The sequence below is a fragment of the Actinoallomurus soli genome, assembly GCF_024055715.1.
Lineage (GTDB): Bacteria > Actinomycetota > Actinomycetes > Streptosporangiales > Streptosporangiaceae > Actinoallomurus > Actinoallomurus soli.
In genome coordinates this window covers 971,637-1,084,692 of record NZ_JAMXMV010000001.1, presented here as the reverse complement: position 1 = coordinate 1,084,692, position 113,056 = coordinate 971,637, and the positions used below count along the sequence as shown (strand labels likewise).

The window sequence follows — 113,056 nt, the reverse complement described above, 5'->3', positions numbered from 1 at the left end:
CTCCCGACCTCCGCGTCCCCGCCGTTGAGACACCGTCGGCGTTGTACTCATGAACCAAGTATACGCTACCGTTTACATCACCAGGCGCCTGGTCATGCGTGGAAGGTCGTGGTCGACTCGAGCGGGGCTCGCTTGGTCGTCACCCGGTTCACCGGCGCGGCCTCGTCGGCATGGCCGAAGGAGATACCCACGAGCAGCCTTCCGCCGGTGACGCCGAGTTCGGCGCGCACGGTGTCGGCGTAGAAGCTCAGCAATCCCTGCGGGCAGCCGTTCACGCCGTACGCGGTCATCGCCAGGAGCAGCGTCTGCATGTAGGCGCCGACATCCGCGGCCAGCCGCGCCCCGCCGTCGCCGCCGACGAACAGGAACGCGACGTGTGGCGCGCCATAGAACCCCAGGCCCTCTACGTCGTAGGCCGCGCGTGCCGCGCGATCGTCGCGGCCGATGCCCAGCGCTCCGTACAGCTCCATACATCCGCGAGACGGGAGCCCGTCGGCGTTCCACCACGTCAGGGCGAAGTGCTGAGCCGCTCTTGAGGTACACGGTTGCGTTTACTTCAGCGCTTTGGGTGTGTTACGGTCCGCATGTAAACGCTTCCGTGTACCTGTGTCGATGTTCCGCGGGCATGCCAGGGCACGGCGTCGAGCACCGACCACAGATCGCATGAACGGAGAAGTCATGTCCGACGGCCTTCCGCCCGATCAGACCCTCGTCAAGCCACTTCCAGGAAGGGACACAGCCACTGCTGCCGCATCCGGCGCGTCGGGGCCGAGCGTTCGCCGGCCGAGGCTCGTCCTGGCGCTGCTGGCGATGGCGACCTTCCTGGCCGCGCTCGACCTGCTGATCGTCAACGTCGCCCTCGCTCCCATCGGGCGCGGGATCGGTACGCGCGACCTGTCAGATCTCAGTTGGATCCTGAACGGATACGCCATCGTCTTCGCCGCATTGCTGGTCCCCGCGGGCCGGCTGGCAGACCGCTACGGACGTAAGAGCGCCTTCATCCTCGGCCTCGGCTTGTTCGCCGTGGCCAGCCTGGGCGCGGCGCTGTCGGGGAATCTGTGGCTCCTCGTTGTGTTCCGTGTCATCCAGGCCGCCGGTGCGGCGGTGCTCACCCCGGCCAGCCTTGGCTTGGTCCTTGCGACGGCCCCGCCTGCGAAGGTGCACAAATACGTGCAGATCTGGGCGGCCAGCGGGTCGCTCGCCGCCGCGGCCGGCCCGGCGGCGGGCGGTCTGCTGGCGAACGCGGCCTGGCAGTGGATCTTCCTCATCAACATCCCCCTCTGCCTGGCCGCCATCGCCATGGCGGTCCCCCTGATCCCCAACGTCCGCCACGACCTGGCCACCCGCATCCCCGACCTGCTCGGCGGGTTGCTGATCATCCTCGCCGTCGGAGCCCTCGCCGTCGGGCTGGTGAAGGCCCCGGAGTGGGGCTGGGGTGCGGCGTCCACGCTGGGCAGCCTGATCCTGGCCGCGGTGTCGCTCATGGCGTTCATCGTCCGCTCGTCCCGCGCGCACGTGCCGATCGTGGAACTCGACATCTTCCGGAACCTGGTGTTCTCCTCGGCGAACGTGGCGGTCGTACTGTTCTACGCCTCATTCACACTCCAGCTGCTGGGCATCATCCAGTGGCTCGAACAGCAAGGCGACTGGTCGGTGGTCACGACGGGGTTCGCGGTGGCGCCCGGACCGGGCATGGTGTTCGTCGCGTCCCTGCTGGCCGCGCGACTTGCCCACCGGCTGCCCGTGGGCCTCATCGCCGCAGTCGGTGCCCTCCTCTCGAGTGCCGGCATCGCCCTGATCACCGTCTCCACCGGGGGGCACGCCATCCACTACGCCTCCGGCATCCTCCCCGGCTGGCTCATCGGGGGTTTCGGAATGGGTCTGGCGCTGCCCACCATGTTCTCCTCTGCCACCCGTGACCTCCCTCCCCACCAAGCAGCCACCGGCAGCGCCGTGGTCAACATGGGCAGCCAGATCGGCTCCGTCCTCGGCGTGAGCCTTCTCGTCATCTTCCTCGCTCTGCCCGGCTCCGATCCGCACCACGGCTACGCCATCTCCTGGTGGACCTCCGCCGCGCTCGCCCTCGCCAGCGCAATCGCCGCCCTCGGCCTCAACGCACGCCGACACGCCCCTACGGCCGGCGCTTGAGCGCCCCGGCGCCCTCACCGTCAACCCACCGAACACACGGCGAGGGCGCCGGTCCTCTGCAACCAGACCAGAACAACCACGGGACACCACGATGAAGACTCTCGGTTTCCTTTCCTTCGGTCACTACCAGCCCGTGCCGGGCTCACACACCCGCACCGCCCGCGACGCGTTGATTCAGACCATCGAGCTGGCGATCGCCGCCGAGGAGATCGGGATCGGCATGGCGGCCGTGCGCGTACACCATTTCGCCCGCCAAGCGTCCACGCCCTTCCCCTTGCTCGCCGCCATCGCCGCACGCACACACCGGATCGAGATCGGCACTGCCGTCATCGACATGCGCTACGAAAACCCTTACGCCATGGCCGAGCAAGCCGCGGCGGCAGACCTCATCAGCGGCGGACGGCTTCAGCTGGGACTCGGCCGCGGATCGCAGGAGGTGGCGCTCCGTGGATATGAGGCATTCGGGCACGTCCCCGCTGAGGGGACGAGCGACGCCGACATGGCGCGCCATCACACCGCGCAGTTCCGCCTCGCCATCGCCGGGCACCCCATCGCATCAACCGACCCGGCCGCAGGCCCTTCCACCGGACTTCCCGTTGAACCCCGCTCGCCGGGCCTCACCGAACGCGTCTGGTGGGGCTCCTCTACACGGGCAAGCGCCGTCTGGACCGCCGAGCATGGCATGAACCTCATGAGTAGCACCCTGCTGTCCGAGGACACCGGAGCACCCTTCGACGAACAGCAACGCGAACAGATCGACATCTACCGCGAGACGTGGCGCTCGGCGGGCCACGAACGCACCCCGCGCGTGTCTGTCAGCCGAAGTGTCCTGCCGGTCACCAGCGACGAAGACCGCCTCTACTTCGGACGCACGGCGGACGACCGCGACCGGGTCGGAATTCTCAACGGAGCGATTTCCCGGTTCGGCCGCAGCTATATCGGCGAGCCGGACGTCATCGCGAAGGAGCTCGCCGCCGACGCGGCCGTCGCCGCCGCGGACACCCTCTTGCTCACCATCCCGAACCAGCTCGGCGTCGACCACAACGCGCGCCTCCTGCAGACGATCGTCGATCACGTCGCTCCGTACCTGCGGTAGCGGAGGAGGTCACAGTGCGACGAATGCCAGTCCGCGCTGTTTGAGGGCGGGGATCACGGTCCGCAGCGCCTGGATCGTCTCCGAACGGTCACCGCCGCCGTCGTGGCACAGGATGATGGCACCGGGCTTGCTGTCGAGCATGCTCCTGGTGATCGACGACGTGCCGGGACGGGCCCAGTCGCGCGGATCGATCTCCCAGTCGATGCAGATCATCCCGTGCTCCGCGGCGGTGTCCATCACCTGGGCGGACCAGTTGCCGCCGGGGGCGCGGAAGTACCTCGGAGCGACGCCCGAGGCCTGGGCGATCCGGTCGTGCGCGCCGCCGATCTCCTCCTTGATCTGGGCCGCGCCGAGCCCCGGCAGGTTCAGCGGATGGGTCACGGTGTGATCGCACACCTGGTGCCCGGCGGCCACGATGCGCTCGACCAGCTTCGGATACTGGGCGACCTCCTCGGCGATCAGGGAGAACGTCGCCGGCACCTGATGCTCGGCGAGCAGGTCCAGCATCATCGGCGTCCACCGCGGGTGCGGGCCGTCGTCGACGGTCAGCGCGACGGCGTTGGGCGGAGCGGCCGGCGTCAGATCGTGCAGGCTGTGCACCGGCCGGCGCAGCGCCCGCAGGGATCCGTGCGCGTAGCCGGGGTCGCGTCGCGGCGCGGGTCCGGGCCTGGCCGGGTGCCCGCGCGGCGCGGGCTTCTTCGGCCGGGCGTCCGGCCGCAGCATGCGCAGCAGCTCGGGTACGCCTCCTGCCGCTAAGCCGGCGCCTGCGACGGTGACGGCCAGCAGGGCCTGGCGTCTGTTCGGTCTGCGCATGCCTCCTCCAATCGCCGGTTTCGTCGCTTATGTACCCGTCTTTGCGTCAATGCGTGGCATGACGGATCTTGTGGGCGAGCCAAGCTTTCCGTGGTCGCGACAGTACGATGGGTGATGGGCGTACGGCCCGATGAGCTGCGGGTTCGCCAGGACGGGTCAGGTGGTTCCGGCGCGCCGGTCGGCGAGGAGAGCGCGATGGGTGAGTTGTCCATATGGCACTGGTTGATAGTGCTCGCGGTGGTCATCCTGCTGTTCGGATCCACCAGGCTGCCGGGGGCCGCGCGGTCGCTGGGGCGATCGATGCGCATCTTCAAGTCCGAGACCCACGGCCTGATGACCGATGACGACGAGCCGGACGCGCCGGCGCGCGAGACGCACGAGGGATCGGCACCCGCGCGGGAGGTTCCCGCCGGGCCTGAGGCGTCCGGACAGGGAGTGCCCACCGGGCCGGAGGCGACCGCGCGGGAGTTGCGGGAGGAGGCCGCGCGCCTGCGGGAGGAGGCCGCGCGCCTGGAGGACCAGGCGGATCCGCCGCAGGACCGGACGGTTCCGGGCCGCGACGCCGCGCCCGGCGGGGACCGGAGTCCCGGCCGGGGATGACACGCGCCGCCCGACGGCCGCTCGGAGCGGGATGCTCCGGTGTCCGGGCGGCCGCCCTCTGCGGCGCGTACGGGTCAGGAACCCGCCAGCCAGGGATACCGGGCCGTGTCCGCGTCGGCGTAGTCGGGATCGAGGTAGACGAACAGCCGCTGGATCTCGAAGTCGCGGATCTCGAAGACGTCGCACCAGCGGCCGGCATGCGTGACGCCGGCCCGCCACTCCGCACCGGACGCCGTACGCCCGGAGGAGGTGCCCTCGACGACCAGCAGGTCGCCGTTGTAGGCGAAGTTGAGGTAGGCGTAGTCGTGCTCGATCGCGGCGAGGATTCCGCCGACGTCGGCGAACAGCCGTTTGATCTCGTCCGCGCCGTTCGCGACGCCCCACTTGGGGAAGTACACCTGCGCGTCGTCGGCGAACAGGTCGAAGAAGTCGTCGCCGCGGTCGAGGCGCTTGAGGTACTCCAGTGCCACCGCCTTGCGCTGTTCGTCGGTCATCACCTGAGTGCTCAGGGCCATCGTCTTCTCCTTGACGCTGCCCGGCCGTTCGGCCGGGAGAGGCGGGATTCGGCCTTCCTGCGGTCGATCTCCGCCCGGCGCCGTCCCGTTACCCGCTTCCCCCGCCTCCACCGCGGCGAGGTCGGCCGGCGGGGCGGGCGGCCGTGGAGGCGGCGGGCCGGCGGGAGAAGCGCAGAGCTCCGTCCTCGATGGCGCGGTACCGCAGCGTGATCAGGTCGTGGGCGTAGCTCATGCCGAGCCGCCACGGCGCCCGTGAGCCCGCCCGCGGGAACTCGTCGATCGAGCGCAGCACGTAGCCGGACTGGAAGTCGAGGAGGGGGCGTTCGGCGATCGTGGGATCGTCGTTGCGCGGCACGCACTGGTCGTAGCCGTGGGCGTCGAGGTGCCGCAGCAGCCGGACGACGTACTCGCTGACGAGGTCGGCCTTGAGGGTCCAGGAGGCGTTGGTGTAGCCGACCGTGAAGGCGAAGTTCGGCACGCCGCTGAGCATCATGCCCTTGTAGGCCATCGTCTCCGGCGGCCTGACCTCACGGCCGTCGACGACGAGCCGTACGCCGCCGAACAGCAGCAGCCGCAGGCCGGTCGCGGTGACGACGATGTCCGCGTCGAGTTCGGCGCCCGACTCCAGGCGCAGGCCCGTCGGGGTGAACTCCTCGATCCGGTCGGTGACCACCGACGCGTCCCCCCGGCGGATGGCCCGGAACAGGTCGCCGTCGGGAACGAAGCACATCCGCTGGTCCCAGGGCTCGTACCGGGGCGTGAAGTGGGTGTCGACGTCGTAGCCGGGCGGCAGCCGGCGGAGCAGCCCCTTGCGGATCAGCGACTTGACGACCTGCGGACGGCGGCGGCTGAGCTGGTAGAGCAGCGTGATCACCGCGACGCTCTTCCACCGCACGATCGGGTACGCGCGGCGGCTCCCGAGCAGGCGCCGCAACCTGGTGGCGAGGGGGTCCTCGGCCGGCAGCGCCATGACGTAGGTGGGCGAGCGCTGCAGCATCGTCACGTGCGCGGCCCGCTCGGCCATGGCGGGCACGAGCGTGACCGCGGTCGCGCCGCTGCCGATCACGACGACCTTCTTGCCGGTGTAGTCGAGGTCCTCCGGCCAGTGCTGGGGGTGGACGATCGTGCCGCCGAAGCGCTCCACGCCCGGGAAGTCCGGCGTGTACCCGGCGTCGTACCGGTAGTAGCCGCTGCAGGTGTACAGGAGCCCGCAGGTGAACCGGACCGGCTCGCCGTCGTGCACGGCCTCGACCGTCCAGCGGGCCTCCTCGCTCGACCAGGACGCGGACACGACCCGATGCCCGAACCGGATCTGCCGGTCGATCCCCGCCTCGGTCGCGGTGTCGCGGATGTAGCGCAGGATCGACGCGCCGTCCGCGAGGGCCTTCGCCTGGGCCCACGGCCGGAACCGGTAGCCGAAGGTGTGCATGTCCGAGTCGGAGCGGACACCGGGGTACCGGAACAGGTCCCAGGTCCCGCCGATCGCGTCCCGCGCCTCCACGATGAGGTACGTCTTGCGGGGGAACGCCTCCTGCAGATGGCGGGCGGCGCCGATGCCGGACAACCCGGCACCGATGATCAACACGTCGACGTGCTCGACGCCGGTCATCCGGCCTCCCTTCCCGGCGTGCTCGTACGACCCGCACGGTACGCCGGTATGCCCGAATCTGCGACGTCGCACCCGGCGGCCCGCGTCGTACCGGCGACCGAGGGTACGGGGCTACATGAAGTGAGGATGTGGCGGCACACCGCTGCCGTCACCATGGTGTGTGTGCTTCTGGCCAGGCCGGCGCGGGCCCCGCGCCGGCCTGTGCCCCGGCGCCGGGGGCCGCCGTATAGGGCCCACCGCCGACGCCCCCTGATGTCACGCCCTGTCCCTCGTCCGGCCGACCGGACCCGAGGGGAGGTGAATCGGATGTCGGATGTTGACCGGCACGAACTCCGGATCGGAGTGCTCGGATCGTACGGGGGCCTGAATCTCGGCGACGAGGCCATCCTCGCCTGCGTCCTGGACAGCCTGCGGCAGATACGGCCCACGGCGGAGAGGATCGTCTTCAGCCGTCACCCCGAACACACGAGTGACCGTTTCGGCATCCCGGCGGTGGCCTACGCCGGGGTGTCCCAGGGGCAGCTCGTCGAGGCGGAGACCGGGCTGGACCTGCTCGTCCTCGGGGGCGGCGGGATCCTGCACAACGGCCTCGCGGCCTCGGTGATGCGCCCGGTGCGCCTGGCTCACCAGCTGGGCATTCCCACGTTCGGCTACGCGATCGGGGCCGGGCCGCTCACCGGCCACGAGGAGATCGACGTCGTACGGCAGGTCATCGACCAGATGACCGACCTCACGGTCAGGGACCAGGAGTCGATCCTCGTCCTTGAAGGGATGGGGGTCACCCGGCAGATCTCGGCCACCGCCGACGCGGCGGTGCTGCTGGATCCTGAGGAGTTCACGGAGGAGATGCTGATCCGCGAGGGGATCGACGCCCACACCCGGCTCGTGGGGATCTCGGTGCGGGAGCCGGGAGGCGCGGCCGACAACCTCGACGAGAGGACCTATCACGGGCTGATCGCGGAGATCGCGGACTTCATGACGTGCAGGTACAACGCCCAGGCGGTGTTCGTGCCGATGGAGCGGGGCGACATCGCCCACGCGCACGCGGTGCTGTCGGCGATGAGCGCGCCGGAGAACGCGCGCATCCTCAATCGCCCCTACAGCCCCGGCCAGATCGCCGGGCTGATGCGGCACCTGGAGTTCGCGGTCGGCATGCGCCTGCACTTCTTGATCTTCGCCGCCTGCGCCGGAGTGCCGGTGCTGCCGCTCCCGTACGCCGGAAAGGTCTTCGACTTCGCGCAGACGGTCGGCGCGCCCGCGCTCACCGGCATCGCGAAGAGCCAGGCGGGGCCGCTGCTCGCCCAACTCGACCGGCTCTGGGACGAACGGCACGCCTGCACCGACCGTCTGCGGCAGCGCTTCCAGTTCCTGCGCGAACGCGCCCGAGAGAACCAGGAGCGTTGCCGCACCCTCATCGATCGACTGGATCCGGTCTCCTGATGTCCACAGATCCCTTCTTCCACAACGCGCTCGAGCACGGGCTGGTCGGTGACGGAAAGGCCAACGACCAGCCCGCCCTGCAAGACCTGGTCGACAGGCTCGGGGACGCCTACCTGGACGATGGCCGGCCGCGCACCATCTTCTGCCCGGCGGGCCACTACTCGATCCGCGACCGGGGCACCGTCTGGCGGAGCGGCGTCTCCCTGATCGGGGCCGGCCCGGCGGCCACGCGGTTCTCCCTGGCGAACCCCGGCGACCCGACCACCGCCACCCCCCTGGCCTACTTCACCACGCTGCAACACGGCGCTGGTCCCCAGAACCACATCGCCGACTGCACCTTCGCGCACTTCGAGATCGACGGCTCCGGTGTGATCCTGTCCGAGTACAACGTGCTGTCCAAGGGACTCGGCCTGCAGTACGTCCTCCGGGGAAGATTCCGCGACCTGTACATCCACGACACTCCGGCCACCGGGTTCGGCTGCGACTTCCTGCAGGACACCTTCGTCGAGAACCTGCTGATCGTCCACTGCGGGCGGCTGGAGCGCAGCGGCGAGTGGCTGGGCGGTGCCGGCATCGGCATCGGCACCGGCGGCTGGGGCTCCGTCGAGCGCTGCACGGTCTCCTCATGCACCACCGTGCGCAACGGCACGAACGGCATCTTCTTCGAACTGCAGAACCGGGAATGGCCGCCGACCCGCGGGATCCGGATCATCGGCTGTCACGCCGAGGGCAACCGGTTCGGGATCTCCGACTGGGGAACGGACGGGCTGGTCGTCTCCGGCTGCACCCTGATCGGCAACCATCAGGCCGGTTACGACGTCTCAGCCCTGGGCACGTCCGCCGTCGCCGGGCGCGGCGGGGTCATCACCGGCTGCGTCATCGAGCACAACGTCTGGGACGGTGTCGCGATCGGCAACACCCCGGGCCCCTACACCTTGGCGGGCAACCGCATCAGCCGCAACGGCCGTTACGGGTACTGGCAGCACAATCTGGCCGCGGGCCCTCAGGAGGCGGCCGCCAACATGATCATCGACGCCAACGAGTTCTGGGACAACGGCCTCGACGGCGTCTTCGTCGACTCGGCGCTCGCCGATCCCGACATCGCCGGCAACCGGATCCGCAGCAACGGCCGGCAGTGCGAACCGGCGGACGAAGGCGAGGGCCACACGGTGTTCTACACGGCGCACTCGTTGATGGACACCTCGGCCGCCTGGCGCACGGACGGGCACATCGGCAAGTGGGTCACGGCCGGCGGGCAACAGGCCGTCGTGATCAGCAACACCGCCACCGAACTCGTCCTCGCGCCCTCACGTCCCGGTGCCGCCACCGCGTGGTCCGAGGGCACCCCGGAACCCGGCGTACCGTACAGGCTGCCCGACGCACCCGGGGTCAGAGCCGGCATTACGCTGGCCGCGAGCGTGCACAGTCCCTCGATCCACGACAACCGCGTATGGGACGGCGAACCTCGCAAGACCCAGACCCACGGGCTCGTCATCACCGATCGCGGGACCTGCGGTGTCGCGTGGGTCCACGACAACGACTTCGAGGGGAACGGCGTCGCCGCCGTCCGGTTCGACACCGAGCCCTCCGGCGGTTGCTGGCACCACAACCACGGCCTGGACGGATGTCCCCCATCGGAATGACCCCTGGCAACGACCCGGGCAGCCGGGCCGTCCGGCCCGCCGGGCCGCCGGGCGCATCCCCCCCGTCGGGCAGGTCGGTGACCGCGCCGGTCCGCTAGGGCAGCATCGCGGCGAGGTCCTTCGGCATCTCCGCCTTGATATCGTCCCACTCACCCTCGGTGATGTAGACCCTGAGCGCCTCCGCGACCGTGCGCACCAGGTCCTCCAGACCGCCCTGGATCTCGTACGGCGGCATCTCCGCCCGTATCTGGTCGAGGAACTCGTCTCTGTGCATCTTCTTCGGCACCTGGCTCGGATGCCATCCGTCGTAGTACATCCCCCGGACCAGCATCGGAAGCTGGGCGGCGAAGTCGACGGCCTCGTCGACCGTCAGCCGGTCGCGCAGCGCGTGCAGCACAGCGCGCAGGGCGTTGTAGGACTGGTTGCGCCGCTCCTTCGGCCAGTCGTAGGACTCCTCGATCAGGTGCAGGATGCGGTTGGTCTTGTCGACGGTGGTGTCGATGGAGTGGTATCCCGTCTGGGGCATCGCAGCGCCTCCGTTCCTCCGGCATCGCACCGCCCGCCGTCGCAGCGCCCCTGCCCACGCACACCTGCGGCAATCTCTGCCATCAACTCTTTTGCCGGGATTTTCCTCCGCTGCCGCGCGCCCATCCCACGGGCCGAGGGGAGCCGGCGCCACCCCGGCGGGCGGGCCTGGTCAGGGGCCCGCCTCGATGGTGAGCCGGGTCAGCTCGACCCGTGAGGTCACGTCGAGTTTGCGGAAGATGTGCCGCAGGTGGAAGGCCACCGTGTGGGTGCTCATGGACATCTGGGTCGCCACCTGGCGGTTCGTGAGGCCCTGCGCGACGAGCGCGGAGACGCTGCGTTCGGTGTCGGTGAGGCTCGCCCAGCCCGAGACCGGCCGGTCGGCCTGGCTCCAGTGCCGGCGCCGGACCCCCAGCCGCCGCAGCCGGCGGCGTACCCGTGCCGCGTCGCGGGCCGCGCCGAGATCCGTGTAGGCCGCCAGCGCCGTGTCCAGGCCCGCAACGGCGTCCCGCCGCAGGGCGGGGCCCTCCGCCGTGATCAGCATCCCCAGGTCCTCGGCCGCCGAGGCGCGCGCCCACGGGTCGGTGTGCCCGGCGGCGGCGCGCTCGAGCGCGTCCCGGTCCCGGTCGAGCAGGCCGCGCGCGTGCGCGGCGGTGACGCCCAGGCAGGGGAAGACGGGATGGCCGCCGGCCAGCCGGTCCATCGCCGCGACGACCGCCCGGGCCCGCGCCCGGTCGCCGAGGGCGAGCGCCGTCCGTACGAGCCACGGCGCCGCGGTCGATTCGCTGATCAGCGTCCAGCGGTGCGTCTCCAGGTCGTCGCAGAGCCGCCCGACCGCCTCCGCCGCCGCGGCCGCGCCCTCACTGGCCACGGTGACCTGGGCCCGGGCCAGGCGGAGCCGCGCGTCGGCGTACGGTGAGCCGCAGTGGCACGGCGGCGGCCGGTCCCCTTCGGCGTATCGCCGGGCCCCGCGCAGGTCACCGGCCCGCATCACCGCCGTCGCCAGCACCGACAGCGCGTACGAGGTGAGCACGTGCGGTCCGAGCCGACTGGTGATCGCCAGACCGGCCCCGGCCTCGGCGGCGGCGTCGTGGAAGCGCCCCTCCGCCAGGTGCATGCGGGCGCGCAGGACCGCCGGCGCCGCCGCCCAGGCCAGGTGACCGGCCGTCTCGGCCTCCTCCCCCGCGCCCGCCATCACCGCGCGGGCCTCTTCCAGGCGGTGGACGTCGATCAGCAGCATCGTGAGGATCATCCGGGGATGGAGGCGGCGCGCGTCCGCCGACTCCGCCCGCCGTACGGCCGCACGGGCCAGCCGCAACCCGTCGGCCGGCCGTCCCGACCCCCACTCCGACAGCGCGAGGGTGATCAGCGCGCCGGTGACCAGCGCGTCGCCGTGGCCGTCCGCCGCGAACACGATCCGTTCCGCTCGCGCGCGGGCGCCCCTGTCGTCGCCCATCCCCGCCTGGGCGTTGAGCAGCACCAGTTCGGCCTCGTCGCGCAGCTCGCCGGACAGTCCCGGGACGGTGAGGAGTGCGCTCGCCTCGGCCGCGGCCTCTCCGGTGCGGCCCGTCAAGGGCAGGATCGCCGACCGCAGGCACCGCAGCCGCGCGGACGTCTCACCGGGCAGGGGCGTCAGCAGCGCCGAGTCCACGAGGTCCAGGGCGTCCTCCAGCCGGCCCGCCGTGCTCAGGGCGCGGACGGCCGTCACCGTACGGGCGGGCCAGGCCGGCTCGGCCGGATCGGTGAGCCGGAGGGCGTGCGCGGCCAGGGCCGCCGCGGAGCGGGGCGACACCAGGGTCACGGCGGCGACCGCCCGGTCGAGATCCGCCAGGGCGCGGGCGTCGCCCGGCCGGACTCCCTGCATCAGGTGCGAGGCCGCGGCCGGCATCGCACTCCCGCCCCGCTCCATGAGGAGGTCCCCGACCTGCCGGTGCAGCGCCCGCCGGACCGGCGCCGGAACGGCGTCCGCGACGACCCGCCAGACCAGGCCGTTGCGGAACGCCAGTTCCTCCGGGGCGACGACCAGGAACCCCTCGCAGAACGCCTCGTCGAGCTGCGGCAGCAGCGCGGCCGGTGTCGCGCCGAGCACCTCGGCGGCGTCCTCGGGGCAGAAGGAGCGCCCGATCACCGCGCCCACGGTCAGCAGGTGGCGCGTCGCCGGGCTCACCCGGCCCAGGCGGCGCCCGAGGTCGGCGCGGACCCGCTCCGGGATCCGCGGGGTCACCAGGCGCGCCCGCCCGCCGACGACCGTCACCGCATCCTCGTCCCGTAGCCCGGACAGCAGCTCGGCGAGCAGGGCCGGGTCGCCGCCCGTCTCCGCCGCGAGCGCCAGCAGGTCCGGGTCGGGCACCGCCCCGAGCATGTCGATCACGACCTCCCGCACGGTCGCGTCGTCGAGCGGGCCGAGCGTGAGACGCGTCGCGCCCTCGCGTTCGAGCAGGTCGAACAGGCGGCCGGTCTCGGTCGCGCGCCCGGTCGTACGCCGGGCCAGCAGCCACACGACGGGGTGGGAGGCCAGCGCCCGCGTCAGCGTGTGAACCGCCGTGAGCGTGGCCGGATCGGCCCACTGCAGGTCGTCCAGGGCCACCAGCACGGGTCCTTCGCCGCAGCGTCGTTCCAACGCGGCCCGGATCTCCTCGATGATCCGGAGCCGCCGTCCGGGGCGGCCGACGGGTCCCGCGTCGCCGGCGAACGGCAGGCCGGCGAGGGCGGACAGCAGCGGCTCGAGCGGCGCGGCCTTCGCGAACTCCCCCGCTCCCCCGGTCGCCGTCGAGAAGCCCGGCGCGGCGGCAGCGCACGCGGCCTTCGCCAGCAGGAGGCTCTTGCCCGTCCCCGCCTCGCCCTCGATGAGGAGGACGCCGGACCGCCCGGCCCGCGCCGACCGCGTCAGGGCGACGATGGCCTCCCACGCGCGCTCGCGCCCCCGCACCGTTCTCTCGTGGCGCGGCGTCTCGACCCGTGAACGCTGAACGGCCATGGAGCCTCCTTCGTCGGCCTCATGACCAAGGTGCTGTGCTCGTTGATTCCCTCGCTTCGCTCGGTCATGGCTCCCGTGCTCCCCCTCTCCCGAGGATAGGACGGCGGCATACGCGCATTTTCGGTAACGATCTTTTCGGTGGGTCAGATAGACCGTTACCTCTCCCCGAAGAGGCCTCCGGAACCCCGGGACGGCCGGGCACCCGCGGAACCGCAGCGTGCCATGGGGGTTTTGCGCGCATGCAAGGACCCGTGACGGGATTCCCCGGACGCGTAAGGCTGTCTGTCATGGGAGCACATCCTGATCCCGAAAGACCGGCCGGCCGGGTCGGCGGCGCCGCCGTGGTACGCCGCCTGACACGGACCGCGGCTCCGTGCGTCGCGGTCCTCGGCCCGGCCGCCCACTCCGGACGGAAGGTGCGATGACCATGGGGTCGGTTCTCAGGATGCCGCGGCCGGAGTTCGACCGAGCCTGGCCGTACGGGACGGAGGAGACGTACGAGGACGCCTCCCCGCCCGGAATCGACGCCGCGACGCCCAACGTCGCCCGGATGGACAACTACTACCTCGGGGGCAAGGACAACTTCTCCGTCGATCGTGATCTGGCCGAACGCGCGCTGCACGAGGCGCCCGTCATCGCCAGGCTGGTGCAGGTGAACAGGGGCTTCCTGCACCGCACGGCCCGTTTCCTCGCCGAGGAGAGGGGCATCCGGCAGTTCCTCGACATCGGCTGCGGTCTCCCCTCGGAGATCAATCTCGACGAGACCGTGCGGCGGATCGACCCGGAGTGCCGGGTGGCGTATGTCGACAACGACCCGATGGTGCTGACCCACGCTCGTGCGCTGATGGCCGTGGGCGGCAGCGTCGGGGTGTACGAGGCGGACCTGCGCGAGCCATCGACGGTGCTCGGCGACCCGGAGCTGCTGCGGCTCCTCGACCTGACCGAGCCGGTGGCGGTGTTCCTGCTGAACGTCCTGCCCTTCATCCCGGAGAACCCGCGCCGGATCGTGGACGAGCTCGTGCGCTACCTGCCCACCGGCAGCCACGTGGTGGTGTCCCACGCCGAGCGCACGCCGGACCTGGAGGCGGTGGCCGAGCTGTACGAGGAGGCAGGTCTGTCGTTCCTCCCGCGCAGCCGGTTCGAGATAGCGCGGATCGCCCACGGCCTCGAACCGGTCGCGCCCTACCCGGCGGGTCTGCCGCTCTCGCGCTCGGGCGGAGAGCCGGACGCGGCCGACGCGGTACCCCTCATCGGCTGTGTGGGACGCAAACGTTGAAATGTAAATCAAGCCGATTCGTCGTGCTTTGCCCGGTCGCCGGATAAGATCGATGCGCCCGCCAGTGCTACTTCCCGAGCGCGTGATGCCATCCGAAAGCGACCCGAAGCCCCTTTCCGAAATCGCGCAGGACATCGGGCTGACGATGTCCGATGTGGCGATTTTCTCCGGTCTTGACGAGAGCACCGTCTTCCGTTTGTGGGACAACAGCGACTGGCTGGATCGCGTCAGCGGCCGGTCGCTGCAGAGCCTGATGTCGTCGGTGCCCGGCATCGCCGAGTACGCGATGGCGCACTCGCTGTTGAAGCGGCGCACCACACTGATCGCGGACCTCCAGGCCGAAGGGATGTCCGTCAACCTGGACGCGCTGGAGACCTCGACCGTGGCCCGCCAGCTCCTGCTGAACGCCCTCGAGGCCGCGCTGTACATCGTCCGCGACGGCCCGAGCCAGCGCGTCTCCTCCTACCTCGCCCGGTTTTGGGGCCGGGAGCAGGATCGCGCGCTGGAGGCGCTGTTCTCCGCCGAGCCGGGACACGGCCTGCTGGGCGATCCGGGCAGGCTCGTCGAGGCGTCGATCGATCTGGCCCCCCGTCTGAGCCGGAAGACGTACTCCTTCCATTCCCTGCTCACGCTCAACATCCTCACCCACCAGGTCAGCAAGGCGGCCGGTGCGCCGGACGCCGACCTGGCGATGCAGCGGCCCGGCCGCCAGAGCGCCCTGATGATGCGCGGGGTGGTCATGGGCGCGCTGATCAGCTCCAACGACCTGGAGCTCGCCGAGAGGTACCGGCGGGAGCTGGACCGCACACCGGTGTACGCCGCGCTCGAAGAGTGGTCCTTCCCCACCTACATGCGGGACGGCCGGATCAGCTCGGACTTCACGCTGCCCAACTCGCTGCTGCTGCGGAACACGGCGGCCGAGGTGCTGCGGGAGATCAAGACCTACAACGACGCCTACGTGTACTACCTGGTGTCGACGTACCTTCCGCTCGCGCTGCGCCGCGACCCGACGTTCGGGCGGCGGATCACCGATCTGATCGCGACACTCGAGCAGCGCGCCGCCGAGTGCCGGGACAAGCGAATACGGGCCGCCTGCAACACGCTGGTGCGGCAGCTGAAGGGCGTGGCCTGACCATGCCAGAGGGGGGACAGATGGGCCGGACCTACCAGGACGTCGCAGAACTCACCCGGGAGCGGTGGGAGGCGAACACCGACTACTGGGTGCAGGTGATCCGGGAGAGCCGTGACCGGTACCGCACCGAGCTGACCGACCGGGCCGTCCTGGACGCGATCGGCGACTGCGCGGGCCTGCGGGTCCTGGACGCCGGCTGCGGCGAGGGGTACCTCACCCGCACCCTGGCGGCCCGCGGCGCCCGGGTCGTCGGCGTCGACGCCTGCCACGGCCTGATCGACGCCGCCGAGAGTCTGGCCTGTGAGGGCCCCGGCTCGGCCTCGTTCACCCGGGCGAGCGTCGACGCGCTGCCGCTGGAGGATGCCTCCTTCGACCTGGTGGTCTGCAACCACCTGTTCAGCCACCTGCACGACCCGTCGCGCGCGATCGATGAGTTCGGCCGGGTGCTCCGGAGCGGGGGGCGGCTGATCATCCTCACGCTGCACCCCTGCTTCTACACCGGCAACGCCGAGCGCGGAGCGAGCACGAGCGTCCCGGCGGCGGAGTACTTCGCCGGGCGGGGCATCGACCAGCACTTCATGGTCGACGGGCTCCGCTCGCCCTCGAAGATCACTTCGTGGCTCCGTCCGCTGGAGTTCTACGCCAGGACCCTCCGGGAGGCCGGGTTCGTCATCGCGGATCTGCGGGAGCCGCACCCGACGGACGAACAGCTCCGGAACGATCCATGGTGGCGCACGGGCTTCCCAACCGCGATCTTCATGCTCCTGGTGGCGGAGCGCCGCTGACCCCGGATTGGCCGATCTTTAATCAAAACACCCGTTGAACGGGCGGATCGGCGGGTAGGGCCGGGATTCGTAGGCTCCATTTCCTTACCTGGAGCGTCTCCGGCCGTAGGCCGACGAACCCGAGCCGCGGCCGGCCGCGGCGAACTGCCGCGATCACGCCGGAATCGGCAGGTGAACAACATGACTGATGAAGATCGACGTAGAGCCGACCGCCTCGCCCGCGCACTGGGAGTCGCGAGCCTCGGCCTGGGAATCGCACCGCTGACCGCATCCGACGTCATCAGCCGGCTGTGCGGCGTGGACGACTCCAGGTCGGCTCGCACGATGGTGCGGCTGGTGGGCCTGCGCGAGTGGGTGCACGCGGTGCTGCTCCTGGGCAGCCGCACGCCCGGACCGCTCGTGTGGACCCGGGTCGCGGGCGACGCGATGGACCTGAGCGCCCTCGGCCTGGCGGCCTCGAACCGGAGGGGCCACCGGCGCGCCCGGATCCTGGCGGTGACCGCGGGGGTCGTCGGGATCACCGTGGTCGACGTGTACGCCGCGCTGCGCGGGACCCGGCGCCGGAAGCCGGAAGGCGCCCGCGCCGGCACCGTGCACGCCGCCATCACCGTCAACCGCCCACGCGACGAGGTCTATCGCTTCTGGCGCGACCTCGAGAACCTCCCTCAATTCATGATCCACCTCGACACGGTCCGCGACCTCGGTGACGGGCGTTCGCACTGGAGGGCCACGGGGCCGCTGGGCAGGACCCTCGAATGGGAGGCGGAGATCATCGACGACCGCCCGGACGAGCTGATCGCCTGGCACGCGACCGAGGGAATGATCGCCGGCAACAGCGGCGCGGTCCGCTTCACCGACGCGCCCGGCGACCGGGGCACGGAGGTACGGGTGACCCTGCACTACGCGCCGCGCGGCGGCGGAGCCGCAACGGCGTTCACCCGTCTCCTGGGCGAGCACCCCGACCAGATGGTCCGCGACGACCTGCGCAGGTTCAAGCAGGTCATGGAGACCGGCGAGGTCGTCCGCTCAGAGGGCACACCGGAGGGCACGCGCACGACGCGGCAGCTGCGACAGCGTCCGGCCCAGCCGCTGGCGAGAGGAGGGTTCCGATGAGAGCCAACTGCTGGATGGGCCGCGGGAAGGTCGAGGTCCAGGACGTTCCGGATCCGCAGATACTCAACAGTCACGACGCGATCGTCCGGATCAGCTCGGCGGCGATCTGCGGGTCCGACCTGCACCTCTACGACGGCTTCATCCCGACGATGAAGAAGGGCGACGTCCTCGGCCACGAGTTCATGGGCGAGGTCGTGGAGGTCGGTCCGGAGGTCCGCAACCTGCGGCCCGGCGACCGGGTGGTCGTCCCCTTCCCGATCGCCTGCGGGCACTGCTGGGCCTGTGAGAACGAGCTGTTCTCCGTCTGCGAGAACTCCAATCCCAACGCCGGGATGGCCGAGAAGCTCCTGGGGCACGCGCCGGCCGGCATCTACGGCTACAGCCACATGCTCGGCGGCTTCCCCGGCGGCCAGGCCGAGTACGCCCGGGTGCCGTTCGCCGACGTCAACCCGATCAAGATCGAGGACGACCTGCCGGACGAGAAGGTGCTCTTCCTTTCCGACATCTTCCCGACCGGCTGGATCGGGGCGGAGATGGCGGACATCCACGACGGCGACGTCGTCGCCGTGTGGGGCGCCGGTCCGGTCGGCCAGTTCGCGATCGCCAGCGCGTTCCTGATGGGCGCCGAACGGGTCATCGCGATCGACCGATTCCCGTACCGGCTGCGCCGCGTCGAGCGGATGGGCGCCGACCCCCTCGACTACGAGGAGGGAATCGACATCCCGGACGCGCTGCGCGACATGACCGGCGGTCGCGGCCCGGACTCCTGCATCGACGCCGTCGGCCTCGAGGCACACCACGCCACGCCGATGTACGCCTACGACCGGGCGAAGCAGGCCACGCGTCTGGAGACGGACCGGCCGTTCGTCCTCCGCGAGGCGATCAGGTCCTGCCGCAACGGCGGGACCGTGTCGGTGATCGGCGTCTACGGCGGGTTCGTCGACAAGTTCCCGATGGGCTCGTTCATGAACCGGTCCCTGACCCTGCGGGGCGCGCAGTGCCACGTGCAGAAGTACCTGCGGCCCCTGCTCGACCGGATCCAACGTGGGGACATCGACCCGAGCTTCGTCATCAGCCACCACATGAGCCTGGACGACACTCCGCACGGCTACCGGATCTTCCGCGACAAGGAGGAGGAGTGCAACAAGGTCGTCCTGCACCCCTGACGGCCCAAGGGCGTCACTCGTCGGCGAAGATTCGCCGTCGGCTCATCTCACCGTCTCCGGACGGGGGCGGTACGCGGAGATGCTCCCTGTGTGAGCGACTCGACGACGGGTGACGCGCGGGGCGGACCGCGCGGCGGGCCCGGGCCCGCCTGATGGAGTTCAGCGTTCCGCTGGCGCTGCTCGGAGCGATGCTCTTCGCGGTGTCGGCCACCCTGCAGCAGCGCACGGCGCGCCGGACGATGCTCTTCGTCCGGCTCGTGCGCGAACCGTCGTGGTTGCTGGGCTGCGTCGTGGGTCTCGCCGGCTTCGGCGCCCAGGCGATGGCCCTGCACCTCGGCTCCATCGTCGTCGTCCAGGCGCTCCTCGTCACGCAGTTGCTGTTCGCGCTCCCGCTCAACGCCGTGACCGGGGGACGGCGACCGCTCGTCCGGGACTGGTCGGGAGCCGCCGCGGTCTGCGCCGGCCTGGCCCTCTTGGTCACCGTCCGCGGCGCGGTGGCGCCGTCGGCCGGGCGGCGATCCGCGGTGGCGCCGACGGTGGTGGTGGCGGCGGGGCTCATCGGGCTGCTCCTCCTGATCGCCCGGCTGCTCCGATCGCACGCGCAGTCCCGCACCGCCGCGCTCGCCGTCGCGGCCGGGATCTGCTTCTGCATGACGGCCGTCTTCCTCGTGTTCGCCGGTGACGACCTCGCCCGGCGGGGGGTGGTCGCCACCGCCCTCGACTGGCCGCCGGCCGCGCTGGCCGTCTCCACCGCCGCGGCCACGGTGCTGGTGCAGAAGGCGTTCGCGAGTGGTTCGCTGCCTACCGCCATGACGTCGATGACCATCACCGACCCGATCGCCGGCTGGGTGGTGGGCATGACGGTCTTCGGCGCGCCGGCGAGCGGCAGGGGCGTGCTCTGCGGCAGTCTGCCCGCGATCGTGCTGGTCGCGGCAGGAGCCGCGGCGCTGGCCGCCTCTCCCACCCTGCACGATGAACGCCGGGATCCGTCACCCGGATGCTGAGACTTCCGCGTCGGTGCGTCGGCTGATCAGTTCATAGCCGTTCAGCAACCCGGTGACCGTCGCCCCCCAGGGGTAGCGCTCGGCACCGGCCCGGGCCGCGGCGCGGCGCTGCGCCTCCGGCAGCGCGATCAGGTCCAGGACGGCCTCCGCCATCCCCCTCGGCGTGCCGTCGCTGACCACCCCGGAGCCGGGCCCGCCGAGCAGTTCCCGCGCCGCTCCCTCCGGCGGGACGACGACCGGCGTCCCGCACGCCAGCGCCTCCAGCGTCGCCAGCCCGAACGACTCCACCGGGCAGGGGAACAGCGCGACGTCGGCGGCGGCGACCAGCCGGGCGATGGCCGGCCGATCGGACAGATGGCCGAGGAGCGTGACCGGCAGACCGCGGGCGCGGCGTTCCAGGGGCCGCCGCTGCGGGCCGTCGCCGATGACCACCAGGCGGGCGTCGACGCCACGCGCGCACAACACGCCCAAGGTGTCGATCGCGGCCTCCGGGCGCTTCTCTCGCGACAGGCGCGTGACCGTTACCAGGAGCACCGGCCGATCACCTCTCGGACTCGCGTGCGTCGCCGACGATGACCCGTCGGCGACGGACCGGACCTCGTCCACGTCGGCGGCCGGCCGGAATTCGGCGAGGTCGACGCCGAGCGGTATCCGGCGGACGTTCGGCGCGCCGATCCGCTCGAACTCGGCGGCGGAGAAGGCGGAGGTGACGATGACCTCGTCGGCCAGACCGCTGAGCCGCCGGTTGATGGTGTCCGCCGCCGCGCGCAGGGGAGTCCAGCGGGGCACCCTCGATCGCAGGATCGCGTCCAGGCGCTCATGGGAGAACAGCACGAGCGGCACGCCGCGCCGACGGCTCCATCGGGCCAGCCAGACGAGACTGATCTTGTCGCTGACCTCCAGTACGTCCGGTGGGGCCGCGTCGAGCAGCCGGAGCACCCGCCGCCGAGCGGTGAGGACGCGGTAGTCACCGAGGCCGGGCAGGCCGACGCCGCGTACGGTGACGCGTCGCCCGGACGGCGTCTGCTCCACCGACTCGACGCGCCCGGGGACGATGAGGATCCGCTCGTGCCCGGCCTCCCGGTAGCCCCGGCCGACCTTGTCGAGTGCGATGCGCTGGCCGCCGGACGTTGGGGTGTAGAAGTTCGCGACCTGCACGATCCTCAACGGATCACCACTTCCGAGTAGGTCATCGCCCGTCCTCCCGCCGCGAGCACCGCTTCGATCGCCCGCATCGTCGTGTCACGCAGGCCGGGCCGGTCCAGATCGTCGGGGTGCAGGGCGATTCGGATCAGGCCGCCGCGGCTCGCGCGCCGACGCACCCACTCCTCGATGAGGACGGCGCCGAGTCGTTCGCCCGCGCCGCCGGGCCGGTGGGAGAGGGCGAAACCCCGCCGCAGCCGCCCGGTCCACAGGTCGTGCACGCCGAAGTGCGAGGTGGTGTAGCGAAACCCCGCCCGGCGCAGGGCCCGGTTGGCGGCGGATGAGGCCAGCCAGCCCGGTGGCGTGAACCCGGAGGTGGCCAGGCCCAGCTCCCGCAGGACGGTGCGGCCCGCCCGCAGCCGTTCCGCGGCCTGCGCCTCGTCGAGCGCGGCGAACTCGGCCGCGCCCCGAGCCACCGCCCGGCCCACCGAGCGGCGCAGCACCGATCCCTCCGGGCCGGCCCGATGGCTCCACCCGTGCAGGACGAGTTCGTCGCCGCGCTCCGCCCGTGCCCGGAGGACGTCGGCGTAGCCAGGCTCGTCGGCGAGCGAGGGCCCGCGCCAGGGACCGGGAATCGTCAGCAGCGACACGGGGATGCCGAGCGAGTCCGCGTCGGCGCACCAGCGCCGCGTCTGCTCGGCCGTCGCGGGAGCGACGTCGTGGACGCTGACCACCAGTCGCGTCGGGGCGCGCCGCGTCGCGGACGCCCGGTACGCTCGCCCCACCCGTCCGCGGTCGTCCGCACGGATGACGGGCCGACGCCGGTCCATCACGCCGCCTGCCGCTCGGACCGGCCGGATCGGACGGCATGGTAATGGCCGACCAGCTCCGCGCAGACGGTGTCCCAGTCCCGTCCGCGCACCGACAGCCGAGCGTGGGCGGCCATCCGCCGCCGCATCGGGGCGTCCGCGACCAGCCTGGCGACGGCAGCCCGGAGCGAGGCCGCGTCGTCCGGGGGATAGAGCAGGCCGTTGTAGCCCGGTTTCACAAGATCGAGAGGGCCGCCGGCCGCGGGTGCCACCACCGGGACTCCGGCCGCCAGCGCCTCCTGAACGGCCTGGCAGAACGTCTCGTCCGCGCCCGTGTGCACGAAGACGTCGAGTGAGGCGACGAGCTCCGACAGCTCCCGGCCGGTGCGGAACCCGGTGAAGACCGCTTCGGGCAGGATCCGCCGCAGCCGCCGCCCGGCGGGCCCGTCGCCCACCACGACGAGCCGCACATCGGGTAGGTCGGCCAGGTGCCGCAGCAGGGACGGGCGTTTCTCGGCGGCCAGCCGGCCGACGTAGCCCACCAGCAGCCGTCCGTCCGGGGCCAGCCGCGCGCGCAGTTCCGCGGACCTGTGCCGTGGGTGGAAACGCCGGTCGTCGACTCCCCGCGCCCACAGCGCGAGCCGTGGCAGGCCGCGCCGCCGCAGGAGGTCCAGGGTGGGCGTGGACGGCACCAGCGTGCGGTCGGCCTGTTCATGGAGATGGCGGAGCCACGCCCAGACGAGGTGGTCGGCGCCCCGCAGACCGTACCGGCGCGCGAAGCCCACCACGTCGGTCTGGAAGACGGCCACCGTCGGCACGTCCAGCCGCCGGGCGGCCGCGACGCCGGAGGCTCCGAGCGTGACCGGAGCGGCCAGATGGACCACGTCCGGGCCGAATTCGCTCAGCACTGCGGTCACCTGACGCGTGGGCACGCCGACGACGAACGACCGGTAGAACGGCAGGGCGACGCCTCGCGTGAGGCGTACCGGCTGTCCGGCGTGGCCTCCCGGCCCCGGTCCCGGCGCGACCACCAGCACCTCACTGCCGCACCCGGCCAGGTGCTCGACCACACGACACACCGAGTTCGTCACCCCGTTCACCCGGGGCAGGAACGACTCGGTCACGATCGCGACCTTCACGGCTGTGAGCCTGACCTCGCCGTACGACCGCCGGACCGCCGCGTGGTTCCGCCGGGGCGAACATCCAACGAACGACGTTGATCGCCCGCGGCGAGGAGTTTCAAGACGCCTGGAACGATCCACGCCGCGCCACGATGCGCCGGGCCGAAGCAAAGGCCCAGAGTCGGACACCGGGGGCGTTTCGGCTCGCAGCCGAACCGACGCGCGTGGCTGGAGAGTCACCGGCCCTGGGCCGGGGCGATGCGCAGGACCGCCTTGCCGTCGGCGATCGCGACGAGCGTGATCGCGAGGCCGTTCATCATGGTGGTCGCGCCGGCGTTCCCGCCCAGTTCGACGGCGAGGGACGTGCCGGGGGCGGTCCCCCGCAGGGCGATGTCGTCGCCGCTGATGGCGGTCACCGTCAGCTCGTTCACGCCGAGCCGGGCCGGCACCGGGATGCGGTCGCGGGGGGACACCTGGACCTCGCATCGACCCGTGCGGCAGGCCTTGAGATCGGTGCCGTTCGCCGCGCGGGGCAACGGTGCGCCGGACCCGGCCGTGGTCCGCGGCACCGGCCAGGGCGGCGCCGTCGGTCCGGTCGGCGGCACGGGCCACGGCGGGGGCGTCGGCCCCGTGGGCGGCACAAGGACGCCGGACGGCGGCATCGTCGGTGGTGCGGCCGGCCGCGTCCGGAAGGTCGGCGGGCCGCCTTTCGCGCCGGGCGGCGGAACCGTAGGCGACCCGCCACCGCCTCCGCAGCCCGCGACGGCGAGCACGACGCCCGCCGCGAGTACCGCACGCCCGATCCCGCCCATCGCCTGCCTCCCGGAGCCTCCGTGGTCCGGGCGCTCCGCCCGAAGCCCTACCCGACCCCTACCCTTGGCGATGAGATGCTCACACAGAGACATCGCGGGCGAGCGGCAGGGATCGCGATGTGTGGGACCACCGGTCTACCGAAGTGCCGGCACGGGGCGTTGGTCCGGGCCGATGTATCGGGCCAGCGGGCGGATGAGCGCGTTGTGACCGAGTTGCTCGACGATGTGGGCGCTCCAACCGGTGATCCGGCTCATCACGAAGATGGGGGTGAACATCGGGATGTCGAATCCCATCAGGTGGTAGGCGAGGCCGGCCGGATAGTCGAGATTCGCATGGATGCCCTTCTTGCCGAACATCGCCTGGCGCAGTGCGGCGTGCACCTCCGCCAGCCGGGCGGTCGCAGGATCACTGCTGCGGGCAACGAGCCGGTCAGTGGCCTCCTGCATGATCGCTACGCGCGAGTCACCGTGCTTGTACACCCGGTGCCCGAATCCCATGATCTTACGTTTCGCCGCCAGTGCCTCGTCGAGCCACTCCTCCACACGCCCGGCGTCGCCCACCTCGTTCAGCATGTGCATCACGGCCTCATTGGCGCCACCGTGCAGCGGACCTTTCAGGGCACCGATGGCCGCGGTGATGGCGCTGTAGAAATCGGACAGGGTGGAGGCGACCACGCGAGCGGTGAACGTGGACGCGTTGAAACTGTGCTCTGCGTACAGGATGAGCGAGATCTCGAAACACCGGACCACTTCAGGGTCGGGCACGGCACCGAAGCACATGTGGAAGAAGTTCTCCGCGAACCCGAGGGACGGGTCGGGCGGAATCGGGTCGAGACCGTGCCGGCGCCGCCGATCGGCGGCGACCACGACAGGTATCCGGGCGAGCATGGCCAGCGACTTGGCGTGGTGGGCGGCGGGGCCGTCGTCGTTCTCGGCGGGATCCTCGGCGCCGAAGAAACTGACCGCGGTGCGGAGTACGTCCATCGGATGGCAGGTCAAGGGCAGCCGCGCCAGGAGCTCCATCGTGGTGCGGTCGAGCGGGCGCAGAGCGCGTTCTGCCGCCTGGAATTCGCCCAGCCGGTCGAGGCCGGGAAGCTCGCCGTGCCAGAGCAGATGGGCGACCTCCTCGAAGCTGCGGTGCGCGGCGAGGTCTTGCACGGGGTAACCGCGGTAGGTGAGGGAATTGGTCTCCTCGATGACGGTGGAGATCGCGGTGGTGTCCACGGTGACACCGGCGAGTCCGCGATGGATCTCGGGCGTGATGCCGGTCATTGACGTGCCCTTCTCGTGCTTCCCGGCCTCAGGTGCCGGGTGGGAGGTCGAAGTCGAAGACGGCCGAGTCGAAGTTCGTGTAATCGGCGTAGTCGAGGAGGTCGTAGAGCCGGGACCTGGTCTGCATTCGCGGCAGCAGCGTTCTCTGGGTGCCCTCGGCGGCGAGGACGCTCAGACCGTCCTCGATGGCCCCCATCGCGAGGCGCAGCAGGGTGACCGGGTAGATGACGATGTTGTAGCCGAGGTTCTCCAGCGTGGCCGCGTCGAGGAGCCGGCCGACGCCGAACTCGGTCATGTTCGCCAGCAGGGGGACGTCCACCGCAGCACGGAACGCCTCGAACTCCCTCTCGTCCATGAGCGCTTCGGGGAAGATCGCGTCGGCGCCCGCGTCCACGTACGCCTTGGCCCGGTCGATGGCGGCGTCCAGTCCCTCGACGGCACGGGCGTCGGTGCGGGCCATCAGCAGGAAGTCCGGGTCGCGGCGGGCGTCGACGGCGGCTCGCAGGCGGCGGACCATCGCCTCACGGGAGACGACGCTCTTGCCCTCGAGGTGCCCGCACCGTTTGGGATTGACCTGGTCCTCCAGATGAAGACCGGCCAGGCCCGCGTCTTCCATCAACTGCACGGTGCGCGCGGCGTTCAGCGGCTCACCGAAGCCGGTGTCGGCGTCGACGAGTGCGGGCAGGTCCGTGACCCGAGTGATCTGCTGGGCCCTGCCTGCGATCTCGGCGGAGGTGGTGAGGCCGATGTCGGGCAGGCCGAGGTCGGCTGACAGCACCGCTCCGGAGAGATAGACGGCGTCGAAGCCCTTACGCTGGATCAGGATCGCCGACAGGGGGTTCACCGCGCCCGGTACGCGCAGCAGCCGGCCGGAGGCGAGTCGTTCGCGGAGGGCGCGGCGACGCTGTCCGGCCGTGGTGCGGGTGTGCAGCATCAGAACAGCCCCTTCGGGAGGGCGGTGTCATACGCGGCGACCGCGTCGGTGTCGACGGACGGGAACAGCAGATCGAGTTCAGGGCCGTCCAGGTCACCGAGCCGGCCGACCGCGTCAAGGAACCGGTCCTGTGCCTGAGCGATGGCGATGCCCGCGGTGAGGGCGCGGAACTTGGCGATGTAGCCGTCCCGGTCCATGGGACGGGCACCGGCCGGATGCGCGTCGGCGACCGCCAATTCGTCCTCGATCACGGTGCCGTCGCCCAGCGTCACCACGGCCCTGCCGCCGAAGGCTCGGCGTGCCGGGTCGGGGTCGCGGTAACGGCGTGTCCACTCCGGATCCTCCACGGTTCTGATCCTTCGCCACAGCTCGACGGTCGAGGGGCGGTGTGCCCGTTCGGCCGTGTAGGAGCGCTCGTGATGCCAGGTGCCGTCCTCCAATGCGACGGCGAAGATGTACGGCACCGAGTGATCGAGCGTCTCGCGGCCGGCGTCCGGATCGTACTTCTGCGGATCGTTGGAACCGGAGCCGATCACCTGGTGGGTGTGCTGGCTGGTGTGCAGCACGATCTCGCGTACGTCGGCCGGCGTCCCGATCTTCTCGCGTAGCCGCCGGGCGAGGTCGATGATCGCCTGCGCTTGGTACTCGGCGGAATGCTCCTTGGTGAAGGTCTCCAGGATGGCGCGGCGCGGCTCGTCCGGTTCCGGAAGCGAGACGGTGTAGACGGCGTCGGGACCGTCCAGCATCCAGGCCAGGAAGCCGTCCTCGCCTTCGTAGATCGGCGAAGGTGATCTTTCCCCACGCATCGCCCGGTCGATCGCTTCGATCGCCGCTTTTCCGGCGGAGGCCGGCGCGAATGCCTTCCAACTGGAGATCTCACCCTTGCGGGACTGCCGGGTGGCGGTCGTCGTGTGCACCGCCTGCTGGATCGCCTGGTACACGGTTTCGGTGTCGAGCCGCAGCAATGCCCCCAGTCCGCAGACGGTCGCGGCGCTCAGGTGCGCGACATGGTCGATGCGGTGCTCGTGCAGGCAGATGCCCTTCACGAGGGCGACATGGATCTCGTACGCGGCGATGATGCCGCGCAGCAGATCGGCGCCGCCGCGGTGGGCGTGCTGAGCGACGGCCAGCAAGGGCGGGATGTTGTCGCCGGGGTGGGAGTAGTCGGCTGCCAGGAATGTGTCGTGGAAGTCCAGCTCACGTACTGCGGTGCCGTTGGCCCAGGCAGCCCAGTCAGGCGAGACCCTCATGTCCGCGGGTGCGCCGAATACCGACGCCCCCGAGGCGGCCGGATGGGCCAGGGCCTGACAGCGGGCCACCGCGACCGGGCGGCGCAGCAGGGAGGCGACGGCGACCGCGGCGTTGTCCGTCACCCTGTTCGCCGCCATCGCCGTCGCGTCGGGGAGGAGATCATGTGCGCCGCCGGTCGCGGTGGCGACTGCGGCGAGTTTCCAGGCCAGTTGTCCCTCTCTGGGCAACGCGTCAGCGCTGCGATGGACGCGTACTTCGTGGTCGATCACTTGGCTCCTCCGGACGTACGGTCGAGGTGGCGCGTCGCGCTGCGTACGAGCCGTCGCGCTGCGTACGAGCCGTCGCGCTGCGTACGAGCCGCCGGGCTGCGTACGAGCCGCCGGGCTGCGTACGAGCCGCCGGGCTGCGCCGGCTGTTGGACGGATCAGCCGATCCAGACGGTCTTCATGTTGCAGAACTCGCGGATGCCGGCCGAACCGAGCTCGCGCCCGTACCCCGAATTCCGCACGCCGCCGAAGGGCAGTTCGGGGTAGGAGACGGACATGCCGTTGACGAAGACGGCGCCCGCTTCCAAGGCGTCGGTCAGGCGATCGGCCTGCTCGGGATCGGCCGTCCACACCGACGAGCTGAGCCCGAAGGCCGTGCCGTTGGCGAGCGAGATCGCCTCCTGCTCGTCGGCCGCACGGTAAAGGGTCGCGACCGGGCCGAACGCCTCCTCGGCGTACAGCCGGGACTCCGGTCCGAGGCCTTCCAGCAGGGTCGGAGGGTAGTACCACCCACCGGTGTCCGCAGGCGTGGCGGCCACGGCCAGCACCCGTGCGCCACGGGCGACGGCATCGTCGACCTGCGCGGCGAGCTCGTTCCGGCCGTTGGCGGTCGCGATCGGTCCGACGTCGGTGTGCTCGTCGAACGGATCTCCGACGGAGAGCATGGCGATCTTCTCGGCGAAGATGCCGGCGAACTCGTCATAGACGTCCGTGTGGACGATGAAGCGCTTGCCCGCGATGCAGGACTGTCCGTTGTTGTTCATCCGCGCGGCGACCGCCGTCGTGGCCGCCTTCTCGACATCGGCGCTCGGCATGACGATGAACGGATCGGATCCGCCGAGTTCGAGCACGGTCTTCTTGATGGCGCGTCCGGCGGCCGCGCCGACGGCGCGGCCGGCGCCTTCGGAGCCCGTGAGAGTGACCGCGGCGATCCGCGGATCGGCGATGATCGTCTCGACGCGGCTCGAATCGATGAGCAGTGAGCCGAACGCACCGGGTGGGAACCCGCCGCGCGAGAAGAGTGAATCGAGGTACAGAGCGGACCGCGGGACGTTCGCCGCGTGCTTCAGCAGGCCCGCGTTCCCCGCCATGAGCGCGGGGGCCGCGAACCGCACGACCTGCCAGATCGGGTAGTTCCACGGCATGACCGCCAGCACGACGCCGAGCGGCTGGTAGCGCGTCAGCGCCCGGCGCGCGCCGACGCTTCCCGGGGACGCCAGCGGTATGTCTGCCAGGAACTCCTCGGCGTGATCCGCGTAGAACCGCATCGTCCGTACGCTCTTGGCGACCTCGTCCCGGGCTTGGCGGATCGTCTTGCCCATCTCGGTGACGACGGTGCGCGCGACGTCTTCGGAGTCGGCTTCGAGCACCGCGGCCGTCTCCTTCATCCACGACGCCCGGGTGAGGTAGTCCGTGGCGCGCAGCGTACGAGCGGCGCGATGGGCCGCTCGCAGGCGCCGTTCGACTTCGTCCTGGCCGTGTGAAGGAATCTCCTCGACCGTTTCGCCCGTGGCCGGGTTCGTCACGGCGAGCGGAGGCGCGGTCGGTGGTTCGGTGGCGGTCGTCATCGGGGTGCCTTTCTCGAAGATGGGGTTCAGCCGGACGCCGAGGGCCAGGCGTCGAACATCTCCGGGTGCCGGGCGAGCTGCAGCCGGGTCCGTCTGATGTGTCCGCACAGGACCAGCTCCGCCTGTTCGGCGTCGCCCTCCCGCAGCGCTCTGACGAGCATGCGGTGCTCGTCGTGAACGATCTGACTGCCCTGTTCCAGGAAGACCTGGGTGAACATCGACCGATAGTGGTGTGTCATGTTCCACATGCGCTGGACGATCTCCTGGAGAACGACGGTCCGGGCGCCGTCGTAGGAGAGGGCGTGAAATTCGCGGTCGAGTCGCAGGAAGTGCTCGACGCGGTCGGCGCGCGCCATCTGTTCCGCGAGTTCGTCCATCCGGTCGAGATTCTCCGCCGTCAGGCAGGGCAGGCTCATGCGCAGCAGCAGCGGCTCGATGCGCTCGCGGATCTGGTAGAACTCCTCGCACTCGGCGCGGGTGAACCGCGCCACCCAGGCCCCGGAGTTCGCCACCAGCCGCACGAGGCCGTCGGACTCCAGGATGCGCAGGGCGCCGCGTACCGGGATGCGGCTGGCGCCGTACCTGGCCGCGATCTCCTCCTGCCGGATCCGGCTGCCGGCGGGCAGCTCGCCCGACAGGATCGATGCCCGCAGACCGTCGGCGATGCGCTGGCTGGCGTTGCCGTGACGGCCCTTGTCGTCGTTGCCCGCGGTGTCCGGATCCAATGATGAGGAGGTCGTCGCGGCGGTGGTGGGATGTTCGTCGGTCATGGTCCCCAGCATGCCTACAGTGCCGGGCGAGTGGGATTCCACAGGACCACCGTCGCGTCCGCTTCGTACGCCTTCCCGTGCGGGAAGCTGACGAGCTCGAACTGCATCCCCCACGGTGACAGGAAGTAGATCCATCGCTGTCCCGCGCTGGCGTTGGCACTGGCGACAGGCTCGCCGAGCACCTGGACGCCGCGGCTGCGCAGGTAGTCGACGGCGGCATCGAGGTCGTCCACGTAGAACGCGATGTGGTGTCCCCCGATGTCGCTGTTGCGCGGTTGTGGCCGCCGGCCGTCGGCCGGCTCCCACTCGAAGACCTCGAAGTTGGAGCCGAACCCGCAGCGGTAGAGCCGCAGCCTGCGCATCACCGAGCGCGGGTGGACGTTCAGCTGATCCCGCATCCAGTCGTCGTGCTCGTGTACGAACGGGCCGAGCTCGTAGACGCGTCGGCATCCGAGCACGTCGACCAGGAAGGTGTCGGCCTCCTCCAGGTCCGGCACGGTGAAACCGATGTGCTCCGTGCCGCGCAATCCGGGTAGTGGCATGCCTCGTTCCTCTGTCGCTCGACGAAGCCGCCGTCCACAGGAGCGGCGGACACAATTGGATACAATGAGTCCACCGCTGGGGGATGTCAAGGGAGAGAATCGCATGAGAGCGGTTGTGATTGGATCCTATCGGGCGTACATTCGGCGACGGCGCGGCACATGACGCGCCTGACGGTGATCGACGGCGGCGAGGAAACCGATGCCACGAAACAGACACCTGGCTGCGATCCGCCCGTGGATCCAGCTCAGCACCACCAAGTCCGACTGGCAGGACGCCGACCCTGCCCTGCTGAGCGGCATGCTCGGGCAACTGCACCTGATCCGGGCGTTCGAGGAGACCGTGCTCGAACTCGCCACGGACGGCCTCGTACACGGTCCGGCGCACTCCAGCATCGGGCAGGAGGGCGGAGCCGTCGGTTCGGTGATCGGGCTGCGGACCACCGATGCGATCAACGGCTCCCACCGGGGCCATCACCAGTTCCTCGCCAAGGCCATCACCCACCTGACGGGCGGCAAGGCCGACCTGCACGAACTGGTGAGCGACGACGTGCGGACCGTGCTCCGCCGTACATTGGCGGAGATCCTCGGACTCGCCCCGGGTTTCAGCGGCGGTCGGGGCGGATCGATCCACCTGCAGTGGCTCGAAGCGGGCGCCCTCGGCAGCAACGCGATCGTCGGAGGAGGAGTGCCGCTGGCCGCCGGGAACGCCTGGGCCCAGCGGCGGGCCGGCACCGATGATGTCACCGTCAGCTACTTCGGTGACGGCGCCGTCAACATCGGCTCGGTTCTGGAGACGATGAACCTCGCCGCGGCCTGGGACCTTCCCCTGTGCTTCTTCATCGAGAACAACCTCTACGCGGTCGCGACCCGCGTCGCGGAGATCACCCGCGAGGACCGGCTGTCCGGGCGCGGGCTCGGCTTCGGCATTCCGTCGTGGAAGGTCGACGGCATGGACCCGCTCGCGGTGCACCTGGCGATGAGTCAGGCGGAAGAGGTGATGCGCGCCGGCGACGGGCCCACCGTCATCGAAGCCGACGTCTACCGCTACTTCCACCAGAACGGCGCCTACGCGGGCAGTGCATTCGGTTACCGGACAAAGGACGAAGAGGCCGAATGGCGCGAGCGTGATCCGATCACCAGGCTCGAGCGGGAGATGCGCCGCCTCGACCTGCTCGACGACGCGACGGCCCAGGGTGTCCGCGAGCAGGCCCTCGACGCCATGCGACAGGTCACCGGTGAACTGGTGGAGCCCGACCCGGACGCGCAGGGCAGACGCCGGATCCGCACGGAACTGTGGCCGGATCCCGCGACCGTCGACGACGGAATCCGCGGCGACGCGTCCGAACTCGCCGGCGTACGGACCTTGGACCCGGCCGAGCACGCCGGCCCGAACGAGACCGTCCGGTTCGTCGACGCCGCGTCGAACGTCATCGGACGGCGGATGGCCGACGACCCGCGCGTGGTCGTCCTCGGCGAGGACGTCCACCGGCTCGGCGGCGGGACCAACGGCCTGACGAAGAAAGCGCTGCAGGTCGCCTCCGACCGGGTTCTCGGCACGCCGATCAGCGAGAACGCGTTCGCCGGTCTGGGCGCCGGGATGGCGCTGGACGGCCGCTTCCGTCCCGTCATCGAATTCATGTACCCGGACTTCCTCTGGGTCGCCGCAGATCAGGTGTTCAACCAGATCGGCAAGGCACGGCACATGTTCGGCGGGAACAACACGGTCCCGCTCGTCCTGCGGACCAAGGTCGCGATGGGCACGGGGTACGGCTCACAGCACCTCATGGACCCGGCCGGCATATTCGTCACCAGCCCGGGCTGGCGGATCGTCGCCCCGTCGACCGCCTCGGACTACATCGGGCTGTTCAACACGGCGCTGCGGCTGGAGGACCCCGTCCTCGTGATCGAACACGTCGATCTCTACACGACACGCCAGGAGGTCCCCAGAGACGACCTGGACTACCACCTCCCGCTCGGCCGGGCCGCAGTGCGCCGTACCGGATCCGAACTCACCGTGATCAGCTACCTGGCCATGGTCCACAAGGCCGCGGAGGCCATCGACGAGGCAGGGGTCGACGCGGACCTCATCGACCTGCGCTGGCTGGACCGGGCGTCCATCGACTGGGACACCATCGGGGCCAGCATCCGCAAGACCAATGGCGTCCTCATCGTCGAGCAGGGCGCGCGCGGGACGTCCTACGGCGGGTGGCTCGCGGATGAGATCCAGCGACGCTTCTTCGACTGGCTCGACCTGCCGGTCGAACGCGTCACCGGTGCCGAGGCGAGCCCGAGCATCTCCCGCGTCCTCGAAGCCGCCGCGATCGCGCAGGTCGACGACATCGTCGCGGCCCTGAAGCGGTGCAAGACCTCGATCGGAGCGCTCTGATGTCGGCTGTCATCCGGATGCCCGAAGTGCTCACCGGCATGCGCGAGGCCACTCTGGTCTCCTGGCACGTGTCGCCCGGCGATGAGATCTCGCCCGGTCAGCCGATCGCCGAGATCGAGACGGAGAAGGCCGCCGTCGACTTCGAAGCCGATCAAGCCGGTGTCGTCGCCGGTCTCCTCGTCGGTCTCGGGGAGTCGATCGAGGTCGGAACACCGATTCTCGTGCTCGCCGGGCCCGGTCAGTCGGTCGAGGACGCGCTGGCCGAATCCGGGACCGGAGCCGCGATGCCCGCCGAGCCCGACGCACCCGCAGCGACGTCCCGGCCTTCTCCGCCCAACGGTTCGGGCGAGGACCGGCCGGCCGACCGCGAGGACACGGCAGCGGTCCCGGTGGCCTCCGCCACATCACCGGCAGCGGGTGCCACCCAGGACGGGCGGGACCGGCGGTTCGCCACGCCGCTCGTCCGGAGGCTCGCCCGCGAGCAGGGCATCGACCTGAACGCGGTGACCGGCACCGGTCCCGGCGGCCGAGTGGTCCGCCGTGACCTCGACCGTCACGTCCAGAACACCGCGAGCCGCGCCACACCCCGACCGCCCGTCCCCGTCGGCGACCGGGCGTCCGCGCCCACCATCACGCCCGCGAGTGCGGAATCCGACCCGCGGCGCGGAACGGACCGGCCGGCCGGAGCCGGTTTCACCGACATCCCGCACACCGGCATGCGCCGCGCGATCGCTCGCCGGCTCGGCGAGAGCAAGAGCACGGTCCCCCACTTCTACATGGAGGCGGACTGCCAGGTCGACACGTTGCTGGCCCTCCGCCGCACCATCGAGAAGGATCCATCGGTCACCGTCACACCGTCCGTCAACGACTTCGTGATCAAGGCGGTCGCCGCGGCGTTCCGTGAGGTGCCGGAGGCGAACGCGATCTGGATGCCGGACGCGGTCCGCAGGTTCGACTCGGTCTCCATCGCCGTGGCCGTCGCACTCGACCACGGCCTGGTCACACCGGTCGTCCGCGAGGCGGACCGGCGTTCTCTCACCGACATCAGCCGTACGGTCAAGGATCTCATCGCCCGCGCCCGTGAGGGGAGGCTCAAGCAGGCCGACCTGGAAGGCGGGTCCTTCACCGTTTCGAACCTCGGCATGTACGGGACCGAGCGGTTCACCGCGATCATCAACCCGCCTCATTCGGGGATCCTGGCCGTCGGCGCGGCGAGCAGACGGCCCGTCGTCGCCGACGACGGCACCGTACGGGCCGCGACATTGATGACGGTCACCCTCTCCGGGGACCACCGTGCGCTGGACGGGGCCCTCGCGGCACGCTGGCTGGAGGCGTTCAAACAGATCGTCGAGAATCCGTTGCGGATTCTTCTGTAAGGGCCAGGGCGCCAGGCGGTCCGATCGGCCCGGCGCCCGGCCTATCCGTGATCGCCCTGGACGATGAAGGAGACGGCGCGGACCACCTGATCCGTCTCGTTCCTGAACCTGTGCGGTGTCAGTGGGTCGAAGGCGGCGGAGTCACCGGCCCCCAGAGCGTAGGTCTCGAAGCCGATGTCGGCGTGCAGGGTGCCTTCGAGGATCAGAAGGTACTCACGTCCGGTGTGCCGGACGGCCATGTGGCCATCGCTCGAGTGGCCACCGGGCTGGTAGACGACTTCGAGGAAGTCGACGGCTCCGTCGGAGTCGGGCGTCAGCCGTTCCCAACGGACACCGCTGGACAGCTCGATGCGCCGACGGCTCTGGTGCCTCTGGATGATCCCGGCCCCGGTCGAGTCCGTGGCGCGTCCCCAGGGCGGAGCGGGACGGGGCGCGTCGCCGGCGTCCTGGTCACGGGCGGCAGAGTCCGGTGCGGCTTCCGCCGCGGCGGGCGCCTCACCGAAGCCGAAGAGATAGTCCAGGCTGACGCGTAGTTCGTTGGCCAGCGCGTACAGCATCTGGGCCGAAGGAGCGCTGCGTCCCCGCTCGATCTGCGAGATGAGGCTGGGAGAGCATCCCGTGCGCCGCGCGAGCTCCCGGACGGAGACCGAGCGCTCGGTGCGAACCCGGCGGAGCCGAATTCCCAGACCGAGCCCGGGGCCGGCCAGATCTTCGGCTTCGGCACCGAGCGGGTCCTCTGCCGTCACCGTCTCCGTCGACATCGTTTCCTCCTGTTGCACATCTCGGTGAAGCCGGGTGCACGCACCCCCAGACGATTCTGACACATGAGCCCTGCAATTGGATGAACGTCTGCTAGCACTGAACGAACGGGCACCTATTGACAGTGTCACTACACACGCTCTTGTATGTAGCTACACACAGGTGGCGGGGGTCACATGTCGGAAACAGGAGGTCGTAATGCCCAAGCGGCACACCCACGCGGCTCACCGGGCCGTCGTCGCCGGCGCGGTCCTGACGACGTTCTCACTCACCGCCTGCGCCGGTGGCAACACGGCGACGGCGACGAGCGGACCGATCAAGATCGGCGGATCGCTGGGCCTGACCGGTGCCCTGGCGGGCCCCTCGGGTGAGTACAAGGCCATCTACGATCTCTGGGCCGCCCAGGTCAACAAGGCCGGCGGTATCGCGGGCCGCAAGGTCCAGATGGTGATCAAGAACGACGACAGCACTCCCGGCACCGCGCAGACCCTGTACCAGTCCCTGCTGACGAAGGACCGGGTGGACATCCTCCTGGCTCCGTACTCCACGTACGTGGGAACCCCGATCGTCCCGCTCGTCCGTTCCGGCGGGAAGATCCTGTTCAACGGCGGGTTCACCAGTCGGCAGTTGTCGGACTCCGCCAAGGGCTGGATGGTCGGCACCTATCCCTATCAGGAGAGCCAGTACACGCGAGGGGTCTTCGAGGCCGTCAAGGCGATGCCGGCGAACGAGCGACCGACCCGTGTCGGCATCCTGACGCTGAACAACCCGTTCACGCTGGCGGACCGCGACGGATACAAGGGTGCGGAAGGCGCGGTCCACTACGCCAGGGACGCCGGCCTGCCCGTCGTCTTCAACCAGGAGTACAGCACCGACACCACGGACTTCACCTCGGCGATCAACGCCGCGAAGGCGGCACGCGTCGACCTGTTCCTCATCCTCGGCCTTCCCGAGGACTCGGTCCGGATCATTCGAGCGGCGTCCGCCCAAGGCTTCCGCCCGGCTCTGACCTGTGCCTGCGGCTCGCAGGTGAGCACGCTGAAGACCTGGCCGCAGATGGGGGCCGCCGCCGAGGGCGTGCTCGGCACGACGACCGCCTGGCCCACCGAGCATTTCAAGGGCCTGGACCAACTCCTCGCGATCTCACGATCCAACGGTGAACAGGTCATCCCCTCCTACGCGGTGGTCGCCTACGCCGGCCTGCAGGTCATCCAGCAGGCGATCGAGGGCGCCGGCACCACCGACCAGGCGCGGCTGCGCGCGTACATCTACGCGCACACCTTCGACACCGCAGTGGGCAGGATCAAGTTCAACCCCGACGGTACCGTCCCCTACTCCGAGGTCGTCGTCCAGACGATCGGCGGCAAGACCGTCCCGGTGTGGCCCGCGAACGTGGCCGAGCACCCCGTGACGGTGACGAAGTGAGGCGGCGCGCGGAGAGCCGCGGCGCCCCCGTGCTCACGGTCGAGAACGTGTCCAAGCGCTTCGGAGGCGTCCAGGCGGTCCGTGACGTCAGCCTCGACCTCCACGGCGGCGAGGTCCTCGGCGTGATCGGCCCGAACGGATCCGGGAAGACCACCACCATCAACCTCCTCTCCGGAGCCCACCGGCCCGGCAAGGGATCCATCAGGCTGCTCGGGCGGGAGATCGCGCGCAGACCCGCTCACGCGGTGGCAGGTCTCGGCGTCGGGCGCACCTTCCAGAACCCGCGGGTGTTCTCGTCCCTGACGGTCCTGCAGAACATGTACGTGCCGGTCGCGCACCGGGCGAGCGCGACCGTCAGGAAGCAGATGGCCGAGCGGGCCATCGAATGGATCGATCTCGTCGGGCTCGGCGACCTCACCCATCGGGTGGCCAATGAGCTGTCCGGTGGCCAGCAGAAGCTGGTCGAGTTCGCGCGCGTCATGGTCCAGCAGCCGATCGTCGTGCTGATGGACGAACCCTTCGCCGGCGTGCATCCGCTGGTCAAGGACGTCCTGTACGCACAGATCCGGCGGTCCGCCGAGGACCTGGGCACCGCCTTCCTGGTGGTGAGCCATGAGGTGCCCGACCTGGTCGCGCTCTCGGACCGCTTCTTGTGCATGGCTCAGGGCGAGGTCCTCGTCGAGGGCGAGCCGGAGGACGTGTGCGCGCACCCGTCCGTCATCGAGGCGTACCTCGGCGCCCCGCTGAAGGGAGCGGCATGACGACGCGGCCCGGCACCTCCGCGATCGCGCTCGACGACGTGACCGCCGAGTACTTCCCCGATCAGCCGATTCTCCGCGGGCTCAGCCTCCACGCCCCGGCGGGGAAGATCAGCTTGATCATCGGCCCGAACGGATCCGGCAAGTCGACGGCGCTCCGGCTGCTCGCCGGTTTCCTGCATCCGCGTGAGGGCGATGTCTGGCTGATCAACGGATCCTCGCGGACGCCCATCGGCGCGGGACAGGCCCACCGGCGCAGCGCCCTGGGCATCGCCTTCGTTCCGCAGGGCCACTCCGTCTTCCCCACCATGTCCGTCTACGACAATCTCCTGGTCGGCGCGTGGCCGATCAGACGCGAGAAGAAGCGCGCCCGGCAGGCGATCCAGACGGTGCTCGCCCGTTATCCGGTCCTCGGAGACAAGCGCAGCGCGCCGGCCGGCAGTCTCTCCGGCGGCCAGCAGAGGATCCTCGAACTGGCCCGGGCCCTGGTGTCGGACCCCGACGTGGTCCTGGTCGACGAGCCCTCCGCCGGGGTGGCGCCCGCCGCGGCCGCGACGATGTACCGGGAGCTCGAAGCCCTGCGCGACGACGGCCGGACCGTCGTCCTGGTCGACCAGGACCTGCGGCCCGCACTCGCCATCGCGGACGTGGTCCACGTCCTGCAGTCGGGCAGATGCGTCTCGTCGGGCACGTCCGACGAACTCGGCTCCGACCTCGACACGCTCGTCAAGAGCTGGCTGTCGGTGGGCGGCGACGCCACCTCCACCCCTTCGGACGAAGGAGCCGCGTCATGACCACCGTGGTGCAGGCACTGACGGTCGGGGTCCTGCTCGGGATGATCTACACCCTCGTGGGGCTCGGAATGACGCTGTCACTGGGCATGCTGGGGATCCTGAACCTCACGCACGGCCTCGCGGTGGTGAGCGGATCCATCCTCGCCTTCGAGGTCGTCCAGACGTGGAGACTGCCCATCGCCGTGGCGCTCGTGCTGTCGATCCCCCTTGGTTTCGTCGTCGGAGTCGCCTTGCACGTCGGCCTGGTGCGACGGGCCCAGCGCACGTCGGCGGAGTCCGGCCTGCTCGTCCTCTTCGGCGCCATGCTGCTCCTGCAGGCCGTCGCCGTGCAGGTCTGGCGAAGTGACATCAGGACCCTGACGTTGAGCTTCAGTCAGCACATGTACTCCTTCGCGGGGGTGACCGTGCGGGCCGACTACGCGGTCGCCGCCGCGGCGGCCGCGGTCCTCCTCCTCGTCATCTGGGCGGTCATCAGGTTCACCATGTTCGGCAGGGCGGTCCAGGCGCTGTCGCAGAATCGCGACGCCGCGCGGATCCTCGGGGTGAACGCGGACCGGTACAGCACCGTCGTCTTCGGCGTCGGCACGGCCCTGGCCACCTGCTCGGGAGCCATCCTGGCCGGCATCTTCCCGTTCGCCGTGCAGACCCAGACCCAATGGCTGGCCTACGCCTTCATCGTGGTGCTGGTGGGAGGAACGGGCGGGGTCGTCAACGCCGCCGTCGGCGGCGTCACGCTCGGCATCGCCCAGGCCGTCCTCAACGAAGTGCTGCCGCTGGCCTGGGTTCCCGCCGTCGTCTACGGCCTCCTCGTCATCGCCATGGTCGCACGCGGCGGTGGCCTGTCCGCAGCGAAGGAACGATACCTGTGAGCAACCCGACCACCCGCGCGCCCGAACGAGCCGGGCAGCTGAAGACCCCCGCGACGGACCGGGGAGCGACCGTGATACTTCGCCGTGGCCGCAACGTCGCGCTACCGCTCGTGCTTCTCGCCGCGACGGGAACGTGGGGTGCCGTCACCGGAGACACCGCCAACCTCCGGATCGCCGGCACCGTCCTGATGTACGTCGCGCTCGCGGAAGGGTGGAACCTCCTCGGCGGATACGCCGGATACCTCAACTTCGGCACGGTCATCTTCGTCGGAGTCGGCGCGTACACCACGGCGATCCTCGTGACGGAGACCACGATGAACGCGCTCCTCACGATCCCACTCGCCGCGGTGGGCGCGGCGGTCGTGTCCGTCGCCATCGGCATCCCCGGATTCCGGCTGCGCGGCGACTACTTCGCCGTGGCCACGTTCGTGCTCACCCTGGCGGCGCGGGAGCTCACGAACGTGCTGAAGGTGACCGGCGGCTCCAACGGACTGTCCCTGCCGCCCGTCGCCGGCACCCTCCAAGCGTCGACGAGGCTGTTCTTCTTCCTCTTCCTGGCATTGGCCGCCGTGAGCGTCGCCCTCTGCTGGATCACTGAGAGAACACGGTGGTTCAGCGCCCTGGTGGCCATCCGGGAGGACGAGGACGCGGCCGAGGTTCTGGGCGTCCCGACGCTGACGCTGAAAGTGGTGGCGTTCGCGCTGGGTGCCGCCATCGCCGGGATCGCCGGCTCCCTCTACGCGGCCCAGTCGCTGTACATCGAGCCGACCGGGACCTTCGACTTCCGGATCTCGCTCGCGGTGGTCGTCGCCGTCGTCCTCGGAGGCAAAGGCACCTGGTACGGCCCCCTGGCCGGTGCGGCACTGACCCAGCTCCTCGCGACGCAGTTGTTCGTACGGCTGCAGGGCGTCTGGGACCAGGTGATCTTCGGGGCTCTCCTCATCGTCATGGCGTTGCTGGCTCCGCGCGGCATCACCCAACTGGCCTCCCGGGCCCGCGGCCGCCGATTCCAGGTCTGATCACATCAACGAGAGAAAGAGGACACCGATGAACACCAGCACGGCAGAGCCCGGTCGGGCACGGGCCCGCCGCGTCGGCTTCATCGGGCTGGGGCACATGGGGACGCCCATGGCCACACGCCTGATCGAAGCCGGCTTCGACGTCACGGTATGGGCCCGGACGAAGAGCAAGGTCGATGAGCTCGTCGAGCGCGGCGCCACGCGCGGCGACGGGCCGGAGGACGCCATCGCCACGGGGCTGCTGTTCTCGATGCTGAGCAACGACGACGCGGTGCGCCAGGTCTGCACGGCCGAGCGCATGCGTACCGCGCCCGAGGGCTTCATCCATGTCAACCACGCGACGATCAGCCCCGGCGCCGTGACCGAGTTGGCCTCGATGGCGGCTGAGAACGGCCACCGGTACGTCAGCGCCCCCGTGGTCGGCCGCCCTGACGTCGTCGTCGCCGGCGGGCTGACCATCCTGACGTCCGGGGACGCGCAAGCCCGGGCCATGGTGGCTCCGATGCTCGAGGCGATCGGCCGGCGAGTCTGGGACCTCGGGCCGGACGTGACGTCGGCCGTCGTCGCCAAGATCTCCATCAACTACCTGATCGTCCATGCCCTGCAGGCCCTGGCGGAGTCGGTCACCCTGGCCGAACGACAAGGTCTGGACGCAGGGCGGCTCATCGAGGTGATCAACGACTCCATTTTCCCGGGGCCGGTCTACGGCGGATACGGCCGGGCGATCGTCACCCAGACCTACGAGCCCCCCGGATTCACCACCAGGCTCGGCCTCAAAGATCTCATGCTGGCACTTCAGACCGCCGAAGACCTGGGCGCCGACCTCCCCACCGGACCGATTCTGCGTGAGGTCTTCGAGACGGCCGTCGAGCAGGTCGGAGCAGACCTGGAATGGGCGTGCGAGCCCCCCGTGACACCCCCACCCCCCCCCCACCCCCCCCCCCCCCCACCGCCGACAGCGCCCAGCCCCAGCGGTGATCGTCTAAATCGAGGAGTCGGAACAGCCATGTCGTTGCAAGAGTTCCTCCCCACCCCGAAATTCGACGAGTACAAGGAGCAGTTCAAGGATTTCTTCACCCTGGACCGTCGTGACGACGGGGTGCTCCTCGCCCGCGCCCACACCTGCGGCGGCTCACTCCAGTTGAGCGTGCAGAATCACAGAGCCCTCGGCCAATTCCTCAAGACCGTCGGCGCGGACCCCGACAACGAACTCCTCATCCTCACCGGAACCGGCCCCGACTGGATGATGGGCGCGGATCCCACCGGCTTTGAGCTGGAAGAGGAGAACCTCGAGCACTGGGCGTACGAGTACGCCTACAAGGATGGCCGTATCAACGTCAGCAGTCTGGTCAATGACCTGGAGATCCCAACGATCGGGCTGGTCAACGGCGACGGATATCACTCCGAGGTTCTGCTGATGTGCGACCTGACGTTGATGGCGGACGACGCGCACATCTATGACCTGCACTACGGCATCAGCTCGGTGCCCGGCGACGGTATCCACAGTTGCTTCGAGGAACTGCTCGGGGTCAAGCGCGCGGCGTATGCGCTGCTGACCGGTGAGTCGATCGACGCCTCCACCGCCCTGGACTACGGCATGGTCAACGAGATCCTGCCGGCCGACGAGCTCGTCGAGCGTGCCTACACGATCGCGGACCACATCATGCGGCAGCCGCGGACGGTCCGTCGCCTGACCACCCAGATCATCCGGCGCCCCTGGAAGAAGCGCATCGTCGACGACCTGGACGGCGGCTTCGGGATCCAGATGTTCGGCCACCTCGCGAAGGGCACGTCGGTGCACGGCGACGATCACATCTCCTCGCGCGGCGGCTACGTCCGCGAAGGCCGCCGGACGCCCTTCGACTGAACGGCGGCGGCCCGCCGGACCCGCTCCGCTCTTCGTCGGCCCTCGCGTTGGACGGCCGACGAAGGCGGCGGGATCAGCGGGCGGGGAGGCCGAGGTGGCGGGCGATGAGCATGCGCTGGACCTCGGAGGTGCCCTCGCCGACCTCGAGGATCTTGGCGTCGCGGTAGAACCGGCCGACCGGGTACTCGTTCATGAAGCCGTACCCGCCGAAGATCTGCGTGGCGTCGCGGGCGTTGTCCATGGCGGCGTTGGAGGCGACCAGCTTGGCGATCGCCGCCTCCTTCTTGAACGGCTCCCCGGCGAGCATCCGCGCCGCCGCCGCGTAGTAGGCGAGCCGGGCCGTGTGCGCCCGCGTCTCCATGTCCGCGACCTTGAACTGGATCGCCTGGTACTCCCCGATCGCCCGGCCGAACGCCTCGCGCTCGCGCACGTACCGCAGGCACTCGTCCACGCACCCCTGGGCGAGCCCGACCGAGAGCGCGGCGATGGCGATGCGGCCCTCGTCGAGGATCCGCAGGAACTGGGCGTAGCCCCGGCCGCGCTCGCCGACGAGGTTCTCCTCCGGGACGCGGACGTCGTCGAAGGACAGCTCCCGGGTGTCGGAGGCGGACCAGCCGACCTTGGAGTACTTCTTCCCGGCGGTGAACCCCGGCGTGCCCGACGGCACGAGGATCGTGGAGATCTCGCCGTCGCCGGTCAGCGCGGCGACGGTGACGGCCGCGGTGACGTCGGTGCCCGCGTTGGTGATGAACGCCTTGGACCCGTTGATCACCCAGTGCCCGTCCTCGAGCCGCGCGGTGGTGCGCATGCCGCCGGGCACGTCGGTGCCGCCGCCGGGCTCGGTCAGCCCGAACGCCGCGAGCCGCTCGCCCGAGCACAGGCGCGGCAGCCACTCGCGCCTCTGCTCCTCGGTCCCGAACCGGAAGATCGGCATCGCACCGAGGGATACGCCGGCCTCCAGCGTGATCGCGACCGAGGAGTCGACGCGGGCGAGCTCCTCCAGGGCGATGCACAGGGCGAAGTAGTCGCCGCCCATCCCGCCGTACTCCTCGGGGAAGGGCAGCCCGAACAGGCCCATCTTCCCCATCCGGGCGATGATCTCGTACGGGAAGGCCTCCCGCTCGTAGTAGTCGCCGATGACCGGCGCCACCTCGTCCCGGGCGAACGTCTCGACGGTACGGCGCAGGGCCTCGTACTCCTCGTCGAGGGTGAATCCGATCATCAGTCGCTCCCTTGTTCTCGGGACAGGGCCTGGACGACGCGGGACGGGCTGGGGCGTCCGAGGCGTTCGGCCATCCAGTGGCTGGTCTCGGCGAGGCGGCGTACGTCGACGCCGGTCTCGATGCCCAGGCCGTCGAGCATCCACACGAGGTCCTCGGTGGCCAGGTTCCCCGTCGCGCTCTTGGCGTACGGGCAGCCGCCCAGGCCGCCCGCCGAGGCGTCCACGGTGGTGACGCCGCAGCGGAGCGCGGCCAGGGTGTTGGCGAGCGCCTGCCCATAGGTGTCGTGGAAGTGCACGGCGAGCCGGCCGGTGTCGACGCCGGACTCGGCCAGCGCGCCGATGAGGGCGGTGACGTGCCCCGGCGTCCCGACGCCGATCGTGTCGCCCAGGGACAGCTCCGTGCAGCCGAGGTCGAGCAGGCGCGTGGCGACCGCGACGACCTGCGCGATCGGCACGTCGCCCTCCCACGGGTCGCCGAAGCACATCGAGACGTACGCGCGCACGTCCAGGCCGTGCGCCCGCGCCCGTTCGACGACGGGCGCGAACATCTCCACCGACTCGTCGATCGTCCGGTTGAGGTTGCGCCGGGCGAACGTCTCGGTCGCGCTGCCGAAGATCGCGATCTCGGTGACGCCGGCGTCGAGGGCGCGGTCGAGGCCGCGCTCGTTGGGCACCAGCACCGGGTGGCGGACGCCCTCCGCGCGCTCCAGCCCGCCGAGCAGCTCGGCGGCGTCGGCGAGCTGCGGCACCCACTTCGGGTGGACGAAGCTCGTCGCCTCGATCACCCGCAGCCCGGCCCCGGCGAGGCGGGTGATGAACTCCCGCTTCACCTCGACCGGCACGATCGCCGACTCGTTCTGCAGGCCGTCGCGGGCCCCGACCTCGTAGACCGTGACCCGGGAGGGCAGCCCGTCGAGTGGCACGCGCATCATCGTTCTCCCTTCGGCGTGACGACGGCGAGGACCTCGTCCAGGGCGACCTGCGCGCCCGGCTGGACGGTCAGCCCGCCGACCACGCCGTCGACCGGCGCGGTCACCGTGTGCTCCATCTTCATCGCCTCGACGATCACGAGCGGCTGGCCGGCGACGACCTCGTCCCCGTCGGCCGCCTTGACGGCCGCGACCGTGCCGGGCATCGGGCTGCGCACGGCGCCGGCTCCGGCGGTGGTCTCGGTGGCCCGCGCGGCGAGCGGCTCGGTCTCCTTCAGCGACCAGACGCGCCCGTCCCGGCCGAGCCAGCACACGTCCCCGTCGCGGGCGCAGGTGAAGCGGGTACGGTCCCCGGCGTACTCGACGAGCAGGACCACGCCGTCGCGGCGGGCCGTGGCCCGTACGGGATCGCCGCCGTCGACCGACACCTCCGCGTCGGCGGCGCGGCCGCGGACGCGCACCTCGTGCCCGGCGATGCGCCAGGTCGTCCAGGCGGGCGCGCCGAGACGCCAGCCGTCCGGGACGTCCCAGGGGCCGGGGTCCGGGGTCTCCAGCGCGAGCATGCGCTCCAGCGCGGCGGCGGCGAGGACGTCCCCGGGGATCTCGCCGTCCGCGGGGTCGGCGGGGCGGCGCTCGACCAGGCCGGTGTCGAGCCGGCCGGCGGCCACGTCCGGGTCGGCCAGGAGCGACCGCAGGAACGCGATGTTCGTCCCGACCCCGAGCAGCGTGTACGAGGCCAGCGCCTGATCCAGTCGGCGCAGCGCGCTCGCGCGGTCCGGCCCCCGGGCGATCACCTTGGCCAGCATCGGGTCGTACGAGCCGCCGACGACGGCGCCCTCGTGCAGCCCGGAGTCGACCCGGAGGTCGAGGCCGTACGGCTCGTGCAGCAGCAGCACCCGGCCGCCGGTGGGCAGGAAGCCCCGGGCGGGGTCCTCGGCGTACACCCGCGCCTCGACCGCGTGCCCGTCGAACGCCACGGCGTCCTGGCCGAACGGCAGCGGCTCCCCCGCCGCGACCCGCAGCTGCAGCTCGACCAGGTCCAGGCCCGGCCGGCCATCGATCACGACCGCGCCCTCGGTCACCGGGTGCTCGACCTGCAGCCGGGTGTTCATCTCCATGAAGAAGTACTCGTCCGGGCGGTCGGCGGAGACGATGTACTCGGCCGTGCCCGCGCCGACGTAACCGACGGAGCGCGCGGCGGCGACGGCGCTCGCGCCCATCGCGGCCCGGATCCGCTCGCCGTCCGGGCCGGTGCCGAGCAGCGGCGACGGCGCCTCTTCGACGATCTTCTGGTGGCGGCGCTGCAGGCTGCACTCGCGCTCGCCGAGGTGGACGGCGTTCCCGTGCGCGTCGGCGAACACCTGGATCTCGATGTGCCGGGGCTGGTCGATGTAGCGCTCGACGAGGAGCGTGTCGTCGCCGAACGCGCCGCGAGCCTCCCGCCGGGCCGCCGCGATCGCGTCCCGCAGCTCCGCCGGGTCCTCGACCCGGCGCATGCCCTTGCCTCCGCCGCCCGCCGACGGCTTCAGAAGCACCGCCGCGCCGGCGTTCAACCCGACCTCCATCGCGGCGTCGGCCAGCTCCTCGTCGCTCAGCCCCGCCTCGTCACGACCTGGCACGACGGGGACTCCGGCGGCGGCGACCGTGCGCTTGGCCCGGATCTTGTCGCCCATCGCGGTGATCGCGTCCGGCGGCGGGCCGACGAAGACGATGCCGGCGTCGGCGCAGGCGCGGGCGAGCTCGGGGTTCTCGGCCAGGAAGCCGTACCCGGGATGGACGGCCTCGGCGCCCGCCCGCACGGCGGCGCCGACGACGTCCCCGACGTCGAGGTAGCCGCCCACCCGGAGGGCGGAGTCGGCCTCCCGTACGTGGCGGGCGTCCGCGTCGGCGTCGGTGTAGGTCACGACGGAGCGGATGCCGAGCCGGCGCAGCGTCCGGATGATCCGGCAGGCGATCTCACCACGGTTGGCGATCAGGACGGAATCGAACATGGTCACATCCGGAAGATGCCGTAGCCGACGGGTTCGAGCGGGGCGTTCGCGCAGGCGGCGAGGGCCAGGCCGAGCACCCGGCGGGTGTCGAGGGGGTCGATCACGCCGTCGTCCCAGAGGCGCGCCGTCGAGTAGTACGGGCTGCCCTGCCGCTCGTACTGTTCCCGGATCGGCTTCTTGAACTCCTCTTCCTCCGCGGCGGGCCACTCGTCGCCGAGCTGGTCGCGGCGTACTGTGGCCAGCACCGACGCGGCCTGCTCGCCGCCCATGACCGAGATCCGGGCGTTCGGCCACATCCACAGGAAGCGCGGCGAATAGGCGCGGCCGCACATCGCGTAGTTGCCCGCGCCGAACGACCCGCCGATGATCACCGTCAGCTTCGGCACCCGCGCGCACGCGACGGCGGTGACCATCTTGGCCCCGTGCTTGGCGATGCCCCCGGCCTCGTACTCCCGGCCGACCATGAACCCGGTGATGTTCTGCAGGAACACCAGCGGGATCGAACGCCGGTCGCACAGCTCGACGAAGTGCGCGCCCTTGAGCGCCGACTCGCCGAACAGGATGCCGTTGTTGGCCACGATCCCGACGGGCTGCCCGTGGATGTGCGCGAACCCGGTGACGAGCGTCGGCCCGTACCGCTCCTTGAACTCGTGGAACCGGCTGCCGTCCACGATCCGCGCGATGACCTCGCGCACGTCGTACGGCGTGCGGGAGTCGGGCGGGACGATGCCGCGCAGCTCTCCGGGGTCGAGGGCGGGCTCCTCGGCCGGGACCGTCGGCCACGGCGCGGGGCCCGGCGGCTCCAGCGTCGAGACGATCGACCGGACGATGCGCAGCGCGTGCGCGTCGTCGTCGGCGAGGTGGTCGACGACGCCCGAGACGCGCGCGTGCACGTCTCCGCCGCCCAGCTCCTCGGCGCTGACGACCTCGCCGGTCGCGGCCTTCACCAGCGGCGGGCCGCCGAGGAAGATGGTGCCCTGCTCGCGGACGATGACGGTCTCGTCGCTCATCGCCGGGACGTACGCGCCGCCGGCCGTGCAGGATCCGAGCACGGCGGCGATCTGCGGGATGCCCTTCTGGGACATCGTCGCCTGGTTGTAGAAGATGCGGCCGAAGTGCTCCCGGTCGGGGAACACCTCGTCCTGCTTCGGCAGGAACGCTCCCCCGGAGTCGACGAGGTAGACGCACGGCAGGCGGTTCTGCAGCGCGACCTCCTGGGCGCGCAGATGCTTCTTCACCGTCATCGGGTAGTACGTGCCGCCCTTGACGGTCGCGTCGTTGGCGGCGATGACGCACTCGCGCCCGGCCACCCTCCCGACGCCGGCGATGATACCCGCCGCCGGGGCCTCGTCGTCGTACATGCCGGTGGCCGCCAGCGGGGCCAGCTCCAGGAAGGGCGAGCCCGGGTCGAGGAGCGCGTCCACCCGGTCCCGGGGGAGCAGCTTCCCCCGCGCGACGTGCCGCTTGCGGGCGCGCTCGGAGCCGCCCTGGGCCGCGCGGGCCAGGCGCTCGCGCAACTCGGTGGCGAGCGCCTGGTTCTCCTCGGCGTTGCGCTGGAATGCCGCACCGCGCACGTCCACGCGGCTCACCAGCCGCGGAGCCTCCGCCACAGTCCCCTCCCGTTAACGATCGTTAACAAGTACGATGTTAATCAACATTAACAGCGACCGTCTAGACTCGTGGCATGGCAGAGGTCAGCGCTCCCCCGACCCGCCGGCTGGAGATCCTGTCCGCGGCGGCGGAGCTGTTCGCCCGGCGCGGCTACCACGGCGTGTCGATCGGTGACCTCGGCCGCGCGGTCGGCCTCACCGGCCCGGCGCTGTACCGCCACTTCCGGGGCAAGGAGGCCCTGCTCGCCGAGATGCTCCTCGACATCAGCGAGCGCCTGCTGAGCGAGGGCCGCCGCCGCGTCGCCGCCGCCGGCACCCCGGACGTGGCCCTGGACGCCCTGCTCCGCTGGCACATCGACTTCGCCCTGGACAACCCCGCCCTGATCACCGTCCACGTCCGCGAACTGGGCAACGTGCCGCAGCCGGAGCGCCGCGAGATCCGCCGCCTGCAGCGCGCCTACGCCGAGGAATGGGTGCGGGTGCTCCGCCTCGTGCACCCCGGCGCCGCCGAGGACCGCGCCCGCGCCGCGACGCATGCGGCGTTCGGCCTCCTCAACTCCACCCCGCACAGCACCGGCGAACTCGACCGCGCCACGATGGCCCGCCTCCTGCACGCCATGGCCTCCGACGCCCTCACCGGCGCCTTCCGCTCCTGATTAGGGACTTCCGTTTAGGTGAATTCTTGGCCGCCTGAATTAGGCCAGGGAACCCGTCACCCGGTGGGCACGTCCTATAAAGGGAATGCCACGGAGGTGACCGGATGACCGACGGTTACAAAGTGAACTTCGACGCTCTCGCCGAGGCGGCCACAGGCGTCAATGGAACGATCCTCGCGCTGCAGAACAACAAGGTCAGCGACATCGACGGGAAGAAGGCCGACTACGGCGACGGCGACCTCGGCGGGATGATCGCCGACTTCTGCGACCGCTGGGAGATCGGTGTCGAGCACCTGATCAAGGACTCGAAGGAGGTCGCGAACCGCCTGGCGCTGTCCGCGCTGGCGTACGCCAAGGCCGAGAAGACGAGCGTCGCCCGCCTGCACGGCCTCTTGCAGAGCCGCACCGGCGCGGATCCGGCGGCCGGCCAATGGTGAAGCAACTCGGCGACACCGACGATCCCAAGGAGCTCGTCCCGGGAAACGCCGAGGCGATCGTCACGGTCGCGGGCAAGATGTACGGCTACGCCGAGCTGCTCAACGAGGCCGGGAACGGCCTGGCCAGCATCGACACCGCCGACGGCTGGACGGGACCCGCGGGCGACGCGTTCCGCAAGCGGTTCCACGGTCACCCGCAGAAGTGGTCAGAGGCCGGCGAGTGCTTCACCGGCGCGGCGAAGGCTCTCGACGACTACGTCCCGACGCTGGTCTGGGCCCAGGGCCAGGCGGGCGTGGCGATCCAGCAGTGGAACCAGGGGGACCACGACACGGCCAAGGCCACTCTGGAGAACGCCCGCGGCCAGCTCCACAAGGCGGCGGGCACCGCGACCGCGGCCGTCAAGAAGTTACGCGACAAGGCGCCGCACAAACCCGGCTTCTGGTCCAAGGTCGGCAACTTCTTCGAGGGTCTCGGCAAGGACGCCGAGAAGCTCGGTGAGACCGCCCTCAACGATCTCGCGTCGTTCGGGAACGCGATGCTGCACCACCCCCTCGACGATCTCGGCCTGATCGGCGGAACGGCCCTCGCCGGGATCAGCGCGTTCGGCGACGGGGCCGGCCTGGTCCTCGACGTGACCGGAGTGGGCGCGATCGCCGGGGTGCCGATCAACGCCATCTCGACGGCCGGTGTCCTCGCCGGCGGCACCCTCATGATGGCCTCCGCCGGCGACCTGGCGAGCCACGCCTCCGGCGACGACAAGGTGCAGCCCTTCGACACCAGCAGCGGCGAGGGAACGGCGAGCGCCCCGGACCCGCAGTACACCGAGGGGACCCCGGAGTGGCAGAACCGGATCGACACCCTGTCCAAGGACCCGGCCAAGAACGGCGCTTCCAATCCCGCCTCCCAGCGAGAGGCGACGGTCGCGCTCAAGGCCGAGGGTTCCGGCGATCTCCCCGGTCCGGTGAGCCGGACTCCGCTCGGGCCGAACGGCGAGGACATGGGCGACATCACCGACGGCACCGGCCAGCGGTGGGACGTCAAGAGCTCACCCGACATCCGGCCCAGTTACCGCCCGAACCCCGGGCAGCCCATCTCCAGCCCGCAATCGGACCAGCAATTCACCGAAATGATCGATAAAGAGCTGAACAACGGCCAGAACGTGCTGCTCGATCCGGACGGAATGACGCCCGCGCGTCTCGCCCGTCTCCAGCAGATCGTCGCCAACAATCCGTCCTGGCAGGGAAGGGTAGTGTGGGGCCAGTGACCATGACGTACGGTCGTTCGCGCGGCGACGTGATCCGCTGGCCCGACGATTCCGCCGCGCGTCAGGTCCTCGAGACCTACCTCGCGGCACTGCCCGCCGATTCCCAGGACGTCCTGTCGGTGCTCGACGCCGAAGGGCTCGACTTCACCGGCGCGGACCTGTCCGGGCTCGATCTCACCCAGGCCGAGCTCAGCGAGGCGATGCTGGGCGGCGTACGCCTCGTCGGCACGAACCTGTCCGGTGCCTGGCTGGTCTCCGCGGACCTGCGGAGAGCCGACCTTTCCCACGCCGACCTGCGCAAGGCGCTGGCGCGCGGGTGCGACGCCCGGGGTGCCGTGTTCGTCGGAGCGGACCTGCAGCGCGCGGAGTTCGAAGGCGCCGACCTGCGCGGCGCCGACCTCCGCAAGGCCCGGTTCGGCAGGGCCCTGCTCTCCGACGCGGACCTACGCGGCGCCGACCTGCGCGAATGCTCGTTCGGCCTGGACGGAGAGTCGACCGGCCTGGCCAGGGCGAGATTCGGCCAGTGCGCCGTAGCGGGCGCCGCCGGAGGGGTCTCCGGCCCGATCGACGTCGGCACCGACGAACCGCACCTCATCGACGGCGAAGACCTGACCCACTGGTTCGCCGCCCACGGCGCCCCCGACGTCCAGGTCCACTCCTAATGCCCCAGCCGCACTTGGTGATCTCGGTCTGATCGGAGGCCGGACGTAAGGCGGCCACCGCTGTGAGTAGATGGCCGCCACCACGGTGGTCTGCGGTGGATTCAGGTTCGGCCCGTCCCCTCACGGGCGAAGTGCGGTTCCGCCGCTTCCAGCCGCGGTACCGGGATGCCCAACCGTCGTGCCTCCGCCAGGGCGTCCCGGCAGATCTCACGCGGCTCCTCGGCCGCGGGGTCGGAGTGCGCGGCGAAATTCACACGCACCGGCGCGACATGCGCAGTCAGCCAGGCGAGCGCGGGTGCCGTCAGCCAGGTGGGCGCACGGAACGGCAGCACGCCGCCCCGGTGACGTCGCAGGTCAAGGCCGCGCGCCTCGAGGAGCGGCAGCAGCTCGCGGCCGGCCAGCAGTCCCTCGCGCAGGTCGCCCGTTGCCCCGGCCAGCTTGGAGAGGGAGCCCAGCCGCAGGCCCTGCGAGTGCAGACCGGCATCCGACACGAAATGGACCCACAGCCAGCCGCGGAAGTCGGACTGCTCCTTGGGTCGGAGCCCGGCCTCGCGGAACGCCTGGCGCACGGCCTGCTCCCGGTCGGTCGGGGGCTGGCCGAGGGTGCCGAAGATGACCGACGGCAGCAGCATCCCCCGGAGCACGCCGTCCGCGCCGAAACCGCCACCGGCCTGAGGAAAGCCCCAGGCGATCTGATCGACAGGGAGTGCGCCGATCGCGGCGAGCGGCTCGGTCCAGATGTTGCCGAAGACCAGCACTGTGGCCTGGCCGACACGCGGGGTCAGGAAGGCCGCCGCCTCCGCGAGCCGGTGGTGCGGCACGCTGAGCACGATCAGGTCGAAGTCGTGGTCCGGCTCCAGCGCCTCGCGGTAGCGCACCGGCCACTTCTCGACGACGCGTTGCCCCCACACCCGGCGCCGCATATCGATCAGATCGAGGTCCACCACGTCCCCGTACGTCGCCGCGCGGCCTGGCCGGACATAGAACTCGACGTCATGTCCCGCCTGTTGCAGGGCCCAGCCGTAGACGGTGGCGATCACGCCTCGGCCGAACATCAGGATCTTCAAGCTGCACCTCGTGGGGTACGATCGATCTGGAGATCATCTCCACTTTTCAAAATATGGAGGTCGTCTCCACTTGTCAACGCGAGGTAGCGCATGACTTCCGACAAGCCGCTGCGGGCCGACGCCCAGCGCAAGCGCGAGGCCCTGCTCGCAACAGCCCGGGAGGTATTCGACGCCGGCGACTTCTTCGACCTGCGCTTCGATGACTTCGCCCGCCTGGCCGGCGTGGGCACCGGCACGCTGTACCGCCACTTCCCCACCCGGGAGGCGCTGGCCGAGGCGGTCTACCACGGGGAGATCGCCGCACTGTGCGACCGCGCCCGCCGGCTACAGGCCACGCTGCCCGCGGAGGAGGCTTTGGCGACCTTCCTACGCGGCATGGTCGACCACATTGACGCCCACCAGGGCCTCGCCCGGACGCTGGCCACGCTCATGGCCGACCGCTCGGGCGCCCTCGCCGAGGGCAGCCGGGCACTGGAGCAGGCTGTCACCGACCTGGTGGCCGCCGCCGTGCGGGATGGCGCCGTTCGCGACGACGTGGGCGCCGGCGCCGTCATGATGGCGCTGCACGGCATCGGCGCGGCTCATGACCGCCCCAATTGGCGGGCCGAGGCCGACGGTATCGTCACCCTCCTGCTGGACGGGCTACGCAGCCCGCACTCAGCCCAGGCGGCCACAGTGTCGTCGCCCGCTAGGACAAGGTGCGACACGAGGTCACATGCCGCGGGTGAAGGATCCGGTTAGTAATTCAGCCGCATTCAGCGATCGATAAGGCCTTGCCTGCGTTGGTCAACACACCCACATGATCACAGCGGTGGCCGCCTCACGTCCGGCCTCGGATCAGGCGAGACCACCAAGTGCGGCCGGCGTACCAACCGGCTCCCTCCTCGACAACAGCGACCTCGACGCACTGCTCAGCGTTAGAGCCACTGTGGGACGACTTTCTCCAGGTCACGCCCGCCATTCTTCGACCACCGCCTCTATTAATGCCAGCGAGTCCTTCGGCGACAAGGCCAGCTCGCGGATATCCTCCCAGACGCGACAGATCTCCGCGACCCGCTCCGGCTTCTCGATGATCTGGCCCCTGAGAGCAGTGTCCAAGTTCGCGATTTCGCACCTATCCAGCTTCGCGATCATGAATGGGCCGCCCGCGTAGTACTCGGTGCCCGCAGGCACTATTTTCACGATGATGTTCGGCCACTGTGCCAGCTCACGAACACGGGTCAATTGATCGAACATCACCTTGCTGTCGCCCACCGTGCGTCGAAGCGCATACTCATCGATGACGAAGACGCACATCGGCGGATTCTCGTCGCTGAGTATTGCCTGTCGATCGATTCGCCGACGTACGAGCTCCTCGACTTCGATCGACAGGTGCCGGTTGAACCGAATGACCGCGCGCGCGTAGTCCGGAGTCTGGAGCAGCCCGGGAATGACCGCGAGGTCATAGCTGTGGATCATGTTCGCGTGGGCTTCGGCGGACAGCCACCGGTCGGTCCACACCGTAGGGATCTCGGGCGTCACCCACTTCTCGAAGTAGCGGGCGAGGTAGCCGTTCGTGTGTAGCGCCTCGTCGCAGCGCTTGACGTCGTCGAGATGGGGCGTGCGACGGCCGTTGATCCACTGGCTGACGGTCGAGGGGGCGACGTGGAGCGCCTCGGCGAATTGTTTGCCGGTGAGGCCGGCCGCCTCGCAGGCGTAGGCCAGCTCCTTACCCCACGCGTCGAGCGCCGTCTCTCGTTTCGGTGCCATTGGGGGTTCACATCCTCGTGTGAATGGCTATCGGGACTTCACGCACAAGCGACGGTGGGTTCGCACTTCCCAGCATATCCCTTCACGGCCACGCTGGGTAGCGCGACCAACACGCTAGGAGATCAGTCAATGCGGCCGTACACGAGTGAAGAGATGAGCGCATTCGCGAAGTGGCTCACGCAGGCCTGCCAGGAGGCCGGACTGACCGCGGAGCAGTACGGGACGAGGGTCCGAATCATTGCGCAATGCCACTTTCTCACCGAAGAAGTCGAATGCCGCCCCGACACCGACGGGAACCTCCGCTTCTGGTGGTCCTGGGGCAAACCGATCGCCGACCGGAACGACCACACACGCCTCCTCACCGCGGACGAGGTCGACGACCTCGTGGCCGCCATCCGGCACGTCGTCACCATTCCGGTCAGGCGGCGGCCGTGACCGAATCGCAGGAGGTCACGGATCCGGTCGCCCGGGCGGCGCTGGAGTCGGTGCGGGCCTTCAACGCCGCCATCGACCGGCTCGGACTACCTGCCATGACGGCGGCGTGCGAGCTCACGCAGCTCGATCGGCTTGTCCGAAGATATCCGGAAGCCGCCCGTAAAAGTCTGCAGCTGCTCGAGCAGGAGAAACGGTCGCGCACTCACGTCTCGGCTCCCTGATTAATTCCGGTCGGTGTTCGAGCGACGCCCGTACGAAACGTTCGGTTAACAAGGAGATCAGGGGCCGCGGTCTATGGCGTGCTTTCGGGTGCCGTGTGATCATGGCAGTCGCCATCCGGTGATCCCGCAATTCTTGCCCTGGACAACGGAGTACTCCATGAAAAGCCTTGCGCAGCATTCCGATTTGCTGATCGCGACTGTGATGGCCGACATCGCGATTGTCCTGGTGGTAGGAGCGATCCTCGGCCGCCTGGTCCGGCATCTGAGACAGCCACCGGTCATCGGCGAGATCATCGCCGGGATCGCGCTCGGGCCCAGCCTGCTCGGGCTCCTCCCGGGCGACCCCACCGCCCACATCTTCCCGACCGAGGCGCGGCCGTACCTCTCGGCGATCGCGCAGGTCGGGCTCCTGATCTTCATGTTCGGCATCGGCTGGGAGTTCGACAAACGGCTGCTGAAGGGGCGTCGCAGCGCGGCCGGGGCGGTATCGATCAGCTCGATCGCGCTCGCCTTCGGTCTCGGCGTCGCCCTGGCGACACTGCTGTACTCCCACCACCAGACCGTGAAGGGCCACCACACGTCGTTCACGGCGTTCGCGCTGTTCATGGGTGCGGCAATGTCCATCACCGCGTTCCCCGTGCTCGCCCGGATGCTGACCGAGCACCGCATGATGGGAACGCGCGTGGGTGCTCTCGCGTTGGCCAGCGCGGCCGTCGACGACGTGCTCGCCTGGTGCCTCCTCGCACTGACCGCCGCGATCGTCACCGCCAACGGCGCCGCCGGGCACATGGTGCAGATCGGCATCCTGTCGGCGGTCTATGTAGCGATCATGGCGCTGCTCATACGCCCGCTGCTGGCCTACCTGACGCGCACGTGGGTCACCGACCGGGTGCCACCGCTGTACGTCATCATGCTGGTGACCGGGATCTTCCTGTCGTCCTACGCCACGACGTGGATCGGCATTCACGCCATCTTCGGCGCATTCGCGTTCGGCGTCATCATGCCGCGCGAGCCGTTCGAGGTCCTCATCGAGGGCGTGAAGCGGCCGTTCGGCGGAATCAGCATGGTGCTGCTCCCGGTCTTCTTCATCGTGACGGGCCTGAACGTCGATGTCAGCGCCCTCTCCGGCCGCAGCGTCATCGAACTGGCCGCCATCGTCCTCGTCGCCTGCGTCGGCAAGATGGTGGGCGCGACGGTCCCCGGAAGGCTCACCGGAATGTCGTGGCGGGAGGCCGGCACCCTCGGCCTGCTGATGAACACGCGCGGCCTGACCGAGCTGATCATCCTCAACGTCGGCGTCAGCCTCGGGGTCCTCGACGGCCAGATGTTCACGATGATGGTCCTGATGGCGCTGGTCACGACGGCCCTGGCAGGCCCCCTGCTGCCGAACGCCCCCGCGTCCCCGGACGAACTCGCCCACCGCCGCTCCGCGCGATCGGCCGAGTCACAGGCGGCATAGGGCCGCCGGGGATCCTCTCGTGCGGGAGGCCGCCGAACGAACTCCCGCACGAGGGGCCGCGCTCACAGCCCGGCGCCGCCCGTGGCGTCGACGACCCGGCCGGTCACCCAGCGCGCGTCGTCGGAGGCCAGGAAGGCCACGACGTCGGCGATGTCCTCGGGCCGCCCGACCCGGCCCAGGGCGGCCACGGACGCGGCGTACGCCTCGGCCTCCGGGTCGCCGCGAAGCCAGGAGGCGTTGACGTCGGTGTCGACGATCCCCGGAGCCACCGAGTTCACCGTGATGCCACGGGGGCCGAGTTCCTTGGCGAGGTTGAGGGTGAAGGTGTCCAGCGCGCCCTTCGTGGCGCTGTAGGCGATGATCTCCGGCATGGCGAGGGTGGCCGCGCCGCTGGAAATGTTGATGATCCGGCCGCCGTCCCGCAGGCGGGTCAGCCCCTGCTGCACGATGAAGAACGGCGCGCGCACGTTCACGGCGAACAGTTCGTCGAACTCGTCCTCGGTCAGCGAGGCCAGCGGCGCGCTGCGTCCGATGCCGGCGTTGTTGACGATGATGTCCAGCCTCCCGTCGGGCGCGTGGTCGCCGCCCTCGGCGTCGAAGGCGGCCCACAGGTGGGCCGCGTCGCCGTGCCGTCCCAGCTGCGCCCGTAGCGCGAAGGCCCGGCCCCCGTCCTTCCGGATGCGCTCGACGGTCTCACGCGCCGCCGCCTCGTCGCGGGCGTAGGCGACGGCGACCGCCGCGCCGTCACGCGCGAGTCGTTCCGCGATGGCCCGCCCGATGCCCCGGCTCCCGCCGGTCACCAGCGCGACCTTGCCTTCCAGCGCCCCTGTTCCCATGACCACGTACGCCCCTATTTCTTGAGGGATCACTCAACAAAGGGGGACCCTAGCATGTTTGTTGAGTGATCCTTCTAAAATGACGGCGTGAGTGAAGCAGGCGCGAAGCGCGGACGGCCGCCGGCGTTCGACCGGACGAGGGCCCTCGCGGCCGCCACCCGGTTGTTCTGGGAGCACGGCTACGAGGCCACCTCCATCGGCGAGCTGACCAAGGCGATGGACATCCGGCCCGGGAGCCTGTACGTGGCGTTCGGCGACAAGAAGGGCCTGTTCAAAGAGGTGGTGCGGGCCTACGGGCGCTCTCCCGCCGGCGCGTTCGTGGGCGTCGCGCTGAAGGAGGAGCCCACGGCCCGGGAGGCGTTCCGCCGTATCCTGCGCGAGGCCGCGGCCGTCTACCCCGACCCCTCCCACCCGGCCGGCTGCCTGACCATCAGCGCCGCGACCAACGTCACCGTCCAGGACGCGGAGGTGGCGACCTTGCTGCGCGACCTGCGTAACACGAACCTGGCCGCATTCGAGACCCGCCTGCGGACCGCCCAGCGAAAAGGCGAACTGCCTGCCACGGCCGATCCGCGCGCCCTCGCCGCGTATTTCGCGGCGGTCATCCAGGGCATGTCACAACGCGCCCGTGATGGCGCCACGGCGGCCGAGCTCGCCGAGACCGCCGAACTGGCCCTGGCGGCCTGTCAGGCGGCGGGAGTCGGCTTGACGTAGGTCACCGCGACATTGAGGTAGGTCGCGAGACCGTAGTCGTGGCCCCGGACGGCGAGCAGGTTGCAGCAGTCCAGATAATTGGCCGGAACGACGACGTCGATGGCGCCGGCGTTGCAGTTGCCGCTCTTGGCGGCCTGGAGCAGATGGCCGTTGAAATAGACGCTCGCGTCGTTGTCCACGGTCCCCTGAATGCGGACCTCCTGGGCGTCCCGCGGGATGTGCACCCAGTGACGTGCGAGGATGTCCGTGTTGACGGCCCAGTTGGTCTTGACGTTCGCGGGATTGTTCCACTTGCACGTGCGGTTGACGGTCCCGAAGCCCTCCTGACCGGAGGGCCAGCCGCTGTCGTCGAAACTCCGGTCGGCGAAGAGCGGCTGGTCGGCCGCCGGTGGCACCTGCAGGTACCTCCAGTCGGTGCTGTTGTAGCCGAGCGCGGTGACCACGGTCTGCCGCTTCCCGGCCGGGGAGGCGGACGCGGGCGCCGCGGTGGTCAGAGCCATGGCGGCCAGCAGCGAGCCGGCCGCGAGGCCCACGGGCAGGAAGCGCAAGGACTTCGTCGACATGAGAGCCTTTCGTCGATTATGCGGAGATTTCGCGATCCGGTCGATGTCTTCGGGCGACGGGATGCGAGGGAAGCGAATCATCCCGGCGTCGGCGGTGAACGGATCCGCCATCGCAGTTGGCCGATCTTTGCGCGGAGGATGCTCCCCGCTAGTGCGGTGACCCCATACGTCCGCCTGGTCCGGTGACACCATGGCCGCCCCCTCCGGGCCCGCCCCAAGATCCGACGCGTCGAGCGGTAGCCTGCGCCTCCTCATCAACCTCTCAGGGAGACGGCGCGCACAGTGTTCAGGCGTTTGCGGCAGCTGATCGGCGGTGAGGCGCTCGACGCCGATCACCGAGTCGGCGGGGCGGGCGTTGGGGCCACTGGTCCGGCTACGAACCCTGCTCGATGACGAGGACTCGGAGGAGAGCGCGTGGCACGAATAGTCAGCGGAACAGGCGGAAGAACCCGCGCACCTGCTTGACCAGCGACTCCGGCTGCTCCAGCGCGGCGAAGTGGCCACCATGCGGCAGCTCCTCGAACCAGCGCAGGTCGGTGAACCGCAGCTCGGCCTCCCGCCTCGACGGGCGGGTTATGTCGCGCGGGTAGACCGACAGCCCGGATGGCGCGGTCACCTTGTCCCGGAAGTTGGCGAAGCTCTCCCAGTACAGGCGCGCCGACGACGTGGCCGACGCGGTGAACCAATAGACCGAGATCTCGTCGAGGATCGTCTGCCGCGACAACGCGTCCTCGGGATGGCCGTCGTTGTCCGTCCACGCCCAGAACTTCTCGGCGATCCAGGCGGCCTGCCCGGCCGGGGAGTCGGTGAGGCCGTAGCCGAGCGTCTGCGGCCGGGTCGCCTGGATCGCCGAGTACCCCCGGCCGGTGCGCTGCATCTCCTTCTCGGCCTCGAGATTCGCCAGCTCCGCGGGCGTCGGGTCGTCGAACGTGCCCGCCGCCACGGATCCCAGGTTCAGGTGCACGCCGGCGACCCGCTCGGGCGCCACCTCGCCCAGCGCGCCGGACACTGCCGAACCCCAGTCACCGCCCTGCGCGCCGTACCGTTCGTAACCCAGCGAGACCATCAACGTGTCCCAGGCGCGCGCGGTGCGAGTGATGCCCCACCCGGTCGTCGACGGCTTGTCACTCCAGCCGTACCCGGGCAACGACGGCGCGACCACGTGGAACGCGTCCGCCGGGTCCCCGCCGTGCGCGCGCGGGTCGGTCAGCGGGCCGAGGACCTCCAGGAACTCGAGAACCGAACCCGGCCACCCGTGCGTGAGCACGAGCGGGAACGCGTCCGGCTCCGGCGAGCGGACGTGCAGGAAGTGGATGCCCAGCCCGTCGATCGTGTCGCGGTACTGCGGGAACACGTTCAGCCGCTCGGCGAACCCGAAGTCGTAGTCCTCGGCCCAGCTGCGGCACAGCTCCTGCGCATACGCCAGCGGCAAACCCTGTGACCAGTCGTCCACCGGCTCGCGCTCGGGCCACCGTGTCCGTCGCAATCGTTCACGCAGGTCCGCGATCTCGGCTTCGGTGATGCTGACCTCGAATGGCTCGGCGGACATGGCAAGGCTCCCTACTGGTCAAGGCGTTATCGGATCAGATGCAGGTGGACCGTCATCGCGGGCTCCCACGCGTTGCGTCGGGTTCGGGGCGGCGGTCGGCGATAGGGCGCCGGGTCAGGCTGAGGACGAGTCCGGCCAGGGGGAGCGCCGCGAGCACGGCGAGGGCCACCGGCACCGGCACGATGCCGGACAGGCCCGCGACAGCGGCCGGACCGATCCCGCCACCCAGGGCGTTCATGAAGTTGAGCAGGCTCTGTGCGGTGTCGCGGTCGTCCGCGGCGACCAGGTCCGGCGCGAGGCTCACCAGTACGGCTTGGGCGCCGGCGAACCCGCACACGGTCAACGCCGTGCCGACGACAATCGGAATCGGCCCGGTGAAGATCGCGACCACGAGCACGCCGACGACGGTGAGTGCCGCAAGCCCGGCCGACACCTGCCAGCCGGTGAACCGGTCGGTCAAGGTGCCGACCAGCCGCCCGGCCAGCACCGAGCAGGCGGCGGCCGGGACCAAGAGCACGCCGGCTTCCAGGGGGCCACCGCCCGTGGCCTGCTCGATCAGGGACGGGGCGCGGAACAGCACCCCGTAGTAGCCGGCGAAGACGGTCCCGCCGATGAGCCCGGCCGCCAGGAAGCCGCGGGATGCGATCACCCGCCGAGGCACGAACCCGTCGGGCGTGCTTCGCACGCGCCACCACAGTCCCACAGCGGCGAGCGCCCCGGCGGCAGCCACGACGAGCGTGACCGGAGCGGACAGGCCGACCGAGTGTGCCTGCAGCAACGTGATCAAGGAGCCGGCGAGTACCGACAGCACGGCCGCGCCGACGATATCGAGTCGCCCGGTCGAGCCGTTTCGCTCGCAGCCGCTACCGCTCCGCGTCAGCGCGCGCCTACTCGGCAATGCGGCCAGCAGGAAGGGCAGCGCGAGGACCGGGATCGCGAGCACGGCACGCCACCCGAACCATGCGGTCACCGCCCCGCCCAACAGTGTCCCGCACCCCGACGCCGTCGCGCTGGCGGCCGCGATGATTCCCAGGGCGCGGATCCGTTGCCGCCGGGGAAGGGCGGTGGCCGCGGCAAAGACGGCGATCACGGTCGCGCCCGCCCCGGCGCCGCCGATCAGTCGGCCGACGATCACGACGGACAGTGTCGGCCCGGCTCCGGCGAGCACGGAGCCCGCGGCGAGCGCCACGACCCCGGCGACGAGGACCTGGAAGGGGCTCCAGCGGACCAGTAGCCGACCCGCGACCGGCATCGCGAGCGCGGAGGTCAGCGACCACGCGGCGAGAATCCATGCGGTGGCCCCGAACGGCACCGCGAGTGCGCGGCCGATGGCCGGCAGGGCCACCGACGGCGCACCCAGTGCCACGTACATCGGCAGCACCAGCATCCCCAAAGTCAGCCCCAGCCGACGCCCGTCCGGGGCGTCGGTTCGCTCCGGTGCCGGGGACCCTCCAGACGGGATCGTCTGCGGCGTCGTCCCCTGCCGGGTATGTTGTGACATGCGAAAGCTCATTTGCGTGTAACGTTACGAGGCGGCGAGGAGATACGTCAAATGCGGGATGCGTATTACAGCCCATTGGCGGTCCAGACGGCCGTCGACCTGGCCAACACCTTGAGGCCGATCAAGGGAGAGGACGCGCTCGAGACCGTGGAGCAGCTCCGGGACTTCCTTGACGACCATCCCGCGGCTGAGCCTCCGAGTTCGGCCGCGAACCAAGGGACCGGTCCGCGGCATCTCACCCGCGCCGACCTGGCGGAAGTCCGCGCGTTGCGCGAAACCGTGCGTGAGGTGCTCGAACGGGCGAACGCGGACGCGGTCGAAGCTGCGGCTCTGATCAACGACGGTCTGCGTCGCAGCCGTGCCACCCTGCTACTGCGCCACGAGGACGACCGCTGGTGGACCGAGGTGACCTCCGACACCGACCGCTGCTCGGCGCACCTTGCCGCGACTACGCTCAGCGCACTGGCCTCCGTGATCGCCACGCTCGGCCCCGCTCGTCTCGGCGTATGTGCCGGGCCGACCTGCCGGGCCACTTTCGTGGACCTCTCGCGCAACGGCTCGAAGCAGTACTGCACCCGAACCTGCGCACACCGGGCCAGCGTCGCGGCCTACCGGAGCCGGCGCAGCCCGCGTTGAGCGCCGGCACCTGACCCTTCCAGGCCGGCTCCGGCGGCAGGCGATGATGGCATCCGGCCTGCCGTCATCGCCGCTCGTACGGGGTGGTTCTCGGACGATGGCGGCTCATCGAACCGGGCGGTACGGTCTATGGCATGCCGGTTCGCAAAGGCGCGACGATCGACCCGGCGCGCACCCGCGCCGCGATCCTGGAGACGGCCACTCCCCTGCTGTACGAGCGCGGCCTCGACGGCATCGGCGTCGCCGAGTTGTGCGCCCGGCTCGGGATCTCCAAGGAGACGCTCTACCGGCACTTCGGCACGAAGGACGGCCTGGTCGAAGCCATGCTGGAGGCGCGCAGCGAGCGGGTGACCCGATGGCTGGCCGAGGCCGCCGAGGCCGCCGGGCAGGACCCCGCCGACCAGCTCACCGCGGTGTTCGACGCCCTGCAGGAGTGGTACGACGACCCGGTGTTCCGCGGCTGCGCGATGCTGAACGCCGCCGCACAGCACCACGTCGCGTCCGTACGCGACATCACCGCGCGCCACCTGGACGGCTACCTCGAACTCCTGACCGGCATCGCCGAACGCGCCGGGGCCGCCGATCCATCGGCCCTGGGACGGCAGTGGCTCATGCTCGTCGAAGGGGCGACCGTCGTCGCCGCGCACCACGACGCGGCCGGCGCGGGTGAGCACGCCCGCCAGGCCGCGCTCGCCCTGCTGCCCGCCGCCCGGACCGGCCCTCGGGACTGACCCGCCGCACCGGTCCCATGGCCCGGGCGGCCGGGACGACTCGGCCGGGCAGGCCGCGTCAGGCCGGAACCGCGCGGACGAGGACCAGCGAACCCTCCAGATACGGCTGCCGGCGCAGGGCGCCGTGCCGCTCGTCCCATGCGCCGGATTCGAGGTCGCCTCGGAGGCGTTGCACGTACTGCTCGCTCAGTGCCGGCTCGACGAAGCTCCACGCCGAGCACGCCTGCCGTGCCCCGGGGTCGAGGAGGCGTTCCGGCCGCGCGTAGTACGCCTCGTTGAACCCGTCGGTGCAGTCGGCGGGGATGGGCACCGGCCGCACCGACGCCTCGCCGCCGAGCACCTCGGTGATGTCGCCGATCGCCGGGTACCGGCGGGCCTCGGTGTCCAGGACCAGCGGGGCGTACTCGTACAGCCAGAAGTTCCGGACCAGGTCCGGGTCGCAGGTCAGGATGACGACGGGGCCGCGGGCGACGCGCCGCATCTCCCGCAGGCCCGCCTTCAGGTCGCTCCACTGGTGAACGCTGAACGTCGTCATCGCGGCGTCGAAGGCGTCGTCGGCGAACGGCAGGTGCTCCGCCGTGGCGTCCACGGCGGGCGGCAGATGGGCGGGCCGCTGGGCGCGCATGGACGCCGACGGCTCCACCGGGGTGACGTCCGGCGCCACGGACTCATAGCCACCGGCGCCCGCGCCGACGTTGACCACCGTCCGCGCGCCTCCCAGGGCCTCGGCGATGAGCCGGGCGATACGGTCGTCCGGCCTGCGGTAGTCGCTGTACCCGGTTCCGATCGTGCCGTAGTCCGCGTCGCCCGCGCTGCCGTCCGCTTTCCGCTCTCCCATGACGAGCGAGCCTTCCACACCGCCAGCGGCCTCGGGAACCGGTTTTCCGGACACCCGCGGCACCGGCCGGGTCACCGGTGGACCCGTTTCCGAATGCCCCCAGCACTGGACCGCCGGGATTTGGGTAGCGTCGCGTGCGTGCGGCTTCATGTGGGATGTGCGATGTGGACCCATGCGCCATGGCAGGGGCGATTCCTGCCTCATCCGCTTCCTCCGCAGGAACGGCTGAAGGCGTACGCGAGCTGGTGCAATGCGGTCGAGGGGAACACCACCTTCTACGCCATTCCAGCGCGTGGCACGGTGGAGACCTGGGCGGGTCAGACCGACGAGGATTTCCGCTTTGTCCTGAAAATGCCCAAGTCGATCACGCATGTGCGCCGCCTCGGGGACGTCGGCGCCGAACTCCGCGCCTTCCTGGACGCCATCGAGCCGCTCGGGCCGCGGGCCCACGCGCTCTGGATCCAGCTGCCGCCGGCGTTCGCGCCGGCCGACGTCGGGGTGCTGGCGGCCTTCCTGCGCCGGCTCCCGCCCTCGCACCGGTACGCCGTCGAGGTACGGCACCGCGCGTTCTTCGAGGATCCGGGAGCCGCGGCGCTCCTCGAGAAGGCCCTCGCCGGCGTCGGTGCGGAGTGGATCCCGTTCGACACCACGGCGCTCTTCCAGACCCCGCCGACGAGCGACATGGAGCGCGACGCCTGGACGCGCAAGCCGCGCGTCGCACGACGCACGGTCGCCCTCACCGACCGGCCCATCGTCCGGTACATCGGCCGTGACTCCGTGGACGAAACGGTCGCCGGCTGGCGGGGATGGGTCGGCCAGGTCGCCGGATGGCTGCGGGAAGGCCGTTCGCCGACGGTCTTCATCCACACCCCGGACAACGCCGAGGCGCTGCAGCTCGCCCGCCGGTTCCACGAGGACGTACGGGCCCGGCTTCCGGAGCTCGAACCGCTGCCGGAGCCGATGCGGGCGCCCGCCGAGCCGCCGACCCTCTTCTGACGGAGAGCCTGGCGGCCGGTACGGAAAGCATTTACACACGGCATACTCAGTGAGTGTGGACGTCCTCTTCGATTCCCCCGTCGTGCGGCTGCGGCAACCCGGAAAAATCCTCCCGACCCAGGCGAGCTACGAGATTCTCGATGACAAGCGGAATCGCCTGGCGTTCGCCACGGAGACCGATCGGCGCACCCGTCTGCAAATGCTGAAGGCGACTCTGCCCACCGCGCCGCCGCCGGGCGCGCGCATCCTCACGGTCACCGGCACCGACGACCAGGCGATCCTCCTGCTGACCCGGCATCCGAACGGGCGGCTCGCCGAGGTCCACGGGCCGGACGGCGGCCTGGTCGGCCGGATCCGCGCGACCGGGACGACCCGTCATTACAAACTTACCGACGACCAGGAGCAGGTCGTGGCGACCGCCGTCGGAGAGCTGTCGCTCAAACACTTCCAGGTCACCGCGGCCTCGGGCGCCCGGATCGCCCACGTGAGCAAGACCTGGGCCGGGCCGGTGAAGGAGTGGCTCACCCCCTCGGACCACTACAAGATCGAGTTCAACCGGGACATCTCCGAGCCGGCCCGCACCCTCACCGTCATGCTGGCGATCATGCTTGACCTGTCCCTGTTCGGCCCGATGTGAGCGGTCCGCCTCAGCGGACGAGGGAGATCATCAGGGCGACGACGGCGGCGGCCGCGTAGAGGCCGGTGGCGGCGGCGACCGCGCGGTACCGGCGCTCCGGCGGCCGGCCCAGCGCGTTCAGCAGCACCGCCAGGGCGGGGAGCACGAGGACCGCGTGCAGGGTGATGCCGTGCACCCATTTCAACGATCCTGCCGTGTCGTACGCCTCCTGCCGGTGACCGGAACGGATCAGCACCTCGCCCTTGGCGATCATGGCCGCCCCGGTCGCCAGGCCCACCATCAGCAGCCCGAAGCCCGCCCGGAGGGCCAGCCGCAGGTCCGCCGGGCCACGCGTCCTCCCCCGGAACGCCGTGACCGCCAGGGCGCCGAGCACGACGATGAGGACGGCACCGCCGAAGGCGAGACTCATGGCGATCGCCGTGCTCAGCGGCGTCTCGGTGTCGAAGTGGGACGGCACGTGCCGCCACGCCTGCACGGTGATGCCGGCGACCTCCAGCACACAGTCGGCGGCGAAGACCCCGAGGAGCCACGACCGTACGCGCGGGCTCAGCAGCAGGTACGACGCAACCCAGGTGATCGAGATCAGCGTCAGCCCGAACGACAGGCCGAACGTCGTCGGCTTGCGCCAGGACACCGGCCCCTCCCACGGCCCGCCGCGCACCAGGAACACGCCGAAGTGGAACAGCCCCGAGGCGATCAGCACCGCGCCGACGACGTGGCAGAGACGCTCGATCCGCCGGCGGCCCGCCCAGTGGGCACGGGCCCGACCCAAGATCGCACGCGGGACCGTACGGGCCGTTCCGGCGTCCTGAGCGGCGGTCGATGGAACTGTCATGCGCCCCTCCTTCGCTCCCCCGAAGGATGGCGGGACAGCCCCGGACGGATCGTCCGTCGGGAAGAGGCAGCGCCGCTGCTCCGGGCGGGGTAGCCCGCCGGCACGCCGGCTACTCCGGGCGGAGTACGGCCCGCGCGAGCGGCCGCCGGTCACCTCGACGGGCCCGCGGGCGAGTTACTTGACGGGCCCGCGGTCGGCGCCTTGACGGGCCTGCGGGTCAGCCGCCGGTCGCCTTGGCGGGGCCGGCCCAGATGCCGCGGACGTGCCGCAGGTGGTGACGCATCAGCGTCTCGGCGCCCTTGACGTCACCGCGCGCGATCACGTCGAGCAGGGTCAGGTGCTCCCGCGCCGAGGGCAGCAGTTCGCCGCGCTCGGCGAGCTTGGGCACGCCGTACAGGCGGGAGCGGTGCCGCAGCTCACGGACCACCTCGACCAGCTGCGCGTTGCCGGCCAGGGCGAGCAGCTCCAGATGGAACGTCTGGTCGGCCTCGATGTAGGCGAGGATGTCGCGGCGCTCGGCGGCGGCGACGATCGCCTCCGCCATCGGGCGCAGCCTCTCGACCCCGTCGGGCGACGCGGCGACCCGGCCCACGGTCGGCACCTCGATGAGCGCGCGAACCTCGGTGATGTCGTCCAGGTCCCGGTCGGACAGCTCGGTGACCCGGAAGCCCTTGTTCCGTACGACGGTGACCAGGCCCTCTTTGACCAGGTCCAGCATCGCCTCGCGAACGGGGGTGGGCGAGACGCCGAACCGTTCGGCCAGCGCGGGCGCGGAGTAGACGACGCCGGGCCGCATCTCCCCGGCGACGAGCGAGGCACGCAGCGCCTGCGCGATCTGGTCGCGGACGTTCTGCCGCACCCCCAGCGACGGCAGGTTCAGCTCGCTCAAGCGCCCTCCTTCGCCGGAGGAGCGACCAGAGGCGCTGTGCCCATGATTCGCTCGCTTCGCTCGCTCAAGCGCCCTCCTTCGCTCTCTTCACGCCCACGGTGACGATCCTGCCAGGGCGGTGTCGCCGCTCGTGACCGGGCCCTCGGCGCGCTACCGGGTGTCTCTCCGTTCGAGTCTCTGCTCGACGCGTCGTGACCGGTGCCCGGGGAACCGGGCACGACGCGTCGAGCGGGTCAGGCCACGCCGCCGAGGTACGCCTCGACGACGCGGGCGTCGGCGGCCAGGTCCGCCGCGGGCCCGTCGAGCACGCAGCGGCCGTTCTCGATGACGTAGCCACGGTGGGCGATCTTGAGCGCGGCCTTCGCGTTCTGCTCGACGAGCAGGACGGCGGTGCCGTCCTCGTTGATGTCGCGGATGACGTCCATGACCGCCGCGACGATCAGCGGGGCCAGCCCCATCGACGGCTCGTCGAGCATGAGCAGCCGGGGCCCGGCGACCAGCGCCCGGCCGATGGCCAGCATCTGCTGCTCGCCGCCCGAGAGGGTGCCGCCCTGCTGGGAACGCCGCTCGGCGAGCTTCGGCAGCAGGGCGTACGCCCGGTCGACGCGGCGGGCCAGTTCCTTGGCGTCGCGCACGAGGTAGCCGCCGAGCAGCAGGTTGTCGTGCACGGTCAGGGTGCTGAAGACCCGCCGCCCCTCCGGCACGTGCACCAGGCCGCGTCCGACGATCTTCGGCGGCGCCTCGCGGGTGATGTCGTCGCCCTCGTACGTGATCCGCCCGGCGCCGGCCCGTACCAGCCCGGACACCGCGGACAGCGTCGTCGTCTTGCCGGCGCCGTTGTTGCCGAGCAGCGCGACGATCTCACCCTCGCCCACGGTCAGCGACAGCCCGCGCAGGGCCTGGACCCCGCCGTAGCTCACCTCCAGGTCACTCACCTCGAGCACCGCCGACCTCCTCTCTGGCCGCCTCGATCTCCGCCTCGTCGGCGTCCCGCCCGAGGTACGCCTCGATGACCGCCGGATCGGCGCGGACCTGTTCGGGCGGCCCGTCGGCGATCTCCCGGCCGAAGTTGAGCACGACGACCCGGTCGGAGACCTCCATGACCAGGCCCATGTCGTGCTCGATCAGCGCGATCGCGATGCCGAGGTCGCGGATCCGCCGGATCAGGTCGAGCAGCTCGGCCTTCTCGCCGTGGTTCAGCCCGGCGGCGGGCTCATCGAGCAGCAGCAGCTTCGGCCGACGGGCCAGCGCGCGGGCGATCTCGACCCGGCGCTGCTCACCGTACGGCAGGTTCCGTACGAGCCCGGCCCGGTCACCACGGAGGCCGACGAAGTCGAGCCACTTATGCGCCTCCTCGGTGCCCTCGCGCTCGCTGCGGCGGTACCGGGGCGTGTGCAGCAGCGCGTCGACGACCCGCTGGCGCAGCCACAGGTGCGTGCCGGCCCGTACGTTGTCCAGCACCGACATCTCGCCGAACACCCGCAGGTTCTGGAACGTGCGGGAGACGCCCCGGGAGGCGATCAGGGAGGGCCGCCGCCCGGTCACGTCCGCGCCGTCAATGCGGATCCGGCCGGCCGTGGGCTTGTAGAACCCGGTGACGCAGTTGAACGCCGACGTCTTGCCCGCGCCGTTCGGGCCGATCACCGAGACGATCTCGCCCGCGCCGACGCCGAATGACAGCCCGTCCACGGCCAGTACACCGCCGAAGGACAGCCGAAGGTCCTCGACTTCCAGCATCACCGCTCCCTCGATCGATGGGGCCACAGGCCCTGCGGCCGAGCGATCATGACGATGATCAGCAGCACGCCGAACGCGAAGAACCGGTAGTCGGCCAGGCCGCGCAGCACCTCCGGCAGCAGGCTGATCACGATCGCGCCGAGCACGACGCCGGGCGTGGAGCCCATGCCGCCGAGCACGACGGCCATCAGCACGAGCGCCGACTGCAGGAACGTGAAGCTGGCCGGTGAGATCGCCGACAGCTGCGCCGCGAACAGCACCCCGGCGAGTCCGCCCCAGATCGCGCCCGCGATGTAGGCGGCCAGCTTCACCTTGTACGTGTTGATCCCCATCGCCTCGGCGGCGTCCTCGTCCTCGCGGACGAACCGCCACGCCCGGCCGATCCGGGACCGGCCGAGCCGCGCCGCGAGCAGCACGGCCGCCGCGACGATGAGCAGCACGGCGTAGTAGAAGACGACCTGGCTGGACGTCGCGTCGCCGAACAGCCCGGGGATGCCGTAGATCCCGGACGGGCCGCCGGTGATGCTCAGGTTGTTCGCGGTGATCCGGATGATCTCCCCGAAGCCGAGCGTCACGATCGCCAGGTAGTCGCTGCGCAGCCGGAGCGTCGGCCCGCCGATGATGACGCCCGCGAGCACCGTCACGACGATGACCGCCGGGACCGTCGCCAGCAGCGGGATCTTCAGCTCGGTGGACAGCACCCCGCTGGTGTAGGCGCCCACCGCGAAGAACGCGGCGTACCCCAGGTCGAGCAGGCCGCAGTAGCCGACGACGATGTTCAGCCCGACGGCGAGCATGACGAAGACGACCGCGCTGGTCATCACGTCCATCGCGTACGGCGTGGCGATGACGAACGGCGCGAGCAGCCCGATCGCCAGGCCCGCCCAGCCCAGGTGCCGGCTCTCCAGGAACCGCGTGACGAACGTCGGGCCCCGCCCCTTCACCGGCTTCACCGGCGGATCCTGCACCGTCGCGCCCTTTCCCGCGCTCATACCCGCTCCGTGACGCGTTCGCCGAGCAGGCCGGTGGGCCGCACGGTCAGGAACAGGATGAGGAAGCCGAACGCGAAGACGTCGCGCCACTGGCCGCCGACGAAGTGCGTGCCGAACGACTCCAGCAGGCCGAGCAGCAGGCCGCCGAGCATCGTGCCGGGGATGTTGCCGATCCCGCCGATGACCGCCGCGGTGAACGCCTTGAGCCCGATGATGAAGCCCATCAGGAAGTCGATCTTCCCGTAGTAGCCGCCGGCCATGACGCCCGCCGCCCCGGCGAGCGCGGAGCCGATGAAGAACGTCCGGGAGATCACCTTGTCGACGTCGATGCCCATGAGCAGGCACGCCTTCGGGTCCAGGGCGATGGCCCGCATCGCGCGGCCCTGCCGGGTCCGGGTGATCAGAAGGTTCAGCGCGACCATGAGGACGATGGAGACCGCCATCAGGGCGAGCTGCTGCCAGGTGATCAGCGCGCCGAGGACGTGCAGCGCCGTGCCGTCGAGCCGGACCTGGTAGACCTTCGGGTTCGGTCCGGCGACGATGCGGGTGCCGTACTCCAGGGCGAACGACGCGCCGACCGCGGTGATCAGCAGCGAGAGCCGGGGCGCGCCGCGCAGCGGCCGGTAGGCGACCCGCTCGATGACGACGCCGGACAGGCCGGTCGCCACCATCGTGAGGATCAGCACGACGAACAGGGCGACGAGCGAGGAGGACTTCACCAGCCCGCCCATCGCCCCGAGCATCGCGAACCCGCTGAACGCGCCGAGCATGTACAGGTCGCCGTGGGCGAAGTTGAGCAGCTTGATGATGCCGTACACCATGCTGTAGCCCAGCGCGACCAGGGCGTAGAACGAGCCGACGAACAGGCCGTTCCAGATCAGCTGTGACATGGACCGGGGCCTACTTCAGCGCGTCCTGGAGCACGAACTTGCCGTTCTTGACGACGAGGATCACGAAGCCGCCGCTGGTGAGCGTGTGCCGGTCGGTGAACTTCAGCGGACCGGAGAACAGCTGCAGCCCGTTGATGCCCTCCAGCGCCGTGACGAGCTTGTCGCCGTCGGTGCTGCCGGCCTTCCTGATGGCCTCGGCCGCGACGCGCACGGCGTCGTAGGACTGGGTGGAGTACGGGCCGGGGTCGGCGCCGAACTTCTGCTTGTAGCCGGCGATCCAGTTCTCCGCGCCCTGGATGGTGTCCGGGGTCTGGGTCATCGTCGCGTACGCGCCCTCGGCGGCGGTCCCCCCGGCGATCTTGACGAGCTTGGCGTCCACCGAGCCGTCGGCGACCATGAATTTGCCCTTGTACCCGGCCTGCCGGAGCTGCCGCAGGATCAGGCCGCCCTCCTGGTAGTAGCCGGTCCAGTAGACGAAGTCGGGCTTGGAACGCAGCAGATTGGCGACGTTCGCGGAGTAGTCGCTCTCCCCCGGGTTGACCGCGTCCAGCGTCGCCTTGTCGGGGCCGCCCGGCTTGTCGAGCTCGGCGGCGGTGCGCACCGCGATGTCCTTGGAGTAGGACGTGTTGTCGTGCAGGAGCGCGACCCGCTTGGCGCCGCTCTTGGTCATCCAGGTCATCGCGGCGACGGCCTGCTGGTCACCGGTGCCGTTGACGAAGAACACGTGCTTGAGCTTCTGGTCGACCAGCTCGGTGGAGTTGGCCGCCGGGATGATCATCGGGATCTTGCGGCGGTCGAAGACCGGCAGCGTGGGCAGGGTCGCGCCCGAGCAGTACCCGCCGACCGAGACCGCGACGTTCGCGGCGACCAGCTTGTTCGCGGCGGCGACCGCCGTCTTCGGGTCGCAGGCGTCGTCCTCGGCGCGCAGCTGCAGCTTGCGGCCGATCACACCGCCCTTCGCGTTGATCTCGTCGATCGCCATCTGGGCGCCGTTCTTCATGTACGGGCCGATGTCGGCGCTGCTCCCGGACAGGGGGATGTCCATCCCGAGCAGGATGGGGCCCTTGTCCTTCTTGCTGTCGCCGCCGAGCACGCCCTGGCCACAGGCCGAGGCGGTCAGAGCGGTCGCCGCCAGCGCGACGCCGAGCGCTGCTTTCCTCATCATTGGGGATCTCCGATGCGTGAGCGACGGATAGGGGGAGAGTGGGTACGGGGAGATGGCGGCGCGGCCGGGACGGCCGCGCCGCGTCGGGCGGTCGGTTCGGGGTCTTAAGGAGCGGAAGGTCAGAGGAGGAACCCCTCGGGGAAGGGGTCGTCGGGGTCGAGCAGGTACTGCGCCGTGCCGGTCACCCAGGCCCGGCCGGTGATGGCCGGGACGATCGCGGGCCGCGAGCCGCCGACGGTGGTCTCCTCGGCGATCCGGCCGACGAACCGGCTGCCGATGAACGACTCGTTGACGAACTCCGCGCCCGGCGCGAGCTCCCCGCGCGCGTGCAGCTGGGCGAGCCGGGCGGAGGTGCCGGTGCCGCACGGCGAGCGGTCGAACCACCCCGGATGGATCGCCATCGCGTGCCGGGAGTGCTTCGCGTCCGAGCCGGGCGCGACGAACTGCACGTGGTGGCAGCCCGCGATGTCGGGGTTCTCCGGGTGCACGGGGTGGCGCTGCTCGTTGATCGCCGCCATCATCGCCAGGCCGGCGGTCAGGATGTCGTTCTTGCGTTCCCGGTCGAACGGCAGCCCGACCCGCTCGATCGGCAGGATCGCGTAGAAGTTGCCGCCGTAGGCCATGTCGTACGTGACGGGCCCGATGCCCGGCACGTCGACGGTCTGGTCGAGGGCGTCGACGAACGACGGGACGTTCCGGATCGTCACGCTCCTCGCCGCGCCCTCGCGCACCTCCACCTCGGCGACGACGAGCCCGGCGGGCGTGTCCAGCCGGATCGTGGTGACCGGCTCGACGACCTCGACCATCCCGGTCTCGACCAGCACGGTGGCCACGCCGATCGTGCCGTGCCCGCACATCGGCAGGCAGCCGGACACCTCGATGTACAGCACGCCGTAGTCGGCGTCCGGCCGGGTCGGCGGCTGCAGGATCGCGCCGCTCATCGACGCGTGCCCGCGCGGCTCGTACATCAGCAGCGTGCGGATGTGGTCGAGGTGCTCCATGAAGTACGCGCGCCGCTCGAACATCGTCGCGCCGGGGATGACGCCGACGCCGCCGGTGACGACGCGGGTCGGCATCCCCTCGGTGTGCGAGTCCACGGCGTGGAACACGTGCCTGCTACGCATTGCTCTCCAGGTGCGCGGCGGCCTCCGTGGCGGCCCGCACGGTCGCGGCCTGCTCCTCGGTCAGCGAAAGGCGGGGCGGGCGGCAGGGCCCGCCGTACCGGCCCATGACGTCCATCGACAGCTTGATCGCCTGGACGAACTCGGTACGGGAGTCCCAGCGCAGCAGCGGGTGCAGCGCGCGGTACAGCGGCAGCGCCCGCTCCAGGTCGCCCGCGACGGCCGCCCGGTACAGCGCGACGCTCGCCTTCGGCAGGGCGTTGGGGTACCCGGCGACCCAGCCCTTGGCGCCGGCGATGGCCAGCTCCAGCGTCACGTCGTCCGCGCCGATCAGCAGGTCCAGCTCGGGGGCCAGCTCGGCGATCCGGTAGGCGCGGCGCACGTCGCCGCTGAACTCCTTGACCGCGACGATGTGACCGGCCCCGTGCAGGCGGGCCAGCAGTTCCGGGGTCAGGTCCACCTTGGTGTCGTACGGGTTGTTGTACGCGACGATCGGCATGCCCGCCTTGGCGACCTCGGCGTAGTGGGCCTCGACGATCCGGTCGTCCGCGCGGTAGGCGTTCGGCGGGAGCAGGAGCACCGCGGACGCGCCCGCCTCGGCGGCCTGCTCGGCCCAGCGCCGCGAGTCCGCGGAGCCGTACGCCGCGACCCCGGGCACGACCCGGTCGCCGCCGATCGCCTCGACGGCGGTCCGCACGACCCGCGCCCGCTCGTCGGGAGTGAGGTTCTGGTACTCGCCGAGCGAACCGTTGGGGCACACGCCGTCGCACCCCGCGTCGATCAGTCCGCGGACGTGCTCGGCGTACCGGTCGAAGTCGACCGACAGGTCCTCGCGCAACGGCAGCGCGGTCGCGACGAGGACGCCGTGCCAGGGCTTACGGGGGACACTCATGCGGTTCTCCCTTGTGCGATGTGACATTTCACGTTGGACCGAGCGCGGCCGTCAATACGTGGCCGGACTCGTGATCCGTCCGTTATGCCGGGTTAATCGGATGGTTTTCGTCGCGCGGGTTCTCGGGCTCCCCGGCGAGGTCGCGGAGGCGTACGGGCTGGGCGATCGGCCGTCGCGCCGTTCCGAGCAGGTCCTCCGGGCCCGGGATCCGGCCGCAGACGCCGGTCGTGAGCCAGGCCGTCGCGTAGCCGCACACCCGGCCCTGGCACCGGCCCATGCCGGCCCGGCTGAGGAGCTTGGCCGACCGCGGGCCGGTGGCGCCGAGCTCGGCCGCCTCGGCCAGCCGCCCGCAGGTCACCTCCTCGCAGCGGCAGACGAGCGTGTCGTCCCGCAGCCGGTCCATCCAGCCGGGACGGACCGGGTACGCCGCGTGCATGGCCGCCGCGAACGCGCGCAGCCGCCGGCGGCGGGCCAGCAGCCGCTGGACGCCGGCCGGGTCCGGGGCGACCCCGCCCGCGGCCTCCGCGACGGCCAGCCCGGCCAGCTCGCCCTCGACGAGGGAGAGCTGCGCGCCGCCGACCCCGGTGGTCTCCCCCGCAGCGTACACGCCGGGCACGCTGGTGCGCTGCGCGACGTCGACCGCGACGACCAGGCTGCCGTCGGCGTCCATCCGGGTGGCGCAGCCGAGCTGCAGCGGGAGCTCCAGCTGCGGTGTGAAGCCATGACCGACCGCGACCGTGTCGCACGCGATGACGCGCTCGCGCACCGGCGCCCAGTCCCGGTCGAGACGGGCGACGGTGACCGCCTCGACCCGGTCGTCCCCGTGCGCGGCGACGACGGCGTGGCCGGTGCGGTACGGGATGCGATGCCGGGCCAGCAGGGCGGCGTAGCCCGCGCCCTCCCGCGCCTTGTCCGGGTGCCGGGCGACGTGCCGGGCGAAGCCGTACGGGCGGTTCGCCTCGAAGACGCCGGCGATCGTCGCGCCGGCCCCGGCCAGGCCGGTGGCCACGGGCAGCAGGAACGGTCCGGTGCCCGCCACGACGATCCTCTCGCCCGCCGTGACCCGGTCGCCCTTCAGCAGCGCCTGCGCGCCGCCCGCGGTCAGCACGCCCGGCAGGTCCCAGCCGGGGAACGGCAGCGACCGGTCGTGCGCCCCCGTCGCGACGACCAGCGCCCGCGCGCCGATCCGTACCGGGCGCTCGTCGCGGTCACCGGTGAGGGCGTGCACGGTGAACCCGTCCTCGACGTGCCACACCCGGTGCCCCGGCAGGTACGTGAGCCGGTCGAGCGCGCCCCGGAGCCGTACGAAGGCGTCCCAATCGTGGTGGAGACGGCCCGTCTCGGCCGCGTGGTGCCGGTAGTACTGCCCGCCGGGCCTTCGTCCCGCGTCGACGAGCGCGACGTCCAGTCCGGCCGTCGCCGCGGCCACCGCCGCCGCCAGGCCCGCCGGGCCCGCGCCGATCACCACCAGGTCACGCATCCCGGTCACCGCCCTCCACCGTGTCGCCCTCCCGCGCCTCGACCATGCAGGCCCGCAGCGACGGGCGGTCGTTGACGGTGACCAGGCAGTCGAAGCACACGCCGATCCCGCAGTACAGCCCGCGCGGCCGCCCGCCGAACCGCGTCGTACGCCATGAGCGGATGCCCGCGGCGGTCAGGGCGGCGCCGATGCTCTGGCCCGGTTCGAACGGCACGGGCCGCCCCTCGAAGACGAACTGGCTCATGGGTGCTCCGGGAAACGGTCGGGGCGGAACGGGTGCAGGTCGAGGTCCGGCGGCGCGCCGGTGAGGGACTGGGCGAGCAGGTGGCCGGTCGCCGCCGCCAGGCCGATCCCGGCGCCCTCGTGGCCGCAGGCGTGCAGCAGCCCCTCGGCGCGCGGGTCGGGGCCGATGACCGGCAGGTGGTCGGGGCAGTAGGGCCGGAACCCGCAGTAGGCGCGGATCGCCGCGACGTCGCCGAGCGCCGGGAACAGCCGGATCGCCTGGCGGGCCAGCCGCCGCAGCGCCGCCATCGACAGCGTGCGGTCGAACCCGACCCGCTCGCGGCTGGCGCCGATCAGGATCGTGCCGGCCGGGGTGCCCTCGACGACGGCGGAGGACTCCAGCCCCTCGTCGTCGCTCGCGACGTTCGCGACGTACTCGGCCGCGTACACCTTGTGCCGGATCAGCGGCGGCAGCGGCTCGGTGACGAGGATGAAGCCCCGGCGCGGCAGGATCGGGACGGTCACCCCGGCCAGGGCCGCGACCTCCCCGCCCCAGGTGCCGGCGGCGTTCACCACCGCTCCGGCGGCGAGGTCGCCCCGGTCGGTGCGGACCCCGGTGACCCGGTCGCCGCTTCGCAGCATCCCGGTCACGGTGACGCCCGTACGGACCTCGGCTCCCGACGCGCGCAGCAGGTGCGCGGCGGCCAGCATCGGCTGGACCTGCGCGTCCTGCGGGTAGAACATGCCGCCGGCCAGGTCGGGCGCGAGGTGGGGCTCGTAGCCGGTCAGCTCGGCGGCGGGAACCTCGACCGCGTCGACGCCCGCGGCCCGCTGCTCGACCGCCAGCCCGGCGAGCCCGGCCACGCCCTCCTCGGTCTCGGCGACGACGAGACCGCCCTTGGGCTCGTACTCGACCGCCGCGCCGAGTCCGTCCTCGGCGGCGAGCTCCGCCCACCGCGCGGAGGACAGGACGGCGAGGTCGAGCTCCGGCCCGGGCTCCTTGTCGGAGACGAGGAGATTGCCCTCCCCCGCCCCGGTGGTGCCTCCGGCCACCGCGCCGCGCTCCACGACGGTCACCGTCAGCCCGGCCCGCGCCGCGTAGTACGCGCACGCGGCACCGACGACGCCACCGCCGACGATCACCACGTCAGCACTGCTCACGAGCGGTAAAATGTCACATGGCTCACATCTCGCACAAGAGGGCACTCAGCTGACCGCGGGCCGGATGAGACTCCCTATCGCGGATCATCCGTACCTGGTGGTCTCGGACGACCTGCTTCGAGTCGATCCGCGCTCGGAAGTGTGACGGCTGTACCCGCCGCCCCCGTAGCCGGTTTCCCGGAACCTGGTGCGCTCGGACCTGGTGCGCTCCGACTCGGAACTCCGGATCCTGGTGCGCTCGTACGGCACACCGACATAGCGGCCTGGTCCATACCGGCGGCCTTCGTACCGACCGGGTTCGTACCGGCCGGGTCCGAACGGGCCCTCTCCGTACCGGCTTGGTCCGTACCGGCTCCTCTCGTACCGGCTGCTCTCGTACCGGCCCCTCTCATGGCGGCTGCTCTCGTAGCGGCCTTCTCCGTACCGGCTTGGTCCGTACCGGCTCCTCTCGTACCGGCTGCTCTCGTACCGGCCCCTCTCATGGCGGCTGCTCTCGTACCGGCCTTCTCCGTACCGGCCGTGCCCCGATCGGCCATCCCACCAGGGGGGCGGCTCACTGCGGGGAAGTCCGGCGCCGGCCACCGTCCGGACAGGAGGGGCACTGGTCAGAGCCATCGCCGTGGCGCCTTGAAGACCCCCGCCGAAACCACCGGCACCGAGCACAGTCAGGCCCAGTGCGGCTATCAGTTTCTTGCCGCGATCCATGATTCCCTCCGCTCACGTTTCGCCGCCGACAGGCTCCCGTTCCCGCAGGGGCGTTTCAGCGCCGCGCGCCGAATCCCGCACGCGGCCGCACAACCGGCCGAAGCTTCTCCGGCTGCCTCCGAAGGAGAGGCCTGGCGGAAGATGCCTTTTCACCCACGCTAAACAGACAAGTTGTAGATTCGGGGCAAAAGCGCAGGTAATTCGCGCACAAGGCGGTTCACCGCGCAGCTGATCGCGGTGGTCAGCGTGCGTCCGGCGGCCGGCACGACCCGCTCAGATCGTCTGTACCGCGAACCACCCGGCGGTTCAGCCGGTTCGGCAGAGTGCGTGGTCGATCAGCGCCAGGGCCGCTTTCCCCTGACGCTCCGCGGCGGCGTCGGAGCCCTCGAACTCGGTGGACATCGAGACCACGGCGCCCCGGCGGCCGTCTTCGGTGAAGCCGTTCCTCGTCATGAAGCCCAGGATGTCCCCGCCATGGCCCCAGTAACGTCCGCCGCAGGACAGCGGGATGGAGAACAGCGCGAACCCGTACCGCGCGCCGGGAAAGGCCTTCCGCACCTTCGCGTTCACGGGGACGGTCCGCTTCATCTCGGCCAGCTCCGCCGGGTGCAGCAGCCTGCCGGTGAGAAGAGCGCGGTAGAAGCGGTCCAGGTCGGCGGTGGTGGAGATCATGGCGCCGGCGGAGTCGGCGGTGTAGGCCTCACGGGTCAGGGTGACGTCGATGAGCGTGCCGTCCGGGAAACGGTCATAGCTCGCGGGATGCGGGGCCGGAAGGTCCGGGGAGAGGCCCGGCACGGTCGTGTTCCACAGGCCGAGCGGACGGACGATGCGCCGATCGACCTCCTCGGACCACGGGTGACCGGTCACCCGCTTGATGATCATCCCGAGCAGGATGTAGCCGGCGTTCGAATACTTCCATGAGGTCCCGGGCGCGAAGGACGGCCGGTGCTTCATGGCCTCCTTCACGACCTCGTCAGGCGGGACGATGTCGAACCGGTGCCGGTAATAGTCGGACGGCGTCTCATGTCCACCGGGGCCGTCGTTCAGGCCACTGGTGTGCTGGAGCAACTCGCGAATCGTGATCTTGCTGCCATCGTTGCCGTTGCCGCGCACCACGCCCGGCAACCAGTGTTCCACCGTGTCGTCCAGCGACAGTCTCTTCTCTCCGGCCAGCTGCAGGATGACCGTCGCCGTGAACGTCTTGGTGGAGCTGCCGATCCGGAAGTGATCATCGGGCTTGACCGGTCGCCGGGAGTGAACGTCACCGACGCCGCTGGTGGCGACAAGGTCACCGCCGTCGCCGGTCACACGTGCCTGGACTCCCGTCACTCCCGTCGCGACGATCGCGTCGGCGTCGTGCTGCAGCCGCCTCTGGTCGTACGGCCGCGAGACGACCGCATGCGGTGACGCGGCCGTCCCGCATGCCCCGACTACGAGTGCACCCGCCAGGACCGCTGCCGGTGCCATCCGGCGCCGCCGGTGCCCCAGGCCCGCTCGCACGACCGGCCGCACAGCTTCACTTTTCACGTATTGTGATGTTCCACTGACGCTGGGCATCCATGCGTCGCCGGGAGGCGGCGGCCGGTCAGCCGAGCCGGGAGAAGCGCCGGGCGGCCACGACGAGGGCGATCATCGTGAAGGCGGCGACGACGGCCAGTTCGACCGGTGGTGCCGGGCGCAGGCCGCCCCAGGTGACCGGCGCGGTCAGCATCGCCCGTCCGTGGACGAGCCGATCGACTCCGACGGTACGCCGCATGGCGTCCACGGCGTAGGTCAGCGGGTCAAGGCGGGAGAGCAACGACAGCCAGCCCGGCAGCGCGCTGATCGGGAACATCGTCCCGGACAGGAAGAGCAGGGGCGCCATCAGCACGCCCAGCACGGCCGTCAGCGTACGGGGCCGCCGGACGAAGACCGCGATCGTCGTGGCCAGCACCGTCAGCGTGAGCGACGTCAGCGCCAGCTCGGCGGTGAGCAGCCCGAAGATCCCAGGCCGGTAGGGGATGTGGAGCAGTCCGGCGCCGGCCAGGATCACCAGGCCCTGGCAGGTCGCGACCGTCATGCCGCCGAGACATCTGCCGATCAGCAGGGTGGCCCGGTGCACGGGGGCGACGAGCATCTCGCGGAGGAAACCGTCCTCCCGGTCCCAGACGATGGACGCGCCCACGGCGACCGTGGCAGGTTGCGCCGCCAGCACCAGCACACCGGGGAACAGGAACGTCAGATAGTCCGACGCGGACCCCACGCCGGAGCCGGCGAAGAGCCCTCCCATCCCGACGCCGAGGATGAACAGGGACATCAGAGACTGCAGCAGGGACACCAGCGTCCCGATCCGATCGCGGAGAAAGTGCAGCATCTCCCGCTGCCAGACCATGCGCGCGGCGCGGAGTTCGGCGGCGAGGCCGCACCCGTACGCCGTGGATGGCGCGGCGCCGCCGGCCATCAGTGGCCTCCCCCGGGCTCGTCCCGGATGTGGCGCCCGGTGTGGTGCAGGAAGACCTCGTCGAGGCTGGGCCTGGTGACGGTCACCTCGTGGACCGGAACGTCCAGGCCCGAGCACAGGCGGGGGACGAGGCTCGCCCCGTTCTCCGCCTGGACGCGCAGACCTCGCGGTCCGGCGACGGCCTCGATGCCGAAGCGCTCGCGGAGCGCCGCGGCCGCCGCCACGTCATCGCCGGTGCGCAGGTCGATGCGGTCGGCGGCGAGGGCCGACTTCAGCTCCGCCGGCGCACCCCGGGCGACGATCCGTCCCTCGTCGACGATGGCGACGCGGTCGCACCGCTCGGCCTCGTCAAGGTAGTGCGTCGTCAAGAAGAGCGTGGTCGTCTCGCGTTCGCGCACCTCGCGAAGGTGGGCCCAGAGCCGGTCGCGTGCCTGCGGGTCCAGGCCGATGGTGGGTTCGTCCAGGAAGAGGACGCGTGGCCGGTGCAGCAGGCCGCGGGCGATCTCCAGGCGGCGGCGCATCCCCCCGGAGAAGGTCCGTACGAGGTGGTCACGCCGTGCCGCGAGCCCGGCCAGATCGAGCATCGCCTCGATCCGGGCGGCCAGTCCCGCCCTCGGCAGGGCGTACAGATCGGCGTGGAAGCGGAGGTTCTCGGCGGCGGTGAGCTCCCCGTCGAGCGTGCTCTCCTGGAAGACGATTCCAAGGCTCCGCCGTACGCGGCCGGGCGCGGTCCGGGCGTCGTGACCGGCCACCTCGATCCGCCCCGCGGTGGGCACGGCCAGCGTGCACAGCATCGCGATGATCGTGCTCTTGCCCGCGCCGTTCGGACCGAGGAGGCCGAACGTCTCGCCCTGCTCGACCGTGAGGTCGACACCGCGCACGGCGTCCACGTCCGGATAGGACTTGTGGAGGCCGGTCGCCCGGATGGCGGGAACGTCCTGGTACCGGCGCGGAGCGTCCGGTTCCGGCCGGCGCATCCGACCGGTTTCGACGACCCCTTCCCCCTCTGTCATGTTCCAGGTACCGGATCCAGGAGGAGAGGGGACGGGATCCGGTCGGGGTGGGCCAGGCGCAGGACGTGCATCCCGAAACCGGACATCCCGGCCATGAGCCCGGGAAGGACGCCCTCCGCCTGCCCGATGACGCCGTTCTCGGTCTCGCCGAAGTGCCGCCACTGCTCATGCGCCTGCACGTTCGCCTCCAACCGGAAGACCGGCTCGTCCTGCAACGTGGCGAAACGCAGGAAGAGTTCGGCGTTCCCCGACCGGCCGTGGCAGAGCGTGTCGTTCCTCAGGCGGGGGAAGTTCCGTAGCGTCGCCGAGACGGCGTAGCGGGTCTCGCGCAGCAGGGACTCATCCTCGCCGCCGAGGATCGCCCAGCTCGCGACGCGGCTCAGGCCGATGCCGGCGGCGCCGTTGCACCAGGCGTTGGCGTAGTAGCGGCCGTTGTGGCGGAAGCCGCCGGGGCGGGTGCGCAGGTCGTACCAATCTCGCGTCGCCTCGTCGAAATGCCGGGCCTCGTAGGCGAAGGCCCGGAGTCCGGCGGTCACGTACTCCGGCCGGTCCGTCAGCCGCCCGAGCCGGATCAGCGCCCATCCGATACCGGCCGCGCCGTGGGCGAATCCGGTCAGATCGGCGGAGGCGACGCGAGGATCGGGTGGTGGCCAGCTCAGCGTGTCGGCGTCCCCGACGCCGTGGCGCAGCAACACCTCCGCGCACGACCGTGCCTGCTCGATGCCCCGGCCGTCCGCCTCGGAGGCGAGCCCGAGCAGCACCGGGACGAGGCCGGCCACACCGCTGAAGATGTCCAGTGCCGTGTCGTCCTCGATCCGGGACCGTAGGTCCTCGCCCAGGCGGACCGCGAGCTTCAGCAGCTCGCGGTCGCCCCACAGGCGGTGCAGGTGGGTGAGCAGGTAGATCAGGCCGCCGATCCCTTTGAAGGCGCCGATCTCGCGGCGATCGGCGGCCGCGATGGCGTGGGACAGCGCCCGTTCGGCCGCCTGCCGGAACTCCGGTCTTGGAGCGATGTGGTCGAGGTAGGCGAGGAACAGCGCGATGCCCGTCGCCCCGTCGTACAGGTCGCCGCCGACGCCGACCCGTACGGGCCCGTCGGGGCCGCTCTTGTAGGACGTCCACGGCGCTGGCTCCGATGGCTCACGGAGCATGGCGCACAGGCGCTCGCCGATCCGGCTCGCCTGCTCGACGCAGGCGGACGTGAACGCCGGGGTGGCGACCTCGCTCGTGGACAGGCCGGCCGCGATGTACCTGCGCTGCTGATCGCGGTTGTCCGCGGACAGCAGCCGGATCCGCTGCACGGCATGGTCGAGCGGAGAGATGTCGAGGCCGGTCGCCAACGCCGTCGTGTGGTCGTGGACCAGCGGGCCGCCGCGGGCGTCCGCGGTGAAGATCGGTACGTCGAGTCGCCACATCGACTCGACCTCCCGCTCCGCGAGCCGGCCGTCCTGGTCCCAGACTTGCGGGAAGGTGCGGACCGTGCCGAGGAGCAGGTCGACCTCCAAGGGGTCGACCAGGCATTTCGGGTGCCGGGCGTACTGCAGCAGATCGACGTAGGCCTGGGTTCCCCAGTTGACGTACCGGACGGAGGCACCGCCGAAGGTCTCCGTCACCGCGCGTACGGCCGCGTCGGGACGGCCCTCGAACCACTCGTACACCCGGCCGAACCCTTCCATGATCGCCTCGGTGAAGTCCTCCGGCCGTACCAACGTGCCGCCGAGGAACACCCGGTTGTACGTCTCCGGCTCGACGCGTACGCCGGTCACGTGCGTCACCGACATCCGGAAGCTGTCGCGCCGCCCTTTGACACAGGGCACGGGCATCGGCACCTCGTACGCCTCGCCTCCGGAGTAGCCGCTGGCCCGGATGGCCGCACCGGAGCCCGCCCCGCGTGGCCACTCGAGCAGACCGGTCCTGAACACCGAGTCGAGCAGTGTCCCCGGCGGTTGGGCCTGACCGCGCAGGATCACGCTGAGGGCGGTCTCGCAGTCGCAGACGTGGGCATGGCCGTCGGCGACCAGAACGTTCTCGAAGTGCAGGTCGTCACCGCCCAGCACGTAGAAGATCCCGAGGTGGCCGCCGAGCTCCCGGTAGATCCGCTCGGCCTCCCCCCGGGTCGTCACCCGGTTACGGCCCGGCGGGATCAGCTCTTCATACCCGTACCCCGTCCGCCGCAGGACGACATGCGGGGCGAAGCCGAGCACGCCGTCGTCGCGCAGCCGGCCGAGCAGTTCCTGCATCGCCGCCTCGGCGGTGAGCGAGCGCGGCTTGTAGACGAACGAACCGGTCGTGCCGTCCGCCAGCCGAGCCTCGATGACGGCGACGCTGCGGGCCCCGGCGTGATAGTCGGACAGACCCGGCCGCAACGACAGGAATGACGAGATGTCCTCGCCGAAGATCTCGCGGCCGATCGCCGCGGCATCCGCATCGAGGCGTTCGATGAGCTCGCACCCGAAATCGGCCAGCAAGGCGGTGACGTGCGCCAGCCAGCGTCCCAGCACCGGGAACCTGAGATGGAACCGGTGATGGGCCGCCGCGTCGGCGAATGTGGCGTCGAGATACGCGCGGAAGTCCTCGCGGGTCGCCTGCTCCCTGTCGATGCCCGCCTCGGCGCGGTAGACCTTCCCGTCGGCCTCCACGGCCCAGGCGAGTGCCAGTTCGAAACGCTCGAAGAGGTGCCACTGCAGACCCTCGGTCATGCGGCGGCCGAACCGGCCGGGACGACGCGCCCGTGCGGCGTCCATCCGGCGACCGAGCTCGCGCAGGAAGGGCTCGCAGGCGATGGCGAGCCGGCCGTAGTAGGTCTCGGGCCGCCGCCAACTCGCGTCCGGCGCATCGTCGGCGGAACGGTCGAACCGGCCGACCGCGGCCTGGTAGGTCGGCAGCCAGGAGCGCTGAACCTCGGCGAAGACCGCCTTGGTGTCGTCATCGGCCTCGCCCAGGCCGAGTTCGTGGTTCCGGAAGACGGTGAGCGCCCGCATGAGGCCGTCCTGGCCGTGACCGGCGGCCGTGGCCGGCCGCGGCGTCTTCACGTCGGTCTTCACGGCGAGCCGCCGGGAGATCCGGTCGATCTTCCAGGTGTCGAAACGAGGCAGCGGGCCGGCCGGCCTCGCCGGTCCGGTCGCGTCCAGCCTGGCGACGACGTGCAGACGTTCGGCGAGGTTCGCGGCGGCGGCGGCGATGTCGACGAAGGAGTGATCACCCAATGGTCGAGACTCCTTTCGGTGCGCGACGGTCAGCGAGCCTGATCGCGCGATCAACGGTGGATGGCCGTTCCGTCCGCGCACGTTCGCGGACGCGCGTGAATCTCGACGCGGGCGCGGTCGACGGCTGCCGACCGCGCCCATTCGGGCGTCTTCACCCGCCGCCTAATAGGTCGGGTGACAGGCGTAGGTGTGGTTGCAGTGATGGGTGCTCGGACAAGCGTAGATCTCGCCGGCGTCGCCCTTCACCCAGAACTCCAGAGACTCCCGGCCGGACTGCTCGATCGGGTCGGGCAGCGAACCGATCCCGGCGCCGAAGGCGGTCGGATCCGCCATGAGCTGGGCACGGAACTCGTCATCGACGACAGCCTGAATCGTCATCGCCCTGTCCATGTGAAATCCCCCCTTTGATCAGGCCTTACGAGGAACGATCTATCCGGACCTGGACGAATATGACCGTTCGGGCCTCCTTGTCATGACTTCATTGTCACTCACCCAGTCACGAACACCGCAACAGGGATGCAACTAATCAGCAAAGGCAGGCCAGTGCGCGATCTGCGCTTTACAAGAACGTTAGCTTGGTTTGCGGTTCATTTGTTGCAACGGCAATCGCCGCAATATCGAATGGTCGCGTGCAGGTGTCACGCGGGTTGCGGGAATCCCGCAGACGGGGCCGGCGCCGAGCCCGGGGAGGGCTGATGGGGCGAACACCGTCTCGTGGCGAAGTCTCTCGCCGGGCCGTCATGGCGGTGGCCGCCATGGCCGCGGCGCTCGCCGGACCTCCGGCGCATTCCCTCCCGGCCGCGGATCACGACGACTCTGCCCTGCGCGAGGTCTTCGCCGAGGCCGTGCGCCAGAACCACTATCCAGGGGCGTTGGCGCAGGCCCGCCGGCCGGGACGGATCCACGACGTCGCCATCGGGGTCGGCGACGTGCGGACCGGCGGACCGCCGCGGCCGGACGCGCGCTTCAGGGCCGGCAGCATCACCAAGACGTTCGTCGCGACGACGGTCCTGCAACTGGTCGCCGAACGCCGGATCCGGCTGACCGACACCGTCGGGCAGTGGCTGCCGGGTCTGGTCGACGGCAAGGGCAACGACGGGGGGCGGATCACCGTTCGGATGTTGCTGGACCATACGAGCGGCCTGTTCGACTACACGAACGACAAGGAGCTGGGCCAGGCCTTCGAACGGGATCCGTCCCGACGGGTCCCGCCACGCGCGCTGGTCCGCGTCGCGGTCTCCCATCCCCCGCTGTTCCGTCCCGGATCGGGCTGGAACTACTCCGACACCGACTATGTCCTGCTCGGGATGATCATCCAGCGGGTCACCGGCCGATCGTACGCCGAAGAGACAACCCGGCGGATCATCCGGCCGCTGGGGCTGCGTTCGACCTACTTCCCCGGCGCATCGCGGTCCATCGATCCTCCGTACCTGCACGGATACACGTCCTCGGGCTCCGGCGCCGTCGAGGACGTGACCGCGCGCACCCCCACTTTCGCGCCCGCCTCCGGTGACCTCGTCTCGACCGTCGGAGACCTGAACCGCTTCGTCTCGGCCCTGCTCGCGGGACGTCTGCTCCCGCGGCCCGTCCTGCGGCAGATGCTGACGCCCGTTCCCAGGTCCCGCGCGGGCTCGGACCTCGACAAGTATGGCCTCGGGGTGATCATCACGAGGCTCCCCTGCGGGGTCACGGTGTACGGCCACGGCGGTACCCTCGACGGATACCTCACCGGCATGGCCGGACGGCCGGGCGGCGCTCACACGCTCGCCTGGGTGGTCAACGGCGGCTGGGGAGTGGAGAAGCAGATGGCGCTGACGGACAAGGCCTACATCGCCGAGTTCTGCGGCGGCCGTGGGCACGCCTCCCCGTCACCGAGCCGTCCATGACTCCGCCGGCACGGCGGGACGTGCTCCGCGTCGACGCCGTCACGGTGACGCCGGCCGGCGAAGACATCGCCGCGCCGCTCCCCCGACACGCCCCCGGACGACCCATCTCGTCATAACGTTGCGTCCATGCCCCATCACCGTTCGCGATCAGGGCGGCGCCCGGCCGCGCTCGCCACCGCGCTCGCCCTGCTCGGCACTCTGGCCTTGCCCGGCTGTTCCACCGCGCGTGGCCACGCCCCCGGCAGGGCGAGCTCTCCGGCCGGCCCCGCCGGCGACGCGATCCAACGGCGGCTGGACGACCTGGTACGCAAAGACGGATACCCCGCCGTGCTGGCCGCCGTCCGCGGCCGCGACGGGCGGGTGCGCGACTACACCGCGGGCGTCGCGGACCTGCGCACCAGAGCCAAGGTGCCGGTCGACGGACAGGTGCGCATCGGCAGCATCACCAAGGGCTTCACCTCCGCCGTCATCCTCCAGCTCGTCGGCGAGGGGAGGATCGGCCTGGACAAGCCGGTCGAGAGCTATCTGCCCGGACTGATCCGCGGGGCCGGCATCGACGGCCGCCGCATCACCGTCCGCCAGATCCTCCAGCACACCAGCGGCCTGCCGGACTACGCCACCATCTTCGATCGGAACTACCTGTCCTACCAGCACGTCTACATGGAGCCCCGGACACTGCTTGACCTCGCGCTGAAGCAGAAGGCCCATTTCAGTCCCGGCACGCGCTGGGAGTACTCCAACACGAACTACATCGTCGCCGGGCTGATCATCGAGAAGGCCACCGGCCGCCCGGTGATCGAAGAGATCACCAACCGGGTGATCAAGCGTGCCGGGCTGCGCCACACCTACTTCCCGATCGTGGGCGACCAGACCATCCATGAGGCCCATCCCCGGGGCTATGCCCCCGAGACGGGCACGACAGGCCCGCTGCGCGACGTCACCGAGCTGGATCCCTCCTGGGCCTGGTCCGCCGGCCAGATCGTCTCGACCAACGGCGACCTCATCCGCTACCTCGCCGCACTGCTCGGCGGGAGACTGCTCGAGCCGGCACAGCTCAAGGAGATGCGCACCACCGTCGGCACCGGGGACAAGCGAGGCGCGGGGTACGGCCTCGGCCTGTTCCGCACCCCGCTGCCCTGTGGCGGCGCGGTGTGGGGACACGACGGTGGAATCCCCGGATACGGCACGGCGGCCTTCGCCGCCGAGGACGGGCGCGCGATCGCCATCGCCGCAACCGCCGAGCCTGTCAGCGACGCCAAGGTCGCGCACCTCGACGCCGTCGTCCTCAGTGCCTTCTGTCCCTGACCCGGGACGCGGCCGGTGAACGACCGTGCCGCGGTCCGCGAACCCGCTGCCGTCGATGGTGGCCCGTCGAGTCGGGGACGCCACCCGACCAAGGTCTGCGCGAACACCGCACCGGGTAGGAATCCGGACTACGGGGACGATCCGCTCTCGGGGGGAGCCTCGATCATGTTGATCTCGGCGAGCTGCCGCGACGCTGAGCCGGCGAGTGTTCGAGGTGTTCGCCGTCGCCGCCGACACGTGGTCGCCGGCGACGCCTGGTCCCGGCGCCGTGACGGATCCGACGCCGGCGGATGACACCCGGCGCCCGACCGCGCGGGCACCGGCCCGCGTCACCGTCGTGGTGGCCACCTGGAACCGCCGCCGGGAACTGGAGCGGACGCTGGCCCGCCTCCGGGCGCTGCCGAAGCGCCCGCCGGTCATCGTGGTCGACAACGCCTCCTCGGACGGTACGGCGGACCTGGTGGCCACCGGGTTCCCGGACGTGCGCCTCGTCGTCCTGCCCGCCAACCGGGGCGGCGCGGCCCGCAACATCGGCGTGCGTCTCGCCCGCACGCCGTACGTGGCGTTCAGCGACGACGACTCCTGGTGGGAGCCCCGCGCCCTGCACGCCGCCGTCCGCGCGCTCGACCGGCATCCGCGCCTGGCGGTGCTGGTCGCGCGGATCGACCTGGGCGACGGGCGGCTCGACCACGTCTCGCGGAAGATGGCGCAGGGGGCACTGGGCCGGGAACCCGACCTGCCGGGACCGTCGGTCCTCCTGTTCCCCGCGTGCGCCGCCGTGGTCCGGCGTGACGCCTTCCTCGACGTCGGCGGATTCGACGAACTGCTGTTCTTCGGCGGCGAGGAGAGCCTGCCCGCCCTGGATCTGGCCGTGTCCGGATGGGGGCTGGCGTACGTTCCGGAGGTGACGGCACGCCACGCGCCGTCCGGCCTTCGCGGGGACTCCGCGCGGCGACTCGCCCTGCACCGCCGCAACGACCTGCTCGTGACCTGGATGCGGCTGTCGGCCGGCCGGGCGCTGCGCCGCACGGGCGCGCTGGCGATCGAGGCCCTGCGCGACCCACTGGCCCGGGACACCCTGCGCCAGGTGCTGCTCCGTCTCCCGGCGGCCCTGGCCCGCCGCCGGCGCGTGCCGCGAGCGTGGGAGCGAAGGCTCGAGGTCCTCCACGAACTGGAGTGAGCCCCCGGACCTCGGGGCACCTGTCCTCCTTCGCTGACCGAAGGTGCCGTGCCCGTCGTTCGGTCGCCTTCAGGCGCAGCTCGTGCGGCGCGTACAGCTGCGAATGCTCGTTCAGGACGGCGCGCGGCAGCGTCGAGCCGGAACGCACCGACGCCGGGATGAACACCGGCGCTCGCCGGTGACGCACGCCCCTCCCTTTACATTGTAGATTTTTATCACGGACCGCATCCAATCGATCACGATACGCTGTTACGCTGACCGCGTGACCTCGGAACCCCCCGCAGGCCGGCCGACGCCCGGCGACTACGACCTGACCCGCGACCTCGTCGGCGGGCTCCCCCACGACCTCGTCCAGCGGTGGCGGCACACCGGCCAGACGGCCGAGGACGCGCGGCGCCTGCTGAGCGGATACGCCGTCGAGGGCTACAGCGTCGTGTCCGACTCGGCCGGGCTGACCCGGCTCAGCGAGCAGGCGGCGCTCCTGGAGGTCCTGGCGCTGATAGACCGGCCGAAGCGGATCCTGCACGCGTACGGCCGGGCCGTCGGGGGACGCGCGATCGGAGTGTGGGCGGCCGACAACGCCCAGATGTTCCATCCGGCGGACACGCGCGCCTCGACGCTGCTCTCGGCCCTCCTGAGCGTGCAGGACGAGATCCGGCGCCACTGCCGGGTCCGGATCGGCATCGGCGTCCACCGTGGGACCTTCGACGAGCTGTCCGGCGGGCTGTACGGCGAGGATGCCGACGGGATCGAGGACATCGCGGAGAACCACACCGAGGGCGGGGAGATCGCCGTGACCGCGCCGGTGGTCGGCCTCCTGCCGTCCGATCACCCCTTCGTCCTGCGTCGCAGGGACGACCTGCGGCATCCGCTCGGCCCGGTCCACCGGGTGCTCGACGGTCCGCGCCTGGAGGACGTGCGTCCCGTCGAGGACGAGCGGTACCCCATCCCCTACTCCCCCGAGTTCCACGCCGACCTGCTGCGCCTCGAGCACTCCCCCGGCGACGCCGAGCTGCTCGCCCGGCTGACCGCCCGGCACCTCCGCGAGCGGACGGTCGTCCTCGTCGAGCGCGGCGGCGCCTCGGCGGGGACCCCCGACCTGGCGGTCCTGAGAGGACTCGCCCTGTCGGCCACGATGCGGGAGACGGCCCTTCGCCTGCTGCCGCCCACCGGCGCCGTCGAGATCAAGGTCGCCGGCCCTCTGGGCATCTACCTCTTCGACGAGCCCGGGCCCGCCGTGAAGTTCGCCCTCCGGCTGCGCTCGGACCTGGCCGAGCGCGAGATCATCTGCCGCATCGGCGTGGACACCGGGCCGGTGCTGACCGGCGAGACGCCGGGCGGCGGCCGGGACATCGCCGGCGCTCCCGTCAACGTCGCGTCGAAGATGGCACAGGACCTCGGACGGCCCGGCCGCGTCTACCTCAGCGAGGCCCTGCGGGCACAGACCGGCCTGGCCCGCTTCGTCCCGGTCGAGCGCGCCGTCTCCGGAGTGCGCATCACCTTCTTCGAAGGCTGAGCCGGCCCGGCGGCCGGGGACGCAAGGGTTCCTCAGGGCGCCGCGTCGTGGGCCTCCGGCCGCCGGTAGCAGTAGCCCACCCGCCGTACGGTCACCAGGCGCGTGCCGTGGCGCCCGAGCTTGCGGCGCAGTCGGTGGACGTGCACGTCGACCGTACGGGGCACGGCCACCGACGCGCCTTCCCAGACCGCGTTCATGAGGTGGAGGCGGGAGATCACCTTTCCGGGGCGGGCGGTCAGGTACTCCAGCAGCTCGAACTCCTGGAACGTCAACGGCACCTCCTCACCGTCCGCCCAGACACGCCTGGCGTCGCGGTCGACGACCAGGTCGTCGGGCTCCTGCCCGGTCGGCCGCCGGCCCCACGGAACAGGCGGGGATCCCCGGGGCGGCACGACGACCGGCGTTCCCACGTCTCCGGCCGGGAGAAGCTGAGCGGTGATCACCACGACCTGGCCGGTCCCGGGAAGCGGGATCACCTCCAAGAGGCCGCCCGGTGGCGTGCCCGGAACCTTCGGCGGCCCGACGTCCAGGTCGGGAGATGAATCAGGGAGGTGAGGGTCGAGCTTCGCAAGCTGAAGTCGTGGCATGGCGGATTCCTTCATCGACGTTCAGGGACCTGTACGAGCACCTGAGGCGGCCGTCCGGCTCGCGCCATCCAGAGTGAGAGATATTTCCTACTTTGTCAATCGACAATACATGGATGCTGACGCAGATGCCGGGGAAGAAGATGAGCGTGATCGGGGTTGTCGTACCATCGGCCAAGAATGACTGGGGGCCGTAAGGTTGAGACCACCATCATTCGGCGTGGAGGTGGGGACGAATGACGGCGGACCGATCGGACGAGGCGACGCTGGACGTGGCGGTCGAGCCACGGGGCGAGTGGTCGCTGGTACACGTGGCGGGCGAGCTGGACTACACGACCGTCGGCGGCATCCGCGACGAGCTCGACGCGATGCTGTCGGCGGGCCAGGTCCGGATCGCGCTCGACCTGTCCTCGCTCGAATTCTGCGACTCGGTCGGGCTCGGTTGCTTCGTCGGCGCCTGGAAGCGCGCGCGTAAGGACGGTGGCGAGCTTCTGCTGCTCCGGCCCGCCGGGCACGTCCAGCGCATGCTCAAGATCACCGGTCTCGACCGGTTCCTGTCCAGCACGGACGAGATCCCCGGAGACGCACCCACCGGTGACGCGGATCTGACGGCGGCACGGTAGGGCGTCAGACGCCCGTCGGCATCTTCACCGCCGCATCTCCGTCGACGCACTGTTCGCCCCGCGGGAGCCCGCCGACCGCCCTGTGACGGCGCCCTGCCGGCCGCCTCGCGGGGACCACCCGGCGACGTCGGCCGGCCACGAGGCCTTCTTCGCGAGGGCCGCTCCGATGCCGTCCCGACGCCGGAGCACACGCCCCTCCCCCGGCAGCACGACGAGGCGCGCTCGGGTTCCATCGGCGATCAGCGATCTGCGGGAGCTGCGGTGGGGACGGCGCTCACCGGGAGGGATCGGGCGGGATCCGCAGCGCGGTGATGGCCGTCGCGAGCATGTCGTAGTGGCCGACGAGCATGATCAGCTCGATGCACTCCCGGTCGCCGAGGTGCGCGCGGAGCCGTTCCCACGCCGTGTCGTCGAGGTCGCGCTCGGCCTGCAGCGCGTCCACCGCCGCCAGGACCGCGCGCTCGCGCGGCGACCAGCCGTCGTCCTCGGCCCCGTGCTCGACGAGCCGGGCCACATCGACGGCGGTGACCCCGGCCCGCGCACCGAGGCGTACGTGATGGCCGAACTCGTAACGACAGCCCCGCAGGTGCGCGACCCGCAGGATGACCAGCTCGGTCTCGCGGCGGGGCAGCAGACCGCCCGGCATCAGCCGGCCGGCGAAGTGGAGCCAGCCGCGGAACAACCGGCGGTGCCGGCCGAGCACCCGGAACAGCACCGGCGGCGCCGTGCCCGCGCGCCGTCCCGCCAGCCGGGCGAACACCCACGCCGGCGTGCCCAGCTCGCGGCGCGAACCGGCCGGGACGCGCGGTCCTGCATCTCTTCGCTCCGCATTCCACGGCGCTGCGCCCTGCGACACCGCACCCCGTGCCCCCGCACCCCGTGCCCCCGCACTCGGCGGCGCTGCATCCTGCGGCGCCGCGTTCCGCGGTGCCGTGCCGTGCGGATCCGTCATCCGGCCCGCTCCTCGGGCTGCGGTGTCGTCAGCGGCGGGTCCTCTTCGGCCGCGATCCGCAGAGCGGGCTCCACTCGTGCCCGCACCGCCGTCTCGAGCACACGCTGGGCCGCCATCCGCCCGTACAGGACCGGCCCGACCCAGCGCGGGGCGTGCACCCGCCGGGCGCGTGTCGCGATGCCGCGTTCGAGCGCGTCGACCCCGGCCCGGAGCGGCGTCACCCCGGTGAACGCTCCGCGCCTGCCCTGCAGCGCGGCGGCGGCCCGCGTGCCGAACCCGCGGTGCGTCATGTCGGTGTCCAGCTCGGCGAAGTAGGCGACGCCCACCCGCGCGCCGGTGTGCCGCAGCTCGACGCGGAGCGTGTCGCCCAGGGCCTCGACCGCGGCCTTCGAGGCGCTGTAGGCGCCGAGCAGCGGCGCATGGACGGCGGCGGCCAGCGAGGCGACCGTCAGCGCGTAGCCCTCCGGGTGGGCGATGTACGGGCCCGCCGACCGCAGGGTGTGGTAGGTGCCGAAGACGTTCACGCGCATGGTCGTCTCCAGGACCTCGGGATCACCGCCGAGGACGGGCCACTGGCAGGCGACACCAGCGTTGGCCACCACGACGTCCAGGCCGCCCAGCCGATCGGCCAGCTCCGCCACCACCCGTTCGACGAGGTCGCGGTCGGTGACGTCGCAGGTCCGCCAGGGCGCGTCCGCGCAGTCGCGCGCGACGGCCGCCAGACCGTCCGGCTCCAGGCCCGCCAGGGCGACTCGGGCACCGCGGGCGTGCAGACGGCGGGCGAGGGCCGCGCCGATGCCGCGCGCCGCTCCGGTGACGAGGACGCGGCGCCCGCGCAGCGCCGCCGGGTCGTTCAGTCGTCGCATGAATCAGCAATACACCGGCTCCGCCGTTCGCGGGACCCGGTCTCGCAGGCCGGCCGCGCCCGCCGTCAGGCGGCGTCGGCGACGGGTGCCGCGGCGGCGGGCGCGGGCGGCGCCGCCGGCTGCGGGGCGCGCCGCCAGGCCGGGGCGGCGAGCAGGACCACGAGGAGACCGGCCGCGCCGGAGATGGCGAACGCCCAGCGGGTGCCCAGGCCGTCGATGATGACGCCGGTGAGAGGGCCCGAGACGGCCAGGCCCAGGGTCATCGCGGTGCCGTGCAGTCCGGTCGCCTCGCCGCGGGCCGCGGCCGGCACCCATCGGCTGAGGGTGTCGATCGTGGTGGAGATGGCCGGGGCGCACATCACTCCCGCCGGGAGCAGCGCGAGGCAGAGCCATCCCCAGTGCCCGGCCAGGCCCATGGGAACGGTGAGCGCGGCCATGCCGCCGACGATGACGAGCGGGGAGAAGCCCCGGGCCAGCGCGCCGTACACGAACCCGCCGGCCATCGACGCGAGCCCCCACACGGCGAGCACCAGGCCGGTCCAGCGGGTCGCGGAGTCGGCCTTGAGCACCGCGACCAGGCCGAGCTCCGTCGCGGCGAGCACGAACGTCGCCGCCGCCGTCACGCCGAGCAGCGCGAACAGGGCGGGAGTCAGCCACTCCCGGCGGCGCACCGCGGCCCGGCCGGTCTCCGGCTCGTCGTCGACGCGGATGGGCGGGTCGAGCGCCAGCAGTGCCGCGCCGGACCCGACCAGGCCGATACCGATGAGCGCCATCGTCCAGGAACTGCCGATCGCGGTCGCGACGGCCACGGCGAGCGCCGGGCCGGTCATGTAGGCCACCTCGACGAGCATCGAGTCCAGCGCGTACGCGCTGCGGCGGTGCTCGGCCGGGACGGCGGCCGCGACGCACTGGCGGACGACGGTGAAGACCGGCAACGCCAGGACCCCGCTCACGAAGGCGCCGGCGAACAGCGGCCAGTACGACAGGAACGGCGCGGCCGTCCAGAAGACCAGCTGGGCGAGCGTGGTGACCACCAGGACCGGCCGGAGGCCGCGCCGGTCCACGAAGCGCCCGGCGATCGGGGCGCCGACCGCCACTCCGGCGGTCGAGGCCGCGCCGACGAGGCCCGCCTGCATGAACCCGCGTCCCAGGCCGCCGACCACGTACAGGGTCAGCGTCAGTCCGCACGCCACGACGGGGATCCGGGCGACCAGGCCGACGAGCAGCAGCGTCCGGACTCCGGGGATGGCCAGGACCCGCCTGTAAGGTTCAACGGTCACAGTGATCACTTACCTCCGCGGGCAGTATGCCAGCGGGCACTGACAGCCCGAAACCGGTTTTCCGCGCGCCACGCCGCCGGCCCCGAGCCGCCGGTCCTTTCCCGACAGCGTTCTTCATCGCGCGTTCGGGCGGCCGGATTTCGCGGGTATAGGTAACGCGACGGGGGTGGCCCATCGCGGTCCCCGCTGTTCGGCTCGACATTCCGGACCGTTCCTGGCCGCCCCCCGAACCCTGCGCATGACCAAAAGTCGCTCAGTCGGGGGCAAAGGTGACGAACGACGAAAACGATAAAAGTAATAAAGACGAGAAAAGCGGATTTCTGCAACGGCGTTGGGCCGTGCCCGCCGCCCTCGGCGCGGCCGTATTGGTGGGCGGTGTGGTGGGCGCGGGGGTGTTCCTTCTCGCCCGTTCGCCGTCCCACGAGAACCGGTCCGCCGCCCATCGGGCCGCGAAGCCGCGGCCGGCGGCCCCGGCGAAGGTCGACTGCCACGTGCGCAAGTGCATCGCGCTCACCTTCGACGACGGACCGGTCACCGGCACCGCCAAGCTTCTGGACATCCTGAAGGCGCACGGCGCGCACGCGACCTTCTTCGTCCTCGGCCAGCAGGTGGCGAACAACCAGGACATCCTGAAACGGGAGGCCACCGAGGGCCACCAGATCGGCAACCACACGTTCGACCACGCCAAGCTGACCGGTGCCCCGCGAGCGAAGGTCGAGGACGAGCTCATCCGCACGCAGGAGGCCATCCTGCAGGCCACCGGCACGACGCCGACGGTGATGCGCCCGACCTACGGGTACTCGGACAAGCAGCTCAACGAGATCGCCAAGCAGATGGGACTGGCGCAGATCCTGTGGACCGTCGACACGTTGGACTGGAAGGACCGCAACACCGCGGTGGTGACGAAGCGGGTCCTGGCCGGCGCGAAGCCGGGCCACATTGTGATCATGCATGACATCCGGCCGACGAGCGTGGCCGCGATTCCCGGCATCCTGGACGCGCTGAGCAAACAGGGCTACGCCTTCGTCACGGTCTCCGAGCTGTACGGCGGCAACCTGGTGCCCGGCGACCGGTACCCGCCGTTCCTCGGATCGCCCACCGCGGGCCCGGCCCCGCCCACGTAAGCCCGCCGCCCGGCCTGATCGGCGCTCGCGCGACCGCACGCGGGCGCCGTCGGCCGTTCAAGGGTCCTGGTGGCGCCGGACCCCCTAATGGGCGGTCCAGCCGCCGTCCATCGTGAGGGACGCCCCCGTGATCATCGACGCGTGCGGCGAGCAGAGGTAGGCGACCATCTCGGCGACCTCCTCGGGCTCGATCAGCCGCCGGATCGCGGCCCTGGCCAGCATGACCTCGTCCACGACCCGGTCGGGTTCCATCCCGTGCGCCGCCGCCTGGTCCGCGATCTGATGCTCCACGAGCGGAGTCCGCACGTACGCCGGGCTGACGCAGTTCGCGGTCACCCCGTGCTCGGCGGCCTCCAGCGCGATGACCTTGGTCATCCCCTCCAGGGCGTGCTTGGCGGCGACGTAGGCGACCTTGTACGGCGAGGCGATCCGGCCGTGCACCGACGAGATCCCGATGATCCGGCCCCAGCCGCGTTCGTACATCCCGGGCAGCGCCCGGCGGGCGAGACGGAACGGCGCCTCCACCATGATCCGCTGGATCCGCGCGAAGACGTCCGGCGGGAACTCGGTGACCGGGGCGACGTGCTGCAGTCCCGCGTTGTTGACCAGGATGTCCACGTCGCAGTCGATCGCCTCGACCGCGGCGGCGTCGGACAGGTCCGCGGCGACCGCCCGGCCGCCGATCTCCTCGGCCGCGGCCGCGGCCTCCTCCTTGCGCAGGTCGACGATGACGACCTCGGCTCCGGCGGCCGCCAGCCGCCGGGCGCACGCCAGGCCGATGCCGCCGGCCGCGCCGGTCACCAGGGCACGCCGGCCGGACAGGTCGGGACCGGCGGACGACTGGAAGGACGGTTCCGGGGCGTTCGGCGGGACCACGCGCTCCTCCTCGATCGAGACACTCCAGCGGATACGACCCTATCCACCGCCTCGGGGGCCCTCACCAGCGGATGTTACGAGCAGGTGAACCTGGAGCGATCTTGCGGCGTCCTCCGAGCGAACATCCGCGACGAAGGGGATCGATCATGAGGATGCGCACCACGGCCGTGGTGGGGGCCGCGGCGGTCGTGACCACGCTCGGGCCGGCGGGGGCGGTCGCCACACCGGCCCACGCCTCGGCCGGCCCGGCGAAGGCGGGGGACTTCAACGGCGACGGCCGCCGCGACCTGGTGACGGCGAGCCCCGGCGGCACGGTGGCCGGCAAGCAGGAGGCCGGTTTCGTCACCGTCGTCTACGGCGGCAGGACAGGGCCGGACAAGACCCACCGCCAGGTCCTCACCCAGGACAGCCCGGGGATCCCCGGCACGCCCGGCGACTACCACGCGTTCGGTGGCGCGGTCGCCTCCGCCGACTTCGACCGCGACGGGTACGCCGACCTCGCCGTGACGGCCGCCGGACGGCCGTGGCAGATCGTCATCGTCTACGGCGGCGCGAAGGGCCTCACGTCGCGCACGACCACGCTGACGGGGCCGGGCGCGTGGAACGACCAGTACCTGGCGGTCGGGGACTTCGACCATGACGGTGGCACCGACCTGGCGTCCTCGGTGTCGGGCGACACGAACGCCCTCGTCCTGTTCCGCGACGTCCGCGACCGGACCGTCCCCGCGACCGCGTACCCCGTCCAGACGAAGGGCGACGAGGTCTCCGCGATCGACCCGATCGCGGGCGACTTCACCGGTGACGGATACACCGACCTGGTCGTACTGGTGCGCAGCTCGATCGACGGCGAGCCGGTCGAGAACCGCGCCGAGCTCCGCCGCGGGTCGCCCTCCGGCCTCGGCGCCCCGACCCCGGTGGGCTCCGACGTCGGGCGGGCGGCGGTCGCCGGCGACGTCAACGGCGACGGCCGGGCGGACCTGATCGCCGCCACCGGCGGCGGCGACGGCGACCGCTCCGACCCGCCGGAGGGGATCCTCGTCTTCCTCGGCACCCCGTCGGGCCTGGGCGCGCCGAAGGAGTTCACCCAGGACACCCCCGGTGTTCCGGGCGTCTCGGAGGTGCGCGACGGCTGGGGCACGGTGCTCGCCGTGGGCGACGTCGACGGGGACCACCGCGCCGACGTCGCGATCGGCGCGCCCGGCGAGGACGTCGGCCGGGTGCAGGACGCCGGCGCGGTCACGATCCTGCGCGGCGCGGCCGGCGGCCTCACCGTCAAGGGCGCCCAGATCTTCGACCAGAATTCCGCGCACGTGCCGGGCGTCGCGGAGACGGCCGACGCGTTCGGCGGCGGGCTGTCGCTGGCGGACCTGACGGGCGACGGCCGGGCCGACCTGACCGCGGGCGCCCCCGTCGAGAACCGCGAGGAGGGCGGCCTCTGGGTGCTGCGCGGCGCCAAGACGGGAGTCACCACCACGGGCCTGCGCACGCTGAGCCCGTCCGATCTGGGCGTCGCGAAGCGGCACGCGCAGCTGGGCCGCGTCCTGCTCCCCTGAGCCGGCGGCTCCGTGATCACGCGCGCCGCCGGGCCACCCGGCGGGACCGATCGTCCTCGCCGCCCCCGTACGACCGCCGGTGCCGTACGGGGGCGGCGTCGTTCGCGACGGGAACGGTACGCGGGCGCGACCTGCCGACGTTAACGATCTACCGTGCATTCCGCCGTTTCCGTTGACATCGGCCCGCCGACGCTCGATGCTCCCGGAACGTACGCCCAGAATTTGCTCACTACGCCCATTATTCGGGCACCGACCGGCGGGGGGCGCGAGTCCTTGTCCGATTCACCGGAGCAGCGACCTTCCGGCCTTCCCGGGAACGACGCCGTGACGGCCACGACCGGGTCCGCGGACGGACGCCGCCGGTCCGGATGGTGCGATCTCCCGGGCTCGCGGCTGGCGCCCTCCATCGCACGCCGCTGGGTCGCGGGGATGCTGGACTCCTGGAACCTCTCGCTGCCCCCGGCGGACCTGGCGACGATCGCGGAGCTGACCAGCGAGCTGGTGACCAACGCCGTCCAGCACGCGGAGCCGGGTCCCTCCGGCGACCAGGAGATCAGGGTCAACGTCCGGGTCGACTACGGCATGGTCTGGCTCGCCGTCTGCGACCGTGACCCGACCCTGCCCGTACGGAGGACGCCCGACTTCATCGCCGAGTGCGGCCGCGGCCTGTTCCTGGTCGACGCCCAGGCCGACCAGTGGGGCTTCGTCCGGTACCACGGCGGCAAGTACGTCTGGTTCGGTCTCGAGTACCCCGGCGGCGCTCATCGGGCGACCGCCGCCCGCCGTCCGGAGCTCATCGTGGCCGCCGCCCCGGAGCCGCCCGCCTCCCCTGATCCGTCCGCATCGCCTTCGGCAGAACAGGACCCGGTATGCCTCCCGTCGCCCTTCCCCATGCCCTCCGCGGCTCCGGACCGCATCGGGTGATCGCGCTGCACGGCTGGTTCGGCGACCGCGACGCCTTCGCCGGGATCCGGCCGTACCTGAACGGGGAGGCGTTCACGTACGCGTTCCCCGACTACCGCGGGTACGGCGAGGCCCGCGACGTCGCCGGCGACCACACGCTCACCGAGATCGCCGGTGACGTCATCGCGCTGGCCGACGAACTCGGCTGGGAGGAGTTCTCGCTGGTCGGGCACTCGATGGGCGGGACGGCGATGCAGCGGGTGATGCTGGACGCGCCCGGCCGGGTCCGCAGGATGGTCGGCGTCTCGCCGGTCCCCGCCTCCGGCGTCCCGTTCGACGACCAGGCCTGGGGGCTGTTCTCCGGCGCCGCCGAGGAACCCGCGAACCGCCGGGCGATCATCGATCTCACCACCGGCGGCCGCCTCCCGGGCGCCTGGCTCGACGCGATGGTGGACACCTCGCTGCGCGTCTCCACGGTCCCGGCGTTCCGCGCCTACCTGGACGCCTGGGCCCGTACCGACTTCCATGAGGAGGTGGTGGGCAACGCCACGCCGGTCCTCGTCATCGCCGGCGCGCACGACCCGGCGCTGTCCCCCGACGTCATGCGGGCGACCTGGCTGGAGTGGTACCCGAACGCCGAGCTGGTGACGTTCCAGGACGCCGGCCACTACGCGATGGACGAGACGCCGCTCGCGCTGGTGGCCGAGATCGAGCGTTTCCTGGCCGCCTGAACACCGTCCGGATCGCCGGCGCTCCGGCCGCCCGTACCGGTCCGGCCGTCCGAGGATCGAGGGAGCACGTTGCCGTCCGAAGAACGAGACACCGCCGCCGTCCCGTCGGGCCCGGCCGCGGATCTCGACGTGTTCGACCCCGCCGTCTACGCGCGGGGCGTCCCGCACGAGACCTACCGCCGGCTCCGCGACGAGGACCCGGTGCACTGGCAGGAGGAGTACGAGGTCGGCGGCTGGCCAGCCGGGCCGGGATTCTGGGCCGTGACCCGGCACGCGGATGTCGTCCACGTGCTGCGCGGCCCCGCCGAGTACAGCTCGTGGATCGGGGCGACGCAGATCCGCGACCCGGACCCCGCCGACCTGCCGTTCATCCGGCGGATGATGCTGAACCTCGACCCGCCCGAGCACGGCCGGCTGCGGCGGATCGTGTCCAAGGTGTTCACGCCCCGCCGCGTCGAACGCTTCGCGGCCGACGTCGAGCGCCGGGCGCGCCGCCTCGTCGACGGCATCGCCGAACGCGGCGCGTGCGACCTGCCGGTCGACGTCACCGACGACTACCCGATCCAGAACCTCGCCGACCTGCTCGGCATCCCCGAGGAGGACCGCGACCGGATCCTCGCGTGGACCAACCGGGTGATCGGCTACCAGGACCCCGACCACGCGGAGGCCGCCCGCGGCCCGGACGGCAGGCCGGTGAATCCCCGGTCCCCCGCGATGCTGGCCGACATGTTCGAGTACGCGCACGAACTCGCCGCCGCCAAGCGCCGGGACCCGGCGGACGACCTGATGACCGCGCTGGCGACCGCCGAGGTCGACGGGCGGCGCCTCAGCGACCCCGAGCTCTCGATGTTCTTCTTCCTGCTGGTGATCGCCGGCAACGACACCGTACGCTCCGGCCTGCCCGGCGGGGTGATGGCGCTCCTCGACCACCCCGATCAGCACCGGCGGCTGCTCGGCCGTCCCGAGCTGCTCGACTCGGCGATCGACGAGATGCTGCGCTGGCATCCGCCCGTGCTGAGCTTCCGGCGCACGGCCGTACGGGACACCGTGCTCGCGGGACGGCCGATCGCCGCCGGGGACAAGGTCGTCGTGTTCCACGCCTCCGCCAACCGCGACGAGCGGAGGTTCCCCGATCCGGACCGGTTCGACATCGCCCGGCGGCCGAACGACCACGTCGCGTTCGGCGACGGCCCACACGTGTGCCTGGGGGCGCACTTCGCCCGCCTGCAGCTGCGGATCTTCTACCGCGAGTTCCTGTGGCGCCTGCCGGACCTGGAGCCCGCCGGGCCTCCCGCGCGGCTGGTGTCCAACTTCATCGCCGGGATCAAGCACCTGCCCGTCCGCTACACGCCCGTACGACGGAGCGACTCCCGATGACCGACCGACCGCACCGCTCGGCGCCGCCCGGCCGCCCCCGCGCCGGCTCGCCGTCCCCGGTCCCCGGAGCGCCGCCCTTCTCCGCCTCCGCGGCGCCGCCGTCCCCCGCCGCCACCGGGTCGAAGACCATCGACACCGGTCTACGGCTCCTGGAGATCCTCCGGGACCACCCCGACGGGCTGACGATCAGCGAGCTCGCCCGCGCCGCCGACGTGCACCGCAATGCCGTGTCCCGGCACCTGACCGCGCTGCGCAACCACCGCCTCGTCTCCCGCACCGGGATGCGGTACACGCTCGGACTCGGCATCGTCGAGCTCGGCGCCGCCGTGCAGCACCGGCTGCGCGCCGCGGCCGAGGGGGCGCTCCAGTCGCTGGCCGACGGCTGCCGCGCGACGGCGTTCATCAGCGTGCTGGACGCCGAGGAGGAGGTCGTCGTGCTCGCCGTGGCCGAGCCGCGCGGGTCCGACTTCCACGTCGCGTACCGCGCGGGCAAGCGCCACGCCGTCGACCGCGGCGCGCCCGGGATCGCCATCCTCGCCGGCCGCCCGCCGCGCCCGGGCGAGCGGCCGATCGTACGGGAGGCGCGCCGGACGGGATACGCGGTCACCGAGGGCGAGTTGCAGCCCGGCGCGTGGGGCGTCGCCGCGCCGATCGTCGCGAGGGGACGGCCCGCGCAGGCGAGCGTCGGGGTGGTGACGATCGGCGCCCGGGACGAGTCCGCCATCGCGCCGCGCGTCGTCGCCGCGTCCGGCGAGATCGCCCGCCTGCTCTGAGCCTCCCTCGTCCCCAGGCTCCCGCCGACCCTCAACGGGCCGCGCCGGGCAGGCCCGGCACCATGGGCCACGCCAGGCTGGCCGGGCCACCACGGGCCACGCCAGGCGGACCGAGCCGCCCCAGGCGGACCCGAGCCGGGCGGGCCGGGCCACCACGGGGCGCGTCAGGCGAGCCGTGCCGGAGCAAGCCGCGTCACGCTTGCCGAGCCGCACTCAGGTGGGCCGGGCCGGCGCGGGGCGCCGCGCGTGGCCCAGCAGGGCCAGGGCGCGTGCGGTCTCGGTTGCGGTGAACGGCAGGCCGGGCCGGTGCAGCCGGATCCGTTCGCCGGCCGGAGCGGTCAGGGACAGCGTGTCCCGGTCGGAGCGGGCCGCCCGGTCGGCACGGTCGCCGGTGTCCGGGATGAGACGGGCCTCCAGCAGAGCCGCCAGGGCGGCCGGCAGCCGATGCGGGTCCGCGGCGGCCCACGACGCCAGGAGCAGCGCGCGGGCGACCGGATCGACGAGTTCGCGGACGGTGGCCGGGCGGGCCTGGACCGCCCGGCCGCCCGCCGCGGTGAGCGCCTCGACCAGTGCCTCGGCGGTGACGGGCTCCGGCAGCTGGACGTGGAGTTCGTCGACGGTTCCGTCGGTGTCGGGCTGGGTGCTCAGCGACAGGATGTTGCCGCCGATCGCGGCGGTGGCGGCGGCCAGCGCCGCGAGCTGTCCGGGCGTCTCGCGCACCCGCGCCCGTACGCGCCACAGCCGCGCCGCCGGGGCGGCGGTTCCCGCCGCGGGATGGCCCGGCGCGCGTCCGTGACGGTCACGCCGGTGGGTCAGCCAGAGGTGCGCGGACACGATCGCGCAGAGGACGCCTCCCAGCACGACGAGGATGACGGCGCCCGACCGGCGATGGCCGAGCGCCGTGGAGAACAGGTGCGCGACGCCCGCCGCCACGAACAGCGCCGCGAACTCGACGGCCTCGCGCCGCCATGTCCGCCTGCCGTGGCCGTGGGAGGCGTCGCCGCGGTCGATCGGACGGCCCTTCCTGATCTTCAGTCCCATGCGGACCACTCTGCGCAGCCCTCGTTGCGGCCAGCGATCATCGCCGTGACGTCGGCGTAACCGAACATCCTTTTTGGTGAAGACCGGAAAAAGTGGGCTTCACCGGGCTCGGTGACAGCGACGGCAACAGTGGCTTACGGTGGGCGTCAACGGATCGGCGACCCGGGAGCGAGGAGCGATGACGCACGGCGCGGACCTGGCGCGGCTGGACTTCTGGGGACGGCCGCCGGCCGAGCGCGAACAGGCGTTCGCCGCGTTGCGGGCCACCGGGCGTCCGGTGTTCGTCGACTACGCCCCGGACGCGGCGCAGACGGTGAACGGCTACTTCGCCCTGACCCGCCATGAGCAGATCATCGAGGTCAGCCGGCACCCGGAGACCTTCAGCTCCGAGCCGACCGCCACCAGCCTCGACGACCCGCCGCCCGCGCTGAGCGAGTTCGTCGGCTCCATGATCAGCATGGACGACCCACGGCACGCGCGGCTGCGCCGGATCGTCTCCCGCGCCTTCACCCCCCGCATGATCAAGAAGTTCGAGGACGACGTCACGCTGGTCGCCAGGGACATCGTGGACCGGCTCGCCGAGCGCGGGCCGTGCGACTTCGTCACCGAGGTCGCGATGCCCCTGCCGCTCACGATCATCTGCGCGATGATGGGCATCCCGAAGTCGGAGTACGACGGCGTGATCGACGCCACCAACCTCATCATCGGCGTCGGCGACCCGGACTACGTCGGACCCGACGGGCAGGACCGGACCTCGATGGTCGGCGAGAGGTTCGCCTACCTGCACGGGCTGATGGGCGAGCTCGCCGCCGAACGCCGGGAACGCCCCTCCGACGACCTGGTCTCCGCCCTCGTCACCGCGAACCTCGACGGCGAGTCGCTGACCGAACGCGAGCTCGGCAAGTTCTTCGGGCTCCTCGTCATCGCGGGGAACGAGACCACCCGTACGGCGCTGAGCCACGCCCTGACGCTGTTCACCGACCACCCCGACCAGCGGGCGCTGCTCACGGCGGACCTCGACGCCCGGCTGCCCGGTGCCGTCGAGGAGGTCGTACGGTACGCCACGCCGGTGACCTGGATGCGCCGCACGGTCACCCGCGACGTGGATCTGCTCGGGCACACCTACCGCGCCGGCGACCGCGTCGTCCTCTACTACAACTCGGCCAACCGCGACGAGGCGGTCTTCGACCGCCCCGACGAGTTCGACATCACGCGGTCGCCCAACCCGCATGTCGGGTTCGGCGGTCCCGGCCCGCACTTCTGCCTCGGCGCGCACCTCGCCCGCCGCGAGATGACCGTGCTGCTGCGGGAGCTGTTCACCCGGTTGCCCGGCATCCACGCGGCCGCGCCGCCCGTCCGGCAGCGCAGCAGCTTCATCAACGGGATCAGCCGGCTGCCCTGCGCCTTCTGATGCGGCAGCCTCTCGATCGCGTGAATTCTGCGTTACACGCCGTGTCGTCCGTGCCGTCCGGCTTCGGGCCCGCCATGCTGTTAGTCCCCCTCTCTGATCCACCCCTGTGCGAGGAATTCGATGCTCAGGCGCTCGCGGCTGTTCGGCCGCAAGATCCGTGTCACCTTCAGCCTTCCCCCCGACCGGCCGGAAGGGGTCGTCAGCGTCGTCGGCGACTTCAACGACTGGGAGCCCGGCCGTCATGAGCTCGTCAAGCGGCGCCACGGCAGGCGCACCGTCTCGGTGACCCTGCCCCCCGGCGTGCACCGGTTCCGCTACCTGGCCACCGGCGGCGTGTGGTTCGACGACGAGACCGCCGACGACCGGGACGAACACGGCTCCCTGATCAGAGTCTGATCACGTCACCGCGTCGAGCGCGGGCCCTCAGTCGCCGTGGGCGAGCGGCTCGTGATCGGCGTCGAGCGCATCGAGCACCGCGTCGCCGTGCGCCCTCGCCCACTCGGTCAGCATGTGGATCGGATCGATCAGTGTGGCCCCGAGTGGGGTGAGCTCGTACTCGACGCGGGGCGGCACCTCGGCGTAGGCGTGGCGGCTGATGAGTCCGTGCGCCTCGAGCCGTCGGAGCGTCTGGGTGAGCATCTTGCGGGAGATGCCGCCGATCATCTCGATCAGCTCGCCGTGGCGCACCGGGCCCTCGCTGAGGCCGTAGAGCACGACCGCCGTCCACTTGTCGGCGAGGAGCTCGACCGTCAGACGCGCCGGGCAGTCGGCGAGGAAGACAGCATCGGGACCGAAACCGCTCATGGCGCCAAAGGTACCTGGCGGTTCCCATCGGAAACCTAGCCTGGGTCCTCTCCCCCAAAGCGTAGGAGAGTCATGCGAGTCATCACCCAGCAGACGCTCGGCGGTCCCGAGGTGCTCACCATCGTGGACGCGCCCGAGCCCCGGCCCCTCCCGACCGAGGTCCTCGTCCGCGTCAAGGCGATCGGGTTGAACCCCCTGGAGGCGCGCCTGCGCGCCGGCGAGTTCCCACTGATCGGCCGGCCGCCGTTCATCCTCGGCTGGGACATCAGCGGCGTGGTCGAGGAGGCGCAGACGTGGCGGTTCAGGCCCGGCGACGAGGTGTTCGGGATGCCGCTGTTCCCGCGGCCGGCGAACGCGTACGCCGAGGCCGTGTCGGCGCCGGCGTTGCACCTGGTACGCAAGCCGGCGTCGCTCTCGCACGTCGAGGCGTCGGCGCTGCCGGTCGTCGGGCTGACGGCGTGGCAGGGCCTCGTCGACATCGGCGGTGTGACCGAGGGTGACCGCGTCCTGATCCACGGCGGTGGCGGCGGGGTCGGCCACGTCGCGATCCAGATCGCGAAAGCGCGCGGCGCGCACGTGATCGCGACCGCCAGCGGGAGCAAGCGGAAGTTCGTCGAGGGCTTCGGCGCCGACGAGGTGATCGACTACACGGCGGTCGACTTCACCGAGGCGGTCCGCGACATCGACGTCGTGCTCGACACGATCGGCGGCGACACCGTCGAGCGGTCGCTCGAAGTGCTCCGCCCAGGAGGTCACCTGGTGACGGCGGTCGCCGAGGAGGATTCGGAGCTCGCCGCCAGGTACGAGGCGGCCGGCATGCGCTTCAGCGGCATCGGGGTCGAGCCCGATCCGGTCGCCTTGCGAGGTCTCGTCGAACTCGTCGAACAGGGCAGCCTCCGGGTCCACGTGCAGGAGACGTTCCCGTTCGAGCGCGTCGCCGACGCGCACCGGCTGCTCGACGGCGGCCATCTCCAGGGCAAGCTCGTCCTCACCGTCTGAACCCGTCGTGCGCGAGCGGGCCTGCCAAGTGCCATGAGAGCGTCAGTGGGTAGTGCCGCAGGGTGTCAGTGGGTCTGCCGCGAGAGCGTCAGTAGCGGGTTGAGTGACAGCTAGCTGTCAGTGGGGTCCGACAGGTAAACGTCAGTGGCTGGCGACAGGTGAATGTCAGTGAGGCTCGCCCGCTCGATCCGGCGGCCGGGGTGGCCACCGCACCTTCCCCGGCCCGCCGCTGTCCATCTGTTACGAAGCCACCGAGGCCGGGCAGTTGGTCGGCGCGCAACTCGCATGCTGGATGGGATCCTCACCGACCTGCGCGAGGGGTAACAGCCCCGGCGGGACGTGACCGAGACCGCGCGTGACCTCAGCTGGGCGGCCGTACCCGATCGGTCACGTCCCTGACCTGGACGCTACGTCGACCACGGCCCCGCCACCTCACCGGCGTCGGGGCGGGGCATCTCGCCGGTGCGCAGGTCCGCCGTGCGCGCCCCTGACAGGCCGAGCTCGTCGGCGAGCTCGGTGAGCTGGTCGCGTTCGGCCGTACTCACCGGTGCCGCCCGCGAGGCCAAGCCGGTGATCGCCTGCTCGACGGCGTCTTCCCATTCCCCGGCGGCCGCGGCCTGTTCGACGCGCCGCGTCGTACGGGCGGGCAGCCGGTCGGCGTAGTGGCCCGGCAGCGCCCGCAGCTGCTGGGCCAGCTGCCCGCCGGCGGTCCGGCTCACCGCGACGGACGCCAGGCGACGCCGGCGTCGGCCCGCCACCGCCTCGGCGCCGGCCCGTAGGAGCCAGGCGACTTCGCGCAAGACCTCCATGACCTTCCCCCATCCCTGAAGGAGCGGGGCCGGTCAAGTCGACAGGAATGGGCGGTTTGGTTAATGCTGAGCGTTCTTCGAGTGGTGGCGGGCTGATTTTGGGCGCAGCGAGGTCGGGGGCGGGGTCAAGGTGGAGCGCCCTGCTGGACGAACGACCTTGATGCCGTCCCCGACCTCGGTGAGGCTTGGTGAGCCCGGAAGCCTCGGGTGTGGAGTTGTGGGCCCCATGGGCAGCCGATCGGGTGGCAGGCTCGCGGCTGCGGTCATCCCTTCGCCCGGTCCTCCCGCAGGTGGGAGGGGGCATGGGGCGTTCCACGTGCGGCCTGGCGGGGTCAATCAGTGGCACGTTCGGGCCATCGGCACCGGTGGCGAACAGACCTGCGGGCGACCTCGCGTCAGGCTGCGTCCGGCGGGGCTCACGCGGCGGCCTTACCGTTGGTGTGCAGGCAGCGGATGTGGCCGTCGCGCAGGCCGTAGAAGACCAGGGTGAGTAGCTGGCGGGCGGCCGCGGTCTTGGCGAGGTTGCGGGCTTCGGGGCCGCGCCGGGCGATGATTCCGTCCCTGACCGCGCGGATCTTGGTGCCGGCGCGGGCGTGCTGGACGGCCTCGATCATCGCCCACCGCAGAATCGTCGAGCCCTGCTTGGTGATGTGTCCGCGGGCGACCTTGAGGTCCGATTCGCGGTGCCGGGGCGTCAATCCGGCCCAGGAGCACAACTGGGCCGGCCGGCCGAAGCGGGTGACATCGCCGATCTCGGCGATGATGACCGCGGCCAGGACCGGGCCGATTCCCGTTAGCTGCTGGATCACCCTGTAGCCGGTGTGGCCGGCGAGCAGGTCGGCGATGACCTCATCCAGCATGGCGATTTCTCCGGTGCACCCATCGATGAGCGTCCGCAGCGAAGCGACCTTTCCGGCATAGGGCTGCGGGAGCCTGAGGCCATCCAGCCATTCGGTGCCGCTCCGGCCGAACAGGTCCGAGCACGCCGCCGCGATGCCGAGTTCGGCCAGCACGGCGTGCACCATGTCCTTGTACCCGGTGCGCTTGCCGACCAGCTTGGCCCGGTAGCGGGTGAGCTCCCGCAGGTCCCGCACATCGCGCGGAGCGATCCATGCCTCAGGCAGCCGGCCCATCCGCAACAGGTCGGCCAGATCCGCGGCGTCGCGTTCGTCGTTTTGCACCCGCCGGTAGGTGAACGCCTTGACCCCCAGCGGATGGGCCAGGTGCACCTCCGCGCCGGCGTCGGTGAGGGTGTCTGCGGCCCAGTACCAGCCGTACGTCGCCTCCAAGACGACCTTCGGGCGGACGCCGGCCTTGGCGATCTCCTCCCGGAACGCCGCCGGCGAGTTGAGAATGCGCACCTTGCCCAGACGCTCACCCTCGGGCGTCATCCGGACCAGCACCGACCGCCGCCGATGCAGGTCCATACCCACGATCTGTGGGCCGTCGTACTGTGTGTCCATAGCGGGCCTCCGTGAGCCACGGACTGAACGGACAACATCAGCATCCGCCAGGAGCGGAGGCCCCGCTCCTTCATCGCATCAGTGGCTTGGTGGCCTGTCAGCCATGTAAGGCACGTAGGTGAAGTTGGTCCGCAGATCTTGCCCGTTCATCGGGTGATGGTGAGGCCTCGGTGGTCGGCCCAGCGGCGGGCGCCGTCGGCCATGGCGTTGATTCATGCGGTGCCGGGATGGCGGTCGGTGAAGGTCTGCCAGTGATGGCAAGGGACCAGACCGTCGGCTCATATACCGTCGGGGTGGGTGCAATCGGCTTTAGCCTGGTGTGTGCTGGTCTGGCTGAATGGTGTTGATGCTTGAGGGGTTGGGTATGCGGCAAGCCCGGTGGTGCACGTCGAGTCGTAGTACGGGGGCGTGTGTCCAGGCCAGCCCGGCGATCCGGTGGAAGTCGGATGGGGTGATCACGCAGGGTGCGGGCGAACGCGTGGGGGCGAGGGTTTTGTGGCCCGCGGCCGGCTCGCCGGGGCGGTCCACGGCTCGGGAAGCTACCGGTCTGGCCTGGGAGCAGGCCATTAGCGTCGGCCGTACCGGCGACACGGCCGCTAGCGTCGATGCCGGTGGTCACACGACCGCCGTTGGATCGGTGCCCGCATCACAGGTGAACGATTGGCGGGGTAAAGCGGGTGCGGGCCGCCATAGCCGGCCGCGCGCCGCCGCGCATACCGGCGCCGTCCCGGCTGGGATTTCCGCGGATCGGACGGTTCACGGGCCGGCATCGGGTCGAGCGCGTGATGCGGCCGGTGGCGCGGTGGTTCACCTGCCCGCGGCCGGTGGCGTGTTGTCGGCGGAGCAGGTCGAACACGATGCCGGCGCGGCCGCGAAATCGGCCAAGAAAGCCGAGAAGGACCGGCTCGACGGTCTGGGCCCGGTACCCGGGCCGGAGTGGGGCAGCCGGTACTGCTGGACGCTGCTCACCGGCCTGTCGCACCGCTGGTCCCCGGCACGACCGCTTCCGGACATGGCCTCGGCCCTGCGGTGGCCACGCGTCACCGCGTGGGCGGATGTGGTCGCTTCTTTGACCAAGGCCGGGGCCGGCGCGCGCGCCTACATCCGGTTCGGCCGCCCCAACCGGCTCGGCCACGGCATCGCCCTGATCAACACCCACGACCAGGGCCTGGTTCTGATCAACCCCGACCAAAACCGAAGCGAGGGCTACACCAGCGTCATCGGCACCCAGAACGTGACCGACTGGCTCAGTGCACCAGACGGCCTCGTTACACGAGACGGGCTGCCGCTGATCGATGCCCGCGCGTACTTCCAGAACCCTGGCGGCCAGGTAATCCACCCACTCGGCCAGGCCACCCCGGCATCGGAATCGACCGCTCAGGCCCTGACCGACCCCACCGACCCCCACGTCGGAATGCCATGGATGGGGAGTTTCGACGACGGCCTGACGTGGGAGCCGCCCAGCACCCCCGCCTCACCAGCCAGGCGTCAACAGCGGACCCGGCCCGGCGCCGCTGATGCTCGCGCCGCATACGAGTCGGACCTGCGAAGGCTACGGGAAGACATCCAGCGGACGGGCGGCATCACCCGGGGCAGGCTCGTATCCGACTACCCCAGCGTCCCCGCTGACTCAGACGCTGAGATCCTCGCCCAACTCGGCCCCGGCTACGCAACGGAAAACCGGGACACGGAGATGTGGTTCGTCCACCGGCCGGCGGGGGCGCAGACACAGCGGCTGGCGGGCAATACCGGGCCCTCCGCTTTTACGGGCCCTGCCGCGGCCCGCACCCTCCAGCCGCCCAGCGCCGCTGATGCTCGCGCCGCAAACGAATCGGACCTGCAAAGACTGCGGGACAGACTCCAGAGAGCCAATCCGGGAATAGGCGTCGTCCGGTTCATGATCGATGACTTCCACCCCTCCTTCCGCGGAGTGGGAGATAACGAGCTCCTCACCCAACTCGGCCCCGGCTACGCAATAGAAAACCGGGACGGGTTTCGGTGGTTCGTCCACCGGCCGGCGGGGGCGCAGACGGGGTCCGAGTCCGGGTATGACTTTCAGGTCAACAGGGTCGACGACGTATCCGACGCGGTGGTCCGCGGGCTACGCCGGACGCTCGAGGACACCGCCGATCCGGCCCTTCGAGCCCGACTGCACGAGGCGTCGGCGTCATGGACCGGTCCGCCGGCCGCCACGGGCCCCCGTCGGCCGGCCCCTGACATCGCCCGCGACGAAGACGGCGGCGAGTGGGCTTCGAGCAGCCGCAGCGGCACCGGTGGCGGTGGCGGTCATCTGGACCGCGGCGATACCGGCAGGGCCACCGCGGCAGAGGCCTCCACGCCCGCCACGGCACGATCCGCTGGGGAGGCGGCGGTGGATGGCGCGGGCAGGGGCCAGGTACGGGTGTCGTTGCAACAGTTGGAGCGGGTGGTCGGTGATGGCACCGCGGCGGGTGTGGCCGCGATGCGTTCGGAGGCGGGTTTTGCGGGGCCGGTTCCGGGACCGGAGATGGGCCAGTACTGCCTCGCGGTGATCGAACACATCATCGGCGCCTTCTACGGCCCCTCGTTCACCACCGGCGCTGCCCGCCAGGTCGTGGGTGGGATCACCAGCGGGCTCACCCGTGATGACGGTCTGATCGAGGCGGGCGACGATGCCCGGCGTGGTCTTGGCCAGCCGGCCGCGGCGTGGGGGCGCCTCGATGACTGGCGGACCCTTATCATCGCCCTAGGCACCAGTGAGCCGGGCACCACCATGGTCGTGGTCAACGAACAGTCCGGGTCCGGTGACGCCCTCGATCTGCGCCACGTCGCTGCCTTCGTCCATACCGAGGACGGCGTGGTTCTCATCAACCCCGCCCAACCGGGCCAGGCCACCACCATCGACCCCCTGGACACCGCCGCCGCACCGGCCGGCCGGCTCGCCGAGTCGGCCACCTTGCTGGCCACCGTGCTCGGCCCGCCCATCAACTCCCGCGTCCTGTCCATCGACCCCCACCGCCAGGTGATCATTCCGGACTGGGCCACCACACGGGAGTCAGATTCAGCCGCCCGGGCCATGCTCGACCCGGCCAACCCCCGCATCGGGGCACCAAGACGCCAGCGTCGTTCGTCTAGATTGGATACCGCCGCCGAGGCCGAGGTCCCGGTTCCGGTGCCTTGGCCGCCGCTGGCTTTGGCCCGTCAGTACGGGTATACGCCCGGTCAGTTGGGCTACCCCGAGGAGGGGGCTCAGGAGCGGCTGGAGCGCGTTTTTCCACGAGACAGCCGTGGCGCGTTCCGCCAATTCCCCGATCCGCGTAGCACCGCGTACTCCATGGCTGGAGGGATACGATGGCTGAACCGACGCGAAATCCATAACACGTTCTTCACTGCTTCGGGGTCCAGCGACTGGATACAGGCAATCAACGGTAATTTGACGAACGTCGGCTACAGAGCCAATTGCGTCGATGTGGCGCGAAGTGTGCTGGAGAGCTGGGCGGGGAGGCCGACGGTGGCCGCACCCGTCTCCGTCGGCCAAGACGGGGCGCCCGTGACGGAGACGGATGGGATCCTCTGGACCAGCACGTGGCTCGGCGCTCAGCTTCGCGCACCCGAAGACACTGCGGGTCGGCGGGTAGGGGCCAACGAAGCGTGGGAGGCGATAGCCGGTCATTTGCGCGCGCATGGTCACGGGTCCTCTGCCCTGGTCTTCTTCCGGCCCTCAGGGGCCGCTCGCGAGCAGTTCGTCGCCGCTACCGCGCATGCCGTCGTTGGCTTGAACTACCAAGGCACGGTCTACTGGGTCGACGCGCAGTGGGGGCGAGTCAGTCACCGCCCGCTCTACGAAGGAGAACTGTTCCAATCTGTCGAGTTTGACCCGCAGTTCCGACCCATCCGCAGCAACTATCCCGTCTTTGTCACCCAGGGCTATGCCCCCCAACAGTACGATTCTGGCAACGGCGGTCCCAGTTTCTCTGCGGCCGGTTGGCAGAATGCCGGGGCCCTACCTGAAGAGCTCGGGCCAATTGACTGGCAAAAGTCTAGCCACAGCAGACCGGACAAGAACGGTGTGGAGACGTGCGTGTCGGTCGCCGTCGTCGGATTGAGGCTGGGGGTGGGTCGGTGACAGGCCAGGTCACTCCGGTCTGCGTAACTCCGCGTTCGACGGCTCGCTAACGCCGCTGACCGAGTGGTTGTCGCTCAAGCCCCGCGGCGGCCCGGCCGGCAGGTCCGTCTCACCGAGGCGCAATCGATCGTCGACGGCCGGGCGGCGGTGACCGCCCGCGCCTGGCACATCGCGACCGGCCCGACTCCCCCGGTGGAGACCGAACAGGTCCCGCCGCCGCCGGTTCCGCAGGATCCGGACGAGTGGCATGGCCGTCACTGCTCGGCTGCTGCGCCACTCCGACGGCGAATGGGTGCACATGGACTGCCGGACCGAGCTGGCCGACGACGGTATCGGCCTCACCCACGGCACCCTCTCGGACCCGGACGGCCGGGTCGGCGTGGTCGACCAGCCCCTCGTCGTTCGCCGGCGCTGATCGCGCCCGACATGTGAGATCCCCCGCCCTTGGCTCCGGTAAGCAAGGACGGGGGACGCCGGGGGAAACGACGCCTATCCTGCGCCGCTCACGTCACTTCCCGCTCTCGTCGACAACGGCGACCTCGACGCGAGCATCGACGACGGCATCAGCCCTGATCACCGGTCTACTTGATCAGCGCAGTGAGTGTCGGTCCTGGGGCAGCCGCGCGCCTGGCCCTGCGTCTGGCACGATCATCACCGGCACGATCGCGGGGAAGGAACATCGCCGTGGCGCTCGAACCCACCGATCTGGACGAGCTGGAGCTGGCCGAGCTGCTGCCTGATCCCGACCGCAGCGATGACCGGGCCTGGGCCGCCGAAGACTACGACTGGACGGCCTAAGCCGCGTCGCTCACTTGGCGGCTTCGACGATGAGCGTGCCGACGTGGTCGGTCTCGGGGGGAACAGCCGGGCCGGGTCGGTGAACCACACCGCGCCCCAGATCGAGTAGATCGCCTCCCACCGCTGCTCGGCCGCGGTGAGGTAGTCCACGACGTCGGCGTCGATGTAGCGGACGCCGGGCAGGTGCCCCCAGCAACGGCGGGCGCGTTCGCACTGGGCGGGTGAGATATCGATGCCGGTGGCCTCGATGCCCTTGGTGGCCAGCGCCGCGACCGCGTTGCCGCGCCCGGACCACCAGCGCATCAAAGACATCCTGACCAGCAACCCAGAACTCCTCGACGCCGCCGTCGCCGCCAGCTACATCACCTGCCACATCGACGCCCACGGCCAGCCGACACAGATCAAGCTGATCCCCGAGGTCGCCTTCAGCCTGAACATCCCGGTCAATCTCCACGACACCCTGCTACTGGACCCGAAGACCGAGTGACCCAGGTCACTGAGGCTCTCGTGGCACTTCTACTGACACTCTCGTGGCACGTGACAGGGCCCTGAGACGGGCGTCGGCCGGGCGGCCGGCTTGATCACTGGCCGTCACTGCTCTCTATCGTCACCGACTGCCAGTGATCAGGGGAGATGTTCCGGGCCGCCCGCCATGCCCCGAGCGCCGGCGCCGGGCGGCGGAGCATGGCGGTGCCGGTCAGGATGGCACGTCGGCGGCGGGAAGGGCGCAGCCGCGTACGACCTCGAGGTATTCGACGATCGCGTCGCGGTTGCGGGTCAGGCAGTCGATGCGCTCGGTCATCCGGTCGCGTTCGCGTTCCAGCGTCGCGAGCATCTCCGGGGTCGCGTCCGGGAAGTGGATGGACCTCGGCTCGTCGAGGCAGGGAAGGATCTGCTTGATGATCCGCGTCGGCAGCCCGGCGTCCAGGAGCCCCCGGATCTGCAGCACCCGGTCGACGAAACGCGGATCATAGTCGCGGTAGCCGTTCGCGCAGCGCTCGGAGACGATCAGCCCCTGCTCCTCGTAGTAGCGCAGCAGCCGCCTCGACGTGCCCGTGCGCT

General features: G+C 71.1%; 106 protein-coding genes and 1 pseudogene (2 of these 107 only partly in view). 49 read left to right on the top strand and 58 right to left on the bottom strand.

The features are described from left to right. Window positions 1-51 carry the beginning of a TetR/AcrR family transcriptional regulator gene (locus NDW01_RS04935; protein ID WP_252816961.1) on the bottom strand. It extends 561 nt beyond the left edge of the window, so only the first 51 of its 612 coding nucleotides appear in the window; the start codon lies at window positions 49-51; its stop codon lies off the left edge, out of view. Between the two features lie 41 nt (window positions 52-92). Continuing rightward, a complete protein-coding gene (locus NDW01_RS04930) occupies window positions 93-470 on the bottom strand; it encodes a nitroreductase family protein (protein ID WP_252816959.1) in 378 nt (125 codons plus the stop codon). Window positions 471-678: 208 nt separating this feature from the next. On the opposite strand from NDW01_RS04930, the gene NDW01_RS04925 reads away from it, so the two are divergent. After that, window positions 679-2,148, top strand: a complete 1,470-nt coding sequence (locus tag NDW01_RS04925) for an MFS transporter (protein ID WP_252816958.1) — start codon at window positions 679-681, stop codon at window positions 2,146-2,148. Between the two features lie 91 nt (window positions 2,149-2,239). Then, on the top strand, window positions 2,240-3,244 hold the full coding sequence (locus NDW01_RS04920; RefSeq protein ID WP_252816957.1) for an LLM class flavin-dependent oxidoreductase: 1,005 nt from the start codon (window positions 2,240-2,242) through the stop codon (window positions 3,242-3,244). 9 nt (window positions 3,245-3,253) lie between these two features. On the opposite strand, the gene NDW01_RS04915 is transcribed toward NDW01_RS04920, so the two are convergent. Beyond that, the gene (locus NDW01_RS04915) at window positions 3,254-4,057 is read right to left on the bottom strand and encodes a polysaccharide deacetylase family protein (RefSeq protein WP_252816956.1); all 804 of its coding nucleotides are present in this window, start codon (window positions 4,055-4,057) and stop codon (window positions 3,254-3,256) included. A gap of 195 nt (window positions 4,058-4,252) precedes the next feature. On the opposite strand from NDW01_RS04915, the gene tatA reads away from it, so the two are divergent. Further along, window positions 4,253-4,657 (top strand): Sec-independent protein translocase subunit TatA, encoded by a 405-nt coding sequence (gene tatA / locus NDW01_RS04910; protein ID WP_252816955.1) that lies wholly within the window; start codon window positions 4,253-4,255, stop codon window positions 4,655-4,657. A 74-nt stretch (window positions 4,658-4,731) separates the two neighbouring features. On the opposite strand, the gene NDW01_RS04905 is transcribed toward tatA, so the two are convergent. Then, window positions 4,732-5,172 (bottom strand): nuclear transport factor 2 family protein, encoded by a 441-nt coding sequence (locus NDW01_RS04905; RefSeq protein WP_252816954.1) that lies wholly within the window; start codon window positions 5,170-5,172, stop codon window positions 4,732-4,734. A gap of 88 nt (window positions 5,173-5,260) precedes the next feature. Beyond that, window positions 5,261-6,781: a flavin-containing monooxygenase gene (locus NDW01_RS04900; RefSeq protein ID WP_252816953.1), complete on the bottom strand. Its 1,521-nt coding sequence runs from the start codon at window positions 6,779-6,781 to the stop codon at window positions 5,261-5,263. A gap of 306 nt (window positions 6,782-7,087) precedes the next feature. On the opposite strand from NDW01_RS04900, the gene NDW01_RS04895 reads away from it, so the two are divergent. Both NDW01_RS04895 and NDW01_RS04890 read left to right on the top strand, forming a co-directional pair. Next, complete coding sequence (locus NDW01_RS04895; protein WP_252816952.1) at window positions 7,088-8,221, top strand: polysaccharide pyruvyl transferase family protein; 1,134 nt, start codon at window positions 7,088-7,090, stop codon at window positions 8,219-8,221. Continuing rightward, window positions 8,221-9,864 carry a right-handed parallel beta-helix repeat-containing protein gene (locus NDW01_RS04890; RefSeq protein WP_252816949.1) on the top strand — a complete coding sequence of 548 codons (1,644 nt, stop codon included), beginning with the start codon at window positions 8,221-8,223 and terminating at the stop codon, window positions 9,862-9,864. Before NDW01_RS04895 ends, NDW01_RS04890 begins: the two co-directional genes overlap by 1 nt. A 94-nt stretch (window positions 9,865-9,958) precedes the next feature. Here the strand turns inward: NDW01_RS04890 and NDW01_RS04885 are convergent, their stop codons facing one another. Next, window positions 9,959-10,390, bottom strand: coding sequence for a DUF2267 domain-containing protein (locus NDW01_RS04885; RefSeq protein ID WP_252816947.1), 432 nt, complete (start codon window positions 10,388-10,390; stop codon window positions 9,959-9,961). Window positions 10,391-10,561: 171 nt separating this feature from the next. Beyond that, on the bottom strand, window positions 10,562-13,366 hold the full coding sequence (locus tag NDW01_RS04880) for a helix-turn-helix transcriptional regulator (protein ID WP_252816945.1): 2,805 nt from the start codon (window positions 13,364-13,366) through the stop codon (window positions 10,562-10,564). A 427-nt stretch (window positions 13,367-13,793) separates the two neighbouring features. Here NDW01_RS04880 and NDW01_RS04875 point away from each other — a divergent pair, with 427 nt between their 5' ends. The 6 genes from NDW01_RS04875 (at window position 13,794) to NDW01_RS04850 (ending at window position 19,842) form a co-directional block, all read left to right on the top strand. Further along, window positions 13,794-14,642 carry an SAM-dependent methyltransferase gene (locus tag NDW01_RS04875; protein ID WP_252816943.1) on the top strand — a complete coding sequence of 283 codons (849 nt, stop codon included), beginning with the start codon at window positions 13,794-13,796 and terminating at the stop codon, window positions 14,640-14,642. A gap of 154 nt (window positions 14,643-14,796) precedes the next feature. Beyond that, a complete protein-coding gene (locus tag NDW01_RS04870) occupies window positions 14,797-15,774 on the top strand; it encodes a hypothetical protein (RefSeq protein WP_252816941.1) in 978 nt (325 codons plus the stop codon). A gap of 20 nt (window positions 15,775-15,794) precedes the next feature. Beyond that, window positions 15,795-16,559, top strand: coding sequence for a class I SAM-dependent methyltransferase (locus NDW01_RS04865; RefSeq protein WP_252816940.1), 765 nt, complete (start codon window positions 15,795-15,797; stop codon window positions 16,557-16,559). Between the two features lie 180 nt (window positions 16,560-16,739). Then, a complete protein-coding gene (locus tag NDW01_RS04860) occupies window positions 16,740-17,672 on the top strand; it encodes an SRPBCC family protein (RefSeq protein ID WP_252816938.1) in 933 nt (310 codons plus the stop codon). Then, entirely contained in the window at window positions 17,669-18,838 is a 1,170-nt protein-coding gene (locus tag NDW01_RS04855) for a zinc-dependent alcohol dehydrogenase (protein WP_252816935.1), read from the top strand. Before NDW01_RS04860 ends, NDW01_RS04855 begins: the two co-directional genes overlap by 4 nt. Window positions 18,839-18,990: 152 nt before the next feature. Next, a complete protein-coding gene (locus NDW01_RS04850) occupies window positions 18,991-19,842 on the top strand; it encodes a DMT family transporter (protein ID WP_252816933.1) in 852 nt (283 codons plus the stop codon). Here the strand turns inward: NDW01_RS04850 and NDW01_RS04845 are convergent. The 10 genes from NDW01_RS04845 to NDW01_RS04800 form a co-directional block, all read right to left on the bottom strand. Next, window positions 19,828-21,000, bottom strand: a complete 1,173-nt coding sequence (locus NDW01_RS04845; RefSeq protein ID WP_252817392.1) for a glycosyltransferase — start codon at window positions 20,998-21,000, stop codon at window positions 19,828-19,830. The two genes, NDW01_RS04850 and NDW01_RS04845, sit on opposite strands and share 15 nt — an antisense overlap. A 5-nt stretch (window positions 21,001-21,005) precedes the next feature. Next, entirely contained in the window at window positions 21,006-21,770 is a 765-nt protein-coding gene (locus tag NDW01_RS04840) for a DUF2334 domain-containing protein (RefSeq protein WP_252816931.1), read from the bottom strand. Window positions 21,771-21,814: 44 nt separating this feature from the next. Then, complete coding sequence (locus NDW01_RS04835) at window positions 21,815-22,933, bottom strand: glycosyltransferase family 4 protein (protein WP_252816929.1); 1,119 nt, start codon at window positions 22,931-22,933, stop codon at window positions 21,815-21,817. A gap of 218 nt (window positions 22,934-23,151) precedes the next feature. Then, window positions 23,152-23,388 carry a hypothetical protein gene (locus NDW01_RS04830; protein WP_252816927.1) on the bottom strand — a complete coding sequence of 79 codons (237 nt, stop codon included), beginning with the start codon at window positions 23,386-23,388 and terminating at the stop codon, window positions 23,152-23,154. A gap of 474 nt (window positions 23,389-23,862) precedes the next feature. Then, a complete protein-coding gene (locus NDW01_RS04825; RefSeq protein ID WP_252816925.1) occupies window positions 23,863-24,999 on the bottom strand; it encodes a bifunctional 2-methylcitrate synthase/citrate synthase in 1,137 nt (378 codons plus the stop codon). Between the two features lie 28 nt (window positions 25,000-25,027). Continuing rightward, window positions 25,028-25,933: a methylisocitrate lyase gene (prpB, locus tag NDW01_RS04820; RefSeq protein ID WP_252816923.1), complete on the bottom strand. Its 906-nt coding sequence runs from the start codon at window positions 25,931-25,933 to the stop codon at window positions 25,028-25,030. Next, the gene (locus tag NDW01_RS04815) at window positions 25,933-27,453 is read right to left on the bottom strand and encodes an MmgE/PrpD family protein (RefSeq protein WP_252816922.1); all 1,521 of its coding nucleotides are present in this window, start codon (window positions 27,451-27,453) and stop codon (window positions 25,933-25,935) included. The genes prpB and NDW01_RS04815 overlap by 1 nt, the downstream gene beginning before the upstream one ends. A gap of 155 nt (window positions 27,454-27,608) precedes the next feature. Beyond that, complete coding sequence (locus tag NDW01_RS04810) at window positions 27,609-29,018, bottom strand: aldehyde dehydrogenase family protein (protein ID WP_252816921.1); 1,410 nt, start codon at window positions 29,016-29,018, stop codon at window positions 27,609-27,611. Window positions 29,019-29,044: 26 nt separating this feature from the next. Further along, window positions 29,045-29,788: a GntR family transcriptional regulator gene (locus tag NDW01_RS04805; RefSeq protein ID WP_252816919.1), complete on the bottom strand. Its 744-nt coding sequence runs from the start codon at window positions 29,786-29,788 to the stop codon at window positions 29,045-29,047. Between the two features lie 14 nt (window positions 29,789-29,802). Continuing rightward, window positions 29,803-30,330, bottom strand: a complete 528-nt coding sequence (locus NDW01_RS04800; RefSeq protein ID WP_252816917.1) for a VOC family protein — start codon at window positions 30,328-30,330, stop codon at window positions 29,803-29,805. Between the two features lie 199 nt (window positions 30,331-30,529). Here NDW01_RS04800 and NDW01_RS04795 point away from each other — a divergent pair, with 199 nt between their 5' ends. Both NDW01_RS04795 and NDW01_RS04790 read left to right on the top strand, forming a co-directional pair. Beyond that, window positions 30,530-32,716 (top strand): alpha-ketoacid dehydrogenase subunit alpha/beta, encoded by a 2,187-nt coding sequence (locus tag NDW01_RS04795; protein WP_252816914.1) that lies wholly within the window; start codon window positions 30,530-30,532, stop codon window positions 32,714-32,716. Then, a complete protein-coding gene (locus tag NDW01_RS04790; protein WP_252816912.1) occupies window positions 32,716-34,092 on the top strand; it encodes a dihydrolipoamide acetyltransferase family protein in 1,377 nt (458 codons plus the stop codon). The genes NDW01_RS04795 and NDW01_RS04790 overlap by 1 nt, the downstream gene beginning before the upstream one ends. Before the next feature lie 41 nt (window positions 34,093-34,133). On the opposite strand, the gene NDW01_RS04785 is transcribed toward NDW01_RS04790, so the two are convergent. Beyond that, entirely contained in the window at window positions 34,134-34,853 is a 720-nt protein-coding gene (locus NDW01_RS04785) for a helix-turn-helix domain-containing protein (RefSeq protein ID WP_252816910.1), read from the bottom strand. Window positions 34,854-35,049: 196 nt separating this feature from the next. Between NDW01_RS04785 and NDW01_RS04780 the strand changes: the two genes are divergently transcribed. The 6 genes from NDW01_RS04780 to NDW01_RS04755 are packed head-to-tail and all read left to right on the top strand — an operon-like array spanning window position 35,050 to window position 41,583. Continuing rightward, window positions 35,050-36,276, top strand: coding sequence for an amino acid ABC transporter substrate-binding protein (locus tag NDW01_RS04780; protein WP_252816908.1), 1,227 nt, complete (start codon window positions 35,050-35,052; stop codon window positions 36,274-36,276). Further along, window positions 36,273-37,037, top strand: a complete 765-nt coding sequence (locus NDW01_RS04775) for an ABC transporter ATP-binding protein (protein ID WP_252816906.1) — start codon at window positions 36,273-36,275, stop codon at window positions 37,035-37,037. The genes NDW01_RS04780 and NDW01_RS04775 overlap by 4 nt, the downstream gene beginning before the upstream one ends. After that, window positions 37,034-37,828 carry an ABC transporter ATP-binding protein gene (locus tag NDW01_RS04770; RefSeq protein ID WP_252816904.1) on the top strand — a complete coding sequence of 265 codons (795 nt, stop codon included), beginning with the start codon at window positions 37,034-37,036 and terminating at the stop codon, window positions 37,826-37,828. The genes NDW01_RS04775 and NDW01_RS04770 overlap by 4 nt, the downstream gene beginning before the upstream one ends. Beyond that, window positions 37,825-38,697: a branched-chain amino acid ABC transporter permease gene (locus NDW01_RS04765; protein WP_252816902.1), complete on the top strand. Its 873-nt coding sequence runs from the start codon at window positions 37,825-37,827 to the stop codon at window positions 38,695-38,697. The genes NDW01_RS04770 and NDW01_RS04765 overlap by 4 nt, the downstream gene beginning before the upstream one ends. Then, on the top strand, window positions 38,694-39,716 hold the full coding sequence (locus tag NDW01_RS04760; protein WP_252816900.1) for a branched-chain amino acid ABC transporter permease: 1,023 nt from the start codon (window positions 38,694-38,696) through the stop codon (window positions 39,714-39,716). The genes NDW01_RS04765 and NDW01_RS04760 overlap by 4 nt, the downstream gene beginning before the upstream one ends. A gap of 28 nt (window positions 39,717-39,744) precedes the next feature. Beyond that, complete coding sequence (locus NDW01_RS04755) at window positions 39,745-41,583, top strand: NAD(P)-binding domain-containing protein (protein WP_252816897.1); 1,839 nt, start codon at window positions 39,745-39,747, stop codon at window positions 41,581-41,583. A gap of 73 nt (window positions 41,584-41,656) precedes the next feature. On the opposite strand, the gene NDW01_RS04750 is transcribed toward NDW01_RS04755, so the two are convergent. The 4 genes from NDW01_RS04750 to NDW01_RS04735 are packed head-to-tail and all read right to left on the bottom strand — an operon-like array spanning window position 41,657 to window position 47,335. Further along, entirely contained in the window at window positions 41,657-42,805 is a 1,149-nt protein-coding gene (locus NDW01_RS04750) for an acyl-CoA dehydrogenase family protein (RefSeq protein ID WP_252816896.1), read from the bottom strand. After that, on the bottom strand, window positions 42,805-43,737 hold the full coding sequence (locus NDW01_RS04745; RefSeq protein ID WP_406567682.1) for a hydroxymethylglutaryl-CoA lyase: 933 nt from the start codon (window positions 43,735-43,737) through the stop codon (window positions 42,805-42,807). The genes NDW01_RS04750 and NDW01_RS04745 overlap by 1 nt, the downstream gene beginning before the upstream one ends. After that, window positions 43,734-45,725, bottom strand: a complete 1,992-nt coding sequence (locus tag NDW01_RS04740) for an ATP-binding protein (protein ID WP_252817388.1) — start codon at window positions 45,723-45,725, stop codon at window positions 43,734-43,736. Before NDW01_RS04740 ends, NDW01_RS04745 begins: the two co-directional genes overlap by 4 nt. A 2-nt stretch (window positions 45,726-45,727) precedes the next feature. After that, window positions 45,728-47,335, bottom strand: a complete 1,608-nt coding sequence (locus tag NDW01_RS04735) for a carboxyl transferase domain-containing protein (protein ID WP_454923411.1) — start codon at window positions 47,333-47,335, stop codon at window positions 45,728-45,730. Between the two features lie 74 nt (window positions 47,336-47,409). Here NDW01_RS04735 and NDW01_RS04730 point away from each other — a divergent pair, with 74 nt between their 5' ends. The 4 genes from NDW01_RS04730 (at window position 47,410) to NDW01_RS04715 (ending at window position 50,355) form a co-directional block, all read left to right on the top strand. Then, window positions 47,410-47,991 carry an SACE_7040 family transcriptional regulator gene (locus NDW01_RS04730; protein WP_252816894.1) on the top strand — a complete coding sequence of 194 codons (582 nt, stop codon included), beginning with the start codon at window positions 47,410-47,412 and terminating at the stop codon, window positions 47,989-47,991. 104 nt (window positions 47,992-48,095) lie between these two features. Then, complete coding sequence (locus tag NDW01_RS04725) at window positions 48,096-48,428, top strand: hypothetical protein (RefSeq protein ID WP_252816892.1); 333 nt, start codon at window positions 48,096-48,098, stop codon at window positions 48,426-48,428. Then, entirely contained in the window at window positions 48,422-49,693 is a 1,272-nt protein-coding gene (locus tag NDW01_RS04720; RefSeq protein WP_252816890.1) for a putative T7SS-secreted protein, read from the top strand. Before NDW01_RS04725 ends, NDW01_RS04720 begins: the two co-directional genes overlap by 7 nt. A gap of 2 nt (window positions 49,694-49,695) precedes the next feature. Continuing rightward, complete coding sequence (locus NDW01_RS04715) at window positions 49,696-50,355, top strand: pentapeptide repeat-containing protein (RefSeq protein ID WP_252817384.1); 660 nt, start codon at window positions 49,696-49,698, stop codon at window positions 50,353-50,355. A 101-nt stretch (window positions 50,356-50,456) separates the two neighbouring features. Here the strand turns inward: NDW01_RS04715 and NDW01_RS04710 are convergent, their stop codons facing one another. Then, window positions 50,457-51,422 carry a ketopantoate reductase family protein gene (locus NDW01_RS04710; RefSeq protein WP_252816888.1) on the bottom strand — a complete coding sequence of 322 codons (966 nt, stop codon included), beginning with the start codon at window positions 51,420-51,422 and terminating at the stop codon, window positions 50,457-50,459. A gap of 90 nt (window positions 51,423-51,512) precedes the next feature. Between NDW01_RS04710 and NDW01_RS04705 the strand changes: the two genes are divergently transcribed. Continuing rightward, a complete protein-coding gene (locus NDW01_RS04705) occupies window positions 51,513-52,163 on the top strand; it encodes a TetR/AcrR family transcriptional regulator (protein ID WP_252816886.1) in 651 nt (216 codons plus the stop codon). A 79-nt stretch (window positions 52,164-52,242) separates the two neighbouring features. On the opposite strand, the gene NDW01_RS04700 is transcribed toward NDW01_RS04705, so the two are convergent. Beyond that, window positions 52,243-52,383 carry a DUF397 domain-containing protein gene (locus NDW01_RS04700; RefSeq protein ID WP_252816884.1) on the bottom strand — a complete coding sequence of 47 codons (141 nt, stop codon included), beginning with the start codon at window positions 52,381-52,383 and terminating at the stop codon, window positions 52,243-52,245. Beyond that, complete coding sequence (locus NDW01_RS04695) at window positions 52,371-53,171, bottom strand: helix-turn-helix domain-containing protein (protein ID WP_252816882.1); 801 nt, start codon at window positions 53,169-53,171, stop codon at window positions 52,371-52,373. Before NDW01_RS04695 ends, NDW01_RS04700 begins: the two co-directional genes overlap by 13 nt. A gap of 153 nt (window positions 53,172-53,324) precedes the next feature. On the opposite strand from NDW01_RS04695, the gene NDW01_RS04690 reads away from it, so the two are divergent. The 3 genes from NDW01_RS04690 to NDW01_RS04680 all read left to right on the top strand — a co-directional run bounded on the left by NDW01_RS04690 (window position 53,325) and on the right by NDW01_RS04680 (window position 55,286). Continuing rightward, window positions 53,325-53,606, top strand: a complete 282-nt coding sequence (locus NDW01_RS04690) for a hypothetical protein (protein ID WP_252816879.1) — start codon at window positions 53,325-53,327, stop codon at window positions 53,604-53,606. Continuing rightward, window positions 53,603-53,827, top strand: a complete 225-nt coding sequence (locus NDW01_RS04685) for a hypothetical protein (RefSeq protein ID WP_252816877.1) — start codon at window positions 53,603-53,605, stop codon at window positions 53,825-53,827. Before NDW01_RS04690 ends, NDW01_RS04685 begins: the two co-directional genes overlap by 4 nt. A gap of 184 nt (window positions 53,828-54,011) precedes the next feature. Next, window positions 54,012-55,286 (top strand): cation:proton antiporter domain-containing protein, encoded by a 1,275-nt coding sequence (locus NDW01_RS04680; protein WP_252816875.1) that lies wholly within the window; start codon window positions 54,012-54,014, stop codon window positions 55,284-55,286. Window positions 55,287-55,348: 62 nt separating this feature from the next. Here the strand turns inward: NDW01_RS04680 and NDW01_RS04675 are convergent, their stop codons facing one another. Beyond that, window positions 55,349-56,122 carry a glucose 1-dehydrogenase gene (locus NDW01_RS04675; RefSeq protein WP_252816873.1) on the bottom strand — a complete coding sequence of 258 codons (774 nt, stop codon included), beginning with the start codon at window positions 56,120-56,122 and terminating at the stop codon, window positions 55,349-55,351. An 87-nt stretch (window positions 56,123-56,209) separates the two neighbouring features. Here NDW01_RS04675 and NDW01_RS04670 point away from each other — a divergent pair, with 87 nt between their 5' ends. After that, window positions 56,210-56,836, top strand: a complete 627-nt coding sequence (locus tag NDW01_RS04670; RefSeq protein ID WP_252816871.1) for a TetR/AcrR family transcriptional regulator — start codon at window positions 56,210-56,212, stop codon at window positions 56,834-56,836. Here NDW01_RS04670 and NDW01_RS04665 read toward each other — a convergent pair. The 3 genes from NDW01_RS04665 to NDW01_RS04655 form a co-directional block, all read right to left on the bottom strand. Further along, window positions 56,809-57,399 (bottom strand): hypothetical protein, encoded by a 591-nt coding sequence (locus tag NDW01_RS04665; RefSeq protein ID WP_252816870.1) that lies wholly within the window; start codon window positions 57,397-57,399, stop codon window positions 56,809-56,811. The genes NDW01_RS04670 and NDW01_RS04665 overlap by 28 nt on opposite strands. A 427-nt stretch (window positions 57,400-57,826) precedes the next feature. Beyond that, the gene (locus NDW01_RS04660; protein ID WP_252816868.1) at window positions 57,827-58,948 is read right to left on the bottom strand and encodes an epoxide hydrolase family protein; all 1,122 of its coding nucleotides are present in this window, start codon (window positions 58,946-58,948) and stop codon (window positions 57,827-57,829) included. Window positions 58,949-59,000: 52 nt separating this feature from the next. Next, a complete protein-coding gene (locus NDW01_RS04655; RefSeq protein WP_252816866.1) occupies window positions 59,001-60,449 on the bottom strand; it encodes an MFS transporter in 1,449 nt (482 codons plus the stop codon). 51 nt (window positions 60,450-60,500) lie between these two features. Here NDW01_RS04655 and NDW01_RS04650 point away from each other — a divergent pair, with 51 nt between their 5' ends. Both NDW01_RS04650 and NDW01_RS04645 read left to right on the top strand, forming a co-directional pair. Next, window positions 60,501-61,085 carry a CGNR zinc finger domain-containing protein gene (locus tag NDW01_RS04650; RefSeq protein WP_252816864.1) on the top strand — a complete coding sequence of 195 codons (585 nt, stop codon included), beginning with the start codon at window positions 60,501-60,503 and terminating at the stop codon, window positions 61,083-61,085. 134 nt (window positions 61,086-61,219) lie between these two features. Further along, entirely contained in the window at window positions 61,220-61,816 is a 597-nt protein-coding gene (locus tag NDW01_RS04645; RefSeq protein ID WP_252816862.1) for a TetR/AcrR family transcriptional regulator, read from the top strand. A 58-nt stretch (window positions 61,817-61,874) separates the two neighbouring features. On the opposite strand, the gene NDW01_RS04640 is transcribed toward NDW01_RS04645, so the two are convergent. Then, on the bottom strand, window positions 61,875-62,654 hold the full coding sequence (locus NDW01_RS04640) for a class I SAM-dependent methyltransferase (RefSeq protein ID WP_252816860.1): 780 nt from the start codon (window positions 62,652-62,654) through the stop codon (window positions 61,875-61,877). A gap of 138 nt (window positions 62,655-62,792) precedes the next feature. On the opposite strand from NDW01_RS04640, the gene NDW01_RS04635 reads away from it, so the two are divergent. Both NDW01_RS04635 and NDW01_RS04630 read left to right on the top strand, forming a co-directional pair. After that, on the top strand, window positions 62,793-63,650 hold the full coding sequence (locus NDW01_RS04635) for a DUF72 domain-containing protein (protein WP_252816858.1): 858 nt from the start codon (window positions 62,793-62,795) through the stop codon (window positions 63,648-63,650). A gap of 55 nt (window positions 63,651-63,705) precedes the next feature. Further along, entirely contained in the window at window positions 63,706-64,287 is a 582-nt protein-coding gene (locus NDW01_RS04630) for a phospholipid scramblase family protein (protein ID WP_252816857.1), read from the top strand. 10 nt (window positions 64,288-64,297) lie between these two features. Here NDW01_RS04630 and NDW01_RS04625 read toward each other — a convergent pair whose 3' ends face one another. From NDW01_RS04625 to NDW01_RS04545, 17 genes are all read right to left on the bottom strand, one after another. Next, window positions 64,298-65,122 carry a hypothetical protein gene (locus tag NDW01_RS04625; RefSeq protein ID WP_252816855.1) on the bottom strand — a complete coding sequence of 275 codons (825 nt, stop codon included), beginning with the start codon at window positions 65,120-65,122 and terminating at the stop codon, window positions 64,298-64,300. Between the two features lie 217 nt (window positions 65,123-65,339). Further along, on the bottom strand, window positions 65,340-66,011 hold the full coding sequence (locus tag NDW01_RS04620; RefSeq protein ID WP_252816853.1) for a GntR family transcriptional regulator: 672 nt from the start codon (window positions 66,009-66,011) through the stop codon (window positions 65,340-65,342). A 233-nt stretch (window positions 66,012-66,244) separates the two neighbouring features. Next, complete coding sequence (locus NDW01_RS04615) at window positions 66,245-66,955, bottom strand: ABC transporter ATP-binding protein (RefSeq protein WP_252816851.1); 711 nt, start codon at window positions 66,953-66,955, stop codon at window positions 66,245-66,247. After that, window positions 66,939-67,748 carry an ABC transporter ATP-binding protein gene (locus NDW01_RS04610; RefSeq protein ID WP_252816849.1) on the bottom strand — a complete coding sequence of 270 codons (810 nt, stop codon included), beginning with the start codon at window positions 67,746-67,748 and terminating at the stop codon, window positions 66,939-66,941. Before NDW01_RS04610 ends, NDW01_RS04615 begins: the two co-directional genes overlap by 17 nt. Then, complete coding sequence (locus NDW01_RS04605; protein WP_252816847.1) at window positions 67,748-68,740, bottom strand: branched-chain amino acid ABC transporter permease; 993 nt, start codon at window positions 68,738-68,740, stop codon at window positions 67,748-67,750. Before NDW01_RS04605 ends, NDW01_RS04610 begins: the two co-directional genes overlap by 1 nt. After that, window positions 68,737-69,630 (bottom strand): branched-chain amino acid ABC transporter permease, encoded by an 894-nt coding sequence (locus NDW01_RS04600; RefSeq protein WP_252816845.1) that lies wholly within the window; start codon window positions 69,628-69,630, stop codon window positions 68,737-68,739. The genes NDW01_RS04605 and NDW01_RS04600 overlap by 4 nt, the downstream gene beginning before the upstream one ends. A gap of 10 nt (window positions 69,631-69,640) precedes the next feature. Next, a complete protein-coding gene (locus tag NDW01_RS04595; protein ID WP_252786481.1) occupies window positions 69,641-70,795 on the bottom strand; it encodes a branched-chain amino acid ABC transporter substrate-binding protein in 1,155 nt (384 codons plus the stop codon). Between the two features lie 119 nt (window positions 70,796-70,914). After that, window positions 70,915-71,919, bottom strand: coding sequence for a 4-hydroxyproline epimerase (locus NDW01_RS04590; protein ID WP_252816843.1), 1,005 nt, complete (start codon window positions 71,917-71,919; stop codon window positions 70,915-70,917). Beyond that, window positions 71,912-72,808 carry a dihydrodipicolinate synthase family protein gene (locus NDW01_RS04585; RefSeq protein WP_252816841.1) on the bottom strand — a complete coding sequence of 299 codons (897 nt, stop codon included), beginning with the start codon at window positions 72,806-72,808 and terminating at the stop codon, window positions 71,912-71,914. The genes NDW01_RS04590 and NDW01_RS04585 overlap by 8 nt, the downstream gene beginning before the upstream one ends. Before the next feature lie 82 nt (window positions 72,809-72,890). Continuing rightward, on the bottom strand, window positions 72,891-74,288 hold the full coding sequence (locus NDW01_RS04580; RefSeq protein ID WP_252817382.1) for an FAD/NAD(P)-dependent oxidoreductase: 1,398 nt from the start codon (window positions 74,286-74,288) through the stop codon (window positions 72,891-72,893). Further along, complete coding sequence (locus tag NDW01_RS04575) at window positions 74,281-74,532, bottom strand: (2Fe-2S)-binding protein (protein ID WP_252816839.1); 252 nt, start codon at window positions 74,530-74,532, stop codon at window positions 74,281-74,283. Before NDW01_RS04575 ends, NDW01_RS04580 begins: the two co-directional genes overlap by 8 nt. Continuing rightward, on the bottom strand, window positions 74,529-75,671 hold the full coding sequence (locus NDW01_RS04570) for an NAD(P)/FAD-dependent oxidoreductase (RefSeq protein WP_252816837.1): 1,143 nt from the start codon (window positions 75,669-75,671) through the stop codon (window positions 74,529-74,531). The genes NDW01_RS04575 and NDW01_RS04570 overlap by 4 nt, the downstream gene beginning before the upstream one ends. 1,011 nt (window positions 75,672-76,682) lie before the next feature. Next, entirely contained in the window at window positions 76,683-77,903 is a 1,221-nt protein-coding gene (locus NDW01_RS04565) for a serine hydrolase domain-containing protein (protein ID WP_252816836.1), read from the bottom strand. Window positions 77,904-77,961: 58 nt separating this feature from the next. Further along, the gene (locus tag NDW01_RS04560; RefSeq protein WP_252816834.1) at window positions 77,962-78,816 is read right to left on the bottom strand and encodes an ABC transporter permease; all 855 of its coding nucleotides are present in this window, start codon (window positions 78,814-78,816) and stop codon (window positions 77,962-77,964) included. Beyond that, a complete protein-coding gene (locus NDW01_RS04555; protein WP_252816832.1) occupies window positions 78,816-79,793 on the bottom strand; it encodes an ABC transporter ATP-binding protein in 978 nt (325 codons plus the stop codon). The genes NDW01_RS04560 and NDW01_RS04555 overlap by 1 nt, the downstream gene beginning before the upstream one ends. Before the next feature lie 32 nt (window positions 79,794-79,825). After that, complete coding sequence (locus NDW01_RS04550; RefSeq protein ID WP_252816830.1) at window positions 79,826-83,035, bottom strand: type 2 lanthipeptide synthetase LanM family protein; 3,210 nt, start codon at window positions 83,033-83,035, stop codon at window positions 79,826-79,828. A 162-nt stretch (window positions 83,036-83,197) separates the two neighbouring features. After that, window positions 83,198-83,413, bottom strand: a complete 216-nt coding sequence (locus NDW01_RS04545) for a cinnamycin family lantibiotic (protein ID WP_252816827.1) — start codon at window positions 83,411-83,413, stop codon at window positions 83,198-83,200. Window positions 83,414-83,730: 317 nt separating this feature from the next. Here NDW01_RS04545 and NDW01_RS04540 point away from each other — a divergent pair, with 317 nt between their 5' ends. From NDW01_RS04540 to NDW01_RS04525, 4 genes are all read left to right on the top strand, one after another. Beyond that, a complete protein-coding gene (locus NDW01_RS04540; RefSeq protein ID WP_252816825.1) occupies window positions 83,731-84,921 on the top strand; it encodes a serine hydrolase domain-containing protein in 1,191 nt (396 codons plus the stop codon). A gap of 126 nt (window positions 84,922-85,047) precedes the next feature. Further along, a complete protein-coding gene (locus tag NDW01_RS04535; RefSeq protein WP_252816823.1) occupies window positions 85,048-86,226 on the top strand; it encodes a serine hydrolase domain-containing protein in 1,179 nt (392 codons plus the stop codon). A gap of 205 nt (window positions 86,227-86,431) precedes the next feature. After that, a complete protein-coding gene (locus NDW01_RS04530) occupies window positions 86,432-87,406 on the top strand; it encodes a glycosyltransferase family 2 protein (protein WP_308211632.1) in 975 nt (324 codons plus the stop codon). A 262-nt stretch (window positions 87,407-87,668) separates the two neighbouring features. Further along, window positions 87,669-88,922 carry a nucleotidyl cyclase domain-containing protein gene (locus NDW01_RS04525; RefSeq protein WP_252816820.1) on the top strand — a complete coding sequence of 418 codons (1,254 nt, stop codon included), beginning with the start codon at window positions 87,669-87,671 and terminating at the stop codon, window positions 88,920-88,922. A 32-nt stretch (window positions 88,923-88,954) separates the two neighbouring features. On the opposite strand, the gene NDW01_RS04520 is transcribed toward NDW01_RS04525, so the two are convergent. Continuing rightward, a complete protein-coding gene (locus tag NDW01_RS04520; protein ID WP_252816818.1) occupies window positions 88,955-89,509 on the bottom strand; it encodes a winged helix-turn-helix domain-containing protein in 555 nt (184 codons plus the stop codon). Between the two features lie 233 nt (window positions 89,510-89,742). Here NDW01_RS04520 and NDW01_RS04515 point away from each other — a divergent pair, with 233 nt between their 5' ends. Beyond that, entirely contained in the window at window positions 89,743-90,129 is a 387-nt protein-coding gene (locus NDW01_RS04515; RefSeq protein ID WP_252816816.1) for an STAS domain-containing protein, read from the top strand. Between the two features lie 274 nt (window positions 90,130-90,403). Here NDW01_RS04515 and NDW01_RS04510 read toward each other — a convergent pair whose 3' ends face one another. From NDW01_RS04510 to NDW01_RS04500, 3 genes are all read right to left on the bottom strand, one after another. Next, window positions 90,404-90,889 carry a carboxymuconolactone decarboxylase family protein gene (locus tag NDW01_RS04510; protein WP_252816814.1) on the bottom strand — a complete coding sequence of 162 codons (486 nt, stop codon included), beginning with the start codon at window positions 90,887-90,889 and terminating at the stop codon, window positions 90,404-90,406. A gap of 188 nt (window positions 90,890-91,077) precedes the next feature. Continuing rightward, on the bottom strand, window positions 91,078-91,947 hold the full coding sequence (locus NDW01_RS04505; RefSeq protein WP_252816812.1) for an SDR family NAD(P)-dependent oxidoreductase: 870 nt from the start codon (window positions 91,945-91,947) through the stop codon (window positions 91,078-91,080). 65 nt (window positions 91,948-92,012) lie between these two features. Continuing rightward, on the bottom strand, window positions 92,013-93,227 hold the full coding sequence (locus NDW01_RS04500) for an MFS transporter (protein WP_252816809.1): 1,215 nt from the start codon (window positions 93,225-93,227) through the stop codon (window positions 92,013-92,015). A 269-nt stretch (window positions 93,228-93,496) separates the two neighbouring features. On the opposite strand from NDW01_RS04500, the gene NDW01_RS04495 reads away from it, so the two are divergent. Next, window positions 93,497-94,351 carry a polysaccharide deacetylase family protein gene (locus NDW01_RS04495; protein ID WP_252816808.1) on the top strand — a complete coding sequence of 285 codons (855 nt, stop codon included), beginning with the start codon at window positions 93,497-93,499 and terminating at the stop codon, window positions 94,349-94,351. A gap of 84 nt (window positions 94,352-94,435) precedes the next feature. Here NDW01_RS04495 and NDW01_RS04490 read toward each other — a convergent pair whose 3' ends face one another. Next, complete coding sequence (locus tag NDW01_RS04490) at window positions 94,436-95,227, bottom strand: 3-hydroxybutyrate dehydrogenase (protein WP_252816807.1); 792 nt, start codon at window positions 95,225-95,227, stop codon at window positions 94,436-94,438. 146 nt (window positions 95,228-95,373) lie between these two features. Between NDW01_RS04490 and NDW01_RS04485 the strand changes: the two genes are divergently transcribed. The 5 genes from NDW01_RS04485 (at window position 95,374) to NDW01_RS04465 (ending at window position 100,564) form a co-directional block, all read left to right on the top strand. After that, window positions 95,374-96,780 (top strand): FG-GAP and VCBS repeat-containing protein, encoded by a 1,407-nt coding sequence (locus tag NDW01_RS04485; RefSeq protein WP_252816806.1) that lies wholly within the window; start codon window positions 95,374-95,376, stop codon window positions 96,778-96,780. 324 nt (window positions 96,781-97,104) lie between these two features. Then, entirely contained in the window at window positions 97,105-97,704 is a 600-nt protein-coding gene (locus NDW01_RS04480) for an ATP-binding protein (RefSeq protein WP_252816805.1), read from the top strand. Then, on the top strand, window positions 97,701-98,414 hold the full coding sequence (locus NDW01_RS04475; protein WP_252816804.1) for an alpha/beta fold hydrolase: 714 nt from the start codon (window positions 97,701-97,703) through the stop codon (window positions 98,412-98,414). The genes NDW01_RS04480 and NDW01_RS04475 overlap by 4 nt, the downstream gene beginning before the upstream one ends. Before the next feature lie 69 nt (window positions 98,415-98,483). Further along, window positions 98,484-99,791 carry a cytochrome P450 gene (locus NDW01_RS04470; protein WP_252816802.1) on the top strand — a complete coding sequence of 436 codons (1,308 nt, stop codon included), beginning with the start codon at window positions 98,484-98,486 and terminating at the stop codon, window positions 99,789-99,791. Continuing rightward, complete coding sequence (locus tag NDW01_RS04465) at window positions 99,788-100,564, top strand: IclR family transcriptional regulator (protein WP_252816800.1); 777 nt, start codon at window positions 99,788-99,790, stop codon at window positions 100,562-100,564. Before NDW01_RS04470 ends, NDW01_RS04465 begins: the two co-directional genes overlap by 4 nt. A 213-nt stretch (window positions 100,565-100,777) precedes the next feature. Here the strand turns inward: NDW01_RS04465 and NDW01_RS04460 are convergent, their stop codons facing one another. Next, the gene (locus NDW01_RS04460) at window positions 100,778-101,605 is read right to left on the bottom strand and encodes a hypothetical protein (protein WP_252816798.1); all 828 of its coding nucleotides are present in this window, start codon (window positions 101,603-101,605) and stop codon (window positions 100,778-100,780) included. Window positions 101,606-101,783: 178 nt separating this feature from the next. On the opposite strand from NDW01_RS04460, the gene NDW01_RS04455 reads away from it, so the two are divergent. Further along, window positions 101,784-103,016, top strand: a complete 1,233-nt coding sequence (locus NDW01_RS04455; protein WP_252816796.1) for a cytochrome P450 — start codon at window positions 101,784-101,786, stop codon at window positions 103,014-103,016. A gap of 120 nt (window positions 103,017-103,136) precedes the next feature. Continuing rightward, entirely contained in the window at window positions 103,137-103,412 is a 276-nt protein-coding gene (locus NDW01_RS04450; protein WP_252816793.1) for an isoamylase early set domain-containing protein, read from the top strand. 27 nt (window positions 103,413-103,439) lie between these two features. On the opposite strand, the gene NDW01_RS04445 is transcribed toward NDW01_RS04450, so the two are convergent. Further along, complete coding sequence (locus NDW01_RS04445; protein WP_252816791.1) at window positions 103,440-103,820, bottom strand: winged helix-turn-helix transcriptional regulator; 381 nt, start codon at window positions 103,818-103,820, stop codon at window positions 103,440-103,442. Between the two features lie 72 nt (window positions 103,821-103,892). On the opposite strand from NDW01_RS04445, the gene NDW01_RS04440 reads away from it, so the two are divergent. Continuing rightward, window positions 103,893-104,819: an NADP-dependent oxidoreductase gene (locus tag NDW01_RS04440; protein WP_252816789.1), complete on the top strand. Its 927-nt coding sequence runs from the start codon at window positions 103,893-103,895 to the stop codon at window positions 104,817-104,819. A gap of 407 nt (window positions 104,820-105,226) precedes the next feature. On the opposite strand, the gene NDW01_RS04435 is transcribed toward NDW01_RS04440, so the two are convergent. Beyond that, a complete protein-coding gene (locus tag NDW01_RS04435) occupies window positions 105,227-105,628 on the bottom strand; it encodes a hypothetical protein (protein ID WP_252816787.1) in 402 nt (133 codons plus the stop codon). 416 nt (window positions 105,629-106,044) lie between these two features. Next, window positions 106,045-107,091, bottom strand: coding sequence for an IS110 family RNA-guided transposase (locus tag NDW01_RS04430; protein WP_252816785.1), 1,047 nt, complete (start codon window positions 107,089-107,091; stop codon window positions 106,045-106,047). Between the two features lie 802 nt (window positions 107,092-107,893). On the opposite strand from NDW01_RS04430, the gene NDW01_RS04425 reads away from it, so the two are divergent. Then, window positions 107,894-111,196 (top strand): toxin glutamine deamidase domain-containing protein, encoded by a 3,303-nt coding sequence (locus NDW01_RS04425; RefSeq protein WP_252816783.1) that lies wholly within the window; start codon window positions 107,894-107,896, stop codon window positions 111,194-111,196. Window positions 111,197-111,443: 247 nt separating this feature from the next. Beyond that, on the top strand, window positions 111,444-111,611 hold the full coding sequence (locus tag NDW01_RS04420; RefSeq protein ID WP_252779048.1) for a thioesterase family protein: 168 nt from the start codon (window positions 111,444-111,446) through the stop codon (window positions 111,609-111,611). A gap of 503 nt (window positions 111,612-112,114) precedes the next feature. Here NDW01_RS04420 and NDW01_RS43700 read toward each other — a convergent pair. Further along, window positions 112,115-112,297, bottom strand: a pseudogene (locus NDW01_RS43700) (methyltransferase domain-containing protein); the annotation flags it as partial. Here NDW01_RS43700 and NDW01_RS04410 point away from each other — a divergent pair. Next, window positions 112,227-112,481: a hypothetical protein gene (locus NDW01_RS04410; RefSeq protein ID WP_252817402.1), complete on the top strand. Its 255-nt coding sequence runs from the start codon at window positions 112,227-112,229 to the stop codon at window positions 112,479-112,481. The pseudogene NDW01_RS43700 and the gene NDW01_RS04410 sit on opposite strands and share 71 nt — an antisense overlap. 210 nt (window positions 112,482-112,691) lie before the next feature. Here the strand turns inward: NDW01_RS04410 and NDW01_RS04405 are convergent, their stop codons facing one another. Beyond that, on the bottom strand, window positions 112,692-113,056 hold the 3' portion of the coding sequence (locus NDW01_RS04405; protein WP_252816781.1) for a MerR family transcriptional regulator. 22 nt of this gene lie beyond the right edge of the window; 365 of the gene's 387 nt are visible here — the last part of the coding sequence; the start codon falls outside the window, past its right edge — the gene reads right to left on this strand; it ends in the stop codon at window positions 112,692-112,694.

Excerpts from the sequence above, each read along its gene's own strand:
- NDW01_RS04800 (WP_252816917.1), bottom strand. The coding sequence starts at position 30,330 with ATGCCACTACCCGGATTGCGCGGCACGGAGCACATCGGTTTCACCGTG.
- NDW01_RS04860 (WP_252816938.1), top strand. The coding sequence starts at position 16,740 with ATGACTGATGAAGATCGACGTAGAGCCGACCGCCTCGCCCGCGCACTG.
- NDW01_RS04660 (WP_252816868.1), bottom strand. The coding sequence starts at position 58,948 with ATGTCCGCCGAGCCATTCGAGGTCAGCATCACCGAAGCCGAGATCGCG.
- NDW01_RS04605 (WP_252816847.1), bottom strand. The coding sequence starts at position 68,740 with ATGAGCGCGGGAAAGGGCGCGACGGTGCAGGATCCGCCGGTGAAGCCG.
- NDW01_RS04890 (WP_252816949.1), top strand. The coding sequence starts at position 8,221 with ATGTCCACAGATCCCTTCTTCCACAACGCGCTCGAGCACGGGCTGGTC.
- NDW01_RS04445 (WP_252816791.1), bottom strand. The coding sequence starts at position 103,820 with ATGAGCGGTTTCGGTCCCGATGCTGTCTTCCTCGCCGACTGCCCGGCG.
- NDW01_RS04790 (WP_252816912.1), top strand. The coding sequence starts at position 32,716 with ATGTCGGCTGTCATCCGGATGCCCGAAGTGCTCACCGGCATGCGCGAG.
- NDW01_RS04780 (WP_252816908.1), top strand. The coding sequence starts at position 35,050 with ATGCCCAAGCGGCACACCCACGCGGCTCACCGGGCCGTCGTCGCCGGC.
- NDW01_RS04855 (WP_252816935.1), top strand. The coding sequence starts at position 17,669 with ATGAGAGCCAACTGCTGGATGGGCCGCGGGAAGGTCGAGGTCCAGGAC.
- NDW01_RS04750 (WP_252816896.1), bottom strand. The coding sequence starts at position 42,805 with ATGATCGGATTCACCCTCGACGAGGAGTACGAGGCCCTGCGCCGTACC.
- NDW01_RS04665 (WP_252816870.1), bottom strand. The coding sequence starts at position 57,399 with ATGTCGACGAAGTCCTTGCGCTTCCTGCCCGTGGGCCTCGCGGCCGGC.
- NDW01_RS04825 (WP_252816925.1), bottom strand. The coding sequence starts at position 24,999 with ATGACCGGCATCACGCCCGAGATCCATCGCGGACTCGCCGGTGTCACC.
- NDW01_RS04555 (WP_252816832.1), bottom strand. The coding sequence starts at position 79,793 with ATGCGCCGGCCGGAACCGGACGCTCCGCGCCGGTACCAGGACGTTCCC.
- NDW01_RS04880 (WP_252816945.1), bottom strand. The coding sequence starts at position 13,366 with ATGGCCGTTCAGCGTTCACGGGTCGAGACGCCGCGCCACGAGAGAACG.
- NDW01_RS04515 (WP_252816816.1), top strand. The coding sequence starts at position 89,743 with ATGACGGCGGACCGATCGGACGAGGCGACGCTGGACGTGGCGGTCGAG.
- NDW01_RS04715 (WP_252817384.1), top strand. The coding sequence starts at position 49,696 with ATGACGTACGGTCGTTCGCGCGGCGACGTGATCCGCTGGCCCGACGAT.
- NDW01_RS04440 (WP_252816789.1), top strand. The coding sequence starts at position 103,893 with ATGCGAGTCATCACCCAGCAGACGCTCGGCGGTCCCGAGGTGCTCACC.
- NDW01_RS04650 (WP_252816864.1), top strand. The coding sequence starts at position 60,501 with ATGCGGGATGCGTATTACAGCCCATTGGCGGTCCAGACGGCCGTCGAC.
- NDW01_RS04465 (WP_252816800.1), top strand. The coding sequence starts at position 99,788 with ATGACCGACCGACCGCACCGCTCGGCGCCGCCCGGCCGCCCCCGCGCC.
- NDW01_RS04430 (WP_252816785.1), bottom strand. The coding sequence starts at position 107,091 with ATGGACACACAGTACGACGGCCCACAGATCGTGGGTATGGACCTGCAT.
- NDW01_RS04865 (WP_252816940.1), top strand. The coding sequence starts at position 15,795 with ATGGGCCGGACCTACCAGGACGTCGCAGAACTCACCCGGGAGCGGTGG.
- NDW01_RS04585 (WP_252816841.1), bottom strand. The coding sequence starts at position 72,808 with ATGAGTGTCCCCCGTAAGCCCTGGCACGGCGTCCTCGTCGCGACCGCG.
- NDW01_RS04755 (WP_252816897.1), top strand. The coding sequence starts at position 39,745 with ATGAACACCAGCACGGCAGAGCCCGGTCGGGCACGGGCCCGCCGCGTC.
- NDW01_RS04450 (WP_252816793.1), top strand. The coding sequence starts at position 103,137 with ATGCTCAGGCGCTCGCGGCTGTTCGGCCGCAAGATCCGTGTCACCTTC.
- NDW01_RS04655 (WP_252816866.1), bottom strand. The coding sequence starts at position 60,449 with ATGTCACAACATACCCGGCAGGGGACGACGCCGCAGACGATCCCGTCT.
- NDW01_RS04410 (WP_252817402.1), top strand. The coding sequence starts at position 112,227 with ATGCCGGTGGCCTCGATGCCCTTGGTGGCCAGCGCCGCGACCGCGTTG.
- NDW01_RS04590 (WP_252816843.1), bottom strand. The coding sequence starts at position 71,919 with ATGCGTAGCAGGCACGTGTTCCACGCCGTGGACTCGCACACCGAGGGG.
- NDW01_RS04625 (WP_252816855.1), bottom strand. The coding sequence starts at position 65,122 with ATGACAGTTCCATCGACCGCCGCTCAGGACGCCGGAACGGCCCGTACG.
- NDW01_RS04705 (WP_252816886.1), top strand. The coding sequence starts at position 51,513 with ATGACTTCCGACAAGCCGCTGCGGGCCGACGCCCAGCGCAAGCGCGAG.
- NDW01_RS04505 (WP_252816812.1), bottom strand. The coding sequence starts at position 91,947 with ATGCGACGACTGAACGACCCGGCGGCGCTGCGCGGGCGCCGCGTCCTC.
- NDW01_RS04485 (WP_252816806.1), top strand. The coding sequence starts at position 95,374 with ATGAGGATGCGCACCACGGCCGTGGTGGGGGCCGCGGCGGTCGTGACC.
- NDW01_RS04720 (WP_252816890.1), top strand. The coding sequence starts at position 48,422 with ATGGTGAAGCAACTCGGCGACACCGACGATCCCAAGGAGCTCGTCCCG.
- tatA (WP_252816955.1), top strand. The coding sequence starts at position 4,253 with ATGGGTGAGTTGTCCATATGGCACTGGTTGATAGTGCTCGCGGTGGTC.
- NDW01_RS04675 (WP_252816873.1), bottom strand. The coding sequence starts at position 56,122 with ATGGGAACAGGGGCGCTGGAAGGCAAGGTCGCGCTGGTGACCGGCGGG.
- NDW01_RS04575 (WP_252816839.1), bottom strand. The coding sequence starts at position 74,532 with ATGAGCCAGTTCGTCTTCGAGGGGCGGCCCGTGCCGTTCGAACCGGGC.
- NDW01_RS04770 (WP_252816904.1), top strand. The coding sequence starts at position 37,034 with ATGACGACGCGGCCCGGCACCTCCGCGATCGCGCTCGACGACGTGACC.
- NDW01_RS04545 (WP_252816827.1), bottom strand. The coding sequence starts at position 83,413 with ATGACGATTCAGGCTGTCGTCGATGACGAGTTCCGTGCCCAGCTCATG.
- NDW01_RS04460 (WP_252816798.1), bottom strand. The coding sequence starts at position 101,605 with ATGGGACTGAAGATCAGGAAGGGCCGTCCGATCGACCGCGGCGACGCC.
- NDW01_RS04695 (WP_252816882.1), bottom strand. The coding sequence starts at position 53,171 with ATGGCACCGAAACGAGAGACGGCGCTCGACGCGTGGGGTAAGGAGCTG.
- NDW01_RS04740 (WP_252817388.1), bottom strand. The coding sequence starts at position 45,725 with ATGTTCGATTCCGTCCTGATCGCCAACCGTGGTGAGATCGCCTGCCGG.
- NDW01_RS04885 (WP_252816947.1), bottom strand. The coding sequence starts at position 10,390 with ATGCCCCAGACGGGATACCACTCCATCGACACCACCGTCGACAAGACC.
- NDW01_RS04810 (WP_252816921.1), bottom strand. The coding sequence starts at position 29,018 with ATGACGACCGCCACCGAACCACCGACCGCGCCTCCGCTCGCCGTGACG.
- NDW01_RS04600 (WP_252816845.1), bottom strand. The coding sequence starts at position 69,630 with ATGTCACAGCTGATCTGGAACGGCCTGTTCGTCGGCTCGTTCTACGCC.
- NDW01_RS04730 (WP_252816894.1), top strand. The coding sequence starts at position 47,410 with ATGGCAGAGGTCAGCGCTCCCCCGACCCGCCGGCTGGAGATCCTGTCC.
- NDW01_RS04915 (WP_252816956.1), bottom strand. The coding sequence starts at position 4,057 with ATGCGCAGACCGAACAGACGCCAGGCCCTGCTGGCCGTCACCGTCGCA.
- NDW01_RS04580 (WP_252817382.1), bottom strand. The coding sequence starts at position 74,288 with ATGCGTGACCTGGTGGTGATCGGCGCGGGCCCGGCGGGCCTGGCGGCG.
- NDW01_RS04640 (WP_252816860.1), bottom strand. The coding sequence starts at position 62,654 with ATGGGAGAGCGGAAAGCGGACGGCAGCGCGGGCGACGCGGACTACGGC.
- NDW01_RS04535 (WP_252816823.1), top strand. The coding sequence starts at position 85,048 with ATGCCCCATCACCGTTCGCGATCAGGGCGGCGCCCGGCCGCGCTCGCC.
- NDW01_RS04785 (WP_252816910.1), bottom strand. The coding sequence starts at position 34,853 with ATGTCGACGGAGACGGTGACGGCAGAGGACCCGCTCGGTGCCGAAGCC.
- NDW01_RS04900 (WP_252816953.1), bottom strand. The coding sequence starts at position 6,781 with ATGACCGGCGTCGAGCACGTCGACGTGTTGATCATCGGTGCCGGGTTG.
- NDW01_RS04745 (WP_406567682.1), bottom strand. The coding sequence starts at position 43,737 with ATGATGCGCGTGCCACTCGACGGGCTGCCCTCCCGGGTCACGGTCTAC.
- NDW01_RS04595 (WP_252786481.1), bottom strand. The coding sequence starts at position 70,795 with ATGATGAGGAAAGCAGCGCTCGGCGTCGCGCTGGCGGCGACCGCTCTG.
- NDW01_RS04905 (WP_252816954.1), bottom strand. The coding sequence starts at position 5,172 with ATGGCCCTGAGCACTCAGGTGATGACCGACGAACAGCGCAAGGCGGTG.
- NDW01_RS04690 (WP_252816879.1), top strand. The coding sequence starts at position 53,325 with ATGAGCGCATTCGCGAAGTGGCTCACGCAGGCCTGCCAGGAGGCCGGA.
- NDW01_RS04875 (WP_252816943.1), top strand. The coding sequence starts at position 13,794 with ATGGGGTCGGTTCTCAGGATGCCGCGGCCGGAGTTCGACCGAGCCTGG.
- NDW01_RS04850 (WP_252816933.1), top strand. The coding sequence starts at position 18,991 with ATGGAGTTCAGCGTTCCGCTGGCGCTGCTCGGAGCGATGCTCTTCGCG.
- NDW01_RS04725 (WP_252816892.1), top strand. The coding sequence starts at position 48,096 with ATGACCGACGGTTACAAAGTGAACTTCGACGCTCTCGCCGAGGCGGCC.
- NDW01_RS04560 (WP_252816834.1), bottom strand. The coding sequence starts at position 78,816 with ATGGCCGGCGGCGCCGCGCCATCCACGGCGTACGGGTGCGGCCTCGCC.
- NDW01_RS04925 (WP_252816958.1), top strand. The coding sequence starts at position 679 with ATGTCCGACGGCCTTCCGCCCGATCAGACCCTCGTCAAGCCACTTCCA.
- NDW01_RS04920 (WP_252816957.1), top strand. The coding sequence starts at position 2,240 with ATGAAGACTCTCGGTTTCCTTTCCTTCGGTCACTACCAGCCCGTGCCG.
- prpB (WP_252816923.1), bottom strand. The coding sequence starts at position 25,933 with ATGCTGCACACCCGCACCACGGCCGGACAGCGTCGCCGCGCCCTCCGC.
- NDW01_RS04805 (WP_252816919.1), bottom strand. The coding sequence starts at position 29,788 with ATGACCGACGAACATCCCACCACCGCCGCGACGACCTCCTCATCATTG.
- NDW01_RS04930 (WP_252816959.1), bottom strand. The coding sequence starts at position 470 with ATGGAGCTGTACGGAGCGCTGGGCATCGGCCGCGACGATCGCGCGGCA.
- NDW01_RS04540 (WP_252816825.1), top strand. The coding sequence starts at position 83,731 with ATGGGGCGAACACCGTCTCGTGGCGAAGTCTCTCGCCGGGCCGTCATG.
- NDW01_RS04795 (WP_252816914.1), top strand. The coding sequence starts at position 30,530 with ATGCCACGAAACAGACACCTGGCTGCGATCCGCCCGTGGATCCAGCTC.
- NDW01_RS04520 (WP_252816818.1), bottom strand. The coding sequence starts at position 89,509 with ATGCCACGACTTCAGCTTGCGAAGCTCGACCCTCACCTCCCTGATTCA.
- NDW01_RS04700 (WP_252816884.1), bottom strand. The coding sequence starts at position 52,383 with ATGGCGGGCGTGACCTGGAGAAAGTCGTCCCACAGTGGCTCTAACGCT.
- NDW01_RS04420 (WP_252779048.1), top strand. The coding sequence starts at position 111,444 with ATGGCCGTCACTGCTCGGCTGCTGCGCCACTCCGACGGCGAATGGGTG.
- NDW01_RS04645 (WP_252816862.1), top strand. The coding sequence starts at position 61,220 with ATGCCGGTTCGCAAAGGCGCGACGATCGACCCGGCGCGCACCCGCGCC.
- NDW01_RS04455 (WP_252816796.1), top strand. The coding sequence starts at position 101,784 with ATGACGCACGGCGCGGACCTGGCGCGGCTGGACTTCTGGGGACGGCCG.
- NDW01_RS04435 (WP_252816787.1), bottom strand. The coding sequence starts at position 105,628 with ATGGAGGTCTTGCGCGAAGTCGCCTGGCTCCTACGGGCCGGCGCCGAG.
- NDW01_RS04895 (WP_252816952.1), top strand. The coding sequence starts at position 7,088 with ATGTCGGATGTTGACCGGCACGAACTCCGGATCGGAGTGCTCGGATCG.
- NDW01_RS04610 (WP_252816849.1), bottom strand. The coding sequence starts at position 67,748 with ATGCTGGAAGTCGAGGACCTTCGGCTGTCCTTCGGCGGTGTACTGGCC.
- NDW01_RS04765 (WP_252816902.1), top strand. The coding sequence starts at position 37,825 with ATGACCACCGTGGTGCAGGCACTGACGGTCGGGGTCCTGCTCGGGATG.